This is a genomic window from Cohaesibacter sp. CAU 1516 (assembly GCF_005771485.1).
Lineage (GTDB): Bacteria > Pseudomonadota > Alphaproteobacteria > Rhizobiales > Cohaesibacteraceae > Cohaesibacter > Cohaesibacter intestini.
On sequence record NZ_VANT01000005.1, the window covers coordinates 288,358 to 370,809 of the forward strand.

An 82,452-nucleotide genomic window follows, 5' to 3' on the forward strand; every position below is an offset into this window, starting at 1 on the left:
CCTGTCTCTATATGGAGAAGCGGTCCTTCCTGCCCTCCGAGCGATTGGGTGGAGGGTCAAATCAGTCAGAAACGCTCCCGCAGGGCACTGATGGCAAGTCTTGTGAACGGCCGATCGAATTTGTCCGCACCTATTATCGCGCAGACCAGTTCGAGCATGTGACTGAGCTCAAAAGCTGAGAGCGGGAGCGGCCCTATTGGCCCCTTCCACCAAAAGGGCTATTGTTGGCGCCACCCAGTGACTCGCTGCACCAATCTGCGCGCTGCCAAGATGGACCCGATCCGATGAAACAGCTCCTCCAGCATGCCCGCCTGTTTGACGGCACTCAATTTCATGCTGGCAAGGCGGTGACACTGGATGGCGGTCTGATTGGCGATATCATGGAACGCAGCGTTTCCCCCGGCGGCTATGAGGTGCATGACCTGACCGGGCTGGTGCTGGCACCGGGCTTCATCGATGTTCATGTCTTTGGCGGTGGTGGCCAAATGGTTGGAGCGGATATGGGTCTGGCCGAGCTTGAGGCGATTGCCGAGACCCATCGACAGTTTGGCACAACCAGTTTGCTACCCACTCTTTTGAGCGACGAATGGGAAGTGATGGCCCATGTCTCATCCTGCATTCGAAGGGCACACAAATATTGGGGTGAGAATAGTGCGCTTGCCGCGATCAAGGGCATCCATTTTGATGGCCCCTGCCTGTCTCCTTCCATTGGAGCGCCTCATCACACCACCCACCTGAGACGACTGGATGCAGCGCTGATCGATCTAATGTCCCATCCTGATCTCGGCATTCGGCTGGTGACCCTAGCGCCGGAGCGCGCCGGGCTCGACAGCCTGAAGGCATTGACCGAAGCCGGTGTACTGGTTTGTGCAGGATCCAGTGCGGCCACGCATCAGGAGGCCTTGCAAGCCATTCGCGCGGGCCTGCGCGGTGTCACCAAACTGTTTGCCCATATGCCTCCCATCGGAGCCGCGGCACCCGGCTTGGTAGGAGCCGCTCTGGATGATCAGGAGCTATGGTGTGGCCTGTTGGCCGATGGCTTCCATGTCCATCCCGCAGCCATGCGAATGGCCATCAAAGCGAAAGCCAAGGGTAAGGTTTTTCTAACCAGTGGCGCCATGGCGAGCGTCGGCTGGGATGGCGAAAAGTTCGACTTTCAGGGGCGAGGAATTCGGGTGCGGAACGGGGTTTGCATCTTTGCCGATGGAACGATGGCAGGCGCGCATCTGACGATGATCGGTGCTGTCCGCAATGCAGTGGAGCTGCTCGACCAGCCCCTGTCGGAAGCCCTCAGAATGGCGTCGCTCTATCCGGCCCAGTTCATCCGCATGGACATGACTCATGGCATCATTGCCCCCGGCTTTGCGGCGGATCTTGTCGCCTTCGACCCTGAAAACTGGGTGGTCAAACACAGCTGGATCAATGGCTATCACCGGGCGCACTAGAGCCGCTCGGTCCTGTTGCGTCCCCTCTTCATTGCGCTCAGACTTTGATTCAACACCTTCGAGCAACGGGGCATTTCGCGTCACTGCGCCTTGAGGATTTGATTCAAGTTGAACGACTGGAAGCACGCAATTCGCTTTGCTGAAGCACTTTAACAACGGGCAGATTGCTGAGTCATTTCAGCCTCTTGGGATGCGTCCTTGAGAGATGGATTCGGGCCACTTGAAGGCCCTGAGACATTGATTCAATTGGCGAAATTTATGCTCTGATTCAGATTCAAAAGCCAACGGCCCGAAGAGATGGTTTCCTCGGGCCGCAATGGATGCAGGTGTTCTTGTTTGAGAAGAGACTTAGGCCAAGGCAGCCTTGATGCTATCGTCAATGGGCGTGGTGGGCCGCTGGATGAGAGTGGACAGGGTTTTGCTGTCATCGCTCAACCAACCGGCCCGCAAGGCCGCATCGGCATCGGCCAGCACATTGGCAAAGCCTTCAGGGACCCCTGCGCCAGTCAACGCTTCGGCATAGGCTTGCTGAGGCATGTCGACATAGTTGATCTCTTTGCCCGCGGCCTTGGCCACTTTTGCGGCATAGTCTGCCAAGGAGAAATCGGTGTCGCCCGCCAGTTCATAGATCTTGCCGGACTGGTCGTCATCACTCAGAAGAACCGCCGCCGCAGCAGCGGCATAATCAGCGCGGGAGGCAGCAGCAACACGCCCCTCACCGGCATGGCCAATGACCGCTTTATGCTCCAGAACCGGGGCGAGATTTTCGGTGTAATTTTCACTGTACCAGCCGTTGCGCAGGATGACATGATGCAGACCGGATGCGGCGAGCATGGCCTCGGTTTCCTTATGCTCGGCGGCGAGCATAATCGGTGATGTGTCGGCCCGCAGGATCGAGGTATAGGCAACGAGCTTCACCCCATTGGTCTTGGCAGCATCAATCACATTCTTGTGCTGGGCAGCCCGTTGGCCGACAGCGCTGGAGGAAACCAAAAGCAGTTTGTCGACCCCATCGAGCGCATCGATATAGCTTTGCGGGTCGTCATAGTCAGCCTTGCGAACGGTAACGCCACGCGCTGCCAAATCGGCCACAGAGTCCGGGTTCCGCACCAAGGCGATGATGTTGGCAGCATTGGCTTTCGCAAGCAGGGCTTCGACAACAAGGCGGCCCAAATGGCCAGAGACACCGGTTACAGCAATCATGACTTTCTCCTTTTCGGGCTGACTCAGTGCGGGGCGATCGTCGTCCTGACGCATTCTGGCCAGCATCTTCTGTTTGCGTTGACTGTAATATGATCTCTGTGCTTTGTTATCACTAGTGGCTATATTTAGAATTTGAAGTTCGGAAAATGAGTACAATCGGAATTCAGCATTTGAAGGCGCTGGCGGTCTTTTCGACGGTGGTGGATACGGGCAGCTTTGCCGCTGCGGCGCGGCAATTGGCATCCAGCCGATCCCGAGTGTCAGAACAGATCAGCCAGTTGGAGGAGGATCTCGGCGTGCGGCTGTTGCAGCGCTCCACCCGAAAACTGTCTCTGACAGAGGAAGGACGGCAGATCCATGATAAGGCGAGAGCCCTGTCGCGGGTGCTGGAAGAGACCCGAGAGATCGCGACACAGGAAAGCCCAAAGGGGCGGGTTTCAATCACCACCACCCATGATGTGGGTGTGTCGCAATTGCTGCCTGCCCTGACAGCCTTTCGCCGCTCCTACCCTGAAGTGGAACTGGATGTGATCCTCAGCGACGAACGGCTGGATCTTATAGCCGAAGGCATTGATGTGGGCTTGCGGGTTGGACTGCCGCGCGACGACAGCCTGATTGGGCGCGTGCTGTATGAGGACCGGTTTGCCTTGTTCGCCAGTGCTGACTATGTTGCCGAGCATGGCACCCCCACGGATTTTGCCTCATTGGCCGAACACCATTGGATCTCGCTTGCCAAGATCACTCCGGGTGGGATCTTTCGCCTCTATCGCGGTGACAATCTGGTGACCATCGAGGCACAGCATTATGAATCCTGCAACTCGCCCCTGATGATGATCAAGATGTGCGAGGCCGGGATGGGGATTGCCCAACTGTTTCCCTCGACAGTGCGCAGCGAAATCGCCAGCGGCAGGCTGGTGCGTCTGATGCCGGATCTGACCGGACCGCAGATGCTGTTCTCGCTGGTTTATCCCTCGCGCAAACAGCTGCCGCTGCGCATCCGTGCCCTGATTGATCATCTGCTTGGTTTTCGTCTGTTTGACCGCTAGAGGTCTCCGAAATCCTCGACAGACAAGACCAAACGAAAAATGCCGGGCGAAGGGCCCGGCATTTTTTATCAGCTTGCTTTGATGCTCAGTCGATGGACTGGAGCAAGGTGTTCAAAGACGCCTTGGCATCGCCATAGAACATGCGGGTATTCTCTTTGTAGAAGAGTGGGTTTTCGATGCCGGAATAGCCGGTACCCTGACCACGCTTGGAAACAAAGACCTGCTTGGCTTTCCATACCTCGAGAACCGGCATGCCAGCGATCGGAGAGTTTGGATCATCCTGAGCGGCCGGGTTGACGATGTCGTTGGAGCCAATCACGATGACAACATCCGTTTCCGGGAAGTCTTCGTTGATCTCGTCCATTTCAAGCACGATGTCATATGGCACTTTGGCTTCGGCCAACAACACGTTCATGTGGCCCGGCAGACGACCGGCAACCGGATGGATTGCGAAGCGAACTTCCTTGCCCTTGGCCCGCAGGCGACGGGTCAATTCTGCCACGCTCTGCTGAGCCTGCGCCACAGCCAGACCATAGCCCGGTACGATGATGACGCTGTCAGCTTCATCCAGTGCAGAGACCACACCATCGGCATCGATGGCGATCATTTCACCAGACACTTCCTGAACCGGACCACCGGAGCCGCCAAAGCCGCCCAAGATCACCGACACAAATTGACGGTTCATCGCTTTACACATGATGTAGGACAGGATCGCACCCGAGGAGCCCACCAGAGCACCAACGACGATCAACAGATCGTTGCCCAGCGTAAAGCCGATGGCTGCTGCCGCCCAACCGGAATAGGAGTTGAGCATGGAGACCACGACGGGCATATCGGCGCCGCCGATGCCCATGATCAGGTGCCAACCAATGAGACCGGCAAGGATCGCAACCGCGATCATGGTCCAGATGCCAGCGCCAGAGACATACATGATGCCGATGACCAGCGACGCAATCGCCATGACAGCATTGAGCGCATGACCACCCGGCCATTGTTTTGGCTTGCCGTCAATTCTGCCAGCCAGTTTGCCAAAGGCAACAACAGACCCGGTGAAGGTGACCGCACCGATGAAGATACCGAGGAAGACCTCAACCTTTAGAACGGACTGTTCTGCAACGGTCTTGTGGGCCAGAACGGCGGCAAAACCTTCGAGCGCCTTGCGGGCTTCGCCATCAAGGCTGAGCACATGGTTCAGTTCCAGATCTGCGTTGAGGCCAATAAAGACAGCAGCAAGACCAACCAGCGAATGCATGGCAGCAACCAGCTGCGGCATTTCGGTCATCTGGACGCGCTGGGCGATGAAGTAGCCGATCACACCGCCGCCCAGAATGAGCAGGATGGAGAGTGGCCACAGGCCCGAGCCCGGTCCGATGATGGTAGCCAGCACGGCCAGTCCCATGCCGACCATGCCGTAATAAACGGCGCGTTTTGCGTTTTCCTGATTGGACAGGCCGCCCAGAGACAGGATGAAGAGAACAGCCGCAACCACATAGGCCGCTGTCGTGAATCCGATTTCCATAGTCCCGGCCTCCTTATGATTTCTGGAACATGGCGAGCATACGCCGGGTGACGAGGAAGCCGCCGAAGATGTTGATGCCTGCCATGAAGATCGACAGGGCGGCCAACACAATCACCAGCGACGAACCAGACCCGATCTGCATCAGAGCACCGAGGATGATGATCGATGAAATGGCGTTGGTGATGGCCATCAGCGGGGTATGCAGCGAGTGCGAGACATTCCAGATCACCTGGAAGCCAACGAAGCAGGCCAACACAAAGACGATGAAGTGCTGCATGAAGCTGGCTGGCGCAAAGGCACCGATGAACAGCATCAACAGTCCACCACCGGCCAGAAGCTTGATCTGGCTCTTGGTCTGCTGCTTGAAGGCTTCGATTTCAGCTGCGCGTTTTTCCTCCGGCGTCAGTTCCTTAACCTCTTTTTTCGGCTGAGCCGCAATCGCCGCGATTTTCGGCGGTGGAGGTGGGAAGGTGATGTCGCCTTCAAAGGTGACGGTCGCGCCACGGATGACATCATCTTCCATATTGTGAACCACCTGACCGTCTTTTTCCGGGGTCAGATCGGTCATCATATGGCGGATGTTGGAAGCGTAAAGCTCGGAAGACTGAGCAGCCATGCGGGATGGGAAGTCGGTATAGCCAACGATGGTGACGCCATTGTCGGTGACGACTTTTTCGTCCTTGACGGTGCCTTCGACGTTACCACCGCGTTCCGCAGCCAAATCGATGATCACCGAGCCGGGCTTCATGGCCGCAACCATGTCTTCGAGCCAAAGCTTTGGTGCCGGACGGTTCGGGATCAACGCCGTGGTGATGACAATGTCCATGTCCGAAGCAATCTCGCGGAATTTCGCGAGCTGCGCATTGCGGAATTCTTCGGACTGAACGGATGCGTAACCGCCGGTCGAAGAGCCATCCTGCTGTTCTTCCTCGAAATCGAGATAGACGAACTCTGCGCCCATGGATTCAACCTGCTCGGCCACTTCCGGGCGCACGTCGAATGCGTAGGTCACAGCGCCAAGCGCGACAGACGTACCAATCGCGGCCAGACCGGCCACACCAGCGCCAACGATCAGCACCTTGGCAGGCGGAACCTTGCCTGCGGCGGTGATCTGACCGGTGAAGAAGCGGCCAAAGTTGTTGCCAGCCTCGATCACGGCACGGTAACCGGCAATGTTCGCCATCGATGAGAGAGCGTCCATTTTCTGGGCGCGCGAAATGCGCGGCACCATTTCCATGGCGATTACGTTGGCTTCTGCAGTCTTGGCAGCTTCCATGCCTTCTTCATTGCCCGCCGGGTTGAAGAAGGAAATCAGGGTTTTGCCCTTGAGGAGATATTTCAGTTCCGCGGGTTCGGGCTGACGAACCTTAGCGACAATGTCGGCAGTCTGCCAAAGTGCCTGAGCATCGGCCACGATCTCTACGCCGGCTTCTACGTAAGCCTGATCTGAAAAACCGGCCAATGCCCCCGCTCCGGCTTCCAGGACGCAGTCATATCCCAACTTCTGGAGCAGCTTGGCCGAGGATGGTGTCATTGCGACACGCGCCTCTCCCTCAAACAGCTCTCTAGGTGTACCTATCTTCACGACAGACTCCCTTCATTATCACGATTTAACACTCCCCCTACTTTCGGCGAGTATCTAGGATGGCCACTATAGTGCAAACAAACGGGTGATTGCCAAGCCTTGACTGTGGATCAAAGGCACTTTCGGGCACAAGAAAGTGCGCAACTTTCCGTTATTTGTGAAAAGTTCCGCCGCCAGCGGCAAAATGCATCAGGGCTTTTACGTGACCGGTGGAAAATATCTATCGGTGACGCATGGGCAGGTGTTTTCTGATTTCACCGCATCGACAAAGAGCATTCATTTGCTCTCATTAAGAAGCGGATTGAACAATATTCCGGTTTTCATGATCAACCCCTGTTCTGATCTGGCCAGATTCAAGAAACAACCTTGATAAATCAAAGAATCCGACCCCAGATCGGCTGCGTTCGAATCAATTGGACAGTTGAATTCAAAAAACAGAGCGCGGTCGCGGAGCCGCTCCATCAATCGGCATAATGGACTGTTGTGGCCCGTGCCCGATTGAGAATTACGCGCACGGGAGCCTCCTCGACCGGACCAAGTTTTTGTGCTTCACGCAGAACCTGTTTCTTGGCATCGCCATAAAGCAGAATGTGGGCCTTGCGGGCCCGTTCCAGAACCGGGGCGGTGAGGGTCAGCCGTTGTTCGGGCAATTGCGGTACATCCATCAACATGATGTTTGGCGCCCAGAGCCCGAGTGCCTCTTCGATTTTATCAGCAGTCGCGTAGAGCGAGGCTACGTGACTGTCGACGCCGACGCCCAGAATGCAGACGTCAATCGGCAACACCTCTTCCAGCTCGGCAAGAATGGCAGTCAATCGCTCGCTTTCATCCGCAACCTCGATATCGAGATAGGACAGAAAGCGCGCTTCGGCCGCAGCCCCCTTGACCAGCAGCTCCCGGATCATCGCGGCATTGCTTTTGTCGGGAACCTTGAGCGCATAATGCTCGTCGGTCAGGATCACAGTGACGCAAGCCCATTCAATATCCATTTCGCTGAGCTGCTGATAGAAGGCGCGCGGTGTTTCGCCACCGGGCACTGCCAGCGTTGCACGACCGCGTTTCTTGATGGCGTTGGTCAGCTCTGAAGCGACCTGCTCGGCAAGACCTGCGTCCATGCTGCCGCGATCCGGATATACTCTGGTTTCAGTCACATTGGTCTCCAGCATTGAGCTTTGACAGTGGATGGGCACAGTGGATGGGCACAGTGGATGATCACAGTGCTTTGCCACGCGCCCACCGCGCCCGGCATCGATCCGAATCGTGCTTGAGGCGGCCATTCGGAGAGATAGGGAGTGGATGTTGCAGTTTTATGATTGAACTTTGGTGTTAGATTGAAGCACCCAGCCCGAAGAAGCGAGTGGACCTTTTGTTGCAAACAATCACTGCAGTTCCGGGTCGTAGGTCATGGCATTGATCGCGCCCTGCAAGCCGAAATTGTCGTTTCGATACAGATAGATCGGGATATTGACCCGGAAACGCGTGTGACGTCCGCCCTGATTGAATCCCTCGATAAAGGCGGGGCGCCCAAACAGCCAAGCATTTTTGAGCAACACTCCACCGGTCAAAAAGACCCCGCCATAGGCGGAAATATAGAGCGCTAGGTCGCCAGCCACGGCCCCCAGATGATGGCAGAACATATCAACCGCACGCTCTGCCAAGGTGTCCACATGTTGTTCAGCTGCCTGAAAAACGTCGCGAGCTGACATATTGCTTGGATCGCGGCCATCCAGCGCTTCGAGTGCTCGCATCAAATAGGGAATACCGGTGCCGGAAATGATCGCCTCGGCTTCAAGAGCCAGACTGTCCGCATCTCCCATGCGGGTGGCTGGCCACAACTCGGCTAGCTTGGCGAAAATGGCGACCTCGCTGAGATTGCGTGGCGCGATGCGGACGTGACCGCCTTCGCCTTGCAACACTTCTGGCTGGTTACCCGCCCAAGCCAGCGTGCCGACACCCAGCCCGGTGCCCGGACCGATAATCAGGCGGGGCGGGGTCGGGGCCGGCGGCGTTTCCAAGGGGGCTGGCAGTGCGCCCTGCACCAAGCTCAGATCGTTGGGATCGGCGGTGACGAGAGACCAGGCAGCGGCTTCAAAATCGTTGAGGATTCGTGCCTTCTGAGCGCCAGCTGCGCCGATCAGATCGGCGGTGGAAAAGCCCTGTTTGGCGTTGGTCAGTGTGACATAGCCATCGACGATGACACCAGCAGCGGCTACTTCGACATAGCGCGGTGCAGATCCGATCTCCCCGACAAAGCTGCGGATCGCGTCGGTCAAGTGCATTGCTCCGGTGGTCTCATAGGTCGCCTGACGAACAATCTGCCCATCGCTGGCTGCTGCAAGTCGCATGTTCGTTCCGCCGACATCGGCCACCAGATCCCAAAGCATCGATTTTCCTCACCTGTCAGTTTTTGATCTTGAGCCACGGACGGGGTAGGACATTGGCAGACTTGGCGGCCGTGATCCTGTCGAGACTCAAGCAGGGCTGCTGCATGTCTTGCGGCCAAGGGGGGGCTTGGCCGCGTGCGACAGGCGGCAATTTATTTTCACCCATAAAATAAACCATTCAGGGTGGAAAGTAAGCAGTTTTTCGTGCCCTTGGACAACAAATTTCCCGCATGGCAGCTCAAACGGGATGTTGCAGCAGTGGACCGGCCCCCGCGCCTTGACGCATCCCTTTGCTCACCTGTCCTACAGGGCCTTGGAAAGGATCGCAAGCGGGCCCCGATCCGAAAGCGACCGAAACCCGGTTTCGTTCCATCCCAGACGCAAGAGCAACCCGCGCGCACCATCTGTCGTGGCATAAAGCATGTCGTAGCCGTGCATTTTTGCGACTTCAGCGATGGCCCCGGTCAGCAGGGTTCCTGCACCAGATCCCCGATATTGGGGAAGAACATACATTGCAGAGAGAAAGGGGCTGAAGCCGAACTCCTCCCCCAGCCCGTCAGTCTTCAATGCGGCGATGCCGATCACATGCCCCGCCTCATCGAGCGCGATGCGGGCAACCGGCAGGGCGGTTTCATCACACCAACTCTCAAGATCGGCAGCTGCATCACCGGGACCATCAGGACCGTACCAGCTGGGCCATTCCGCCTCAAACCACCGTGTAATGGCAGCTATTGCGGATTTGTGATCTGCCAGGGCTGCGCTATACATGAGGAAATATCTTTCTGGTTATGAATTGAGAGACAAAAGAGGAAGATGCTTTGAAAGACAAACAGGACTGTTTTTTGTTCGTCTATGGCACATTGCGCTATGAGGCCAAAGGGAAAATGTCGGCCCTTCTGTCCGGATCGGCCTCGTATCTGGGTGAGGCCCATTTTCAAGGCAAGCTTTATCGGATCGATTATTATCCCGGCGTTGTGGCGTCCGATCATCCCGAAGATCTGGTCGTGGGCGATGTGTTCCAGTTGCAATCGCCGGACGTTACCCTGCCAGAGCTTGATGATTATGAAGGCATTGGCCCGGCCTATGAAGAACCTTACGAATATGAACGCTGCTTGTTGCCGGTGACGCTGACCAATGGGCAAACGATGCGATGCTGGATCTATTTGTATCGCTATTCGGTTGAGGGGCTGGAACGGATTGCCGACGGTGATTTTCTCGCTCACAAAGGCATCTGACAGCCACTCTACACAAGACTGGAACAGAAAAAGGCCCCCGTCCGTGACGAGGGCCTTTTCACTTTATCGCTATGCGTGTCGTCGCTTAGCCACGGGACAGCAGAGCTGCCGGACGCGCGCGGGCAATGGCTTCAACCACAACACCGGCAACAACGGCCTTGATCACGTCGCCCGGAATGTAAACCAGGCAAAGCTGGGTGGCCTCCAGGAGAGACTTGTCGATCATCTTGGCCAGACCAAAGATCCCGAAAGCATAAAGAACCACAATGCAGCCGATGATGCTGGCGGCGGTGCCAACAACAAACAGATTGCCTGCCTTCCATTTCTCAACAATCAGGCCGGTGACAAAGGCGGCAATCGGGAAGCCAACAACGAAGCCAACGGTTGGTGAGGCGAACACGCCAAGACCACCGCGACCACCAGCCAGAAGTGGCAGGCCCATGGCGACCAGTGCGAGGAACAGCAAAACGGACAAGGCACCACGACGGGCCCCAAGAACGGCACCGGCGAGCATGACGCCAAGATTCTGCGCCGTGATTGGCACGCCAAATGGCAGCATGAAGCTAGGCAGGAAGCCGAGGGCCGCAATCAGGGCAGTAAAGAGAGCGATGAATGTCAGTTGTCTTTCCATAATGGGAAGGTTCCTTATAACGAGGAGAATTCAAACTTTGTTCTTTGAGTCTTGCGGAGCTTGGACCAGTCCGCCGCGCGCCTTGATGGCCTCGGCCACCCGATCGGCATCATCCAGCGCCCCAAGGGCGAGAGGGACAAGCAATCTGGGGCTGACCCCTTTGGCCGAGCGCGCACGCCAGGCTTCACTGAGCAGCTTGCCTTTTTCGAGGAAAACCGGGGTGAAACGGATCACCAGTCCCATGGCAAAGCCAAAGGCACGGGGAGGCAACCCAACGAATTTCAACGGTGCGGTCAGGGTTTCGACCACCTGCATCATGTCATCGAGCCGTGAGGTCATGGTGACCAGATTGGCCAGACCGACGGTGGCGAACAGTTTCAGACTGATGGCTAGGCCCGCTTCGGTGCGGCTTGTGACCACATGATAGACAAAAATCACCACGAGCAAATAGACAATCGGCTTCAGGCGGGTCAAACCAATCCGGGCGAATTTCAGCCCGGCAGAGAGATATAGCGAGGCGACCGCCATTGTCGCCGCCACAGCAGGCTGCCATTGGGTCAGCGGCATGATCACCAATGTCAGCGCACACAGGATGGCCAGTTTCAGAGGAACCGGAATCCGATGCAGCCATGTCTTGGTCTCGACAGTCAGCGCAAGCATTTAAGCCCCCTCACCGACTGCAGCCAAGGCCGGCATGGCGCCAAGGTCAAATTTGGCTTCGCCAGCGAAGGGATCTTCATCATGCACCAACGCTTCCATAGCGTCATGATAGGCAGGCAAAATGTCCGACGGGTGGCCATCACCGACCAGTTGCCCCTTTTCAAGCCAGAGGATGCGGTCGAAGTCCTTCAGATGATTGATATCATGGGTAACAAGAACCAATTGCTGCTCAAGACTGGTCAGCCAGTTGAACAGGCGGCGTGAGGTCGGCCAATCGAGGCCAGCAAAGGGCTCATCAAGCAGGATAGCCTTTGGCTCCATTGCCAGAACCGCCATCAGGCAGACCAGATGCCGCTGGCCTTGCGACAGGGTGTAGGTGCCACGCTCGGCCCAGTCTTCACGGCCAAAGGCTTTCAAAAAGGCGCGGGCCTTTTGGCGGGCGGCTTTCTTGTCACCAAGCAGGCTTTCCAGACCAAAGGCGACCTCTTCCTCAACGGTTGGGAAGATGATCTGATGATCGGGGTTCTGAAAGATCAGGCCAATGGTACGGATGGCTTCCTTGCGATCCTTGAAGACGTTGACGCCGTGGATGAAGATTTCACCTTCACTCGGCTCGGTCAGGCCACAGATCATCCGGGACAATGTGGACTTTCCCGAACCGTTGCGCCCGATCAGACCGATGCGTTGCTCGGTCAGGGTCAGGGACAGATTCTGGTAAAAAGGTTGTCCGTCGAGAGTGTGGGACAGGCCTGATATAACGATGCCATCGCTCTTGCGTGGGTTGTTCATATCGATGATCTTGTCAGCGATGGTTCCACTCCGCTGCTGGAGGGCAAGGGCCCTACGAAAGTTGGCCAAGGTAATACCGGGATTTTACAGTAAAAACCAGTAACCCGAACCATCCAAAAGGCCCGGTTTGTGGAGAAAACACCGCGAATTTGGGGCAAGCAACCGCCAAAAACCGCAGAAAACAGCAAAGGAGGGGCAGTCACCCCTCCTTTGGTTGAACTTGCAATGCTTGACTTACATCAACTGCAATCTAACAACTGTTAGATTCCCGGTCTTTTGGCGGCCTTATTGCCACTCCCACGGCTGGGTGAACTGGCCCAGAATATTGGTCAATTTGCTCTCATCAATGTCCGCGTTACGCTCAAGCTGGGCGACCAGTCCGCGCTTCTTGTCCTCGATGACAGATACGACGCGGGTCTTGAGGTCATTCTTAGCCAGCACCTCGTCATAGACGCGGGTAATGGCCAGCTTGCGCAAATCCGGTTTGAAGACTTTGCCAACAGCCGTTTTCGGCAATTCAGGCAAGATCTCGACATATTTGGGAATGGCGGCCCGCTCATGGATATGGCGCTTGGCATAGGCCATCAATTCATCCTTATCGACCTTTGCGCCTGATACCAGTTCAAGATAGGCACAAGGCAATTCGCCCGAATGGCTGTCGGGCTGGCCGATGGCTCCGACCATCGCCACGGCAGGATGCCCGGCGAGTGCTTCCTCGATTTCGGCGGGGTCGATATTGTGACCGCCGCGAATGATCAGATCCTTGGCGCGACCGGTGATCCAGAGATAGCCGTCCTCATCGATGCGTCCCAAATCGCCGGTCCGCAAATAGATATCGTGGTGGAACAGATTATGGTTCTTGTCGGCCTCGGTGTAGGTCGACCCCGTGAAGACACCGGGATTATCGATACAGATCTCACCCACCTCATCGGTTGCAAGTTCAACCGGGCCTTCCTTGGTGTGTTCGAGAATTTTCACCGTGGTGTAGGGAAATGGCAAGCCGACGGAGCCTACTTTCTTTTTCCCGACAATCGGATTGCAGGAAACCAGACAGGTGGCTTCTGTCAGGCCATAGCCCTCGATGATGCCGACACCGGTTGCCGCTTCAAACCGCCGATAGAGTTCCAGTGGCAAGGGCGCCGAGCCGGAAAAGGCCATTCGAACGGAGGAGATATCCGCATCCACCGGCCTTTGCATCATGGCAGATACTGCGGTTGGTACAGTGATGATAAAAGAGATTTTCCAGCGCTCGATCAGCTTCCATAAATTGTCAAATACCCCGTCACCGCGATAACCCTTCGGCGTCGGGAAAACGACATGCGATCCTGACGACAGGGTCGACATGCAGATCACATGGCAGGCGAAAACATGGAACAAAGGCAGAGGACACAACACATTGTCCTCACGCTTGAACAACAATGCACTGCCAAGCCAGCCGTTATACATCATGCCCGATGCGGTATGCTGGGCCACTTTCGGCATGCCGGTGGTGCCGCCGGTATGGAAGTAGGCAGCAACACGATCTTCGAGATTGTCTTCAAAGGTCAAAGCGTCTGAGGGCTGTTTGGCAATTTCGCGGTTGAAGTTGAACACATCCGCATGATGCCCTTTGGCGCCGGGATTTCTCGGACGGATCAGTGGCACGATGACCCTCTTGATGCCCGTCATATAGTGCAACAGATCCACTTCGAGCACCGTGTGCACACGGGGAGCATGCTTGACCGCTTCTGCCACCTTCTGAGCCACATCCGACTGCGGAAATGCCTTCAGGGTCACGACGACCCGAGCGTCGGTTTCGCGCAGGATGGCTGCAATCTGTTCGGTTTCCAGCAATGGATTGATCGGATTGACGACGCCAGCAACCATGCCCGCCAGCATCGTCAGATAGGCTTCGTTGCAGTTTGGCAGGGCATAGGCAATCACATCCTTCTCACCAATGCCCAACTGGCGCAGGAGATTGGCGGTCTGAGTGACCTTGGCCTTGACCTCGCGCCATGTCAGGGTCTCGGCCTTGTCCGTTGGTCCTGAAAAGAGCTGAAAGCTGATCGCGGGACTGTCTGGATAGTCTGCCTCTGTGCGTGACAGGCGTTCATAAATTGATCGCGCGACGCCCCGCTCCTCATATGGCATTTCCTCTTCGATCGCGAGAACGCTCTCTCGCGTGGCAAAAGTAACCATTCTTTTCCTCCCAATGGGCGCGCTTGTTATTGGCTGGTTGCCTTTTTGTTATTTGAAAATAGGCAGGCAAACCTAACAGGGCAAGGCACCGATTCCTCAATTGGCACTATAGCAATTAACGTTACGTAAGATGGAGAGAGACTTTGGTATTAAACTAACAATTGTTTGATTCCCTATCTGCCCTTTCCAAAATGGCGCAATTTCGGCCTTCCCTCAGGTCACCTCCTCGCCAACAAGAACCACGAGAGTAGCTGATCCAATTGGAGTCGTTTGGCAATGGTTAGCCTTTACGTATCCTCCCCCGGAGGATATAATTGGAGAAAGTCATCCACACAATGCCAGTCCATAGACACTGAAATGTCTCCGTTATGGCATCGATATGTACCCAATGGCGCAGGAAAGCCGGATCATGACCATCAATGAATCAATAGCGCTGCACAAGCATGCCAGTCATCCGGCCATTGCCAAGCGCCTCAAGCGCGCCTCCGGTCATCTTGCTCATGTCATCGACATGATCGAAAAGCATCAGGGCTGCGCCGATATTGCCCAGCAGCTGCATGCTGTTGAAAAGGCGATCACCAATGCCAAACGGCAATTGATACAGGATCATATCGACCATTGCCTTGAGGGAAGCGTGGCCGAGGATGAGACCATGCGCGCGGCAACCCTTGCCGACTTCAAACTGATTGCAAAATATCTCTGACAACGCCGAGAGCGATACAGTTAGCCATGCTCAAAATTCTGCAGAACAGAGCCTTTCGACATATGTTTTCAGCCCAGATCGTTGCCCTGTTGGGCACGGGGCTTTCCACCGTCGCGCTTGGCCTGTTGGCCTATGACCTGACTGGTGGTGATGCCTCGATGGTGCTGGGCGCCGTGTTTGGCATTAAGATGGTGGCCTATGTGGGCATCGCGCCAATTGCCGGGGCCTTTGCAGGCTTTGTCCCCCGGCGTAAGCTGCTGGTCGGGCTAGACTGCATTCGGGCGGTGGTCGCCTGCCTTTTGCCCTTTGTTGGTGAAGTCTGGCAGATCTTCGTACTGATTTTCCTGATGCAAGCTGCCTCGGCCGCCTTCACCCCGACCTTTCAGGCAACGCTGCCTGACATTCTGCCCGAAGAGAAAGACTATACGCGTGCGCTATCCCTGTCGCGGCTGGCCTATGACATGGAAAGCATCATCACCCCGACTCTGGCGGCACTGGTTCTGCTGGTGGCGAGCTATCATGAGCTGTTCTACGGCACGGCCATCGGCTTTATCGGTTCTGGCCTGTTGATCCTGTCGGTTGCTCTGCCCAAACCCAAGAGAGACAGCAAGCGCCGCTCGATCTATGAGCGGACGACCCGCGGCATCAAGATTTATCTCAAGACACCGCGGCTGCAAGGCCTGTTGGCTTTGTGCATGGTGGTGGCATCCATCGGGGCGATGGTGTTGGTCAACAGTGTGGTGCTGGTGCAGGCGGTGTTGGGCCTTGATGAGATCTATCTGCCCTTCACCATCGGCGCTTTCGGGCTTGGATCGATGGTGATGGCGCTGATCCTGCCGCGCTTGCTCGATGTCATCCCTGACCGGGTGGCGATGCTGAGCGGTGCGGGTGCGATGGTTCTGGCCCTCAGCTCACTTGGCGTTGCCGCATGGACGGGACTGTTTGTCTGGGGTGTGATGCTGGTCTGCTGGTTCCTGATTGGGGCGGGTTATTCGGCGGTCCTGACCCCATCGGGACGCTTGTTGCAACGCTCTTCCCATGAGGAGGATCGCCCGGCTATCTATGCCGCCCAGTTCGCGCTTTCCCATGCCTGCTGGCTGACTTGCTACCCGCTTGCCGGTTTCTTGCAGACGAGCTTTGGTGTCGGAGTGGCAAGTTTGGTGCTGTCAGTGATCGGCTTTGTCAGCCTGATCATCGCCCGCCAACTCTGGCCCGCTGGCGCCATGCGTTCACCCTACCATACCCATCCGGACCTGCCGGACAATCATCCGCATTTGCAGGATATCGATCATGCCCATGGTCACGCCCATATTTTCGTGATTGACGATCACCATATGCAATGGCCGCATATGAAAGCGTGATTTTGATGATCCAAAGCGGCTCAAGCGTCGTAAGGATCAGCAAATGGTGGCGAGCAAAAAAAAGGCGGCGCAGAGAGATCTGCGCCACCTTTTTTTCATTGGCAAGGATTTGGACTTATTGCGCCAAATTGAGGTCTTCGAGGCGCTTGACCGTTGCGGGCAGCATATGCTCGCGGTCCCTCACTTCGAGCAGCAAACGCGGGCTTGCATTGATTTTGGCCAAAGTGTTGAAGATTGCGCCCCATGGCAAGGTGCCCTCGCCCGGATGCCAATGGCGATCAGCATAGCCATCTGCATCCTGCAAATGGACATGGCCGAGCAATTCACCTGCCATGGTGATGAAGTCGGTGACCGGAGGGGCTTTATATTGACCATGGGCCAGTTGGGCATGGCCGGTATCAATCGACACCTTGAAATTCGGGCTGTTCATATGCATCACCAGCTGATTGCGGTAGGCCGGGTGAGCATCGTCGCAATTTTCCAGCATCAAGGTGCAGCCGATATTTTCGGCCCGGTTCAGCACTGGCTCAAGAATGGTTTTCGCTGCCTCGAACATGGTCTCGTGAAGAAAACCAAAATTGGCAAAATTGAGCGAATGCCAGAAGGTGAAGGGGCTATGGACAACCATATGAGTCGCCCCGAGTTTTTCGCATTTATTCAGGGCATCAAGCAGGCGCACCTGTACGACATTCTGGATCAACGGATCGGTAGCCGCCAGATCGAGGCTGAAAAACGGACCGTGAATGCCAAACTCGCCTTCATAGCCATCGAGCAAGGTTTTATAGGCAGTGATCAGATCGTCTTGCTCGTCATCAACCACCTCCACCATGCAGAAATCCTGCAATTCGAGGGCGCGATTCTTCTCGAAAATCCAGTCCTTGAGCGCATCGACGTGATCATATTTCAGCGCGGCACCCAGAATAGGCAAGTATGACATTTCGGTTTCCTTTGACTGGCGGAGCGTGAGGGAGGCACCACCGCTCCCGCCTCTGCTTGGGGGAAAGGAGCGAGAGCGGTTTATTTGATCCCGGCCCGCATGAAGCTTTGGACAAACTGGCGTTGGAACAACAGAAAGCCGATCAGCAACGGGCCGGAGGTCATCAAGGTTGCAGCATTGATGACCGACCATTCGAGGCCAGAATCAGCGGTTGAGAAAATGGAAAGACCGACAGTCAGTGGTCGGGTCTCCACGGAGTTGGTGATGATAAGGGGCCAGACGAAATTATTCCAGTGGGCGGAAACAGAGACTAGACCAAAAGCCAGATATGTGGGCTTGGCCAAAGGCACATAAACCCGAAGCATCGTGCCGATGACCCCTTCCCCTTCGATCCGGGCGGCGTCATCCAGTTCCTTGGGGATGGTCATGAAGGTTTGGCGCAGCAGGAAAATGCAAAAGCCTGAAGCCATATAGGGCAGGCCAATCGCCAGAATGGTGTCGACCAGACCGAGCATCCGCATGGTTTGGTAGTTTTCAACCAGCAAAATGTCAGGCATCACCATCAACTGCACCAGCACCAGCGCAAACAGGACATTGCGGCCGGGAAAGGACAGCCGGGCAAAGGCATAGGCCGCACAGGTGCCCAGCACCAATTGGCCCGCCAAAATCATCAGCACAAGGATGATGGTGTTGAGGAAATAGCGTGCGAAAGGGGCTTGCACCCAAGCCTTGGGGAAATTTTCAAGGGTCAGCGGTGCCGTAAGGTCGAAATTGACCTCATAGGCTGCCGGATGGAACGCCGTCCAGATCGCATAGATCAACGGCAATATCCAGAGAAGCGCGAGCATCCAAGCGCCGATGGTGAACAGGGCGCGGTCAAGGCGATCAGCCACAGTCATGTCATAGCCGGTCATTTGTAATGCACCCTCTTGTCGAGAAAGAAGAATTGCCCGATGGCCAGCAGCGACAGCATGCCCAGAATGACGACCGTTAGCGTGCTGGCATAGGCGGTGTCCCAGAACTGAAAGGCCACTTCAAAAACATAATAGAGCAACAGCTTGGAGGCGTTGTTCGGGCCGCCTTCGGTCATGACGAAGATATGGTCGACGAGACGCACCGAATTGATCACTGCATTGACCGATATGAAGACTGTGGTTGGCATGATCAGCGGCAGGGTCACCCGGCGGAAAAAGGTCCAGCGGCCCGCGCCTTCCAGTTTGGCGGCTTCACGCAAGGGCGTCGGGATGGTCTGCAGGGCCGCGAGATAGAAGATCATGAAGAAGCCCGCCTCTTTCCAGACCGCAACCGCAATCATGGTGTAGAGCGCGGTGTCGGTCTGACCCATCCAGTTTTGTGGCGGCAGGTCGAACAGACCGCGGATCTGGTCGATCAGGCCGAAACCGGGTGTATAGAAAAACAGCCAGATATTGGCGACTGCAATCAAAGGCAGCACAGTCGGCGTAAAATAGGCCATCCGCAGGAAGGACAGCCCGCGAATGCGGCTATGGACAAATAGGGCCATACCCAGCGAGATGATGATCGAGGCGGGAATGGTGACCGCCGCATAGATCAGATTGTTCCAGAAAGCGCGAAGGAAGACATCGTCGGCGAGCAAGGTGCGATAATTTTCCAGCTCGACAAAGCGAGCCGCCCGTCGGCCGCGCGGGGTGGAGTAAAAGCTGTCAATGATGGTTTCGATTGCCGGAATATGGGTAAACCCCATCAGCAAAATCATCGCTGGCAACAACAGCAAAAGCGCGTAGATCCATTCCCGTCGCATGAGAGCCCTCTGGAATAACAAAATGCGAGGGGGAGGCGTCTGCCTGCCCTCCCCTCGCGCTAGGTGTGGAGATTAGCGGTAGTTCTTCAGAATGGCTTCCGCTTTTTCCTGCGCTTCTTTGAGCGCTTCTTGAGGGGTCTTTTCCCCGGCAATGGCAGCCGACAGGGCGTCATTGAGGATCGAGGTGACCTTGCGGTTCTCATAGGTGGACAACTCGGCCACGGCATATTGCAGCTGATCGCGGGCCACGGCGGCCTGCGGGAAATCCTTGACATATTGCTTCATGGCGTCGGTTTCCCAAGCGTCGGCGCGTGGGGCAACATAGCCGGTGGCCATGGACCATTTGGCGGCCTGTTCCGGGGCGGTGATCCATTTCACAAAGTCAACAGCGGCTTTTTTCTGCTCTTGGGAGGCTTCCTTGAACAGCACAAAGTTGCCGCCACCAGTCGGCGCACCGAAGCGCTCTTTCTTTGGCAGGAAGCCGACACCGAAGTCGAACGGAGCATTCTCGCGCATGTTGGTCAGGTTGCCGGTGGTAGTCCAGACGATGGCCGCTTCGCGCTCAAAGAAGGCTTTCGGGGTTGGGCCCCAAGCGATCGCCCCTTCCTGCATCACGCCATATTTCTTCGACAGATCGACGAGGAACTGGGTGGCTTCGATGACTTTCGGGTCATCAAAGTTGGTCTTGTTGCCATCGGCATTGGCAAGGATGGCACCAGCCGGGGTGGAGAGACCCTGGAACAGCCAGTAAGGGAAGCCTTCGGATGGAATGCGCACGCCCCACTGGGTGACATTGCCTGCGGCATCTTTCTTGACCAGCTTTTTGGAGATCTCGACCAGCTCGTCCCAGTTGGCAGGCGCATGGTCTGGGTCAAGGCCGGCTTCCTTGAAGGCTTCCTTGTTCCAATACATGACCGGGGTGGAGCGCTGGAAGGGAATGCCCCAGGTCTTGCCGCCGGTCTGGCTATTTTCCATGAAGGCCGGATAGAAAGCGCCGAACCAGGACTTTTTCTCGTCTTCAGAGACATAAGCGTCGAATGGCTCGATCAGGTCTTCGTCGATCAGGGTGAACATTTCAGCCGACAGCAAAACGGAAAGCTGCGGAGGATTGCCACCGCGAGCTGCGGTCATGGCTTTCGACAGGGCGTCGTTGTAGCCGCCTGCATAGATGGCGTCGATTTTCACGTCCGGGTTGGCTTTGACATAGTCAGCGGTCAGAGACTCGATGGTGTCAGCGGCTTTGCCACCGACAGCAACCGGGAAATAGAATTCCAGATCCACTGCCCATGCAGGCGCAGCGGTGGCGGAAAGAAGAGCAGCAACAAAGGCAGATTTCAGAAATTGGCTAGCCATGAATATGGACCTTCTGTCTGTCTGGCGCCGTCCGCAAACGCAATAGATCAGCGGGACAAGCGCGGAATGGATGGGTTCAAATGTGAAAAGACCGGGGTGAGAGCGAGGCGGCGGCGCCTCGATCCTTGTTGTCGTGAAGGCTAGGCCTCCAGCGGATAGGACGGGTCAAAACGGGCGCCTGTGGCTTTGTCGAACAGGGCCAGATCGTCTGACGCGAAAGAAAGAGCAAGGCTGGAACCGGGGGTAAAATCGGCCCGGCCTGAAGCGCGCACGAGCAAGATCTCTGAGCCGATGCGGCAGCCCAGCATGGTGTCAGCGCCCATGTATTCGACGCTTTCGATGATGCCCGTTAGTGGACCATCAGCATCAGGAGCAATGGCTTCGGGGCGCAGGCCGACCAGCAGATCGGCTTTGGTGTCTTTGGTCAGCGACGCCCCAAGCGCTCCCAGCGCTTCGGCTTCAAACAGGCTCATGGGGGGCGTGCCAATGAAACGGGCGGCAAAGGTGGTGCGTGGCTGCTCATAAAGGGCGCGTGGTGTGTCGATCTGCTCGACCCGGCCCGCATTCAACAGAACCACCTGATCAGCCATGGTGATGGCTTCGGCCTGATCATGGGTGACATAGACCATGGTGAAGCCAAGCTTTTGCTGCAGGGCGCGCAGTTCCAGCCGCATGTCATGGCGCAGTTTGGCGTCAAGGTTAGACAAAGGCTCATCCATCAGACAGATAGACCGTTCGGCAATCACCGCACGGGCCAAGGCGACCCGCTGTTGCTGACCGCCTGACAGAGCGCCGGGCTTGCGATCCAGCAACGCACTCAGCCCCATCAGTTCGGCCACGGCTTCGAGCTTTTCGGCTCGCTGGGCCTTTGGTTCCTTGCGGGTTTTGAGGCCGAAAATGATATTTTCCGCCACATTCAAATGGGGAAAGAGGGCATAGGACTGGAAGACCATCGACAGGTCGCGCTTGTCTGGTGGGCGACGGGTGACATCTTCCTCGCCGATCCGCACAGTGCCTTCGGTTGCCTGTTCCAGACCGGCAATGATCCGCAGCAAGGTGGATTTGCCGCAGCCCGATGGCCCCAGCAAGGCGGTGAAAGATCCAGCGGGCACGTGAATATCGACATGGTCGAGGGCGACCGTCTGGTCCCAGACCTTGCAAATGCCTTCCAGTGAGATGGCGCGACCGTGATGGGCGGGATGGATAGCAGTCATTGAGACGTCCCTTCACGGGGTGTGTTGCCAAGATCTGCCCCATCTGACTCAAACGCCGGAGCGATGATCACCCGGGCGCTTCCGAGGCTGGCGGCAAAATGATCGGGCAACGGCTTGTCGCAAAAGAGGCAGTCAACCTCCGACAGATTGCCACCGCGCATATGGGCAGCGCGACCAAGTTTGGAGTGATCCATGACGAGGACAGACGTGCGGCAATTTTTGAGGATCGCCCGCCTTGCGCCGACCTCGGCTTCGGAAAAGTCGAGCAGGCCGCCATCGGGGCTGACGCCAGCGACGCCGAAAATGCCGAAATCAACCTCAAAGCGATCGAAGAAGGCCTCGACTTCACTGCCCAAGATATCCCGGTCACCGGCCCGCACCTGACCACCGGCGATGGTTACCGACCAGTCATGGCGGGCGCTGGCCTGCATGGCAACGTTGAGATTGTTGGTGAAAATCTTGAGATTGGCCCGCTCTTGCAACGCCTCAATCACCATTTCCGGCGTTGTGCCAATGGACAAGGCAATGGAGCTGCCATCGGGGATGTGGCGGGCGACTTCTGCGGCGATCTGACGTTTGGCGCGGACATTGAGAATCCGGCGCTTGGCATAGAGCAGATTGCCGCTGACAGGTGGCGGCTCTACGCCTCCCCAGACCCGGCGCAGTTCTCCATGCTCGCACAGCGCATTGACATCGCGGCGGATGGTCTGGGTGGAGACGCTGAAATGCTCCGACAGGGCCTCGATCGCAGAAAAACCGCTCTCGGTCACCGTCTTGATGATTTGCAGCTGTCGATCGCTATATTGCTTCATTGCTCCCCACACCAACCATGGCTCTTTGACAGGCCAGTCTTGCGTTGGGGGCAAATTAGGAGCGGAATGTATCAGCCATTTGAACGTTGTATGACATTCAAATGAAATCCGTTTTACCTTGAATTTGGAGAGGACTCAGTGCCTGAAACACCGAAAATCTGGCATTTTCAATCAAACAGGCAGAAAGTTGCACGTTCAATTGATCATGCCTTGTTGAATTGAACAGCGGCAATGGAACCGCCAGCGTCACAATCAGGCGATCAGGGCAGATCCCGTCCCATCCAGAGCGTTCCCTCGTCCTTGGAGTTGGTATCGATGCGTGCAAATCTGTGTTTTTGCCAGAAGGCGATGCCACCGCGATTGTGCGTGCTGACACCGATATGCACCGAACTGACACCGTGATTGACCGCAATATCAAACCAGCGTTTGAGCATGAGGCCTCCCACCCCCCTGCCCTGTAGGCGCGGCAGCAAGTTCATATGGATATGAGCGGGATAGCGGGCGACCAGTTCCGGCGGCGTCTGTTGGGGATCATGGATTGCGTTGATGCAGTCGCGGTCAGCCGCAGTTCGATCAGGCCCATCCTGCTGATCAAGCGGGTCAAGCGGATATTGGGCACGTAGGGCGGGCCACCAGTCCTGATCCAAACGGTTTGCCCAGTCCTCGCTATCCAACACCCCCACGATGTAGCCTGCAACGCCCTCTTTGTCTTCGGCGACAAAGATCAATTGGGAAGCATAGCGCAGATAGGGACCGACATAGATATCTCCGAGCAGCGCAGAGTTGCCGAAAGACGCTGTCGCGTTTTTCCCGGCTGCACCTGTCTGTAGGCAGATATCATAGAGAATTTCGCGATCCTCTTGCCGATAGCCGCGAATTTTCATAGGCATGCTTTCTCTCCCAACCTTTGCCCGCAGTCATTCTGTTGCTTGCGAGATGGTCATTTCCCCTGCGATGGCGTCCAAGTCTGGATGTTGCCATCGGTATCCTGAAGGACAAGCCTTTTTCAAGGCGTCGGTAGAAAATGTTCTCGGCCAGCGCATCTGCGGACGCTTTCGCGGTTTATCCTAGACCAGTTCGATGACGATCAACACCTCTCTACCGCGCATATCTTCAATGATGTCATGCGTCCGCGAGATCATTTCAAGGCATTCCATTGCCCTTTGCCCCAAGCGCGTGACGGTTAGGCACGCCCAACTCAGGAAGAATTGGGCAATGTTTCACAAAAGCCGGTCTCAGATCGGGCGTTCATTCAAACTGCACCTCTGTTCAGATTGCCATTACGGATTGCCAGCTCAAGCGCACCGGGTGCGCACTCTTTTTGACAGTCGTCAGCGAAGAGTCGTCGTTTCATTATCAAACTGTCATCTTCCGCAGGCATGTTTTGGGCAAATTCTTGTCTTGCGTTTTTGAATCAAACAACAAGCCGCAGAAACCGGCGTCCCCTTGCAAAAGGTGGTGTCTTTCCAGACCATCCCTGTCCGTCCCCAGACAGCAATGCCTGACCCGGTTTCACAGCGGCTCCATTTTTCGTCGGAGTTTGGGCGTGATTAAGAACCCGAATGCACTGAAATTCATTCATCTGACCGACCCGCATGTCGCGGGACAGGAAGCCCTTGTTTACGGGAGGCGTCCCACAGAGCGGCTGCGTGCGGCCATCGATAGCATCAATATGGACCATGACAATGCGGATTTTGTCGTTATTACCGGCGACTTGACCCATCATGGGGATATGGATGCCTATGAAGTTTTTGCGCGCGAGTTGCGGCGCCTGTCGGTGCCGTCGCATTTGCTGGTAGGCAATCACGACGATGCGCGGGCCTTTGCCTATCAGTTCCCTGAAACCCAGCGCTGCGAGCATGGCTTCATTCAGGGATCCAAGCGCACGCCTTTTGGCCTTTGCCTGTTTCTCGATACCAGCGAGAAAGGCACATCGAAGGGCGTTTATTGCGAAAAGCGCCGCACCTGGCTCGCCAATGCGCTTGAGGAAACCGACGGGCCGGTGATGTTGTTCATGCATCATCCGCCCTTTGCCATCGGCATTCCAAACACTGACGACAGCAAGTTGCAGGATAGCGAAGCATTTTGGCATGTACTGGCCCCGCACAAACAGCGCATCCGGCATATCTTTGTCGGCCATGCCCATCGGGTGATGTTTGGCAATTGGCGCGGCATTTCGGTCTCTGGTATGCGCGGGCTCAATCATCAAGTGATGCTGGAACTCAACCGCCAACAAGCGGGCCAAAGCGGCAATTTTGAAGCACCAGCCTATGGCATAGTCCTTGCGGATGCGGATCAGGTGATGGTCCATATGCATGATTTCACGGACCGCTCCGATCCCTTCCCCTTGTGATCAATGCAAAAGGGGATCGTTCATGCTGTTCCCTTGAACTGCTTGCGCCATGCCCCCGGTGGAAGCCCGAAAGCCTGCCGAAAGTGATGACGCAAAGACATGGTGCTACCAAAACCCGCCTCATAAGCCACTGACTCCATGCTCAGACTGGTTGTTTCCAATAGCAGTTGGCTAAGGGCCAGACGTTCGCTCAGCAGCCACCGGGTGAAGCTGGTTCCGGTTTGATTGGCAAAGTGGCGGGTGAAGGTGCGACGGCTCATCCGGGCGTGGGCTGCAGCCTTGTCAATGCTGTGTGGCTCTTTGAGATTGTTGCGAATCCGGACCATCACGTCCGCCACCCGGCTTTCGCCAAGATCCTTTGGTACGGGGCGCTCGATATACTGGGCCTGCCCACCGGCACGGTGGGGTGAGACAACCAGGTTGCGGGCGGTGCGGTTGGCTGCTTCAACACCAATCTGCTTGCGCATCAGATAGAGGCAACAATCAAGCCCAGCAGCAACACCGGCAGAGGTAACAACATCGCCTTCATCGGCATAGAGCTGATCGGGCTCACACGCAATGTCCGGGTAGCGCTTGGCAAAGGCGTCGGCATAGGCCCAGTGGGTGGTGGCCCGCTTGCCGGCCAGAAGTCCCGCTTCTGCCAGAACGAAGGCCCCCAGACACAGACCAACAAGGATGGCACCCCTGTCATGGGCCGCTTGCAGGCAGGTGATCAGGGCCGGAGATGGCTGTTGGTCAATATTTGGCCAGGTGGGAACGATGACCATATCCCCTTGGCCCAGATTGTCCACCCTGTCAAAACCATGGGGCACCGACAGGATCATGCCATCCGACGTCATGATCGGGCCTGCCTGCTCGGCACAAATGGTGACCTTGTAGCGGCCATCGGATTCATAAATACGGCCGAAAACCGTCGTCGGCACCCAGAGATGAAACGGACTCATGCCGTCAAAGGCAAGGACTGCAATTTGGATGGCATCGGTCTGTGGCTGCATGGTCAGAGCCTTTGTCATAATCTTTGTTATGGAACTTATAATTCCTCAAGCCAGTGACATGACATTTGAGATTGGCCTGATCTTAACACAATTCCATCCATGGGCCACTTACTCATTTCTCTCTTGCCGCCTAGTTTTGGGTCAGTGATTACCCCAAGAAAGGAAAAGCACATGTCCCAACAGACCCAGACCTCAAACCGCGCCCTTCTTCTGGTCGACATTCAGAATGACTATTTTGACGGTTTTGCCTTCCCGCTATGGCAGGCAGAAGAGACGCTTGAACGCATTCTGCAAGCGGTGGAGCGCGCCAAGATTGCGGGTCTGCCGATCCTGCTCATCCAGCATGTGGCCGATGCCAGCAAGGGCCCCGCTCCCTTCTTCAATCCGGGCACAGACGGGGTGGCGATCCACCCGCGCCTGAAGGCCGTAGTCGAGCATGTGCCCGTCGTACAAAAGCGGTTTGCCGACGGTTTCCTTGAAACTGACCTTAGCGCCTGTCTTGCGAAAGTCGGAGCGCGCGAGCTGCTGATTGGCGGCATGATGACCCAGAATTGTGTCACCCATACCGCGATTTCCCCTCAGGCCAACGACTATGATGTGACCATTTTGTCGGACCTCTCTACCAGCGTGAGCGAGATGATCCACAAAATCGCGCTGAATGCCATCGCACCCAGGCTGACGGTCGCCGCTTCGACGGACGTGTTTTAGTCGCCCCTTACGAGGAAAGAGACGGAGCTGCGTGCAGGAAGGTGCGATCCCTGACCTGCGACAACATGAAATGGGCGACATTGGCGTAACTGATCTTGAACGTCATGCCTTTTTCCACCGCCTTGAAATCGATGCGATAGTCATTGGTCTGCGGACCTTCGACATAGTTGGTCGGACGGACGAGCGTCCAGTCTAGCGCACTTTGTTTGACCAACACTTCCTGTTGTTCATGGTCGGCATAGACGTGACGCAGGATGAGCGGCATGATGAGGAAGCGATAGAGCCACGGCAAGGCGCCTCTGCTTTCGCCCGCCCCAAAGCCCGACAGGCATATCAACCGCTCAACCGCGGCCTCTTTCATCGCTTTGACGATGATGGCGGTGCCTTTGGTGCGTATGCCTTCCTTGTTCCCCAATGGAGCACCAAGTGCGACCAAAACGGCATCCTTTGCGTCAACGACGTTGGCCACATCCTCTGGATTCAGCACGTCACCAACCACAAGGGTCAGATTTGGATGTTCTGGCAAATCAGCTTTCAAGGACCGGACCAGAGCCGTGACTTCATGGCCTGCGGCCAGTGCTTGCCGGGTGAGATTGCGGCCAACTTTGCCGCTGGCGCCGAAGAGTGCGAGTTTCATGATGGTGGCCTTTCTTGCATGTGAATGGTTTCGTTACGTGTCTTTCAAAGGGATCGGCGGTTGCCGTCATCCACAAACTTGACACTGTGTAAAGTTGACACTCTGTCAAGTAATGATAGATTGACACCATGTCAAGTGAGAAAAGCGATACCAGACGCAAAATTCTGGAAGCCTGTCTTATGCTGCTTGCTGAAGGCGCCGGAAGCGGGATCCGCATGTCCGACATTGCCAAGCGGGCCGGCGTGTCCCGTCAGGCGCTCTATTTGCACTTCCAGAGTCGGGGAGAGCTGATCATTGCGGCGACCCTGCTTCAGGATGAGCAGGAAGGAGCGCAGGAGCGACTGACAGCCAGTCGAACCGCTCGAACCGGACGGGAGCGCCTGTCGGCCTTTGTGCAGGCGTGGTGTGCCTATATCCCGATCATCTATCCGGTGGCGCGGACAATTCTATATCTGGCGGAAACCGATCAGGAAGTGTCTGATGCCTGGCGTCGGCGCATGGAGGATATGCGCGAAGGGTGTGAAGCCGCCATTGCCGCCCTGTCAAAGGACGGTGACCTGCCCGACCATTATGACGAGACGAGTGCCACCGATCTGCTCTGGTCGATGCTGTCGATCCGGCAATGGGAATTGTTATGCCAGCAACGCGGCTGGACGCAGGAGCGCTATGCGCACCAGATCGAGGCTGCGGCCATGCGGGTATTTTGCAAGGCGTAACGGGATCTTCTGACGATCAACCGACGTGTCCGGCTCGCCGCTTCAAGACCACCAGTCGTCCTAGTTTGGCGATGAGTAACAGCCATGGCACGCCGTGAAAGACCAGATCAAACATGTCTATGGGTCGTTCCATAGACCCGGCATGGAGCATCTTGAGCTTTTCCCAGACATGGGGCTCGGGTAGAAATGGCGCCAATCCGAGGGTCAGGGCAATCACGACCAGTGTCGCGACCGGAATGCGATCCAGAAACTGAAACATCGCGGTTCTCCTCCTATGCGCCATGCTTGCCGGTTGCTTTGCTTGCTGGTTGCCCTGCTTTGGGGGCCTGACAAGTCGGAAAGACATTGATGGGCAACAGGCCTTGTGCGTGCTTATCGTTATTTGCACTTTATCGCAACCACGCGACCTTCATTATCGGATGGAAGCTTACAATCTTTTCCTTGTGCACGCACCTTGTGCCCTCCGTCTATGTCCTTATATCTATTTCAAGGAACCGATACAAAGTACCAAGGCGATCATTTTTGCGCCCTACTGAACCGAGCACCAGACCAGCAATTGGGGGACCTATATGTTTGACGCATCAAAGTTGATCAGTGAATTTCTTGGCGCGAGCGGGCCAGCATCCAGCCCACAGCGTGGATCCAATGCTGGCGGCGATCTGTTCCAGCAGGGCAAGGACTATCTGACCAACAATGCGGGCGGCATTGGTGGCGGTGCGTTGGCCGGAGGTCTGGCGGGCTACATGTTGGGCTCCAAGAAGGGGCGCAAGATGGCCAAAAAGGCCGCCACCTATGGCGGCCTCGCACTGGTGGCCGGTCTCGCCTACAAGGCCTATTCCGATTATCAGGGCAAAAAGGCCGGGGTCCCGGTTGTCGACGGCAATGTCGGGACCGGTGAGAAGACCATTCCCGCCACCATGCATGCACCCCATGGCACCAACCCACAGGTCACCCATGTGCCCGTGGTGCCGATCGGCTCTCGCTTTGAGGTTAATGAGTTGACCGAACGGGCTGCGGGCTTTGGTGCAACGCTCGTCAGCGCGATGATTGCAGCTGCCAAGGCGGACGGTCAGATCGACACCGACGAACATCAGGCAATTTTTGCAAAAATTGAGGAACTGGACCTGAGCGTCGAAGAGAAAGGGTTTCTGTTCGATCAGTTGAACAAGCCACTCGACATTGACAGCATCGTCGCTCAGGCCCGGACGAAAGAGCAGGCGGTCGAGGTCTATATTGCATCCTTGATGGCCATCGAGCCGGACATGCCGTCCGAGCAGGCCTATCTGGCCATGCTGGCGGCGCGTCTGGACCTTGAGCCGGATCTGACCAGCCACATTCACGCGACCGTCATTGAGGCGCGCGACGAATAGGCTGCATAAAAGTAGGCCGGTAAGCAACAGGGCTGCGGACACGATTTGTCGGCAGCCTTTTTCTTTTTGCTGCCCTAGTCCAGCGTCAGTTGCATGATGGTGAGATCGAGCCAGCGACCGAACTTGGTGCCGACTTGATGCATGGTGCCGCATTCAATGAAACCAAGCTTGGCATGCAGCTTGATCGAGGCTTGGTTTTCGGCCTCGATACCAGCAATCAACACATGCAGATCGGTGCCTTTGGCATAGTCGATCAGCGCCGTCAAAAGCTGCTTGCCAATCCCCTGCCCGCGATGGCTCGCTTCCACATGGACCGTATGTTCCACCGTGTGGCAATAACCATCGCCTGCGCGCCAAGGACCATAGGTGGCAAAGCCTGCGACTGTTCCGTCGGGCAATTCGGCAATCAAAACCGGGCAGCCACCCTCATTGCGCTCCTTGATCCAGGCGATCCGGTCTTCAACGGTGAAAAGCTTGGTCTTCCAAACTGCGGTGCTGGTTTCGACCAGATCATTATAAATGGCCGTGATGGCAGTGGCATCGGCCGATGTTGCGGGCCTAATCTTCATCGTTCCAAACTCACCCATAGAACAACGGCGTCGTCCTCGCTGATGGAAACACAGCAATGTCCCATGCCGCTGTCATAATAGACACTGTCCCCTGCTTTCATGGTCAGTGGGCGATAATGCTCGGTATGCAGTTCGAGGTCGCCGGACAAAACATACATGAATTCCTCGCCCCGGTGACGGATCCAGTCACCAAAATCGGAGATATCCCGCGCCTTGATGGTGCTGATATAGGGCAACATGGATTTGCTGGTCAGCTCGTTGCAGAGCAATTCGTGGCTGTAGGTCGCGGTGACTTTGGGCTCCCCCTCTCCCTTGCGGGTTACATCGCGGCGACCGGACAGATCACTGGTGCCCGATTGCAGGAACAGGTTCGGGGTTTCCAGCTCCAGCGAACGGGTCAGGCGGCGGACAATCTCAAAGCCCGGGCTGGTCTGACCATTTTCGATCTTTGACAGGGTCGAGCGACCAATGCCCGCATGGCGGCCGGTTTCTTCCAGCGTCCAGCCTTTTTTCTTGCGGGCTTCACGCACCAATTGGCCCAGCTCATTGAGACCCGGTGCCTCTGGTGCCAAGGCACCGGCCGGACCAATTGCACCGGGCAGGCTTTCGGTGACGCTGACATCATTTTGCAGGCTTTCAACGGCGCCTTGCTCACCGCGTTCCAGATCACCCATATCCAACGTCCTCTCTCACTCAATGGCAGCCTATGGCCATGCTTCGCCCGCCATGGGGTGCGACTCGCCGCTTCTTTTGACCTCATTGAAGCCTCAAAAGGCTACAAACCGTCAAAATCCGCGGTCTATCACAACGGCTATTCAACCACTTTTCACCTTGCGAAGCGAAAAAAAGCGCGTGATTCCTCTGTGTCGGGCTGTTTAGTCTATACCACATTATTGCCTATGATGGAAATTTCCCTTATAAGAAACTCAAGTGACAGTCCGCAGCGTGCCCCCGTTTGGACGGGGTATTTTCGAGGGTCATCACACCGGCATGATTGACCCCCATGGCGCACCAAGGCCTGTCCATGACTGGATGAGACTGGCTGCGATGCGGCCGCGATGCACCACATTTGGTTGGTGCACGAAGTGAGGAGCGCGTGATGACCTTCAAACCGACCCGGTATGCCCCCTATGATTTCGCCAATCGACGCCATATCGGCCCTTCGCCGAAGGAAATGGAATCGATGCTCAAGGTGATCGGCTATGCCGACCTTGATGCCCTGATTGACGCGACCGTGCCTTCCTCCATCCGTCAGACAGAACCACTTCATTGGGGTCCAGCGCTCAGCGAACGCGACACTCTGCATCACATGCGCAAGGTGGCTTCCAAGAACAAGATCCTCACCCCGCTGATCGGTCAGGGCTATTATGGCACAGCCACGCCACCGGTAATCCTGCGCAACATTCTGGAAAATCCGGCTTGGTATACCGCCTATACCCCTTATCAGCCGGAAATCAGTCAGGGTCGTCTTGAAGCCCTGCTCAACTTCCAGACCATGGTGTCTGACCTGACGGGTCTGGAAATCGCCAACGCCTCGCTGCTGGACGAAGCAACGGCTGCTGCCGAAGCCATGACCATGGCCAAGCGGGCGTCGAAATCCAAAGCCAACATCTTCTTTGTTGACGAAAATTGTCATCCGCAGAATATCGCTGTCATCGAGACACGGGCTGAGCCGCTGGGCATTGAGATCAAGATTGGTAACCCGGATGATCTCGACCCGGCTGAAGTCTTTGGCGCGATCTTCCAATATCCCGGCACCTATGGCCATGTGCGCGATTTCACCGGCCTGATTGCCCAGCTGCATGACAACAAAGCCCTTGGCATTGTGATTGCCGATCCGCTATCGCTGGCTCTGCTGAAGTCGCCGGGGGAAATGGGCGCGGATATTGCCGTTGGCTCGACCCAGCGCTTTGGTGTGCCGCTTGGCTATGGCGGCCCGCACGCGGCTTATATGTCTTGCCGCGATGCCTTCAAACGCTCCATGCCGGGTCGGATCATTGGTGTGTCGATTGATGCCCGTGGTCGCAAGGCCTATCGTCTGTCGCTGCAGACCCGCGAGCAGCATATCCGCCGCGAAAAAGCCAATTCCAACGTCTGCACCGCACAGGCCCTGCTCGCAGTAATCGCCTCAATGTATGCGGTCTATCATGGTCCCGAAGGCATCAAGGCGATTGCCCAATATGTCCACCGGATGACCGTGCGTCTGGCCAGTGGCCTGCAGAAACTCGGTTTCAACCCGGAGCCAGATGTGTTTTTTGACACGCTGACCGTGGAAGTGGGCGCGCTGCAAGGGGTGATCCTCAATGCTGCTGTGTCCAACGGCATCAATCTGCGCAAAATCGGTGAGACCAAGATCGGCATCAGCCTTGACGAACAGACCCGTCCGGAAACCGTGGAAGCGGTCTGGAAGAGCTTTGGCGGCGATCTGTCCTATGGCGCGGTGGAACATGAGCGGATCGAGGATGTGGAATATCGTCTGCCGACCGCAAATCTGCGCGAGACCGACTATCTGACCCATCCGATCTTCCATCTCAACCGCGCAGAAGCCGAGATCACCCGTTATATGCGTCGCCTTGCCGACCGCGATCTGGCGCTGGACCGGGCGATGATCCCGCTTGGCTCCTGCACCATGAAGCTCAATGCGACGATCGAGATGATCCCGGTGACCTGGCCCGAATTTGCCAACCTGCATCCATTCGTGCCCGATGATCAGGCCCTTGGTTACAAAGAAATGATCGATGATCTGAACGACAAGCTCTGTCAGGTGACCGGCTATGACGCCATTTCCCAACAGCCAAACTCTGGCGCACAAGGGGAATATGCGGGTCTGATCACCATTCGCAACTATCATGTGGCGCGCGGTGAAGGGACACGCAACATCTGTCTGATCCCGACCTCGGCCCACGGTACCAACCCGGCATCCGCCCAGATGGTGGGCTGGAAGGTCATTGCGGTCAAATCAGCTGACAATGGCGACATTGATGTCGAGGATTTCCGAGCCAAGGCTGAGAAATACTCGAACGAGCTGGCGGCTTGCATGATCACCTATCCCTCCACCCACGGGGTGTTTGAGGAGACCGTGCAAGAGGTTTGCGCGATCACCCATGAGCATGGCGGTCAGGTCTATATTGACGGGGCCAACATGAATGCCATGGTCGGCCTTTCCCGTCCGGGGGACATTGGCGGCGATGTCAGCCATTTGAACCTACACAAGACCTTCTGCATTCCCCATGGTGGCGGCGGTCCGGGCATGGGTCCGATTGGCGTCAAGGCCCATCTGGCACCTTACCTCCCCGGTCATCCAGAGCGGGACGCCACCATCGGTCCGGTGTCGGCGGCACCCTTTGGCTCGCCGTCCATCCTGCCGGTCAGCTGGGCCTATTGCCTGCTGATGGGGGGCGAAGGCCTGACACAGGCCACCAAGGTGGCGATCCTCAATGCCAACTATATCGCAGCCAGCCTGAAAGAGGCCTATGACGTGCTTTACAGCTCGGCAAAAGGTTTGGTGGCGCATGAATGCATTCTCGACACCCGCCCACTGGCTGACAGCTGTGGCGTGAGTGTTGATGACATTGCCAAGCGTCTGATGGACAATGGCTTCCATGCGCCAACCATGAGCTGGCCGGTGGCTGGCACCCTGATGGTGGAGCCGACGGAATCCGAGCCACAGGCCGAGCTGGATCGCTTCATTGCCGCCATGCTCGACATTCGCCGCGAAGCGCAGGACATTGAAGACGGCAAGATCGACAGCGAGAACAACCCGCTGAAAAATGCACCGCACACGATGCGGGATCTTGTTGGCAGCTGGGACCGCCCTTACAGCCGCGAGCAAGGCTGCTTCCCGGCAGGTGCATTTGAGGTCGACAAATACTGGCCACCGGTGAACCGGGTCGACAATGTCTATGGCGACCGCAATCTGGTCTGCACCTGCCCGCCAATGGAAGACTATGCCGAAGAGGCCGCTGAATAAGCAACGAAAAGCAGCCTGCTTTTGGGATGAGGCCCGAAGCAGGCTGTTTTGTATCTGGCATCCGCGAATGGCTCTGGCTGTGAGGCGCAAAGGGGAGGACCAAGCATGTTTCTGTCAGTCTTCGACATTTTCAAGATCGGGGTTGGCCCCTCATCGTCCCACACGATGGGGCCAATGAATGCGGCGGCGCGGTTTATGGACGACCTGCGGAGCGGTATTTTCATGGGCGTCAGTGCCCAACAGGTGCGGCGTGTCTCTTGCGCGCTGCATGGCTCGCTGGCCTTCACCGGCAAGGGACACGCGACGGACCGGGCCGTGATCCTCGGGCTCATTGGCATCACGCCGGACAAGCTCGACCCGGATGAAGCCGAAGGGCTGGAAGCGCGTATCCGTGAAGAAAAACACATTGAGCCGGATGGTTTTGAGCGGCTGCGCTTCAACCCGGACGAGGATCTGGTTTTTGACTATGGCCCCCCCCTGCCCGGCCACGCCAATGGCATGAAGCTTTTTGCCTATGGCGAGGGCAACCCGATACTGGCCAGCGCCACCTATTATTCCATCGGCGGCGGCTTCATTGTCACGGCCAGCGAGTTGGACGAACAGATCAGCCACGACCCCAAGGATCTGCACAAGGAGCAGGCGGCAGCGGGCTATCCCTATCCTTTCGGTTCGGCTGCAGAAATGTTGGAGATGGGAGCAAAATCAGGCCTTACCATTGCCGAGATGAAACAGGCCAACGAGGAAGTGGAGCTGAGCCGCGAGGCCCTGCTGTCGGGTCTTGATCGCTTGTGGCACACGATGCGGGCAGTGATCGACAGGGGTCTTGAGAAAGAGGGCGAATTGCCGGGGGGCCTCTATGTCAAGCGCCGCGCCAAAGCGATCCGCGAGCGGCTGATTGCCGACCGGGGCAACAATCAGCCCATGCCGCATCAGGTCAATGACTGGCTCAGCCTCTATGCCATGGCGGTGAATGAGGAAAATGCTGCTGGTGGGCGGGTTGTCACTGCGCCGACCAATGGTGCGTCCGGGGTGATCCCGTCCGTGCTGCGCTATTATCGGGATCAATGCCCCGGTTCGAGCGATGAGGGCATTCGCACCTTTTTGCTGACAGCGGCCGCCATCGGCGGGCTGATCAAACACAATGCCTCCATTTCGGGGGCAGAAGCTGGCTGTCAGGCCGAAGTTGGTTCAGCGGCAGCAATGGCCGCCGGTGGGCTCTGTGCCGCTTTGGGCGGCAGCAACGAGCAGATCGAGAATGCCGCCGAGATCGCCCTTGAACATCATCTGGGCATGACCTGCGATCCGGTCAAAGGCCTCGTGCAAGTCCCCTGCATCGAACGCAATGGGCTTGGCGCCATCAAGGCTGTGTCTGCTGCCTCGCTTTCTCTGCATGGCGACGGCACGCATTTCATGCCACTCGATAATTGCATCAAAACAATGTGGGAAACCGGCAAGGATATGGGCGAGAAATACAAGGAGACGTCGCTCGGCGGGCTCGCAGTGAACTTACCCGAATGCTGACATTCGGGCCCGCCTCGCTTCATTTCTGTCGATAAGCTGATCACCTGCGCTCCGCTCCGGCGGCTTATCTTGTGGCGGCCTCGCAGTCAATTTGCCCGAATGCTGACATTCGGGCCCGCCTCGCTTCATTCTGGTCGATAAGCTGATCACCTGCGATCCGCTCCGGCGGCTTATCTTGTGGCGGCCTCGCAGTCAATTTGCCCGAATGCTGACATTCGGGCCCACCTCGCTTCATTTCTGTCGATAGCCTTTGCGTTTGCGCACCAGTCGCGGCATCAAGGCCGCTCGCCTTGAAGCTATTGCTGTGATAAATCTTGAAAACACGTCTGTTATAATTTCCGGTGTTCGGGAGCCTGTTCCATGATCCGTCTGTTTGCTTTTGTCCTTTTGATTCTCACTGGCCCGGCGCTGGCTGATGATGTCCAATATCGAAACAGCCGATTTGGCACAACGGCTGTGCTGCCAGCCGATTTTCGTGCATCCCCTGCCCCGACCAATGGAGACGGACGGAGCTTTTCCCATCCGGTCTTGCGCGGCACTGTCTCTGTTTATGGCGCTCACAACATTGCTGGTGATCGGTTGGCGGATTACCGGGACTATCTCACCGGCATTTATCTTGATAGCGGCCAGTCAATTACCTATCAGGCGGGCGGCAACAGCTGGTTCGTTTTGTCCGGTTGGGACGGAGATGAGATCTATTATTTGCGGGCAGAAGGATGCACGGGTGGTCCAGTGCATCACATCTATTTCAGCTTTCCTGGCAGTGAAAAACCACGATGGGAGCCGATCATCGAACGCTATGCACGCAAGCTTGATGGCCCATGTCAGTGAAACTGAGTTCAACGGAGTTGCCCTTTGCGGCTCTGCTCTTCGTGTGGCAGAAGGTTACACGGCACTTGATGATTAACAGCCTGATGTCAAAAAGAGCCAGTTAAGCTAAAACCACCGCTATAGACCTTCTCAACTCTTGCAATGGTTCCGCCATCACATATCAAATGCAGGCTCATTAAAATGACTGGGGCACGTTCTTCGAGCCCAAGGTGATCGGCAGTGCTTGCATCCAGAGCGACAGCTTCATACCAATAGGTGCCGTTGCACAACGGGCACTCTTGCAACAACCACTCGCATGGGGCTGCACAGTCGAAACTCTGATCCACAACCTGAGGCAATTGTGTCGCGTTAATCCATGAGCGCTGATGCTGAACCGGTTTGCCATCACCAAAATGCAAGCTTTCGATATGGAGCACCTGCTCCTGAGGAGCAAAGCTGCCATCCTCAACCGACCAGACAGGTGGAGCCCCAAAAGATCGTGCCAGTTGTTTGCATTGATAGCTTTGACCGCACTCCTCCAGTTCAGTCCGAATGAGCTTCAGTTCAATCTTCGAGAGTTTTTTGGGAAACCGACTGACACGGCTTCCGGCCTTGCGTTTCCGGTCAATGATGCCTTCTTCTGCCAACAGCACCAAAGCCCGATTGACCGTTGCGCGGGCACATTTGAATTCTGCAGCCAGGGCAACCTCGGATGGCAAAGCCGATCCCAACGGCCATTGCTTGCTCCGGATCCTTTCGAGAATCCGTGTTCTGATTTCCTGATATCCGATATTTGGTGCCACGATGGTCCTAGCTCTGGTGATGGAAACAGCTTTCCAATTGCACCCTGAAGTTCGAAAAAGGCCCACAACCAAACGATTCAGATAATCTGGTCAGACAACAGGGTCGGTCGAGACGAGTTCGTGGGACGCAATTTCCCAAACGCGTCTGTCATTTCATTCCGAGCAAAGAGTATATTATGAATCAATAATATGAATGCAATCTATTGTTGTAAAGCGTCCAATATTATCAATCCACGGCAGTGGCATTCTGATCTATTCATACAAAAAAGCCGGGATGACAGCATCCCGGCCTTTTCGAATTGTGCTCAGTGGAGGCGATTAGCCGCCGAAGTCGTCAAGCATGATGTCTTCGCGATCAACGCCCAGATCAAGCAGCATGTTGATCACAGACTGGTTCATGATCGGAGGTCCGCACATGTAGTATTCGCAATCTTCAGGAGCCTCATGGTTCTTCAGATATTCGTCATACAGCACGTTATGAATAAAGCCGGTGTAACCGTCCCAATCATCCTCAGGCAGCGCATCGGAGAGTGCCACATGCCATTCGAAGTTTGGATTTTCCGCGGCCAGTTGATCAAAGTCCTCAACAAAGAACATTTCACGCTTGGAGCGAGCCCCATACCAGAAGGTGATCTTGCGATCGGTCTTGATCCGCTTCAACTGATCAAAGATATGCGACCGCATCGGTGCCATACCGGCACCACCACCGACAAAGACCATTTCTTTCTTGGTATCGCGGGCGAAGAACTCACCGAACGGACCGGAAATGGTGACCTTGTCACCCGGCTTGAGATTAAAGATGTAGGACGACATCTTGCCCGGAGGCAGATGATCCTGACCCGGAGGTGGCGAAGCGACACGCACATTGAGCATGATGACGCCTTTTTCTTCCGGATAGTTGGCCATGGAATAGGCGCGCTCGACCGGCTCATCAACCTTGGAGGTGAATTTCCAGAGATTGAACTTGTCCCAGTCCTCGCGATATTCCTCTTCGATGTCGAAGTCGGTGTAGTTCACGACATGGGCCGGAGCTTCGATCTGAATGTAACCACCTGCGCGGAAGTTGACATTCTCGCCTTCCGGCAGTTCGAGCACCAGATTTTTGATGAAGGTCGCGACGTTTTCATTGGACTTGACGGTGCATTCCCACTTCTTGACGCCGAAGACTTCTTCCGGCACCTCGATGACCATGTCCTGCTTGACGGCCACCTGACAGGACAGGCGATCGCCTTCGCGCGCTTCACGCTTGGTGATGTGGGTTTCCTCAGTCGGCAGAATCGAGCCGCCACCATCAAGGACCTTACAGCGACACTGGGCACAGGTCCCACCGCCACCGCAAGCGGATGGAACGAAGATTTTTTCGCCAGCCAATACGCCGAGCAGTTTGCCACCAGCCGGTACGGAAATCGTACGCTCGCCGTTGATGGTGATGTTCACATTGCCGCTCGAGACCAGACGGCCACGGGCAAACAGGATGAGGAACACCAGGGCCAGCACGATCAGGGTAAAGAACGTGATGCCTAGGGTAAATTCTTGCATTTCAAATCTCCCTTACAGCTTCACGCCGGAGAAAGCCATGAAGCCCATGGCCATCAACCCTGCAGTGATGAAGGTAATGCCGAGACCCTGAAGACCCGCCGGGATATCAGAATATTTCAGCTTTTCACGAACGCCTGCCATGGCGGTGATTGCCAGCGCCCAGCCAACACCGGAGAAGATGCCGTAGGTGGTGGCTTCAGCGAAGTTGTAATCACGCTCCACCATGAAGAGCGAGCCACCAAGAATGGCGCAGTTCACGGTGATCAGTGGCAGGAAGATGCCCAATGCGTTGTAAAGGGCGGGGAAGAAGCGATCGAGGATCATTTCCAGAATCTGCACCATCGCGGCGATGACGCCGATATAGGAAATCAGACCAAGGAAGCGGAGATCCACGTTGCCAAGACCCAACCATGACAGAGCCCCGTCATTCAACAGGTAGGTCAGGATCAGGTTGTTGGCAGGTACGGTAATGGCCTGCACGACCGTAACCGAGATGCCCAGACCAAGCGCGGTTTCAACCTTTTTGGATACGGCCAGAAACGTACACATACCCAGAAAGAAGGAGAGCGCAAGGTTCTCAATGAAGACAGCCTTGACGGCTAGAGAAACGAGACCTTCCATTCTTAGTGGCCTCCCTCTTGTTCAACGATTTTGAATTCACGGGCTTCGACCTGTTTTGGTTTCCAGGTGCGGAAGGCCCAGATGATGAGGCCAATCAGGAAGAAGGCGCTTGGAGGCAGCAGCAGCATGCCATTTGGCACATACCAGCCGCCATTGTTCACGGTTTCCAGAATGGTGACGCCGAACAGCGAGCCAGCACCGAACAATTCACGGACAACGCCAACCAACATCAGGATCAGCGTGTAGCCCAGACCATTGCCCACCCCGTCAAGGAACGAAGCGACCGGAGGGTTCTTCATGGCGAAGGCTTCCGCGCGCCCCATCACGATGCAGTTGGTGATGATCAGGCCAACAAAGACCGACAGGGTCTTGGAGATCTCGAAGGCATAGGCCTTGAGGATCTGGTCAACCAGGATCACCAAAGAGGCAATGATGATCATCTGCACGATAATGCGGATGTTGTTCGGGATATGGTTACGGATAACCGAGATGAAGAAGCTGGAGAAAGCCGTGACGAAAATCACGGCGATCGACATCACAGCAGCCACCTTCAGCGAAGAGGTCACCGCGAGCGCAGAACAGATGCCCAGAACCTGGAGGGTGATCGGGTTGTTATCGACCAACGGATCCAGCATCATTTCCTTTTTGCTTGGTTCAGACATTAAGCCTCTCCCGCTTTAAGGTTGTCGAGGAATTGCTTGAAGCCCTGATCACCCATCCAGAAACGAACGAGATTATCAACGCCGCGTGCTGTCAGCGAAGCACCGGCAAGGCTGTCAATGTGATAGTCTGCCATGTTGGCGGACGGAACACCCTTGGCAACAGTGATTTTCACTGCACCATCCTCGTCATAGATTTTTTTACCGGGCCACAGGGCCTTCCAGTTCGGATTGTCGACCTCAGCGCCGAGACCCGGCGTTTCAGCATGTTCGTAGAACTGGAAGCCGGACACTTCGTTGCCGTCGGACTTCAGAGCCACAAAGCCATAAAGGGTCGACCACAGACCATAGCCATGAACCGGCAGAATGATCGTCTGGATCTCGCCAGCATCATCACGGATCAGGTAAACCGAGGCCAGTTTGGCCTTACGACCGATGCTCGCAGGATCATCGTCCAGTTTGATGGACTGGGCTGGATCCTTGGCTGCAGCACGCTGGTCATAGGTTGCCGGATCCACCGCCTCGGTGAACTTGCCGGTTTCCAGATCGACAACGCGTGCTTCAATATTGGAGAAGGCTTCCGAGATGTTGATGCCGGGCTTGTAGAGACCAGCGACCTCGAGAATGTTGCGCTTCTTGTCCAGCACCTTGTTCTGTTCCTGAATGGGCTTGAGCGCAACAGCAGCTGCCGACACGATCATGGAGCAGAAAAGACACAGGCCAACAGCCACAATGACTGTCTTGACCGGGTTGTCCGCTGGCATCGCCAGAAAACGACCCACAGGTCCGAGATTTTTTTCAGTCGCTTCAGGCATTGCGAGCAACCCTCCGCTTGATGTTGGCACGCACGACGACATAGTCGATCAGTGGCGCAAAGATATTCCCAAACAGGATCGCGAGCATCATGCCTTCTGGGAAAGCAGGATTGATGACGCGGATCATGATGACCATGAAGCCGATCAGAACACCGTACCAGAAACGCCCCCAGTCGGTGTGAGAGGCGGTTACCGGCTCGGTGACCATGAAGAACAGACCGAAAGCATAACCACCCAGTACGAAGTGCCACCAGAATGGCATTGCGAACATCGGGTTGGTGTCGGAACCGATCAGGTTCAGCAGGGTCGCGAAGACGATGGTGCCGGCCAGACAACCGACGATCAAACGCCAGTTGGCAATCTTGGCAACCATCAGAACCAAACCGCCAATCAGGCAGGCCAGAGCCGACGTTTCGCCGAGTGAGCCATCCATGAAGCCGAAGAAGGCATCCCACCAGGTCAGGCCCATTGCTGCGAGACCTTCCATGCCCTGAAGCGCGCTGACACCAAGCGCGGTTGCGCCAGTATAGCCATCGACAGGGGTCCAGACCGCATCACCGGACATATAGGCCGGATAGGCAAAATAGAGGAAAGCACGGGCAACCAGTGCCGGGTTGAGGAAGTTTTTGCCGGTGCCGCCGAACACTTCCTTGCCCATGACAACACCAAAGGCGATGCCCAGACCAACCATCCAGAGCGGGGTTGAAGCAGGAACGATCAGCACATAGAGCACCGAGGTAACAAAGAAACCCTCGTTGATCTCGTGACCGCGGACAATTGCAAACAGCACCTCAACAGCGCCACCGACGGCCATCGTCACGGCATAGATCGGCACGAGATACATCGCACCATGCAGAATGCAGGCGATGAAGTTGTTGGGATCAAAGCCAATGCCAAGCATCGACAGGATCATGGCACGAATACCGGGCACGTCGGTCAGACCAAGTTGGGCGATCGCCGCGTTGGTGTTGTATCCGGTATTATACATGGCAAAGAGAATGCACGGGAAGGTGCAGACCCAGACATAGGACATGACACGCTTGAGATCGATGTCATCGCGCGCATGTGGCGCGACTTTGGTCACGGTCTTGGGCGTGTAAATGAAGGATTCCACCATCTCGAAGAGGGCGTAATACTTGTGCAGCTTGCCGCCTTTATGGAAATGCGGCTCAATGCTGTCGAAAAAATTGCGCAAACCCACGATTTAGCCCTCTTTTTCGATTTTGGTGAGATTGATACGCAAGGCTTCGCCATACTCATATTTCGAATGGCAAATGAAACTGCACAGCGCGAGATCTTCCTCTGCAAGCTCCAGTGCACCCAGTTTCTGGGCCAGATCCGTATCGACGGTCAGGATCGCACGCAGCAGCTGGGTTGGGAGGATATCCAGCGGCATCACGCGTTCATAGGATCCGAACGGCACCATTGCACGGCGGCCACCGCGCTGGTTGGAACCGAAAGCAAATTTCTTGCCCGCACCAAAAATCGAACTCAGATGAACATTGGTGAAGGACCAACTGCCCTGTGCGGGATTGATCCAGCCAAGAACCCGTTGCTTCTCATCTTCCTCGATCAGGGTAACCTGTCGGGCAGAGTGGGAGAGGAAGGCAAACTGGTCATGGGCATGGCTACCCGAGAGAACAGAGCCGGAAATCACGCGGCAATCGATGCCGACTTCGGCTTCGCCTGCGGTGATCTCGTCGGTAGAGGCGCCAACGCGCGTGGTGATCAGACGCGGCTTGACGGCCATCGGGCCAGCCAGCGAGATCGTGCGATTGGTATCGATCTTCCCTGTGGTGAACAGGTTACCAATGGCAATCACGTCAGCGTAGGAGATCGACCAGACGGTTTTCTCTGCGCTGACGGGATCAAGGAAATGGATGTGGGTTCCGGGCAGGCCTGCCGGATGCGGACCATCGAAGCTCTCAAAGCTGACATGATCTGCCGCACTGTGCGGTAGCTTGTCATTGGCGTGGTGACAAACATAGATCCGACCTTCGGTAAGGGTCGAGATCACATCGAGACCAGCCGTGAATGCAGCGGCATTGGCTTCGATGACGACCTTCGCGTCGGCGCAAAGCGGATCGGTATCCATTGCGGTCACGAAGATCGAGTGCGGTACGCTATCCTGTTGTGGCACGTAGGAATAAGGACGCGTTTTGAAGAAGGTCCACTGCCCGCTCTCATACAAACGCTTCTGCACATTTTCACGCGAGAGATTCACCAATTGCTTGGCGTCGGTTGCCTCAAAGGTGACTTCTTCTTCCACTTCGTCCAGAGAGATGACAATCGTTTCAAGCACGCGACGTGCGCCACGATTGATCGCTGTGATGGTTCCGCCACCAGGCGCCACATACATCACATCTTCTGAAGCTTTGTGTAAAAAGAGAGGTTGACCCTTCTTGACTTTCTCCCCCTCAGCAACGAGCATCTTGGGTTTGAGGCCGATGAAGTCCCGACCATTCAAAGCCACTTTGGAGATTTTTGGCCCTTCATGAATGGTCTGGACAGGAGCGCCGGATATCGGCAGATCCAATCCTTTTTTTAGCTTCATAGCATACCTTGATTTCGTAAGTGAATTGCGCCGTTGTGGCAGCATTTGTCGAGCTTAGCAGCGTCCTCTTGCTAACGATGGAATCTTAACAATTCAAGCCCAATCGGAAGCCATTGGGTGTGTTTTGCAATTGAACCGAATGCGGAGGCCCAAAAATGGAAAATTTTTTCCGTTATTTCCACCGTTTCAATGGCAGGTTCAGGATTTTCTTGCCTTGACTTAAGACAATTTTGGTATGAAACCACCGAGCTATGGCAAATTGCAGCGGGCCGTCTCGATCCTGTCGGCAGCGATTTGTGATGTTGCAAATTTGGCAAATTAGCCAACTAAGGCCGAAAGAGTAATAGCCCTCATGTCCCTGCGTTTCCTCCCCATTGTGTCGCTCATCCTGGGCAGCCTGCTGCTGGCCGGTTGTGATCTGCTGGCAGACCAGACAGATCAATATATTTTGCGCGGCAACACGATGGGCACCTCCTACACGATCAAAGCCCTCAGGGCCCGCGGAAAAATCGACAAGGAGGCACTTTATAACGATATCAAGGCGACGCTGGATAATGCCAACGACAAACTGAACAACTGGACGGATGACACCGAGATTTCCCGGTTCAATGCGAGTCCGTCGACCAACTGGCAGGACATTTCACCGACCTTCCTTGAGGTCTTGCAGGAAGCGCAACGGATCCATGCAGAGAGCAACGGTCGGTTTGACATCACGCTCTCGCCCCTGATCGACATGTGGGGCTTTGGGCCGGAAGACAACGAGACCCTGCCCAGCAAGGCCGAAATCGATGCCGCCCTTGCCAATGTGGGGCAGGACAGCCTGCTGGAACTGCGCAACGACCCGCCGTCCTTGCGCAAGCGGCGTGGTGCGGTATCCGTCAATCTGGGCGCCATTGCCAAGGGTTATAGCGCAGATTTGATCGCCCGCACTCTTGAGAAACATGGCATTACGGATTATTTGGTAGAGATTGGTGGCGATCTGATCGCACGCGGTGTCAATGACATGGGTGTGCCATGGCGTGTCGGCATTGAAAAACCGAATGAAATCGGACGTGCGGTTCAATTGGTTGTTTCTGTCACGGATATGGGTCTGGCCACCTCGGGGGATTATCGCAATTTCTTCCTCGATGAGGAAGGTCGGCGGATGTCTCACATCATCGACCCGGTTACCGGGCGTCCCGTGACCCACAATCTCGCGTCGGTCACCGTGCTGGCAGCCGATGGCATGCGGGCTGATGGACTGGCAACAGCCCTGCTGGTGCTTGGAGAAGAGGAAGGCCGGGAAATGGCCAACCGGTTGAATATACCCGCCTATTTCATTACGCGGGAAGAGGAAGGCTTCGCCACCTCCAGCAGCAAGGCCTTTGATGCCTTGATGGCGAAACAAAACAAGGCTGCGTCAAAGGGCGATTGATCGCTTGCTTGACATTTGCCAAGACGAAGCGCCCCATCTTGATCCATAAGGTCGGGGACTGCAGGAAGCAGAATAGACTGCCCGCAAGGGCCAACTCAAGGATTACAGACATGGAAACCTTTCTCGTCGCATTCGGAGCCTTTCTTGTCGTTCTTATCGGCATGTCCGTTGGCGTGATGTTCAAGCGCAAGCCGATCACCGGGTCTTGTGGCGGTTTGAATGCGATCTCTGACAGTGACAAATGCGTTGTCTGCTCCATGCCTGTGGACCCGAACAGCCCGCTCAAAGAGCGCCTTGAATGCCCACGCAAGAAAGCCGCCCGTGAGGCAGCTGAAAAACTGGCAGCCGCAAGTTCGGCCGCCTAAAGCACTGTTTGAAAGAAGAGATAACAAGCCGCTGGCCCACTGCCGAGCGGCTTTTTTGTTGCCTGCCAATGCACTGGCGGGGTTTGCTACGATAACCAGACTGACTCTGCAATCTGATCTGGTGTATCACCCCTGAGGCACGAAGGGCACAAAAGCGAGGATAAGGAAGCAGGCGGTTGCGACCAGACCGGACAGCCAGCAATTGCGTTTCCAGTTGTCGCCCTTGCGTTTCCAATTGTCGCGGAAGACCTTGCCCGCAAGGCAGAAGATCACGAGCAGGGCAATGCCGAGATAGGAACTGGAAATCACGAGGCTGGACACTGTGAGACCTTTGGTTTTTGGCGTTGGTTTTGGCGCCAATTTATCCTAATGTGCGGCCAATGCAAGCCGTCTTGCGCATGCGTGCCTGATCACATGGCTCTGGTCGCGCGAGGCATGCATTGGTCAAGCCCAACGCCTTGGAGCCCTGCCCACTTTGTCCGTATCCGCTTCCCCCAATCACCCGGATCTGTTTGACCGCGGCACGCCGTCCATTGTGCGGCTGGCGGGCTTTTTGTCGCTGTCTGGCCTGTTTGCCACGTCGGCCATTCTGATCGACGCCAACATGGTCGGGCCGATTGGTGATGAAACACTGGCGGGGCTTGGTCTGGCTGGCAGCCTCTATGGTCTGTTCATGGCGCTGCTGTTCGGGATTGGTTCGGCCTCACAGATTGTGCTGACACGCGCTTTTGGTGAGGATAGCCCCCAGCTCTTTGCCCAACGCCTGCGGCTGTTGCTCGGTCTGGGGCTCGGCATCAGTCTGGGGCTGGTGCTGTTGTTCCGATTCAACATCCATTTTCTGGTTGATCATCTGGCCAGCACGTCCGGGGTCGGGTTTGCTGCCAAGCGGTATTTGGAGCTGATGGTCTATGGCCTGCCGATCAGCTTCTGTGCCTATTTGTTGTCGTTGTCATTCGATGTGCGACGGCAGGCATCGCGCGAGCTTTGGGGCTTTGCCATCGAGGTGCCGCTCAATGTCACGCTGAATGCGCTGTTGATCTATGGCTGGCTTGGAGCGCCGGAGCTGGGCATCAAGGGGGCGGCGATTGCCACCTTGATCAGCCAATCCGCCCGGCTGGCTTTCCTGCTGTTGCAGCTTTCTCGCGATCCCTATTTTCGCTCGACTTCTGTCCATACCGACACACACACTGAACAGGAGGCCCGTTCAGCCCCGCCCCTTCCCCGTTCGGTTCTCGTGCCTGTGACGATGAATGTAGCGGCCTTGATCGTCGGTGCTCAGGCCTACCAGTTGCTGTTCGCCCAGCTTTCCTACCTGCATTTTGCCGCGATGGCGTTGATGGCTCCATGGTTGTCGATCTCCAACGTGTTGGGCCGCTCTATCGCCCTGTCGGCAACAATCACCTGTGCAGATCTGCCCAAGGGCAGCGATGCGCTCCATGCTGCAATCCGCTCCAATCTCGCGGCCTTGCGGGTATTGGCACCACGCCTTGCCTTGTTGTTTATCGCGGCAACCCTTCTGACCGGTGGCTTGTCCTGGCATATATCAGGGGCCGTGCGAATCAATTTCATGCTGCTGATACCGGAAGCCGCGCTTCTGGTGCTGATTCGAACCCTTTCGGTGACAATCACCGCGATTTTACGATCAACCGATCGGCCCAAATGGGTCTTCTGGGTGCAGTTGGCCCTGCAATGGGGCTTTGGACTGCCACTGTTGCTGGCGACGATCCTGTTGTTTGAGCTGCCGATTTTTGTCGCCTTTGGTTTCTTGCTCTGCGAGGAATTGCTGCGTCTGATCATTATGGGACTGCGTTTGCGTCATCTTTTGGTCGCGAACAGCAAGAAGTAGAGGCGGCGCTCTTTCGCGGCGAGAAATTTTATGCCATGGCTGAGACAGAATAAGAAATAACCTTCCGAGCCTCCCATGCGAAACAATTCTCTTCTTGCCTATGGTCTTCTTGCCATTGCCACTCTGAGCTGGAGTGGCAATATTGTCATAGGTCGCGCCGTGCGCAGTGACCTGCCGCCATTGGGCATGACATTCTGGCGCTGGAGCCTGTGCTGCCTCATCCTTCTCTTCTTCACTGCTCCGCGTCTCAAGGCATCTTTGCCGATCCTGAAGCGCGAGTGGAAGCTTTTGCTGGTGATGGCGGCGACAGGCATCGGAACCTTCAATCCATTGCAATATGTCTCTCTTCACACCACGTCTGCCATCAATGTGACGCTAATTCTGGCGACCTGCCCGGCCTTCATGGCCTTGCTGTCGGTGCTGTTTCTAAAGGACCGTCTAGGGCTGGCTCAGATTGCCGGCATTGCGATCTCCTTCATCGGTGTTGCGATTGTCATCACCGACGGGGACCTGCAGACGCTGCGAGAGGTACAGTTCGCCATCGGCGATATCTTCATGCTGTGTGCAGCGATCATCTGGGCTTTCTATTCCATCGCGGTCAAAAAGCGCCCTGCCGATCTGGATCCCCTGGTCATGCTGACTGTGATCACCGGTGCCGGGTCGATGCTATTGCTGGGCCCCTATCTCTGGGAGACATTCACCTACAAGGCGATGCCCGTTTCAACGACCGCATTCCTGACAGTCGGTTACATCACACTCATTGCCTCGCTTCTGGCCTATGTCTGCTACAATAAGGCGGTGAGCCTGATTGGCCCTTCCAAGGCGGGGCCAGCCATCCATCTGATGCCCGGATGGGTTGCGATTCTGGCTTTTGTCTTTTTGGGAGAACGGCTGGAAAGCTATCATTTGTTGGGCATTGCCTGCATCGCGGCAGGCATATTTCTCAATAGCCGTAAAGCTCGTATAAAGGCCTAGTTTGCAATAGAAAACTCCGAACTTTTACCCCGGTTGATCACATAAAATTCTCAAAATTGCGTCTATTTAGCAGAAAATGTAGCGCCCCTCTTCCATTTGTTGCTCATATATGCCCATAGGTTGAAATAGGACCAATTGTCGGCCCCATCTTCGAGCTGGAGGGATCATGATGATCGTGGAGAATATTCCCTGCGAAACGATAGCAGGGCAAAAGCCTGGAACGTCCGGTCTTCGCAAGAAGACACGCATATTCATGGAGCCGGGCTACCTCGAAAACTTCATCCAATCGGTGTTTAACGCGATCGGGGGAGGTGAAGGCAAGTCGTTCGTCGTGGGCGGCGATGGGCGCTACTTCAACCGCAAGGCCATTCAGACCATTCTCAAGATGGCGGCAGCCAATGGCGCCAAGAAGGTGATTGTCGGCCAAAATGGTATTCTGTCGACGCCAGCAGCCTCACATCTCATTCGCAAAAACCAGACCAATGGTGGCTTCATTCTGTCAGCCAGCCACAATCCCGGTGGGATCAAGGCCGACTTCGGGGTGAAATACAACGTCGCCAATGGTGGACCTGCACCAGAAGCCGTGACCGAAGCGATTTTCAAAGAGACATTGCTGATCTCCAGCTACAAAATGGCCAACGCACCGATGATTGATCTTGCCACAGTCGGCACGAGCATGTTGGGCGATATGGAAGTCTCGGTGGTCGATCCGGTCGCCGACTACAAGGAGTTGATGGCCTCCCTGTTTGACTTTGTTGCCATCCGCAACCTGTTTGCCGGTGGCTTTTCCATGGTGTTTGATGCCATGCATGCGGTCACGGGACCTTATGCCAAATCCATTTTGGAAGACACGCTCGGCGCGCCGAAAGGCACGGTTGTCAATGGGTCGCCAAGTGAAGATTTCGGTGGCGGTCATCCGGATCCGAACCCGGTCTGGGCCAAACCTCTTTATGATTTGATGATGTCCGATCAGGCACCATGCCTAGGCGCTGCCTCCGACGGGGATGGCGACCGGAACATGATTCTAGGTCACGGCATCTATGTCACCCCTTCGGACAGCCTTGCCGTATTGGCCGACAATGCCCATCTGGCCCCGGCCTATTGCAAAGGCATCGCCGGAATCGCCCGCTCGATGCCGACCAGCGCGGCCAGTGATCGTGTGGCGCTCAAGAAGAAAATCGGCTGCTACGAGACCCCGACCGGTTGGAAGTTTTTCGGCAACCTGCTCGATGATGGCAAAGTGACCATCTGTGGCGAGGAAAGCGCGGGGACCGGCTCGGACCATGTGCGGGAGAAAGACGGTCTATGGGCGGTTCTGCTGTGGCTGAATATTTTGGCCGAGCGCCGAGAACCGGTAAAGACTGTTCTCGAATCCCACTGGGCACATTATGGCCGCGATTATTATTCCCGGTATGATTATGAAGATATCGACAGCAAGGTCGCTGAAGATCTGATGCAGTCCTTGCGTGATCGACTGAGCGAACTGCCGGGCCAGGTCTTTGCCGACAAGTCTGTCGAGAAGGCCGACGAGTTTTCCTACGAGGACCCAGTCGATGGTTCCATCAGCGCCGGTCAGGGCCTGCGGGTCTGGTTCTCGGGCGGGGTACGTGTGGTGTTCCGCCTCTCGGGCACCGGTACGCAAGGAGCGACCCTGCGCGTTTATCTGGAGCGCTACGTGCCACCGACCGGAGAGTTGGATCTGGACACGCAAGTGGCTCTTTATCCCGTGGTCAAATCCATGCTGGAGCTGACCCAACTGGAACAGCATATCGGGCGCAAAAAGCCTGACGTGATCACCTGATCGGCCTGCTCTTTTCTGACAGATGAGCAGTGAAAAGTAAAAAGCGGCGCCGGATTGACAGCGCCGCTTTCTCTTTAGGTCAGCATGTTTGGGGGACCGGCTGACCACGCCGAAGGAAGATTATTCTTACCCTTGGCGCATTCCAAGACTGTCATGGGGGATGACAGATCCTTGAAGTTTCCTTTCTTTCTCTTGCATTGAGGTTCCTTCATCGGTCATCCGACCTTGCGAACCTCGACGAGGAACTCGACCAGCTCCTTGCGCAAGACGTCAAGATTGTCTTCCTGCTGCACAAGACGATCAGAAACACCCAGCACTTCACCGGCGGTGCGTTCGGTGACGGCGGTCGCATCATTCACTTCATTGATACCGCGGGTGACATCCTTGGTGCCACAGGCAGCTTCTTCGACGCTGGTGGCGATTTCCTGTGTCGCAGCGCTCTGCTCCTCGACAGCAGCGGCGATGGCCGTGGAAATCTCACTGACCTTTTCGATGGTCGCTGAAATTTCATCATTTGCCCGCACTGCGCGCCCCGTTGCCCCTTGCAATCCCTCGATCTGATTGGAGATTTCTTCCGTTGCGCTGGCCGTCTGGGCCGACAGATTCTTCACTTCCTGCGCCACAATGGCGAAGCCCTTGCCGGCATCTCCGGCCCTTGCAGCCTCAATGGTGGCGTTGAGTGCGAGCAGGTTGGTCTGGGCCGCGATATCGGAAATCAGAGAAACCACTTCACCGATTTGCTGGGACGCGGAGGCAAGGCCGGAAATCTCACCACTCATATCATGGGATTTGTCGACCGACGTTTTCGCAATGCTGGAACTCTTGACAACCTGACGGTTGATCTCGGAGATTGAAGCGCTCAACTCCTCGACGGCGGCAGCAACGGACTGCATGTTGGCAGAGGCCTCTTCTGCACCAGCGGCGACGATGACCGCCTGTTCCTGCGCGCCATGGGATGCGTTGGAGACCTTGCCGGACGAGGTTTTCAGCTCGGCGATCATCTCTTTCATGTCAGTGGTGATCTGATCGAGATTGGTTTCGAACTTCGTCCCCATTTCGGAGAAGGCATCGTGGCGTTGCTTGATCTTGTAGGTTGCCCGATTGATGCTTTCCGCTGCCAGCTTGAAGTTGCCAACCATGCCTTTTTCCGCAATGAGCCGGAAATGCTGGTTGCGGGACACATAGTCCAGACAAGCCTTGGATTCTCGGATATAGGCGTCTGTTCGGTCGATGAGCAAATTGATGGCATGCATCAGCTCACCCGTTTCACCTTTATCGGTAATGTTTAGAATTCGGGCTTCGAAATCGCCGTCGGCAACCGCCTTGCAAACTTCAGTTGCCCGTTTGATAGAAGAGTTTTTGTTCGAGAAAACCATGGGATCATTCCAAATCTGGTTCGGTCACACCGATATCAATACCAATTTCACGTCAAACATCAGCGATACCCGCGCCGCCTTCTTTGCCCTACTGTTGCAATGAACTCGTCATAGGCGACCTGCTTCTCAACCAGAAGATCATTCAACATTGTCTCGGCCAGATGCATCCCGTCCTTGCGATTTGCGGTCGACTTTTCCTTGGCCACAAGGTCCTTGTAAAGTGGAATGATATGTTGATCGAGAATGTCCCGATCCGGTACGCGGCGGTTCGAATGATAACCGACAATCTTGCCCGATTTGTCCCAACTTGGCGTCACATGCGCATAGACCCAGTAATTGTCGCCATTCTTGGAACGATTGTTGACATAGGCGAAAATTTCCTTGCCCTGCTCGAGCGTACTCCAGAGCAGCTTGAAAATGCAGCGAGGCATCTCCGGATGCCTGATCAAGCTGTGCGGCTGGCCAAGGACTTCCTTTTCCTGATAGCCAGAAATGTCCAGAAAAATCTTGTTTGCATAGGTCAGACGACCCTTGAGGTCGGTCTTGCTGACAATGATGTCATCATCACCGAAATACCGTTCATTGCCGCTTAGAAAGGTCTCAACTGCCATTCCTTATTTTCCCCACTTCAATCCCATCCACGGGCGTCCCGGTCCGGTTGCTTCGAGTGTAGCTATAGCTCTATCACCAGCTTTAACCACGGCGGTTAAAAGAGTTTTAAACTCTAAACATAAGCGGATTTACCACGGTGCAACGCACATAAATCACGTCTTCCGGTGGAACTGCTTGACCCGAGTTGAAAATTTTTATCGTTTATTTTCAATAATTTATTTATTGTAAGCAACCTTAGATAAAATAAATCGTTTTGCACACCTATTTTCCATACTTGCAATAAGTAGATCACCCTATTACCAAAAATACAAACTTTTCGCCCCTTCATATTTCGTACCGATACGTACATTACAGGTGTGTAAGCCTGACTTTTTACCCGCTAGTCGAGAATCCTATGGATCTGCATGCGCCGTTTGGGGCATACCGGATGAGAACCTTCCCCCAGTCCCTTTGACAGAACGAGACGGCTGCATGGCACCCTTGCACTTCAACAGAGATTTCACCCCAGACTATGGACAGGCCATAAAGCTGTCTTCCGGTGTGCGTCGGGTGACTTGCAACAATCCCGGTCCCTTCACTTATCTGGGCACCAACAGTTACATCATTGGCGAGGGAGACGTTGCCATTCTCGATCCCGGTCCAGCAGATGAAGCCCATATCAAGGCTCTGTTGCGGGCAACCGAAGGGGAAACCATCAGCCATATATTGATCAGCCATACTCATGTGGACCATTCGCCCGGAGCCGCTCTGTTGCAACGGCATTGTGGTGCACCAATCTATGCGGAAGGTCCGCACCGACCGGCCCGTGCGCTGCATCTGGGGGAGATGAACCCGCTTGATGCCTCGGCGGATCTGGACCTACAGATTGATCATCGGGTCGGGGATGGCGATCGCATCAACGGCAAGGACTGGAGCCTTGAAGTGCTTCATACGCCGGGCCATACGACCAATCATCTCTCCTTTGCATTCACCGATGGATCGGGGATGTTTTCCGCTGACCATGTGATGGCATGGTCAACTTCCATCGTTGCCCCACCGGATGGGTCGATGGCCGAGTTCATGGATAGCCTGGAAAAACTGATGGGCCGGAATGATGCGGTCTACTGGCCCGGCCATGGGGGCGTGTTGCACGATCCCGCTCCGTTTCTGGTGGGACTGAAAGAGCACAGGCTTGCTCGTGAACAGGCTCTGATCGATCGGCTGCATGCGGGAGATGAGACGATCCCTGCCATGGTCGCGACGGTCTACAAGGATACGGATCCATCCCTGCATGGGGCGGCAAGTCTGTCCATGTTTGCCCAAATGGAATATCTGGTCGAACGGGGTCGCGTGCGCTGCCTTGATGCGGTCCCCTCGCTAAGGGCCCGATTCAAACTGATCGGTTAGCCCCGGATCCTTCCCACTGCTGCCTCAGTCTCCAACGCTGTTGTCGGTGATCAGCCAGTGCGCACCGTTGCATCAGGACGACGTTTGGGTTTTGGCCGAGGCAATGGCCCCTGCTCCAACCGACGCTGTCGCTTGATTTCCTCCAGCTGCAACTCGAAATGCTGCACACCTTGTTCCAACCGCTCCTGCACAGAGGCAAAGAAGCCCTGAATGCGGCGAGCATTGAGGCCAAGATCGTGCGGCCCCCAAAGCGAGGCGGAGCGCATATCGACGATGGTGGCAAACTCGCTATCAGGAATGAGGCGGATTGCCATCACATAGTGCAAGCCGGTGACAAGGGAACGGGTATGAGCCTCAAACAGCGCCCCATCAATGCTGTCGCGCTGGTCGGTTTGCCGGATGATGTCCCATTTCGCCTTCTTCAACTCGTCTTCCACCACCAGATAGACCAGCTCGCTGGAATGATCGATGTAAAGGCTTTCAAGGTCCGGATAGGCCAAAGCCTGTTTTTCGCGCACTTCGAGACTGCCAACATCAAGGGAATTGTCCGAATCATGGCGATAGGTCCAGGCCGCGCTGAATTCTGGTGGCTCAACCGGATTGGTCGACAAGTCGGAAAAGGCCGGGCGGGAAAAGTAGAAATAGGCCAGAGTCAGGGCAGGAAGGATGATGATAAGGCTGCGCAAGAAGGTTCCCCACAGCCGCTGACCACCCCGATAGCCTTCAAACCAGATGGCAGGAAAGGCTACCAAACTGGCGAGAATTGACAGAAAAGACAGAGCGATGGCAGCTCCAAAGCAATAGACTGCGATGGAAGGATGCATCCCGCCAAACCGCATCAGCAGGAACGAGATGATCGCAACGGGTATGGTCAACCGTGCCAACCACAGCGCCCAAACCGCCATTCGGGAGGACTTGAACTTGTATTTCCCCGACATCAATCCGCTCTCGTCGCCTTCGTTTCGCCAGTCCCATTCAGGCCATAGGCCTTGCATCTGGCCGTTGACGACGCACCGTCAACTGGCGTGCAGCTTAGAGCCGATTGCGCACAATCTCAATTGCCGTTAGGCAGAAGAGGCACAAAAAAAGCAGAAGGCCGATGACCTTCTGCTTCGCGTGTCTTGGAGGGGATCCATCAGATGGATCAGGCCCCGGCAACCCAACGCTTGGCGCTCTGGGCAACATGCGCACCAAAATGCACGGCAGTGCGATGATCGGTTGCCGGGGGCGCCACATCTGCCCCCTGATCGGCGTTGGCCTGCGCCATCATGCCGAGATAGGAGCCGATACGGTTGAGATCTTCCTGGCTTGCTTCGGAGGTGTTGTTGCCGGGCATCATGCCGGTGGGGATCCAGATCATGCCATGCTGGGCCGCAAAGACAGACATCTGAATGAGAGAATTGAGCTTATCGCCGGATTGCGAGGCAGAAACGGTGAAGCCGGCTGCGACCTTGCCTTTCCAGCCATGAGCGAACCAGACTTTGGAGCTTTCATCCATGAAGCCTTTGAACTGGGCCGACACGGAGCCCATATAGGTCGGGCTGCCAAAGATGATGGCGTCGGCGGCGGCCAACTTGTCCCAATCCTTGTTTTCGTCGTCTGCCTTGATCAGTTCGATGGATACGCCCTCGACGTCGGCTACCCCTTTGGCTACTGATTTGGCGATGGCTTCAGTGTGGCCATAGCCACTGTGATAGACGAGAATGACAGAGACTTCGCGATGATCAGACATGATATTTTCCTTCATTGCTCACTTGGGAGGAAAGTAAAATTTGAGGCGGGTCACCATGATCGTCTGGCACGTCCTGACTGCCCGCTGATAGTCAAGAAAATATTCATTGATCTCATGAACTCAAATGCATTAGAGTAATGTCTATTATGAAGAATATCGATCACTTATCCCTCGACGGCCGTTCGCTCTATATGTTGCGGCAGATTTATGAGTTGCGATCCGTAACAGAGACGGCACGCCTTCTAGGCGTCACGCAATCTTCTGTCAGTCACTCGCTTGATCGGCTGCGCGGATTGCTCGGCGATCCGCTTTTCATCAAGGTCGGGCGATCAATGGTGCCGACCGAGCGTGTCGAAGCAATGATGGACGGCATTGATCAGGTTTTGCAGGGGATTGAGGACCTGTACAGCCAGAGTGATTTCAATCCGGCCCAGTCCAAGGACCGTTTCTCGATCATATGCAACGATTTTGAGCATGACTTGTTGGTGCCGGAAATTTTCAAACGGCTGATACAGGAAGCCCCAAACAGCAGCCTGCGGACTCATCAGCGGCATGTGACGCAGACCTCCTCCCAATGCAATGGCTTGGTGGATCTGGAGCTGTGCCCCTATCCACCGCAGGACGCGGCGGATTTGGTGATTTCGAAAATCTGCACGGATCATCAGATCACCTACTATGATGCGTCTGTGCGAGATGCACCTGACACTCTGGAGCAGTTTCTGGAAGCAGACCATGCCATTCTGTGCCTTGGTCATGACGAAGACACCCATATCGACCGCTATCTCAAGGCTCGTGGCCTCAGCCGCAAGGTTTCCTATCTGGGGCCAAATTTCTCGGCCGCAGCAACGCTTGTCCGCGGCTCCAACATGCTGGCCACAGCACCGTCGCGGATGGCCAACTCGATCTTTCGTGATTTCGCCTGGGTCAAAACACCCGTACCGCTGGATCCAATCGACTTCTACATGGTGTGGCATGTCCGCAACCGCCATTCACCTCGGCACAAATGGTTCCGCGATCTGGTCAAGTCTGTGGCCCGGACATTGCCTGCGGATCTACAAAGCCCATCTCAATAAGCCAACATGAGGATCCAGTCCCCATGAATAACGCATGTGGGTCAGCCCCCTTCATTCGCGCTGCCAGACGATCGGACCTTGCCGCGATTGCCAACCTTCAGTTGGCCAGTTGGCGGGATGCCTACAAATCATTTCTGCCGCCGAGCTATCTCAGAGACAGGGCGGAACAGGATGTCAGAGCCTACTGGGACCGGTGTCGCATCAGACCGGAAGATCTATTGCTGGTTGCATTCGACACGCAGGATGAGGAGCGGATGGTGGGGTTCATTGCGGTCTGGTGTCGCCCGAACCCGTTCATCGACAATCTGCATTGTGACCCTACGGAAACTGGCAAAGGCATTGGAAAAACTTTGATGGCAGCTGCTTTTAAACAGCTTTTATTGCGAAAGAAACGAACGGTCGCACTGTCTGTCATCACTGAAAATGTCAGAGCACGAGACTTTTATCTGCGACTTGGTGGTAACCCTTTAAAACGGCAGAAAGAGGAAATTTTCGGCAATCCTGTCAATGTTGACATCATTGTCTGGAATGACATCGATACAATGGGAAACTGGTAAAATGGCAGGTTTCTGCGATTTCAACATCTTAATCAAAGTGTAAATTCGTCAGTCGCAACCAAAATCTGGTAAATCGGCTCCATCCATTCAAATTGTCAAAGTTGAGTACGTATTTCTCCCTATTTCAATATTTGATTATTGACCAATAACTGATCCATTTCCCCTTTGTTTTCGGCAATCGCAACTTTAACTTGTTATCAAGGACTTTCTTATTAAATCAATATTTACTGCTGATGCTTTACCTGTTTGAGCATCAGTCTGTCTAATTTTGTTTAAGTTGCAGCAAAAAAGCAATGAGCAAAAAAAAGGCAAGGATGAGGCGAAGGAACCTGTTCCGCCCGAGAAGGATCGTGGATCCAATCATAGGCTTAACAGGCAAATTTTATGGGGCGATTCATGCCAATCGAGCACCCACAAGGCGAGCGAGACATTGTTACGTTGTCAGATGTGATGGCTGTAAGCGCTCCCATATGGGTCTTTGATATCGACAGATGTCGGATCATCTGGGCGAATGATGCAGCCCGCCGTCTTTGGCAGGCAGAGAGCCTTGAGGCACTCTATCAGCGTGATGTCAGCAAGGATCTCGGCCCCCAACTTGTCGATCGGCTTTCCGGCTATCAGAAAATCTTCGCAACCGAATCCAACACCTTCAAGGAGCTCTGGACGCTCTATCCAGACGATGAAGAACAGCGCTACGAAGTTCAACTTCGGCGACACACCCTGTCCGATCACCGGGTTGGTGCCCTTTGCACGGCGCGAGAAGTGCCCGCCCGGAGCACAGATCGACTGCACAGCGTCAAGGCTCTGAACAATATCCCTGTTTGCATCACCCTATTCTCAATGAATGGGGAGCCGATTTATGCAAACAAGCATGCACACGATGTTTACGGCGATGATCAGCTTTCGCTCAAAGCCCGGTTTCTGGACAAGGCCGACTATGCGCACCTGCTTGAGGCACTGGAGCATGACAACAAGGCCACAGCAATCTGCGAAGTTTCCGTTCAGGACGGGATCAGATGGCATGAGATTTCAGCACGCAACTGCAATGATGCGCAAACTGGCGAAGCGAGTTACATCCTGTCCGAGGTCGATGTTACCGGCCTGAAGGAACAGGAACGACGGATCAGCTTCATGGCCCATCATGACATGCTGACCGGTCTGCACAGCCGCAATTATGTCAATAACGAGTTTCCGGGCATTCTGAGCAAGCGCATTCGCGAAAACAAGCCGATGGCGATGTTGCTGATCGATCTGGATAACTTCAAGACGATCAATGACACAATGGGCCATATGGCTGGCGACCAATTGCTGGTCCACATCGCCTTGATTCTCGACCGATTGGTGGGCGCCCGTGCCTCGATCGGGCGGTTGGGTGGTGATGAATTCATCGTCCTTTTGCCGTTTGAAACCAAGACGGAGCTGGAAACGGTTTGCGTTGACTTGCTCAAGGAGCTTTCATCCGAATGCATGATCGGCGGCCACATGGTCCACAGCCGCGCCAGCATCGGCATCAGCATATGCCCTGAGCACGGATCCGATGTTTCCACGCTGATGCGCCATGCAGACCTTGCTCTTTATGAGGCCAAGGACGCCGGGCGTGATACCTATCGCTATTTCCGTCAGGATTTACAGCAGGCAGCGATCCTCAAGCAGACGCTGGAGAAAGACCTCACCCGCGCCATGAGCGAAGGGGAGTTCAGGCTTTACTATCAGCCGCGGGTCGATTGTCTCAAGCAAACAATCCTCGGTGCCGAAGCCCTGATGCGCTGGTATCATCCCGAGCAGGGCGTCGTTCCGCCGGGCATGTTCATTGAAGCGCTTGAAGAAACCGGCATGATCCATCAGGTGGGCGACTGGATTGTGACACAGGCCGGTCGCGATCAACGCAGGATGGCCGCTGAAGGCTTCGATTTGCCAATTTCGATCAATATTTCGCCTAAACAGTTCGAGCGCCCCGATTTCGTCTCGCGCCTGAAGAGCAATCTGGCCAAAACCCAGTGCCCTCCAAGCCGCATCGAAATCGAAATCACCGAAAGCATGCTGGTGGGTGAAGGCTTCGACGCCAAACAAACCCTGCTCGATCTGCGCCGGGCCGGTTTCTCGATTGCCGTTGATGATTTCGGCACCGGATATTCGAACCTTGCCTATATCCATCAATATCCAATCTCGGTGCTCAAGGTTGACCGATCCTTCATTCAGATGATCGAAGATCAGACCTCGGTGGTCAATATGATCCTGTCCCTCTGTCGGCTGGTCGGCATCACCGCCGTTGCTGAAGGGGTGGAGACGATGGATCAGTTGGAATGGCTGCAGCTCAATCATTGCAACCAATATCAAGGCTACCTCTTCTCAAAACCGCAACCGCTTGATGCCTTTTTGAAGATCCTGCAGGACCCACCCAAATTCATCCAGTTGGCTGTGGCTGGTGAGAATGGCGATCTGGAAATCTCCTGGGCTTGATCCGACACACCCGCCATTGATCCGGTTGGGCACATCTCCCCTTACACCCCCGTTACTCGCGCCTTTCATCTGCCCTGTTTGGTGCGCCAGAAAGTGGCAAGCCAGCATGGAAATGCGAATGATCGGTCAGCCAGTAACCCCAATGGCAGAGCGGCGGCGATCCTGACGATTTTCATAGAGAATAGCGGTCATTACCAAGGCACAGCCTGCTGCCTGGGCCAGTCCGGGGCGTTCTTCGAACACCAGAATGCTCAAGCCCAGCACCCAGACTGGCTCAAGGCTCATGATCAAGCCCGCCTTGGCAAGACTGACCCTTTGCTGCCCAGCAAATTGCAGGATAAAGCGGACATAGGTGCACAGCACGAGGCTGGCGGCAAACCATCCCCATGTTTCCAGACCGGGCATCTGGTCAGGCAGACCTTCTACTGGGAAAGCCGCGGACAGGATGATGATGCCCGCAAAGAACAGAAAGCCTGATGTGGTCTGCATGGCGTTGAGGCTATTGAGCCTGTTTTTGACCAATGCAAGTCCGAAGGCCAAGAGCAAAGCTGCAACCGTAAAATAGAGATGCGCCATCTCGACCCGCGCTCCCGGTCCCAGAAAAAGACACGCCAGACCAATCGCAGCAAGGGCGATGGCAATTGCCGTTGAGCGATAAAAGGCCCAACCAAACAGCATCACCCCCAAAAAGGGCACCATCAGATTGCTGGTCGAGGAAATGAAGGCAGACACGCCGGGGCTGGTGGTCTGGGCCAACCCTTGCGTCCAGCAAATCATCGACAGGGCAAAAAACAGAGCACCGGGCAGGATCTGAAAAAAGAAGCGCCGATCGATCAGGGACCGCAGGTGGCCTGTCGTGGCAGCAACTGCGACGCCTGCCAGAAAAAAGCGGCTGCCGATGAAGAGTAAGGGAGGCAGTCCCTCAAGAGCATGAATCGAAAAGATCCAGCCCGCACCAGCCAGAAAGGAGGCGAGGAACAGCAGCAGGGTCGCATTGACGGAGGATATGCCCATATGCGCGGTTTTCATTGCATCTCCAAAGTGAAGACGAGCCCGGGACAGATCGTCCCGAGCTCGTGAAAGATGCGACAGCAATAGCAACCACTGCCTGCCTAGACAAGCAAATCTTCCATTTCCGGGGCGGCTATGAAGCGCCATTTGCGCAAAGGACCTGCCATCACATTGAGATAATACATTTCGATGCCGTAGGGCGTGCCGCAAGGATGGTAGCCACGAGGCACGCAGACCACATCCCCATCATGCACCGCCATCGTTTCATCAAGCGAGGCATCATCAGTATAGACCCGCTGAACGCCAAAGCCGTTGCTCGGATTGAGGCGATGATAATAGGTTTCCTCAAGGAAAGTGATGTCCGGGTAATTGTCTTCATCATGGCGATGGGACGGATAGGAAGACCAGTTTCCTGCCGGAGTGAAAACTTCGGTCACCAGCAGGCTGTCGCAGAAATCCTGCTCATCCATGGCGATGACATTGACGAAGCGCTTATTGGCGCCCTCGCCGCGCTCATCAAGACTGATGTCAGCAGGGCCGATATGGCGAGCCTTGTGGCCGGACAGGCCCGGAGCCTTGCAGACAGCGATGGTGCAGTCGGTGGTCGCAACCGCTTTCCAGCTTTCACCATTGGGGATATAGAGGCAATGTGGCGGGATCTTCTCGAACACATTCATCCGGTCGCCGAGCTCGCCCCAGGTCTGCCCGGCAGCATCAAACTGGGCCTTGCCTTCCACCATGACCAGCATCACTTCCTGATCGCCTGTCTCACCGGATGCCACTTCCCCGGCATGCAGTTTGTGGACGTCGAAGCCAACATAGCGCCATCCGGCGGATTCCGGGGTGATTTCTTGCACTTTGCCATGGGTCGCCTGAGGGCGATGAAGTAGATTTGCCATGTGGAGCCTCTCCCTGCCTTGTGTTGCCCATATATATCAATCGGTGGCTTGGCGTGGCGGCAACACAGCGCCCAAGAGCCATCCAGTCATACCGATCCCTATTTCGTAACTATGCCCAATCGAAGTATTTGTCGATCAGACCTCCCAGTCCTGCCATCAGATTTATCATACTTCGTCGGGCTTTTCCTCATTTTTTGTGACCGGTTGCAATTTTTTGATCAAAAAGACCATGTCCAAGTCGGATATTTGACGCATTTTGGCAGCCAGCCTACGCCCATTCGAATCGCAATATCAGGCATATTTCCGTAATTTGTTTGCCTATTGCACCGTTTGACCATCAAAAGATATCCACCGAAACCGATTGCAGAATATTTCAACCTTCAGCATTTTCACTTCGCGAATGATTAGAGGTTGGCACGGAATATGCAATTAATAAGTGCAACTTATTTCAAGAATAAAATTAAATAAATCCCACCCCTAATTTCCGGTTATCACTCTATATCGAGCACATTTTTCAACATAAACCTCGCCTTTTGAAGTAATGATGCACGTATATTTGCAGATTGACCCAACGGAATTTGCAACATTACTATTTTCTCATCTTGAAGGCGATCGCTACCTCTGTCCGCAAAGGACTTCTGGAACAAAGGCGATCCGTGCTGTCTTCGCTGTCTGGCAAACAGGCGGAATTCCAACCTTTTGGCGGGATTTCAAGCAAAGATCGACGCTTTCGGGAAGCGCGTGACACCTCACCCGAGGCACGTGACACAGGTCAGATACAAAAGCATTCAACGGATCATCGATGATGACGCCGAACGGGTTTTTGTGTCCAAATTACAGGAGTGCAACCATGGCAGTTGCAACAATCAAAGAGCTGGATGCTCTGGTCGCCCGCACCGTCAAGGCGCAGGCTGAGTTTGCCACTTTCACCCAGGAACAAGTCGATCGGATCTTCCGCTATGCCGCTTTTGCTGCAGCGGAGGCGCGCATTCCGCTGGCCATGATGGCGTCTGAAGAAACCGGCATGGGGGTGGTCGAGGACAAGGTGGTCAAGAACCATTTCGCCTCGGAATATATTTACAACAAATACAAAGACGAGAAGACTTGCGGCGTCATCTCGGAGGATAATGAGGGCGGCACGCTGACCATCGCCGAACCGGTGGGGGTGATTTGCGGCATCGTGCCGACGACCAACCCGACATCGACAGCGATCTTCAAAGCGCTGATTTCACTCAAGACCCGCAATGGCATCATTCTCAGCCCGCATCCGCGCGCCAAGAAGGCGACCTGTGAAGCCGCACGCATTGTACTTGATGCTGCCGTTGCCGCAGGGGCGCCGAAGGATATTATCAGCTTCATCGAAGAGCCGACCCTTGATCTGTCCAACGCCTTGATGCGTCACCCCGACATCAGTCTGGTGCTGGCGACGGGCGGACCGGGCATGGTGAAGGCGGCCTATTCTTCGGGCAAGCCAGCCATCGGTGTGGGCGCGGGCAATGCGCCGGTGCTGATTGATGAGCATGCGGATATCAAGCGTGCGGTGGCTTCGATCCTGATGTCGAAGACCTTTGACAGTGGCATGATCTGCGCCTCCGAGCAGGCCGTGGTAGTGGTAGACGCGATCTACGATCAGGTGCGTGAACGCTTTGCCCAACATGGGGGCTATGTGCTCTCGGGCAATGAAACTGGGGCTGTGCGCCAGACGGTCTTCCCCAACGGTCGCCTGAACAATGAAGTGGTCGGACAGTCGGCGGTGAAAATCGCCAAACTGGCCGGGATCAAGGTGCCACTCGACACCAAAGTGCTGATTGCCGAAGTCGACGGGGTCGAAGACGAGCATTTCGCCCATGAGAAGCTGTCGCCAACTTTGGCACTTTACCGCCGCAAGAACTATGAAGCAGCGGCCGAAACCTGCGCCGAGCTGGTGTCGCTGGGCGGGATTGGCCATACCTCGGTTCTTTATACCGATCAGGACCGCTGTCAGGACCGGATTGAGGATTTCGGCAAGAAGATGAAAACCGGCCGGATTCTGGTCAATATGCCATCCTCGCAAGGGGGCATCGGCGATCTTTACAATTTCAGCGTCGCACCATCACTGACCCTTGGCTGCGGCTCTTGGGGTGGCAACTCAATTTCCGAGAATGTCGGTCCCAAGCATTTGCTGAACAAAAAGATCGTGGCCATGCGCGAAGAAAATATGCTCTGGCACAAGGTGCCGAAGTCGATCTATTTCCGCCGTGGCTGTTTGCCAGAAGCCCTCAAAGATCTGAATGGCAAGCAACGGGCGCTGATCGTCACCGACCGGTTCCTGTTCTCCAATGGCTATTTGGATGAAGTGACCGCCCTGCTCCGCTCACACCGGATTGATGTCGACATCTTTGCCGATGTGGAAGCTGATCCGACCCTGTCCGATGTCCGCAAGGGGGTTGAGAAGGCCGCTGCCTTCAATCCCGATGTGATCATCGCCTTTGGCGGCGGCTCGCCGATGGATGCGGCCAAGATCATCTGGGTTCTGTATGAACACCCGGAGGTCAAGTTCAAGGATCTGGCCTTGCGCTTCATGGATATCCGCAAGCGGATCTATCCCTTCCCGAAAATGGGCGAGAAAGCGAGCTTTGTGGCCATTCCGACCACCTCGGGCACCGGCTCGGAAGCCACGCCATTCGCCGTGGTGACGGATGACAGCACCGGCATCAAATATCCGCTGGCTGATTATGAGCTGACGCCGGATATGGCGATTGTTGACGCCAATCTGGTGATGAATATGCCAAAATCGCTCACGGCCTATGGTGGCATCGATGCGGTGACCCATGCGCTCGAAAGCTATGTCTCGGTGATGGCCAACGAGTTCTCCGATGGTCAGGGGCTGATGGCGCTGAAAATGCTGCGGGGATCCTTGCCAGCCGCCTATAAGGAAGGAGCCAGCAATCCGGTCGCCCGCGAGAAGGTGCATAATGCTGCCACCATCGCCGGGATTGCCTTTGCCAATGCGTTTCTGGGTGTCTGCCACTCGATGGCGCACAAAATCGGCGCGGCCTTCCATCTGCCACATGGCTTGTCGAATGCCCTGCTGATCTCGAACGTGATCCGCTATAATGCGAACGACAATCCAACCAAGCAGACGGCCTTCTCGCAATATGACCGGCCGAAATCCAAGTGCCGCTATGGCGAAATTGCCGATCATCTGGGCCTTGGTGGCAAGGACAATGATGAGAAGGTGGAAAATCTGATCAGCTGGATCGAAGAGCTGAAGAGCGATCTGGAAATCCCATCCTCCATTCAGGCCGCTGGCGTCAGCGAAGCGGACTTCCTTGCCAAGGTGGATGAGCTGGCTGTCTGGGCCTTTGATGATCAATGCACCGGGGCCAATCCGCGCTTCCCACTGATCACCGAGCTCAAACAGCTGCTGCTCGACAGCTTCTATGGCCGGGCCTATCGCGAAGTCTATGACGAGCAGCACGAGACTTTTGAGACTGATGAGACTGTCGAGGCGGTTGCCGAGCAGGTGGTGCCGATCAAGGCGGCGAGCAAGAAGAAAGCGTCTTAAGTCTTCTTGTCGCTGAAATGAAAAAGCCGCCGGTCCGGATGGATCGGCGGCTTGTCTATTCAGAAGACCTTTATCAGCCTTCGAGCTTGTCCTGCGTGCGCAACTCAAAGTCAGAGGCGTCGTGGCGTTCATGCAGCTGTTCGCTCAGATCGCCGTTCACTCGGTTGACGATCCGACCGCGCTGTACCGCTGGACGCGCCAAGATTTCCTTGGCCCAGCGGCGGACATGTTTATAGTCTTCGACCTGCAGGAACTCGCCCGCATTATATTGATTGCCGAGTGCCAGATTGCCATACCAAGGCCAGGTTGCCATGTCGGCGATGGTGTATTCGTCGCCACCAAGATAGCGATGGTTGGCCAGTTCCTTGTCCAGTACGTCGAGCTGGCGCTTGGCCTCCATGGTGAAGCGGTCGATGGCATATTCGAACTTGAAAGGCGCATAGGCGTAGAAATGACCAAAGCCGCCGCCGAGATAAGGCGCCGAGCCCTGCAGCCAGAAGAGCCAGTTCATCACCTCAGTCCGTTTGGCAATGTCGGTCGGCAGGAAGTGGCCGAATTTTTCCGCCAGATAGAGCAGAATGGCACCGGATTCAAACACCCGCACGCCGCGATCTTTGTCGAACAGGGCCGGGATTTTCGAGTTCGGATTGATATCGACAAAGCCCGAGGAGAATTGTTCGCCATCACCGATCTTGATCAACCATGCGTCATATTCGGCTTCCTTGACCCCAAGCGCCAGAAGCTCTTCAAGCATGATCGTCACTTTCTGGCCATTTGGCGTGGCGAGGGAATAAAGCTGAAGCGGATGCGCGCCCTGTGGCAGATCCTTTTCATGGGTAGCACCGGAAATCGGGCGATTGATCTTGGCCCATTCGCCGCCATTTTCCTGATCCCATACCCAAACTTTCGGTGGTACATAGTCGTGCTTGTCGGTCATGTCGGCTTCCTTTTCGCTCTTCAGCGTCAGATTGTGGCGTCGGTGCAGCCATTTGCTGTTGGCATTTATGTAGCAAGTGGTGCGGTGAAATAAAGATGGGATTGAGGGAAATCTGACACAGGCCGATCAATTCTGTGCGAGCCATGTTGCAGATTTAAGGATCAAAGGTGAGCTTCCTCTGGGTTTCCTCCGATCTCAATGCAATACGGGCAAAATCGAGAAAGCTGCGCAGCTTGACGCTGGTGCGTCCGCCGCCTGCATGCACCAGATGTACAGGCACAGGATCCGCACGGTAAGCTTCCAGAACAGGCTCCAGACGCCCGGCACGGATATCATCCGAGACTTGATAGGACAAGGCCCGACAAAGCCCCCAGCCCTCGCGGGCGACGTTGATTGAGGCAGCGACACTGGTCACTTCCAGGGTCGGGTTGAGACGGACGCTTTGGGTCTCTTTCGGACCGAACCGCCATTCGGTGGTCGGACCGTCGGTTGCAGTGGCAATGATCCGATGCTCAGACAAATCTTCTGGCTTGTCAGGACGGCCCCAGCGGGCGAAATAGTCCGGCGCACCACAAATGACCATCCGCACCTCCCCCACCCTTATGGCGGTCAGGCCCGAAGAGGGCAAATGGCCGATGCGCAGGGCCACATCTACCCCTTCCTCGATGATATTGACGATCCGGTCAACCACCAGCACCTGAGCGGTGACATCGGGGTGAGCGTCGAGATAGGCCGTGACAACCGGCATGATATGGAGACGGCCAAATTCTGACGGGCAGGTGATCCGCAAATGACCTTGTGGCCTGACAGCGGCACCGGAGGCCGCATCATCGGCGGCCTGCAATTGGGCAAGGACAGCTTGCGTGTCGGCCAGATAGGCGGCACCGACCTCGGTCAGCCGCACCTTGCGTGTGGTCCGGGTAAAAAGCCGTACACCCAACCGTTCCTCCAGCGCATTGATGCCACGGGTGACGGAAGGCGCACTCAGTCCAAGCGCACGTGCGCCAGCCACAAAGCTCTCGGCTTTGGCCACGGCGACAAAGATTTCCAGCGTTTGTATGCGATCCATAATCGCCAAATTACTATTACTTTATGAAACAAACAATTGCAAAAGCCGATTATTATAATCAATGCATGGAAGATATATCTTGTGGTCACAGCGATGCAAGCGCATCCAGCCCGTCAAATCCGTCTTCTAGAAACCGCGTCAGGATCCTCCCATGACCACACCGATCAAGCTTTACAGATATCCTCTATCCGGCCACTCTCATCGCGTTGAGCTGATGTTGGCTCTTCTCGATCTGCCCTATGAGGCCATTGATGTTGACCTCGCCAACGGGGCGCACAAGGCGCCGGATTTCCTCAAACTCAGCCCGTTTGGCAAGGTACCGGCAATTGATGACAATGGCTTTACCCTGTCGGATTCCAACGCCATACTTGTTTATCTGGTTCAGACCTATGCACCGACCTCCAACTGGTTGCCAAGCGATCCAAAGCAAGCGGCAGAAGTGCAGCGTTGGTTGACGATTGCCGCCGATCAGATCTTTTCCGGCCCCTGTGCGGCCCGTCTGGTCACTCTGTTCGGCGCTCCGATTGATCATCAGGGAGCGATCAGCAAGGCACATGCCCTGTTCGAGATCATGAACGCACATTTAAGTGATCGCGAATGGCTCGCCAGCGATTCAATTTCCATTGCCGATGTGGCGGGTTACAGCTACATAGCCCATGCGCCCGAGGGTGGGGTCAGTCTTGACGCCTATTCGCATATTCGCAGCTGGCTTGACCGTATCGAGCAGCAGCCGCATTTCGTGGCAATGGCAGCCTCTCCCCTGCCCAAGCTGGCATAATTTCTCAAGTAAGGACCCGACCCCGTGACTATTTTCAAAGAGCCTCGTTCTGTTTTCCATGCCGGTGAGCGTGCTGTTCAGGCGCGCGCCGCAGTATCGGAAGACTATGTCGACATGGTGAGCCGGGCGATCCGCTCCGCCATGCCCGATCAGCATCGGCGCTTTTTTGCCAGCCTTCCAGTGCTGTTCATTGGATTGACGGATCAAGCGGGGCGGGTCTGGAGCGTGCCGGTCTTTGGGGCACCCGGCTTTCTGACCTCACCACGCGCCGATCGTCTTGTCGTGGATGGCAAACCGCCTTTGACGGACATTCTCAAACTGGACGTGTCGGCCGGGGCCAAGGTTGGAGCCATCGGACTGCAACTGACCACCAGACGGCGCAACAGGCTGAACGGCACTTTGCTGGAATCCGATGAAGGCTTGCTGGTGGCCGTCGATCAGAGCTTTGGCAATTGTCCGCAATATATCCAAACGCGGGAGATTGATTGGCAGGAGCAGGATCATCTGAAGCCCATGGCTGTGAAGCTCGATAGCCTGACGTCCGACGCCAAAGCGCTGATCAGCCAAGCTGACACCTTCTTCATTGCCTCTCGGTCAAAGGAGCTGACCAGCGACCCACGTGCCGGGGTGGATGCGTCCCATCGTGGCGGCAAACCGGGTTTTCTTGGCATCAATGACGACGAAAGCCTGTCTTTCCCGGATTTTTCCGGCAACAAATTCTTCAATACGCTCGGCAACATCGAAGAGGACGGACGGGTTGGTTTGTTCGTGCCCAACTTCGAAACCGGTGCTGCTCTGGTTTTGACCGGGCGCGGCAAGGTGGATTGGTCACAAGACAGGGTATCGGCCTTTGCCGGGGCGGAGCGGATCATTGATGTGATACCGGATGAAGTTTGGCTGGTCGAGCAGGCACTGCCCGGGCATGGGCAGTTGCTCGACCGCTGGCCAGCCCTCGATCAGACTGGCAGCTGGCAAGGCGAGCCAGCTTCCTGACTTACCTTTGCTCGCGTTGGGTCTGATCAGGCCACCGACGCGAGCAAAGCCTCGATATGGGCTGGGCCGGTTGGTCTGATGCCCAGCGGATTAAGGGCCTTGATCGCGTAATAGCCGCGGGTGATATGATCCATATTCACCGTCTCGATCACGCCGGGCAAACGCAGGATGCGCTCCATATAGGCAGACAGGTTGGCATAATCCTTTATCTGTCTGCGGTTGGTCTTGAAGATGCCATGATAGGCCGCATCGAAGCGAATGAGCGTGACGAAAGTGCGGATATCTGTTTCCGTCAGCTGGTTGCCAATGAGATAGTCCTGTCCTTCAAGGCGGCTTTCCAGCCTGTCCAGAATGCCAAAGACATCGGAAACCGCTTCGTCATAGCTTTGCTGGCTTGAGGCAAAGCCTGCGCGATACACCCCGTTGTTCAATTTGTCATAAATCTCGACATTGAGGCGATTGATCTCGTCTCCCAAGGCTTCTGGATAAAGGCGCAAATCAGACGGGATGATTGCATCGAAAGCCGTATCAAACATCCGCAGAATGTCGGCGCTTTCATTGTTGACCATGACATTTTGCTGCATGTCCCAAAGGAACGGTACGGTTGCGCGACCGGTAAAAATGGTATCCGCCCGACTATAGATCTCATGCAGATAGGTGGCCTTGAAAAGAGGGTCTTCATCGACACCGGGATAACCACCGAACTGCCATCCTTCATCGGACAGCACCGGATTGACCACCGTCACCGGAATCATCTCTTCGAGCCCTTTCAATTTGCGGGCAATCAGTGTGCGCGAAGCCCATGGGCAGATCAACGCAACATAGAGGCGATAGCGTCCGGCTTCAGCCTTGAAGCCGCCATTCCCTGTCGGTCCGGGGCGTCCGTCCGGGGTGATCCAATTGCGAAAGGACGAGACTTGCCGAATGAAGCGGCCTTCTTTGTCCGATTTCTGGACCGGCTGCCAGTCCTTGGTCCATTTGCCATTTACAAGCATGGTTCTGTTCCTTTGCTTTGGGGCTTAGCCGCCGTGGAAAATAAAGGAGCGCATGGAAACAGCCCCCATTGCCAAGTCTTCGGTTAGATAGGTGAGCGTGTCTTGCTCGCTTGCCGCCCCGGCAATCGTCAGGGCCGGAATATAATGGTCGCTCGAGGGATGGGCGAGCTTGAACAGGTTGCCCATGGCCTTGCGATCGGCCAAGGCCCCCATGTCCCGAGCCGTTAAACGCTGTTCAAAATGGGCGTCAAACGCGAGGGCAAAGTCATGTGCCTTGCCGTCCATCCGCAGGGCATGAAGATTGTGTACGATGTTGCCTGAGCCAAGGATCAGCACCCCACGATCGCGCAGGCTGGCCAAGGTCTTGCCCACCTCGAGATGCTCTTCAAATGGCATGGCAAGATCGATGGAGAGCTGGAAGACCGGCACATCTGCATTTGGAAACAGAAATTTCAGCACCGTCCAGGCCCCATGATCAAGGCCCCAGCGGTCATCCTCTTGCGCATGATGGCTGGCAAGCAGGGAGACCACCTCGCGGGCCAACTCCGGATCCCCCTTGGCAGGATAGGTCTCGTTATAGAGTTGTCGAGGGAAGCCATAAAAGTCGTGAATGGTTTTGGGCATTGCGGAAATGTCGACCAGCGTATGGCCTCGGGTCATCCAGTGTGCCGAAACCACCAGAATCGCCTGAGGCTGGGGCAAGCTCTTGCCCAAATCGGTCCAGCTGCGGGAATAGGGGGTGTCTTCTATGGCATTCATCGGGCTGCCATGACCCAGAAAGACCACTGGCATACGTTCGGACAGCGTCAGGCGGTCTTTGAGTTTTTCAAGGGCATATGATGCACTCATGAGTGGCTCCAATCTTGTCGGAAATTGTCAGGCACGGGAGGAAAACAGGCAATCAGACCACGCACAGGGGCGCGTTGAGGCGTCACGCAGCAGGCACAGAATGGCTCTGCCAATCACCTTCGCTGGCATCGGCCCTCTTCTGGACCCGAGGACGACCATGGTATCTTTTGCGCTGTTCATGTCTTTGCTCCAAACTTCAAAGGATCGGCCAAACCAACCCTTGCCTTTCTTCTGGAGCCACTATGCGCCTTAACACTCGTCAACAAAATGGCGTATATATAGAATAACTATCCATGAAATATTCTTAATCAAAAGCTATTCCAGCAGCCCCTTGTCGCGGATATCCGCAAGGGCAAAGTCGATCAGGCCTCTGACCTTGCGGGGCAGAACAGTGCCTGACAGATAAACCGCGCTGATCGGGTGGCTTTCCATTTGATAGTCCGGCAACAAAGGCACCAAAGCACCCTTATCCATCGCATCGGCGACCACAAAAGCAGGACAATAGGCAACTCCTTCTCCGGCGATGGCCCATTCATTTGCCACCCGTGCGCTGTTGACCATGAAGTGGCGGTTGGTTTGCACCGTGCTTGTCTCCCCTGCTTTGATGAACGTCCAACGGGACGGATCGCGCCGATTGGTATCGACAATGCAGCGATGGTCCACAAGGTCTTCCGGTCGGCTGGGCGCTCCATATTGCGCAACATAGTCCGGCGATGCCACCAGATGGCTGGCGAGCATGCCCAACTTGCGGGCCTTGAGGGACGAGACACTGGGCGTCCCTATGCGAAAGGCAAGATCGATGCCCTCCTTGGCCAGATCGATATAGGCATCACTGAGGCGCAGATCGATCTTCAAGGCGGGATGCTGTGCCGCGAACCGCCGGATCATGGCATGGATGTAAACCTCGCCAAACGTGACGGGTGCGGAAATACGCAACAAGCCCGTAAAGCCTTTCGACTGTTCCGACATCGAGCCGATGAGATCATCGAGTTCATCCAGTAGAGCAGGCGCACGTGCGAGCAAATCTTCCCCAGCCGGCGTCAGACCGACCTTGCGGGTGGTTCGCTGCAACAAGCGCGTGCCTATGCGGCTTTCCAGTTCTGCGACATATTTCGATGTCAGCCGGTTCGACATACCCAGCCGGTTGGCCGCTTCGGTGAAGGATCCGGTCTGCGCGGTGGCAACAAAGGCTTTCATGCAATCGACGAGATCCATGGGGCGGCTCCTATATTAAGAACAAAATAAGGATAGACATTCCGCTTTTTCGCCATTTCATTGAATTTAGTCAAGAGGCATAGTGGCGCCATCCCAAGGCATCCCGCTCTGAAGCGCAAGACAGTCAAGCGCCGAACGGGACGCATCCTTCGATACCCACAAATCCAAGTGGTGGCCCCTACTCCGCCCGACAGCTTTTATGAAAGACCCTGACCATGATTGATAGCCAAACCGCTCCCTTCGCCGCCTTTGTCCTGCGGGTCACCTCTGGTGCCCTGTTCCTCTCCCATGGTTTGACCAAGGTGTTTGTTTTCACCATTCCCGGCACTGTCGGTTTTTTCGAAAGCCTCGGCTTTCCCGCCCTGTTTGCCTATCTCGTCATCTTTGCCGAGTTGGCCGGTGGCCTCGCCCTGATCACAGGCACAGCCACCCGGATCGCCGCTTTGGCGCTCATCCCGACGCTTTTGGGCGCAACATTTGTGCATGCTGGCAACGGCTTCTCCTTTGCCAGTCAGGGCGGTGGCTGGGAATATCCTGCCTTCTGGATCGCCGTTCAGATTGCCATTGTCTTTCTGGGCAGCGGCGCCTTTGCCCTCAAGCTGCCATTGCAGCAGCGCTGGGCTCAGTAGGTCAATCCGTACTTGCTTGCGACCCATCATCGTCAAACAAAGGGACAGGTTGAACACCTGCCCCTTTGTCGATTCCGGGGAAACCACTGCGACAATCGTGTCATTCCGATTGACAGCAGGAATTTAGTTGCATATACAACTTTCATGACCCAGCTGTATGACATTGAAAAATCTTTGGGCCACCTCACGGGTCTTGCCAACCGGTTGTTCAGCAACCTGTTGGTTTCGCGCTTCCATCATGCGGGCATTCGCATGACCGCCGAACAATGGGGTGCGCTTCTGGTCCTGATCAATATGGAGGGCCTGTCGCAAACCGAATTGGCTGAAGCGCTCTATTTGGAAAAATCCAGCGTCAGCCGTCTTGTTGTCGGCCTTGAAAAGCGCGGCTGGGTCCAACGCACAAAAGACACCGACGATGGACGCAAGCATGTGTTGATCGCCACGCCAGACGCCAAGGCACTCGCCGCCCGATGCTCCGAAATCGCACGCTCCGTGTTGCGCGATGCAGAGACAGAGATCGCTAAGGACGAGCTGGTCAACACCAAACAATTGCTCGTCAAGATCGTTACGAATTTGCGCAGTTGCAACGACAAGACATCAGCCCCCTCAACAGAGACCTGATCGCGAAGCTGCGCCAAATAACATTCCCACAACTTGATCAAACAATGGAGATGAAACATGAGCAAACGCAACGCGCTCGTTACCGGAGGAGCCAGAGGTATTGGTGCGGCTAGTGCAAAAGCCCTGGCTGAAGATGGCTACCGGGTTTTCATCAATTACGTAAACAGCGTTGAAGCGGCCGACGCTCTGGTTGCTGAAATCACGCAAGCAGGCGGTGAGGCTGTATCCCTTCGTGCCGACGTGCGCGACGATACCGAGCTTGCCAACATGTTTGCCACCATCGACCGCGACTATGGTGGCGTTGATGTGCTGGTGTCGAACGCCAACATGCATTTCACGGCAAAGCCTTTTGTCGACCAGAGCTGGGAAGAATTCTCCCAGAAACTCAACGACGAAATGCACGCATCCTATCAGGCCGCAAAACTGGCCGTGGATTCCATGCGGAACAAAGGGTTTGGTCGTCTGATTTTCATTTCCAGCACGCTCTCGGAAGCCCCTGCGCCAAGCTTTATCGCACATGGAACGGCAAAAGGCGCGTTGGACAGCTTCTGCAAATACCTCGCGCAGGAACTCGGTCCGCACGGCATCACGGCGAATATTGTGGCCCCTGGGTTGGTGGAAACCGATGCGACGAAAGACGCTCCTGACGAGTTCAAGGAGATGATCCGCAACTTCACTCCGACCCAGAAGATTGCGACACCGGACGATGTTGCCAATACGGTTCGCTTCCTTGCTGATCCGAAAAGTGGGCATGTCACCGGCACCTATAACCCGGTTTGTGGTGGCGCCTATCTCCACTAAAAAGCGTCACGTGTCAGATGGTCTCACGGCCGTCTGACACGTGGCTTTTTCCCCTACTGATCACGGCCTTTCTTCTCCAACGCGACTGCCTCTTTGCAGCTTTTGACGCCTTTGGCTGCGATCCAGCGCGGCACCCAACACTCATCGTTCGTTTCGATTTCATCGACACATCTGCTTAATTTGCCGCCATTTCCTGGCTTGTTGCAAAAATAGACATTCTCGAAGATGCCCGGAAAGCTCAACAGAACTGCATCGCCTTTCTCCTGTTTCACTGGGGGGGCGGATGGTGTGATTTTGCCAACAAGAGCGGGATTGCTGGATGGTTCGGACACCGAAAGGGGGGTGGTCGTGACCGATGTGCTGACCGACGGCGTCGCACCCAGCGGTGTCGTGGTGACCTTGGTCATAACGCCTTTGGAGCCGGGTCGACCTGGTGCCTCTTCATCACAGTCCGGATCGCGCCTGTCTGCCACGGGTTCAGATCCACGCTGCGCCCCATTGTTTGGCATCAGCTCGGCCTGTGTTGGCTTTTCCTGCCCACGACAAACCCTGTCATTGCAGGCATAGAAGCGTTCCAGCAAGGCTTGCTGGGCCTGTTTTCCTGCCGTCTGGGCGCGGATCAAGGCCGTATTTTCATTGTTGATCGCCTCGATACGGCTGATTTTGTGGCGCAGGGTTCGTGCCTCTCCGGCCAGACGACGCATGGTGCGTGCAATCTCAAGCAACTCTGCCTGACCGTCCGCATGCAACTTGCCGAACTTGCGACCGATGCGCCCTTCTGTGCGCTCCTTGTAGAGGGCATTGGCCTCTTCGGCTTCACGCAATAGCGCCTCGCGCTTGTTTTTCATGGCACGCAATTCTGAAACACTGGTATCGGGCAAGGCGGCGAGGCGTTTGCCAACAAAGGCCAGCCTGTCGCCATTGGCCTTGAGGTCCAAAGCCAGTGAGCGGCACTGGGCGCATTGCGGTTTGAAGATCAAATCATCATCCGTGATGGTGTGAAGCTCTGCCGCCGCCGTTTCAAGATGGCCTTCAAGCGCTCCGATCATCTGGTCGAGCTTGCCCTGCAAGTCCGTTTGCGCTTCTTGGAGCCGCACTTTGCCATTGCGCGGATCGCGTTCAAGCGGTGGCAAATCGACAAGCCCGCGGGTCGCAGTGGTGGAATTGCAGCGGCTATGAGCGCAAGGCGCAATCGTATCGATCGCCTTTTTCAGCTTGGCGTCCAGTTTTGACAGGCGGCTGAGCTGATCGCGGACCTCTTCCTGCGCGGCGACTTGTTTGAGATATGGATGTCCCTGAGCTGCGAATTGTTGACGTGCCTTTTGAATCTTGGCGCGAAAATCCGTCAGGGCTGGTTCGGAAATTTTGGTCTTCACATAGCGCGATGCAATCTGGGTCATGGCGAAAGCAACTTTGCGCATCGCATTGGCCCGCACTTTTGCCTTGGCGTTGGAAAGGGCCTTTGTGCCTTCCTTCTGCCAAGTGTCGGCCATTGCACCAAGCTCCTTCAACTCCTTTTGCATTTTGACCAGTTCGTCACGGGCGCTCAGAGCGTCAACCGCGTTGCTGCTATTCTCCTTGATGGCGGTCCTGCCTGCCTCGTTGATCAAGGGCAAATTGTCAATCAGCAGGCTATCCTCAAGCAATGCCTTGAGGTTGATCCGGTCTTTGGCCGCGGCATCACTGACATCCGGCTGGTAGGTGATGGACTCCACCTGATGCTGGAGATGGTTGTAGCTGTGGTCAAAGCGATTAAGCAGAGAATTGAGATCCTTGATCGTCTCCCAGATGGCAGCCGGATTGCGGAGTGTCTCAGTGAGGGACTGTTGGGCCATGCCCCTTAGATTGTCGATGACGCCATTAACCTCGGTCGCAGTGCCGAGCATTTCGTCAGTTGCCCGCGATGAACTGGCTGCAATCCGGGCGGCTTCGAGTTGACCGGACAGGCGGTCATTGTTGGTTATGGCCTCCAGATTGGCCTTCTCCAGCAACGCCTCTTCGGCTTCGAGCGTTTCCGCATAGCGGTCCAGCGCGGTTCTGACATTGGTGAGATCGGCCAGAATATGGGCTTCGCCACGACATTGTTTGGGACCACATGCGTCCTTAGAACAGTCGCTTGCCTTGTTGCCTGCGCGCTGCTGCAAGGCTTCCACCCGCGACAGGAGGGTTTGAAACCTGTCACCGGTCTCCGCCCCGACCTGGGAGACAGTCGCCATCATGGCAACCAGAAGCCCTGCGAGAGCAGCCAAGGCGTTGCCCCCGCCCTTTGACACGTCCCTTGTCGTCCCACTCATCATCCCACCTCCCCATTTCATACCGATCCCCGACGCATTGCCAGCTCGTGCAATGACCACGTTACGGAATGGCCACATCCAGATTGGTTGCCTGCCCGACCTTGATATCGAATGCATCGGTGTTGAAGGTCTTGCCGCCAGAAATCATCACACGCAGATAGTAGCGATCCTGTGGCAAAGCCAGCGTCTTGGACGTGCCTTGATTGAAGTAATGGACCCGCTTGTCATCGCTGGCGCGCATGTAATCGATATTGATGATCCGCTGCCCGCTGGCGCTGCCGACTTTGTGGCTCAGCAATCCAGCTTGCATGTCAAGCTGGGGCGTTGCGGTTTCGTTGGCCTTGATCTCGAGCGGAAAGATTCGCGACATCGAGGGGCCGCCGCGATTGTAATTGACGAAGGCCTTGATGACATACTGCCCCGGTTTCAGCGGCTTCTTGGCTTTTTGCGATCCGGGCAGGAAAAGCAAGCTATCGAGGGTTTGTTTGGTCCGGGCGTCTTGTTCGGTCTTGAACACCGCATAATCCGCAAAGCCACCCAAGGGTTTGGTGCCAGCGCTGAGAACCGAACTGGGCTGGATATAACCCACGCGCATGTCGAAGTCGTGGCGGGTTTTCTCTCCCGGCAGAATGTCGATTTCAGCGCTTTCCTTGATTGTGCCGTGGGATGCCACGACCTTGAAACGCCCTGCGGGCAACCATGTCAGGCTGTTGGACGAGGCCGCCTCGGTCAAGGCTTTGGCCGCAGCCTTACCATCCTTGAGGGGGAAGAACTGATAGAGTATCGGGTCGGCGGCGATGCTCTTGTCGTCGGTCGCATAGGCAAAAAGTGTGGCCGTGCCCCCCATCAGATTGACCGCGCCAACTTGCTGGCCATCGTCTCCGATGATCAGCTCGGTGTCCCGGACCAGTACGCTTGATTCATAGCGTGCGGTCACTGGATACCGTCCCGGAGCCAAAACAGGGTCAGAGGGATAAAGGATGCCGAGACCTTCATAAAGGCTTCCTCCGTCTCTTCCCTTGACCGACCAGCGGACTTTGTTGGCCGCCAGCCGATCACAGCTTTCACACAATTTGGCATAGAGGAACAGGGATGGCTCAGGGTCAGCCGGCTCCGGCTCGGAAGTCTTTGCGGCTGTCGCAGGTGGGGCTGGCGGCGGGGCGGGCTTGGGCTCGGCCTTGGCCTTGGCCAACTTGACGGTTTCCTTCAGCGCCGCCTGCAATTCACTGGCATTGTTGGCACGAAAGAATTTGCCCCCGGAATTGTCTGCGATGCATTGAAGTGCAAGGGATTCCTCGTTGGTGACATCAAAGCCGATGACATGAACATCCAAACCGGGATTGGCCAAATCGAGATTGCGCGCGGTCTCGCAGGGGTCGGCCCCACAGGTTTCAAGACCGTCACTGACCAGCACCAGAGAAGAGCGTGGTTTGGGATACTTGCCAAGATTTTTCAAAAGGAGCTGAGCAGACGCCATGGTCAGAGACAGACTGATCGGGGTCTTGCCACGGGGGGAAATGGATTTGACCTTGTCGATCAGCAGGGGTCTATCGACCTGTCCGGGCATTGCCACCACTTCAATATCCTGACAATCCCCTTTCCGCCTGTGCCCATAGATCATCATGCCAACGGGAACCTTGGCATCCCAATCGGTGATTAGATCACTCATGACATCCTTGGCAATGGCAATCTTGGCGGTGCCATCAATCTGCCCCCACATGGAGTTGGACCCGTCAAGGACGAACAGCACTTCCGCGGCGGTTTGCGCACGCGCCGCCTGCAATGGGCCAAACAGTGAGATGAAAGAGACACATACAGACACGATTGCCACGGCCAGCGACCGGGGCAAGAAAAACAGGTTCGGAAAAGGCATTGTTCCACCCAGAGATCAAATCAATATCAAACAAGACAACTAAGCATATTCCCTCATGATAGAGAAAAGTTGCTCGTTGTAAAACCAAGTGAACTGCTTTCCGCAGGCGGGTCAGGCTCTGCAGAGGTAACTGCTTGAATTTCTGGACGTATGAAAGCACCGGCTCACAAAAATGTGATTGATGATCAGGCGTGGGCCGTCATGTCCCGGCTTTTTCTTCAAGACGGAATACAGACAAGGATTCTCATCTCGGCGGCTTGAGGCATGCACGTCCGATGGCATTCTGAAGAGGCATCTGTTTTGGAAAATGGTCGGAGTGAGACCGTCCATATAATAATATCGCAGGTACTCTCATTCTGCATCATTTACAGTCATATCTGAACTTTTTGACAAATATTTCATACACTTGTATAGTATCAACCTGTCTCACATCAATAAGAACATGATCATACTATCCAACATTTTTAAGGGGTAGGTTCGAAGTTAAAGGGGGTATCATATGCCGAAGCGCGTGAAGGAAATGACCGCATTGCAAGTCAAGAATCTGAAGCATTCCGGGAAGAAAGGCAATGACACTGTCTCTGTCGGCGGAGCTGATGGTCTAAAACTTCAAATCACCTCTTCTGGAGCAAAATCATGGCTCATTCGGTATGCCTCACCAACCCACATGAACGAGAAGGGGAAATCGAAGATCAGAGAAATGGGACTTGGCCCCTACCCTTCTATTGGTCTGAAGGACGCTAGAGAGAAAGCACTCGAGGTTCGCAAACTGGTCATTGAGAAGATTGATCCAATTGACCAAGCCAAAGAGGACAATAATAAACGCCAGTCGCAGGGTTTCACTGTCAAACAGGCCGTCGATGACTATTATCTGCAACTGATCGTACCGTCGCCGAACGCAGACCGGACCAAGCAACAATGGATCAATGCCATGAATGCCTATGTGGTGCCCGGCCTTGGTTCCACACTTGTCAAGGATATCGACACGGATGCCGTGGTCACATTGCTCGAACCAATCTGGCTAACCAAACCGCGCATGGCATCCGATGTAAGAAACTATTTTGAGCATTTGTTGGATTGGGCCACACATAAGAAGATCCGGACCGGTGACAATCCAGCTCGCTTGAAGGGCAATCTTGAATTCCGTCTACCCAAGCAAGACGGAGAACAGCAGCACCATCCAGCCCTCCAGTTGCCAGACACCTCGTCCTGGTTTGCGGAGCTGCGCACTCGCCGTGGCAACGGCAGCAGAGCTTTGGAATTTCTGGCCATGACAGCAGTGCGCTCTGAAAACGTCCGCAGAATGACTTGGGACGAATATGACGAGGAAACCCGCATTTGGACCATTCCCAAAGAAAAAATGAAAATGAAACGCAACCGACGTGAGCATCGTGTTCCGTTGTCCAATGAAGCCATTGAGCTGCTGAAACAACAACCTCGTGACAACAAGAAGGGCTTGGTTTTCCCCGCGTTGCGAGGCGGAACTTTATCCGACATGACCTTGAGCAAAGCGATGAAGCGCATGCATCTTAATGATATTGCGAAAGGAGGAAAAGGCTTTTCAGATCCCGCCATCATAGACACCAAGACCAATGAACCGAGGCACGCCGTACCGCATGGCCTGCGTTCGACGTTCAAAGATTGGTCAACAGAGTTGACTTACTTCGACGGAGACATGACAGAAATTGCCTTAGCCCATAAGGTCGGCACCGAAGTGGAACGTGCGTACCGACGCCTTGACATGCTGGAAAAACGCCGCGGTCAAATGCAGGCTTGGGCAGAATTCCTATATGGTCGGCAAACCGCCAAGGATATCTTGGTATTTCAACCCTAGGCTCAAATCCTTAGGCAGCCCCACGATGCCACTTCTTTGTAACAAGTAGCGGCAATCATTCATGACGGTGTTTTCAATTGTGTCAGGTGCGGCCAAACAGCCGGGTTTCACAGACGGTGTTTTTCTGGATATATAGTCGGTGTTCAGGGTTGATTTGATGGGGGGCCGTGGCACATGCCGCATCTGTCACGGGTTTTGAGCAGCGATGTGCTGAGCCAGCAAGATCAACATGGACTAGTTTGGACAGGCTGTCGGGAAGGCAATCTTTATCTGTAGACTTGAGCTGCTCGACCTGTACCGCGATTTTTAGGCATGACCTGCGGTTGGTATCGAATGACGCAGTCATCGTGCTGGCGACTAACTCCGTCGCGGTCGGCTCTTAATCGGCCCCTTGATGAGGGCGAACTGGTAGAGCCGTTGAACCAGCGCCTCTGCTTCACCGCGCCCACCCATCGTACGGCTGTCGATAGGCGGAATTCGGTGCGGCCGAGACGCGCCATCTAGAAGAATAAAATGGCCATTTTTTGTCGTTCGATATTCATCGACAAACGACACCATTATCTGGATCGGCGGTCGAGCTCCGCCATCGCAAAATAGGCAGAGGCCTTGCGAAGAATCTCATTGGCTTGCTTGAGTTCCCGGTTCTCCCGCTCAAGCGCCTTCATCTTCTCTTCGACTTCACTTGAAATACCAGGCCGGGCGCCGCTATCAACCTCGGCCTTTTTGACCCATTCATTCAGTGTATGGGCGGAGCAGCCTATCTTGGCTGAAATAGAAGAAACCGTTGCCCAGCGGGACGGGTGCTCGGCTTCGTGTTCCAGAACCATCCGCACTGCCCGGGCCCGTACTTCAGGAGAATATTTGTTTGTTGTCTTGCTCATGTTGGCTCCACTTTCTCACAAGTTGGAGCCTCCGGCAAACCCGGCGCGGTTCATTCCCCACGTCTCTCATAAACGGAACAATTCCCAAAAACCACCAATTGGACGGATTTGACTGGATTTGCCGAGCATGGAAAGAAGGCTGGCCTGGAGTATTGCTTGCGGATGACATGGGGGTCGGCAAAACATTTCAAGCCTTGGCATTTCTCGCCTGGATCCGCGCTAACAAAGCCAAGGCGAGCAGCCCCCAAAAATCTATAAAAGGGCCCATTCTCATTGTTGCTCCCACAGCGTTGCTTGCAAACTGGAAAAAAGAAGCCGAAATCCATTTGCAGCCAGATATGGGGATTCCGACGTATCCGCGCAGTCATTCCAACAACATCCGCGCACCCATTCCGGGCTATCCGCGCGGCTCTGATGCATTGCCGTGAGGCGGTTGATTTTTGTTATCAGTTTTGGCCGGTTTCGTCATCCATATTGGCGTGAGTTTTTCGGAAGGACTGCCCCTCCAGCTCAATGCGATAGGCGTTGTGCACGAACCTGTCGAGGATGGCGTCAGCGAAGGTTGGTTCTCCAATGACATCGTGCCATGTGCTGATGGGCAGTTGGCTGGTGATGAGCGTCGAACCGTTGCCATACCGTTCCTCGACGATTTCGAGCAGGTCGCGCCGCTGGCTGGCATTGAGGCGATCCGGTCCCCAATCATCAAGGATGAGCAGTTGTGTTTTTGTCAGGGCCCTGAACAGACGCGGGAAGCGGCCGTCGCCGTGGGCCAATTCAAGCTCATCAAACAGGCGCGCGGTGCGCTTGTATAGAACGGTGATGCCGTCCCGGCAAGCCGCTTGCGCAAGGGCGCAGGCAAGCCAAGTTTTGCCAACCCCGCATGGCCCGACGATGCTTAAATTCTTTTTGTCGCTGATCCATCTGGACGTCAGCAAGGTCTGGAACAGGGCTTTGTCGAGGCCCCGGCGGGCTCCGTAATTGACATCTTCCGGTGAAGCTCCGACGTGACGTAGCCGCGCGGCCCGCATCCTGCTTTCAAACCGCTTGGTCTCGCGATTGACGCTTTCCCGCTCGACCAGAAGAGCCAACCATTCGGCATGGGTCAGGTTAGCGGAGCCATCTTGCCCCTCAAGCTCAGCAAAGGCCGCAGCCATGCCATCGAGTTTGAGGGCCTTCAATTTGTCCAGAGTTGGATGTGTCAGCATTGTTGTCTTCTCCTTAATGGAAGTATTGGGATCCACGGATATTGGGGTGAGTGATCACGGGGCCGTCCGTGGGTTTTTCTCGGCGTCGGCGATCCAGTCCGGTTTTGAGAATAGAGTGAACGGATGTGTAGGAATGAGCGTGGATGAAGAGTGCCCGTTCGCAGGCTGCATCCAGGCGATCGGACCCAAAATTCTTGGCTAACCGAATGACACCCATACAGGTGCGATAGCCTTGTTCTGGATGTGTTCGTTTGCGCATGACGACATCCACGAAGACTTCAACATGGGGACCAATCCTGGCAGCTTTCTCGCGAAGGGCTTCAGGTGTCCAACCTGAACGGAAGCGATGATTGGGCGGCATGTGCTCATGCAGGGTCGTATGTTGGCGGTTACCCGAAGAGCGAGTATGTGCCGCAACTCTCTGACCTTTATGGAAGATCTCTATCGTGCGGGCTGTAATCCGAACCCAGAGATCCTGACGCAGCAATTGGTACGGCACCGAGTAATAGTGGTGATCAATGTCGACATGATAATCGAGCCCGGCCCGGCACTTCTTCCATTCAGCATAGGTATAGGGCTCCTTGGGCAATGGCTTGAGATCAATCGCCCTTGATAAAGTCTCAGAGATTGATCGCAAAATTGAAGAACTCAAATCTCTCAAAACCACACTCTCTGAGCTGGCAATGCACTGCCATGGCAATGATAAACCCGACTGCCCAATCCTGGATGGTCTATCAAAGGAAAAGCTTACATGAAATCAAGACATAATCTTGTCGCATTTGTGACGATAGCATTGTTCACCGGATTGATTGCTGGCGTTCAGGCATCAAACCATACAAAACCGGAAGGCAAGCCGATGGTTCAAGTGACCGTGCCAAAACTGACAATGCCGGAGCAAATGGGGAAGTTCCTGTTTGACGAAAGCTGTGCGTCTTGTCATGGCACAGAT

The 82,452-nt window shown here is 55.4% G+C and carries 78 protein-coding genes, 2 pseudogenes and 1 other annotated feature (1 of these 81 only partly in view); of the genes and pseudogenes, 33 read left to right on the forward strand and 47 right to left on the reverse strand.

Features of this window, described 5'->3' with window-relative positions; all coding sequences use genetic code 11:
• Window positions 1-179: the final stretch of a GntR family transcriptional regulator gene (locus FDK21_RS14530; RefSeq protein WP_114010048.1), read on the forward strand. 643 nt of this gene lie to the left of the window's left edge; only the last 179 of its 822 coding nucleotides appear in the window; its start codon lies beyond the left edge, outside the window; it ends in the stop codon at window positions 177-179.
• Window positions 180-284: 105 nt separating this feature from the next.
• Complete coding sequence (gene nagA, locus FDK21_RS14535) at window positions 285-1,445, forward strand: N-acetylglucosamine-6-phosphate deacetylase (protein WP_138149366.1); 1,161 nt, start codon at window positions 285-287, stop codon at window positions 1,443-1,445.
• 348 nt (window positions 1,446-1,793) lie between these two features.
• Here nagA and FDK21_RS14540 read toward each other — a convergent pair whose 3' ends face one another.
• On the reverse strand, window positions 1,794-2,648 hold the full coding sequence (locus tag FDK21_RS14540) for an NAD(P)H-binding protein (RefSeq protein WP_138149368.1): 855 nt from the start codon (window positions 2,646-2,648) through the stop codon (window positions 1,794-1,796).
• Window positions 2,649-2,794: 146 nt separating this feature from the next.
• Here FDK21_RS14540 and FDK21_RS14545 point away from each other — a divergent pair, with 146 nt between their 5' ends.
• Window positions 2,795-3,694: a LysR family transcriptional regulator gene (locus FDK21_RS14545; protein ID WP_138149370.1), complete on the forward strand. Its 900-nt coding sequence runs from the start codon at window positions 2,795-2,797 to the stop codon at window positions 3,692-3,694.
• Window positions 3,695-3,779: 85 nt separating this feature from the next.
• Here the strand turns inward: FDK21_RS14545 and FDK21_RS14550 are convergent, their stop codons facing one another.
• Together FDK21_RS14550 and FDK21_RS14555 are read right to left on the reverse strand one after the other, a co-directional pair.
• The gene (locus FDK21_RS14550; RefSeq protein ID WP_114010045.1) at window positions 3,780-5,213 is read right to left on the reverse strand and encodes an NAD(P)(+) transhydrogenase (Re/Si-specific) subunit beta; all 1,434 of its coding nucleotides are present in this window, start codon (window positions 5,211-5,213) and stop codon (window positions 3,780-3,782) included.
• A gap of 13 nt (window positions 5,214-5,226) precedes the next feature.
• Window positions 5,227-6,798, reverse strand: coding sequence for a Re/Si-specific NAD(P)(+) transhydrogenase subunit alpha (locus FDK21_RS14555; RefSeq protein WP_138149372.1), 1,572 nt, complete (start codon window positions 6,796-6,798; stop codon window positions 5,227-5,229).
• A 136-nt stretch (window positions 6,799-6,934) separates the two neighbouring features.
• Here FDK21_RS14555 and FDK21_RS14560 point away from each other — a divergent pair, with 136 nt between their 5' ends.
• On the forward strand, window positions 6,935-7,168 hold the full coding sequence (locus FDK21_RS14560) for a hypothetical protein (RefSeq protein WP_138149374.1): 234 nt from the start codon (window positions 6,935-6,937) through the stop codon (window positions 7,166-7,168).
• A gap of 91 nt (window positions 7,169-7,259) precedes the next feature.
• Here FDK21_RS14560 and pgl read toward each other — a convergent pair whose 3' ends face one another.
• The 3 genes from pgl to FDK21_RS14575 form a co-directional block, all read right to left on the reverse strand.
• Window positions 7,260-7,949 carry a 6-phosphogluconolactonase gene (pgl, locus tag FDK21_RS14565; RefSeq protein ID WP_171022101.1) on the reverse strand — a complete coding sequence of 230 codons (690 nt, stop codon included), beginning with the start codon at window positions 7,947-7,949 and terminating at the stop codon, window positions 7,260-7,262.
• A gap of 228 nt (window positions 7,950-8,177) precedes the next feature.
• The gene (locus FDK21_RS14570) at window positions 8,178-9,182 is read right to left on the reverse strand and encodes a glucokinase (protein WP_114010041.1); all 1,005 of its coding nucleotides are present in this window, start codon (window positions 9,180-9,182) and stop codon (window positions 8,178-8,180) included.
• Window positions 9,183-9,485: 303 nt separating this feature from the next.
• Window positions 9,486-9,950, reverse strand: a complete 465-nt coding sequence (locus FDK21_RS14575) for a GNAT family N-acetyltransferase (protein WP_114010040.1) — start codon at window positions 9,948-9,950, stop codon at window positions 9,486-9,488.
• A 50-nt stretch (window positions 9,951-10,000) separates the two neighbouring features.
• Between FDK21_RS14575 and FDK21_RS14580 the strand changes: the two genes are divergently transcribed.
• The gene (locus FDK21_RS14580) at window positions 10,001-10,417 is read left to right on the forward strand and encodes a gamma-glutamylcyclotransferase family protein (protein ID WP_210238790.1); all 417 of its coding nucleotides are present in this window, start codon (window positions 10,001-10,003) and stop codon (window positions 10,415-10,417) included.
• Window positions 10,418-10,502: 85 nt separating this feature from the next.
• Here FDK21_RS14580 and FDK21_RS14585 read toward each other — a convergent pair whose 3' ends face one another.
• The 4 genes from FDK21_RS14585 to FDK21_RS14600 form a co-directional block, all read right to left on the reverse strand.
• Complete coding sequence (locus tag FDK21_RS14585) at window positions 10,503-11,048, reverse strand: biotin transporter BioY (RefSeq protein ID WP_114010039.1); 546 nt, start codon at window positions 11,046-11,048, stop codon at window positions 10,503-10,505.
• Between the two features lie 30 nt (window positions 11,049-11,078).
• A complete protein-coding gene (locus FDK21_RS14590; protein ID WP_114010038.1) occupies window positions 11,079-11,708 on the reverse strand; it encodes an energy-coupling factor transporter transmembrane component T in 630 nt (209 codons plus the stop codon).
• Window positions 11,709-12,497, reverse strand: a complete 789-nt coding sequence (locus tag FDK21_RS14595) for an ABC transporter ATP-binding protein (protein ID WP_138149378.1) — start codon at window positions 12,495-12,497, stop codon at window positions 11,709-11,711.
• Window positions 12,498-12,782: 285 nt separating this feature from the next.
• Entirely contained in the window at window positions 12,783-14,675 is a 1,893-nt protein-coding gene (locus FDK21_RS14600) for an acyl-CoA synthetase (protein WP_138149380.1), read from the reverse strand.
• 409 nt (window positions 14,676-15,084) lie between these two features.
• Between FDK21_RS14600 and FDK21_RS14605 the strand changes: the two genes are divergently transcribed.
• Together FDK21_RS14605 and FDK21_RS14610 are read left to right on the forward strand one after the other, a co-directional pair.
• Window positions 15,085-15,378 (forward strand): metal-sensing transcriptional repressor, encoded by a 294-nt coding sequence (locus tag FDK21_RS14605; protein WP_114010435.1) that lies wholly within the window; start codon window positions 15,085-15,087, stop codon window positions 15,376-15,378.
• Window positions 15,379-15,404: 26 nt separating this feature from the next.
• Window positions 15,405-16,739 carry an MFS transporter gene (locus FDK21_RS14610; protein ID WP_138149382.1) on the forward strand — a complete coding sequence of 445 codons (1,335 nt, stop codon included), beginning with the start codon at window positions 15,405-15,407 and terminating at the stop codon, window positions 16,737-16,739.
• Between the two features lie 115 nt (window positions 16,740-16,854).
• Here FDK21_RS14610 and FDK21_RS14615 read toward each other — a convergent pair whose 3' ends face one another.
• The 7 genes from FDK21_RS14615 to FDK21_RS14645 all read right to left on the reverse strand — a co-directional run bounded on the left by FDK21_RS14615 (window position 16,855) and on the right by FDK21_RS14645 (window position 23,725).
• Entirely contained in the window at window positions 16,855-17,676 is an 822-nt protein-coding gene (locus tag FDK21_RS14615) for a sugar phosphate isomerase/epimerase family protein (RefSeq protein WP_157967692.1), read from the reverse strand.
• An 80-nt stretch (window positions 17,677-17,756) separates the two neighbouring features.
• Complete coding sequence (locus tag FDK21_RS14620) at window positions 17,757-18,575, reverse strand: carbohydrate ABC transporter permease (RefSeq protein ID WP_114010434.1); 819 nt, start codon at window positions 18,573-18,575, stop codon at window positions 17,757-17,759.
• An 11-nt stretch (window positions 18,576-18,586) separates the two neighbouring features.
• Window positions 18,587-19,456 (reverse strand): sugar ABC transporter permease, encoded by an 870-nt coding sequence (locus FDK21_RS14625; RefSeq protein WP_138149386.1) that lies wholly within the window; start codon window positions 19,454-19,456, stop codon window positions 18,587-18,589.
• 72 nt (window positions 19,457-19,528) lie between these two features.
• The gene (locus tag FDK21_RS14630) at window positions 19,529-20,809 is read right to left on the reverse strand and encodes an ABC transporter substrate-binding protein (RefSeq protein WP_138149388.1); all 1,281 of its coding nucleotides are present in this window, start codon (window positions 20,807-20,809) and stop codon (window positions 19,529-19,531) included.
• A 140-nt stretch (window positions 20,810-20,949) separates the two neighbouring features.
• Complete coding sequence (locus FDK21_RS14635; protein WP_138149390.1) at window positions 20,950-22,023, reverse strand: ABC transporter ATP-binding protein; 1,074 nt, start codon at window positions 22,021-22,023, stop codon at window positions 20,950-20,952.
• Window positions 22,020-22,835: a DeoR/GlpR family DNA-binding transcription regulator gene (locus tag FDK21_RS14640; RefSeq protein ID WP_114010030.1), complete on the reverse strand. Its 816-nt coding sequence runs from the start codon at window positions 22,833-22,835 to the stop codon at window positions 22,020-22,022. Before FDK21_RS14640 ends, FDK21_RS14635 begins: the two co-directional genes overlap by 4 nt.
• Window positions 22,836-23,095: 260 nt before the next feature.
• Entirely contained in the window at window positions 23,096-23,725 is a 630-nt protein-coding gene (locus FDK21_RS14645; protein ID WP_138149392.1) for a GNAT family N-acetyltransferase, read from the reverse strand.
• A gap of 656 nt (window positions 23,726-24,381) precedes the next feature.
• Here FDK21_RS14645 and FDK21_RS14650 point away from each other — a divergent pair.
• Entirely contained in the window at window positions 24,382-25,188 is an 807-nt protein-coding gene (locus FDK21_RS14650) for a phosphodiesterase (protein WP_210238791.1), read from the forward strand.
• A 20-nt stretch (window positions 25,189-25,208) separates the two neighbouring features.
• On the opposite strand, the gene FDK21_RS14655 is transcribed toward FDK21_RS14650, so the two are convergent.
• Window positions 25,209-26,201 (reverse strand): helix-turn-helix domain-containing protein, encoded by a 993-nt coding sequence (locus FDK21_RS14655; RefSeq protein WP_246657588.1) that lies wholly within the window; start codon window positions 26,199-26,201, stop codon window positions 25,209-25,211.
• A 153-nt stretch (window positions 26,202-26,354) separates the two neighbouring features.
• Here FDK21_RS14655 and FDK21_RS14660 point away from each other — a divergent pair, with 153 nt between their 5' ends.
• Window positions 26,355-26,891, forward strand: coding sequence for an isochorismatase family protein (locus tag FDK21_RS14660; protein ID WP_114010028.1), 537 nt, complete (start codon window positions 26,355-26,357; stop codon window positions 26,889-26,891).
• A gap of 7 nt (window positions 26,892-26,898) precedes the next feature.
• Here FDK21_RS14660 and FDK21_RS14665 read toward each other — a convergent pair whose 3' ends face one another.
• Window positions 26,899-27,528, reverse strand: a complete 630-nt coding sequence (locus tag FDK21_RS14665; RefSeq protein ID WP_138149394.1) for an SDR family oxidoreductase — start codon at window positions 27,526-27,528, stop codon at window positions 26,899-26,901.
• Window positions 27,529-27,656: 128 nt separating this feature from the next.
• Between FDK21_RS14665 and FDK21_RS14670 the strand changes: the two genes are divergently transcribed.
• Complete coding sequence (locus FDK21_RS14670; protein ID WP_114010026.1) at window positions 27,657-28,244, forward strand: TetR/AcrR family transcriptional regulator; 588 nt, start codon at window positions 27,657-27,659, stop codon at window positions 28,242-28,244.
• 16 nt (window positions 28,245-28,260) lie between these two features.
• On the opposite strand, the gene FDK21_RS14675 is transcribed toward FDK21_RS14670, so the two are convergent.
• Complete coding sequence (locus FDK21_RS14675; RefSeq protein WP_138149396.1) at window positions 28,261-28,503, reverse strand: RND transporter; 243 nt, start codon at window positions 28,501-28,503, stop codon at window positions 28,261-28,263.
• Window positions 28,504-28,813: 310 nt separating this feature from the next.
• Between FDK21_RS14675 and FDK21_RS14680 the strand changes: the two genes are divergently transcribed.
• Complete coding sequence (locus FDK21_RS14680) at window positions 28,814-29,614, forward strand: tellurite resistance TerB family protein (protein WP_114010430.1); 801 nt, start codon at window positions 28,814-28,816, stop codon at window positions 29,612-29,614.
• 74 nt (window positions 29,615-29,688) lie between these two features.
• Here the strand turns inward: FDK21_RS14680 and FDK21_RS14685 are convergent, their stop codons facing one another.
• Window positions 29,689-30,183, reverse strand: a complete 495-nt coding sequence (locus tag FDK21_RS14685; protein WP_138149398.1) for a GNAT family N-acetyltransferase — start codon at window positions 30,181-30,183, stop codon at window positions 29,689-29,691.
• Window positions 30,180-30,857: a helix-turn-helix domain-containing protein gene (locus FDK21_RS14690; protein ID WP_138149400.1), complete on the reverse strand. Its 678-nt coding sequence runs from the start codon at window positions 30,855-30,857 to the stop codon at window positions 30,180-30,182. Before FDK21_RS14690 ends, FDK21_RS14685 begins: the two co-directional genes overlap by 4 nt.
• A 425-nt stretch (window positions 30,858-31,282) precedes the next feature.
• Between FDK21_RS14690 and gcvP the strand changes: the two genes are divergently transcribed.
• The 3 genes from gcvP to FDK21_RS14705 all read left to right on the forward strand — a co-directional run bounded on the left by gcvP (window position 31,283) and on the right by FDK21_RS14705 (window position 36,505).
• The gene (gcvP, locus tag FDK21_RS14695) at window positions 31,283-34,153 is read left to right on the forward strand and encodes an aminomethyl-transferring glycine dehydrogenase (protein ID WP_138149402.1); all 2,871 of its coding nucleotides are present in this window, start codon (window positions 31,283-31,285) and stop codon (window positions 34,151-34,153) included.
• Window positions 34,154-34,258: 105 nt separating this feature from the next.
• Entirely contained in the window at window positions 34,259-35,674 is a 1,416-nt protein-coding gene (locus FDK21_RS14700) for an L-serine ammonia-lyase (RefSeq protein ID WP_138149404.1), read from the forward strand.
• A 360-nt stretch (window positions 35,675-36,034) separates the two neighbouring features.
• Window positions 36,035-36,505, forward strand: a complete 471-nt coding sequence (locus FDK21_RS14705; protein WP_138149406.1) for a hypothetical protein — start codon at window positions 36,035-36,037, stop codon at window positions 36,503-36,505.
• An 86-nt stretch (window positions 36,506-36,591) separates the two neighbouring features.
• Here FDK21_RS14705 and FDK21_RS14710 read toward each other — a convergent pair whose 3' ends face one another.
• The 7 genes from FDK21_RS14710 to FDK21_RS14740 all read right to left on the reverse strand — a co-directional run bounded on the left by FDK21_RS14710 (window position 36,592) and on the right by FDK21_RS14740 (window position 43,475).
• Window positions 36,592-37,353, reverse strand: coding sequence for a GntR family transcriptional regulator (locus FDK21_RS14710; protein ID WP_348639249.1), 762 nt, complete (start codon window positions 37,351-37,353; stop codon window positions 36,592-36,594).
• Window positions 37,354-37,605: 252 nt separating this feature from the next.
• Window positions 37,606-38,826, reverse strand: a complete 1,221-nt coding sequence (gene nqrF, locus FDK21_RS14715) for an NADH:ubiquinone reductase (Na(+)-transporting) subunit F (protein WP_114010019.1) — start codon at window positions 38,824-38,826, stop codon at window positions 37,606-37,608.
• 12 nt (window positions 38,827-38,838) lie between these two features.
• Entirely contained in the window at window positions 38,839-39,447 is a 609-nt protein-coding gene (nqrE, locus tag FDK21_RS14720) for an NADH:ubiquinone reductase (Na(+)-transporting) subunit E (RefSeq protein ID WP_114010018.1), read from the reverse strand.
• Window positions 39,448-39,449: 2 nt separating this feature from the next.
• Window positions 39,450-40,109, reverse strand: a complete 660-nt coding sequence (locus tag FDK21_RS14725) for an NADH:ubiquinone reductase (Na(+)-transporting) subunit D (RefSeq protein WP_114010017.1) — start codon at window positions 40,107-40,109, stop codon at window positions 39,450-39,452.
• The gene (locus FDK21_RS14730; protein WP_114010016.1) at window positions 40,109-40,921 is read right to left on the reverse strand and encodes a Na(+)-translocating NADH-quinone reductase subunit C; all 813 of its coding nucleotides are present in this window, start codon (window positions 40,919-40,921) and stop codon (window positions 40,109-40,111) included. Before FDK21_RS14730 ends, FDK21_RS14725 begins: the two co-directional genes overlap by 1 nt.
• Window positions 40,914-42,122, reverse strand: a complete 1,209-nt coding sequence (locus FDK21_RS14735) for an NADH:ubiquinone reductase (Na(+)-transporting) subunit B (protein WP_114010015.1) — start codon at window positions 42,120-42,122, stop codon at window positions 40,914-40,916. The genes FDK21_RS14730 and FDK21_RS14735 overlap by 8 nt, the downstream gene beginning before the upstream one ends.
• Before the next feature lie 3 nt (window positions 42,123-42,125).
• Window positions 42,126-43,475, reverse strand: a complete 1,350-nt coding sequence (locus FDK21_RS14740) for a Na(+)-translocating NADH-quinone reductase subunit A (RefSeq protein ID WP_114010014.1) — start codon at window positions 43,473-43,475, stop codon at window positions 42,126-42,128.
• A gap of 117 nt (window positions 43,476-43,592) precedes the next feature.
• Between FDK21_RS14740 and FDK21_RS14745 the strand changes: the two genes are divergently transcribed.
• The 3 genes from FDK21_RS14745 to nqrM all read left to right on the forward strand — a co-directional run bounded on the left by FDK21_RS14745 (window position 43,593) and on the right by nqrM (window position 45,254).
• Window positions 43,593-43,775 (forward strand): hypothetical protein, encoded by a 183-nt coding sequence (locus FDK21_RS14745; protein WP_138149408.1) that lies wholly within the window; start codon window positions 43,593-43,595, stop codon window positions 43,773-43,775.
• Between the two features lie 52 nt (window positions 43,776-43,827).
• Window positions 43,828-44,889, forward strand: a complete 1,062-nt coding sequence (locus FDK21_RS14750) for an FAD:protein FMN transferase (protein WP_138149410.1) — start codon at window positions 43,828-43,830, stop codon at window positions 44,887-44,889.
• A gap of 110 nt (window positions 44,890-44,999) precedes the next feature.
• Window positions 45,000-45,254 (forward strand): (Na+)-NQR maturation NqrM, encoded by a 255-nt coding sequence (gene nqrM / locus FDK21_RS14755; RefSeq protein ID WP_114010012.1) that lies wholly within the window; start codon window positions 45,000-45,002, stop codon window positions 45,252-45,254.
• 126 nt (window positions 45,255-45,380) lie between these two features.
• Here nqrM and FDK21_RS14760 read toward each other — a convergent pair whose 3' ends face one another.
• Window positions 45,381-45,575, reverse strand: a complete 195-nt coding sequence (locus tag FDK21_RS14760) for a hypothetical protein (protein WP_114010429.1) — start codon at window positions 45,573-45,575, stop codon at window positions 45,381-45,383.
• 154 nt (window positions 45,576-45,729) lie between these two features.
• Between FDK21_RS14760 and FDK21_RS14765 the strand changes: the two genes are divergently transcribed.
• From FDK21_RS14765 to FDK21_RS14775, 3 genes are all read left to right on the forward strand, one after another.
• Entirely contained in the window at window positions 45,730-47,100 is a 1,371-nt protein-coding gene (locus FDK21_RS14765; RefSeq protein WP_138149412.1) for an MATE family efflux transporter, read from the forward strand.
• A 75-nt stretch (window positions 47,101-47,175) separates the two neighbouring features.
• Complete coding sequence (locus FDK21_RS14770; protein ID WP_114010010.1) at window positions 47,176-48,075, forward strand: DMT family transporter; 900 nt, start codon at window positions 47,176-47,178, stop codon at window positions 48,073-48,075.
• Window positions 48,076-48,244: 169 nt separating this feature from the next.
• Entirely contained in the window at window positions 48,245-49,876 is a 1,632-nt protein-coding gene (locus tag FDK21_RS14775; RefSeq protein WP_138149489.1) for an alpha-D-glucose phosphate-specific phosphoglucomutase, read from the forward strand.
• A gap of 215 nt (window positions 49,877-50,091) precedes the next feature.
• On the opposite strand, the gene FDK21_RS14780 is transcribed toward FDK21_RS14775, so the two are convergent.
• Together FDK21_RS14780 and FDK21_RS14785 are read right to left on the reverse strand one after the other, a co-directional pair.
• Window positions 50,092-51,252: a HAMP domain-containing methyl-accepting chemotaxis protein gene (locus FDK21_RS14780; RefSeq protein ID WP_138149414.1), complete on the reverse strand. Its 1,161-nt coding sequence runs from the start codon at window positions 51,250-51,252 to the stop codon at window positions 50,092-50,094.
• 59 nt (window positions 51,253-51,311) lie between these two features.
• Window positions 51,312-51,863 carry a PAS domain-containing protein gene (locus FDK21_RS14785; protein WP_138149416.1) on the reverse strand — a complete coding sequence of 184 codons (552 nt, stop codon included), beginning with the start codon at window positions 51,861-51,863 and terminating at the stop codon, window positions 51,312-51,314.
• A 472-nt stretch (window positions 51,864-52,335) separates the two neighbouring features.
• Between FDK21_RS14785 and FDK21_RS14790 the strand changes: the two genes are divergently transcribed.
• On the forward strand, window positions 52,336-53,250 hold the full coding sequence (locus tag FDK21_RS14790) for an MBL fold metallo-hydrolase (protein ID WP_138149418.1): 915 nt from the start codon (window positions 52,336-52,338) through the stop codon (window positions 53,248-53,250).
• Window positions 53,251-53,300: 50 nt separating this feature from the next.
• Here FDK21_RS14790 and FDK21_RS14795 read toward each other — a convergent pair whose 3' ends face one another.
• Together FDK21_RS14795 and FDK21_RS14800 are read right to left on the reverse strand one after the other, a co-directional pair.
• Entirely contained in the window at window positions 53,301-54,188 is an 888-nt protein-coding gene (locus FDK21_RS14795) for a DUF1499 domain-containing protein (RefSeq protein ID WP_171022102.1), read from the reverse strand.
• A gap of 206 nt (window positions 54,189-54,394) precedes the next feature.
• Entirely contained in the window at window positions 54,395-54,982 is a 588-nt protein-coding gene (locus tag FDK21_RS14800) for a flavodoxin family protein (RefSeq protein WP_138149422.1), read from the reverse strand.
• A 146-nt stretch (window positions 54,983-55,128) separates the two neighbouring features.
• On the opposite strand from FDK21_RS14800, the gene FDK21_RS14805 reads away from it, so the two are divergent.
• The 3 genes from FDK21_RS14805 to FDK21_RS14815 all read left to right on the forward strand — a co-directional run bounded on the left by FDK21_RS14805 (window position 55,129) and on the right by FDK21_RS14815 (window position 59,072).
• A complete protein-coding gene (locus tag FDK21_RS14805) occupies window positions 55,129-56,055 on the forward strand; it encodes a LysR family transcriptional regulator (protein ID WP_171022103.1) in 927 nt (308 codons plus the stop codon).
• 23 nt (window positions 56,056-56,078) lie between these two features.
• Window positions 56,079-56,612: a GNAT family N-acetyltransferase gene (locus tag FDK21_RS14810; protein ID WP_171022104.1), complete on the forward strand. Its 534-nt coding sequence runs from the start codon at window positions 56,079-56,081 to the stop codon at window positions 56,610-56,612.
• A gap of 396 nt (window positions 56,613-57,008) precedes the next feature.
• Entirely contained in the window at window positions 57,009-59,072 is a 2,064-nt protein-coding gene (locus FDK21_RS14815; RefSeq protein WP_171022105.1) for a bifunctional diguanylate cyclase/phosphodiesterase, read from the forward strand.
• 126 nt (window positions 59,073-59,198) lie between these two features.
• Here FDK21_RS14815 and FDK21_RS14820 read toward each other — a convergent pair whose 3' ends face one another.
• Both FDK21_RS14820 and iolB read right to left on the reverse strand, forming a co-directional pair.
• On the reverse strand, window positions 59,199-60,101 hold the full coding sequence (locus tag FDK21_RS14820) for a DMT family transporter (RefSeq protein WP_171022106.1): 903 nt from the start codon (window positions 60,099-60,101) through the stop codon (window positions 59,199-59,201).
• Between the two features lie 83 nt (window positions 60,102-60,184).
• Window positions 60,185-60,982 carry a 5-deoxy-glucuronate isomerase gene (gene iolB / locus FDK21_RS14825; protein WP_138149431.1) on the reverse strand — a complete coding sequence of 266 codons (798 nt, stop codon included), beginning with the start codon at window positions 60,980-60,982 and terminating at the stop codon, window positions 60,185-60,187.
• Between the two features lie 850 nt (window positions 60,983-61,832).
• On the opposite strand from iolB, the gene adhE reads away from it, so the two are divergent.
• Window positions 61,833-64,529 carry a bifunctional acetaldehyde-CoA/alcohol dehydrogenase gene (adhE, locus tag FDK21_RS14830; RefSeq protein WP_138149433.1) on the forward strand — a complete coding sequence of 899 codons (2,697 nt, stop codon included), beginning with the start codon at window positions 61,833-61,835 and terminating at the stop codon, window positions 64,527-64,529.
• 73 nt (window positions 64,530-64,602) lie between these two features.
• Here the strand turns inward: adhE and yghU are convergent, their stop codons facing one another.
• Both yghU and FDK21_RS14840 read right to left on the reverse strand, forming a co-directional pair.
• A complete protein-coding gene (yghU, locus tag FDK21_RS14835) occupies window positions 64,603-65,466 on the reverse strand; it encodes a glutathione-dependent disulfide-bond oxidoreductase (RefSeq protein ID WP_138149435.1) in 864 nt (287 codons plus the stop codon).
• Between the two features lie 154 nt (window positions 65,467-65,620).
• Complete coding sequence (locus FDK21_RS14840) at window positions 65,621-66,535, reverse strand: LysR family transcriptional regulator (protein ID WP_114009997.1); 915 nt, start codon at window positions 66,533-66,535, stop codon at window positions 65,621-65,623.
• 151 nt (window positions 66,536-66,686) lie between these two features.
• On the opposite strand from FDK21_RS14840, the gene FDK21_RS14845 reads away from it, so the two are divergent.
• Both FDK21_RS14845 and FDK21_RS14850 read left to right on the forward strand, forming a co-directional pair.
• Complete coding sequence (locus FDK21_RS14845) at window positions 66,687-67,313, forward strand: glutathione S-transferase (protein WP_138149437.1); 627 nt, start codon at window positions 66,687-66,689, stop codon at window positions 67,311-67,313.
• A gap of 24 nt (window positions 67,314-67,337) precedes the next feature.
• The gene (locus FDK21_RS14850) at window positions 67,338-68,306 is read left to right on the forward strand and encodes a pyridoxamine 5'-phosphate oxidase family protein (RefSeq protein ID WP_210238792.1); all 969 of its coding nucleotides are present in this window, start codon (window positions 67,338-67,340) and stop codon (window positions 68,304-68,306) included.
• A 26-nt stretch (window positions 68,307-68,332) separates the two neighbouring features.
• Here the strand turns inward: FDK21_RS14850 and FDK21_RS14855 are convergent, their stop codons facing one another.
• From FDK21_RS14855 to FDK21_RS14865, 4 genes are all read right to left on the reverse strand, one after another.
• Complete coding sequence (locus FDK21_RS14855) at window positions 68,333-69,301, reverse strand: glutathione S-transferase C-terminal domain-containing protein (RefSeq protein ID WP_138149439.1); 969 nt, start codon at window positions 69,299-69,301, stop codon at window positions 68,333-68,335.
• A 24-nt stretch (window positions 69,302-69,325) separates the two neighbouring features.
• Window positions 69,326-70,150, reverse strand: coding sequence for a 4,5-DOPA dioxygenase extradiol (gene ygiD, locus FDK21_RS14860; protein ID WP_138149441.1), 825 nt, complete (start codon window positions 70,148-70,150; stop codon window positions 69,326-69,328).
• A 27-nt stretch (window positions 70,151-70,177) separates the two neighbouring features.
• On the reverse strand, window positions 70,178-70,330 hold the full coding sequence (locus FDK21_RS20805) for a hypothetical protein (protein ID WP_210238793.1): 153 nt from the start codon (window positions 70,328-70,330) through the stop codon (window positions 70,178-70,180).
• Window positions 70,331-70,465: 135 nt separating this feature from the next.
• Window positions 70,466-71,365: a LysR family transcriptional regulator gene (locus FDK21_RS14865; protein ID WP_114009992.1), complete on the reverse strand. Its 900-nt coding sequence runs from the start codon at window positions 71,363-71,365 to the stop codon at window positions 70,466-70,468.
• 215 nt (window positions 71,366-71,580) lie between these two features.
• Here FDK21_RS14865 and FDK21_RS14870 point away from each other — a divergent pair, with 215 nt between their 5' ends.
• The 3 genes from FDK21_RS14870 (at window position 71,581) to FDK21_RS14880 (ending at window position 73,416) form a co-directional block, all read left to right on the forward strand.
• A complete protein-coding gene (locus FDK21_RS14870) occupies window positions 71,581-71,994 on the forward strand; it encodes a DoxX family protein (RefSeq protein ID WP_138149443.1) in 414 nt (137 codons plus the stop codon).
• Between the two features lie 144 nt (window positions 71,995-72,138).
• On the forward strand, window positions 72,139-72,615 hold the full coding sequence (locus tag FDK21_RS14875) for a MarR family transcriptional regulator (protein ID WP_114009990.1): 477 nt from the start codon (window positions 72,139-72,141) through the stop codon (window positions 72,613-72,615).
• A 57-nt stretch (window positions 72,616-72,672) separates the two neighbouring features.
• Window positions 72,673-73,416, forward strand: a complete 744-nt coding sequence (locus FDK21_RS14880; RefSeq protein WP_114009989.1) for an SDR family oxidoreductase — start codon at window positions 72,673-72,675, stop codon at window positions 73,414-73,416.
• Window positions 73,417-73,469: 53 nt separating this feature from the next.
• On the opposite strand, the gene FDK21_RS14885 is transcribed toward FDK21_RS14880, so the two are convergent.
• Both FDK21_RS14885 and FDK21_RS14890 read right to left on the reverse strand, forming a co-directional pair.
• On the reverse strand, window positions 73,470-75,710 hold the full coding sequence (locus tag FDK21_RS14885) for a hypothetical protein (RefSeq protein WP_138149445.1): 2,241 nt from the start codon (window positions 75,708-75,710) through the stop codon (window positions 73,470-73,472).
• Between the two features lie 61 nt (window positions 75,711-75,771).
• Entirely contained in the window at window positions 75,772-77,583 is a 1,812-nt protein-coding gene (locus FDK21_RS14890; protein ID WP_138149447.1) for a VWA domain-containing protein, read from the reverse strand.
• A gap of 499 nt (window positions 77,584-78,082) precedes the next feature.
• Between FDK21_RS14890 and FDK21_RS14895 the strand changes: the two genes are divergently transcribed.
• Entirely contained in the window at window positions 78,083-79,417 is a 1,335-nt protein-coding gene (locus FDK21_RS14895) for a site-specific integrase (RefSeq protein ID WP_210238794.1), read from the forward strand.
• Window positions 79,418-79,928: 511 nt separating this feature from the next.
• Window positions 79,929-80,017: a sequence feature (AL1L pseudoknot), on the reverse strand.
• On the opposite strand, the pseudogene FDK21_RS14900 reads toward FDK21_RS14895, so the two are convergent.
• Window positions 79,949-80,298 (reverse strand): annotated as a pseudogene (locus FDK21_RS14900) (transposase); the annotation flags it as partial. (Overlaps the previous feature by 69 nt.)
• 98 nt (window positions 80,299-80,396) lie before the next feature.
• Here FDK21_RS14900 and FDK21_RS14905 point away from each other — a divergent pair.
• A complete protein-coding gene (locus tag FDK21_RS14905; RefSeq protein ID WP_138149449.1) occupies window positions 80,397-80,726 on the forward strand; it encodes an SNF2-related protein in 330 nt (109 codons plus the stop codon).
• An 18-nt stretch (window positions 80,727-80,744) separates the two neighbouring features.
• Here the strand turns inward: FDK21_RS14905 and istB are convergent, their stop codons facing one another.
• On the reverse strand, window positions 80,745-81,503 hold the full coding sequence (gene istB / locus FDK21_RS14910) for an IS21-like element helper ATPase IstB (protein ID WP_138149451.1): 759 nt from the start codon (window positions 81,501-81,503) through the stop codon (window positions 80,745-80,747).
• Between the two features lie 13 nt (window positions 81,504-81,516).
• A complete protein-coding gene (locus FDK21_RS14915; RefSeq protein ID WP_138149453.1) occupies window positions 81,517-82,164 on the reverse strand; it encodes a transposase in 648 nt (215 codons plus the stop codon).
• A gap of 90 nt (window positions 82,165-82,254) precedes the next feature.
• On the opposite strand from FDK21_RS14915, the pseudogene FDK21_RS20810 reads away from it, so the two are divergent.
• Window positions 82,255-82,452: pseudogene (locus FDK21_RS20810) on the forward strand (hypothetical protein); the annotation flags it as partial.

Bases quoted from the DNA above. Each gene is read 5' to 3' on its own strand.
- nagA (WP_138149366.1), top strand. From the start codon at position 285: ATGAAACAGCTCCTCCAGCATGCCCGCCTGTTTGACGGCACTCAATTT.
- FDK21_RS14540 (WP_138149368.1), bottom strand. From the start codon at position 2,648: ATGATTGCTGTAACCGGTGTCTCTGGCCATTTGGGCCGCCTTGTTGTC.
- FDK21_RS14545 (WP_138149370.1), top strand. From the start codon at position 2,795: ATGAGTACAATCGGAATTCAGCATTTGAAGGCGCTGGCGGTCTTTTCG.
- FDK21_RS14550 (WP_114010045.1), bottom strand. From the start codon at position 5,213: ATGGAAATCGGATTCACGACAGCGGCCTATGTGGTTGCGGCTGTTCTC.
- FDK21_RS14570 (WP_114010041.1), bottom strand. From the start codon at position 9,182: ATGCTTTGGGATCTGGTGGCCGATGTCGGCGGAACGAACATGCGACTT.
- FDK21_RS14575 (WP_114010040.1), bottom strand. From the start codon at position 9,950: ATGTATAGCGCAGCCCTGGCAGATCACAAATCCGCAATAGCTGCCATT.
- FDK21_RS14585 (WP_114010039.1), bottom strand. From the start codon at position 11,048: ATGGAAAGACAACTGACATTCATCGCTCTCTTTACTGCCCTGATTGCG.
- FDK21_RS14590 (WP_114010038.1), bottom strand. From the start codon at position 11,708: ATGCTTGCGCTGACTGTCGAGACCAAGACATGGCTGCATCGGATTCCG.
- FDK21_RS14595 (WP_138149378.1), bottom strand. From the start codon at position 12,497: ATGAACAACCCACGCAAGAGCGATGGCATCGTTATATCAGGCCTGTCC.
- FDK21_RS14600 (WP_138149380.1), bottom strand. From the start codon at position 14,675: ATGGTTACTTTTGCCACGCGAGAGAGCGTTCTCGCGATCGAAGAGGAA.
- FDK21_RS14605 (WP_114010435.1), top strand. From the start codon at position 15,085: ATGACCATCAATGAATCAATAGCGCTGCACAAGCATGCCAGTCATCCG.
- FDK21_RS14610 (WP_138149382.1), top strand. From the start codon at position 15,405: ATGCTCAAAATTCTGCAGAACAGAGCCTTTCGACATATGTTTTCAGCC.
- FDK21_RS14615 (WP_157967692.1), bottom strand. From the start codon at position 17,676: ATGTCATACTTGCCTATTCTGGGTGCCGCGCTGAAATATGATCACGTC.
- FDK21_RS14620 (WP_114010434.1), bottom strand. From the start codon at position 18,575: ATGACTGTGGCTGATCGCCTTGACCGCGCCCTGTTCACCATCGGCGCT.
- FDK21_RS14625 (WP_138149386.1), bottom strand. From the start codon at position 19,456: ATGCGACGGGAATGGATCTACGCGCTTTTGCTGTTGTTGCCAGCGATG.
- FDK21_RS14630 (WP_138149388.1), bottom strand. From the start codon at position 20,809: ATGGCTAGCCAATTTCTGAAATCTGCCTTTGTTGCTGCTCTTCTTTCC.
- FDK21_RS14635 (WP_138149390.1), bottom strand. From the start codon at position 22,023: ATGACTGCTATCCATCCCGCCCATCACGGTCGCGCCATCTCACTGGAA.
- FDK21_RS14640 (WP_114010030.1), bottom strand. From the start codon at position 22,835: ATGAAGCAATATAGCGATCGACAGCTGCAAATCATCAAGACGGTGACC.
- FDK21_RS14645 (WP_138149392.1), bottom strand. From the start codon at position 23,725: ATGCCTATGAAAATTCGCGGCTATCGGCAAGAGGATCGCGAAATTCTC.
- FDK21_RS14655 (WP_246657588.1), bottom strand. From the start codon at position 26,201: ATGACAAAGGCTCTGACCATGCAGCCACAGACCGATGCCATCCAAATT.
- FDK21_RS14660 (WP_114010028.1), top strand. From the start codon at position 26,355: ATGTCCCAACAGACCCAGACCTCAAACCGCGCCCTTCTTCTGGTCGAC.
- FDK21_RS14665 (WP_138149394.1), bottom strand. From the start codon at position 27,528: ATGAAACTCGCACTCTTCGGCGCCAGCGGCAAAGTTGGCCGCAATCTC.
- FDK21_RS14670 (WP_114010026.1), top strand. From the start codon at position 27,657: ATGTCAAGTGAGAAAAGCGATACCAGACGCAAAATTCTGGAAGCCTGT.
- FDK21_RS14675 (WP_138149396.1), bottom strand. From the start codon at position 28,503: ATGTTTCAGTTTCTGGATCGCATTCCGGTCGCGACACTGGTCGTGATT.
- FDK21_RS14680 (WP_114010430.1), top strand. From the start codon at position 28,814: ATGTTTGACGCATCAAAGTTGATCAGTGAATTTCTTGGCGCGAGCGGG.
- FDK21_RS14685 (WP_138149398.1), bottom strand. From the start codon at position 30,183: ATGAAGATTAGGCCCGCAACATCGGCCGATGCCACTGCCATCACGGCC.
- FDK21_RS14690 (WP_138149400.1), bottom strand. From the start codon at position 30,857: ATGGGTGATCTGGAACGCGGTGAGCAAGGCGCCGTTGAAAGCCTGCAA.
- gcvP (WP_138149402.1), top strand. From the start codon at position 31,283: ATGACCTTCAAACCGACCCGGTATGCCCCCTATGATTTCGCCAATCGA.
- FDK21_RS14700 (WP_138149404.1), top strand. From the start codon at position 34,259: ATGTTTCTGTCAGTCTTCGACATTTTCAAGATCGGGGTTGGCCCCTCA.
- FDK21_RS14705 (WP_138149406.1), top strand. From the start codon at position 36,035: ATGATCCGTCTGTTTGCTTTTGTCCTTTTGATTCTCACTGGCCCGGCG.
- nqrF (WP_114010019.1), bottom strand. From the start codon at position 38,826: ATGCAAGAATTTACCCTAGGCATCACGTTCTTTACCCTGATCGTGCTG.
- nqrE (WP_114010018.1), bottom strand. From the start codon at position 39,447: ATGGAAGGTCTCGTTTCTCTAGCCGTCAAGGCTGTCTTCATTGAGAAC.
- FDK21_RS14725 (WP_114010017.1), bottom strand. From the start codon at position 40,109: ATGTCTGAACCAAGCAAAAAGGAAATGATGCTGGATCCGTTGGTCGAT.
- FDK21_RS14730 (WP_114010016.1), bottom strand. From the start codon at position 40,921: ATGCCTGAAGCGACTGAAAAAAATCTCGGACCTGTGGGTCGTTTTCTG.
- FDK21_RS14740 (WP_114010014.1), bottom strand. From the start codon at position 43,475: ATGAAGCTAAAAAAAGGATTGGATCTGCCGATATCCGGCGCTCCTGTC.
- FDK21_RS14750 (WP_138149410.1), top strand. From the start codon at position 43,828: ATGTCCCTGCGTTTCCTCCCCATTGTGTCGCTCATCCTGGGCAGCCTG.
- nqrM (WP_114010012.1), top strand. From the start codon at position 45,000: ATGGAAACCTTTCTCGTCGCATTCGGAGCCTTTCTTGTCGTTCTTATC.
- FDK21_RS14770 (WP_114010010.1), top strand. From the start codon at position 47,176: ATGCGAAACAATTCTCTTCTTGCCTATGGTCTTCTTGCCATTGCCACT.
- FDK21_RS14775 (WP_138149489.1), top strand. From the start codon at position 48,245: ATGATCGTGGAGAATATTCCCTGCGAAACGATAGCAGGGCAAAAGCCT.
- FDK21_RS14780 (WP_138149414.1), bottom strand. From the start codon at position 51,252: ATGGTTTTCTCGAACAAAAACTCTTCTATCAAACGGGCAACTGAAGTT.
- FDK21_RS14785 (WP_138149416.1), bottom strand. From the start codon at position 51,863: ATGGCAGTTGAGACCTTTCTAAGCGGCAATGAACGGTATTTCGGTGAT.
- FDK21_RS14790 (WP_138149418.1), top strand. From the start codon at position 52,336: ATGGCACCCTTGCACTTCAACAGAGATTTCACCCCAGACTATGGACAG.
- FDK21_RS14795 (WP_171022102.1), bottom strand. From the start codon at position 54,188: ATGTCGGGGAAATACAAGTTCAAGTCCTCCCGAATGGCGGTTTGGGCG.
- FDK21_RS14800 (WP_138149422.1), bottom strand. From the start codon at position 54,982: ATGTCTGATCATCGCGAAGTCTCTGTCATTCTCGTCTATCACAGTGGC.
- FDK21_RS14805 (WP_171022103.1), top strand. From the start codon at position 55,129: ATGAAGAATATCGATCACTTATCCCTCGACGGCCGTTCGCTCTATATG.
- FDK21_RS14810 (WP_171022104.1), top strand. From the start codon at position 56,079: ATGAATAACGCATGTGGGTCAGCCCCCTTCATTCGCGCTGCCAGACGA.
- FDK21_RS14815 (WP_171022105.1), top strand. From the start codon at position 57,009: ATGCCAATCGAGCACCCACAAGGCGAGCGAGACATTGTTACGTTGTCA.
- FDK21_RS14820 (WP_171022106.1), bottom strand. From the start codon at position 60,101: ATGAAAACCGCGCATATGGGCATATCCTCCGTCAATGCGACCCTGCTG.
- iolB (WP_138149431.1), bottom strand. From the start codon at position 60,982: ATGGCAAATCTACTTCATCGCCCTCAGGCGACCCATGGCAAAGTGCAA.
- adhE (WP_138149433.1), top strand. From the start codon at position 61,833: ATGGCAGTTGCAACAATCAAAGAGCTGGATGCTCTGGTCGCCCGCACC.
- yghU (WP_138149435.1), bottom strand. From the start codon at position 65,466: ATGACCGACAAGCACGACTATGTACCACCGAAAGTTTGGGTATGGGAT.
- FDK21_RS14840 (WP_114009997.1), bottom strand. From the start codon at position 66,535: ATGGATCGCATACAAACGCTGGAAATCTTTGTCGCCGTGGCCAAAGCC.
- FDK21_RS14845 (WP_138149437.1), top strand. From the start codon at position 66,687: ATGACCACACCGATCAAGCTTTACAGATATCCTCTATCCGGCCACTCT.
- FDK21_RS14855 (WP_138149439.1), bottom strand. From the start codon at position 69,301: ATGCTTGTAAATGGCAAATGGACCAAGGACTGGCAGCCGGTCCAGAAA.
- ygiD (WP_138149441.1), bottom strand. From the start codon at position 70,150: ATGAGTGCATCATATGCCCTTGAAAAACTCAAAGACCGCCTGACGCTG.
- FDK21_RS20805 (WP_210238793.1), bottom strand. From the start codon at position 70,330: ATGAACAGCGCAAAAGATACCATGGTCGTCCTCGGGTCCAGAAGAGGG.
- FDK21_RS14865 (WP_114009992.1), bottom strand. From the start codon at position 71,365: ATGGATCTCGTCGATTGCATGAAAGCCTTTGTTGCCACCGCGCAGACC.
- FDK21_RS14870 (WP_138149443.1), top strand. From the start codon at position 71,581: ATGATTGATAGCCAAACCGCTCCCTTCGCCGCCTTTGTCCTGCGGGTC.
- FDK21_RS14875 (WP_114009990.1), top strand. From the start codon at position 72,139: ATGACCCAGCTGTATGACATTGAAAAATCTTTGGGCCACCTCACGGGT.
- FDK21_RS14880 (WP_114009989.1), top strand. From the start codon at position 72,673: ATGAGCAAACGCAACGCGCTCGTTACCGGAGGAGCCAGAGGTATTGGT.
- FDK21_RS14885 (WP_138149445.1), bottom strand. From the start codon at position 75,710: ATGAGTGGGACGACAAGGGACGTGTCAAAGGGCGGGGGCAACGCCTTG.
- FDK21_RS14890 (WP_138149447.1), bottom strand. From the start codon at position 77,583: ATGCCTTTTCCGAACCTGTTTTTCTTGCCCCGGTCGCTGGCCGTGGCA.
- FDK21_RS14895 (WP_210238794.1), top strand. From the start codon at position 78,083: ATGCCGAAGCGCGTGAAGGAAATGACCGCATTGCAAGTCAAGAATCTG.
- istB (WP_138149451.1), bottom strand. From the start codon at position 81,503: ATGCTGACACATCCAACTCTGGACAAATTGAAGGCCCTCAAACTCGAT.